The 115,343-nt window shown below is 60.3% G+C and carries 92 protein-coding genes, 3 tRNA genes and 7 pseudogenes (1 of these 102 cut by a window edge); 68 read left to right on the forward strand and 34 right to left on the reverse strand.

The window, feature by feature from the left end; genetic code table 11:
• Nucleotides 1-448: the 3' portion of a hypothetical protein gene (locus AAFG16_RS08820; protein ID WP_342738807.1), read on the forward strand. It extends 35 nt beyond the left edge of the window; the window shows 448 of its 483 coding nt (coding positions 36-483); its start codon lies off the left edge, out of view; it ends in the stop codon at nt 446-448.
• Between the two features lie 1,263 nt (nt 449-1,711).
• On the opposite strand, the gene AAFG16_RS08825 is transcribed toward AAFG16_RS08820, so the two are convergent.
• Nucleotides 1,712-1,788 (reverse strand) — tRNA-Ile (locus AAFG16_RS08825).
• Nucleotides 1,789-1,977: 189 nt separating this feature from the next.
• Between AAFG16_RS08825 and AAFG16_RS08830 the strand changes: the two genes are divergently transcribed.
• A complete protein-coding gene (locus AAFG16_RS08830) occupies nt 1,978-3,093 on the forward strand; it encodes a DUF2336 domain-containing protein (RefSeq protein WP_342738809.1) in 1,116 nt (371 codons plus the stop codon).
• A 159-nt stretch (nt 3,094-3,252) separates the two neighbouring features.
• Here AAFG16_RS08830 and AAFG16_RS08835 read toward each other — a convergent pair whose 3' ends face one another.
• From AAFG16_RS08835 to AAFG16_RS08845, 3 genes are all read right to left on the reverse strand, one after another.
• Nucleotides 3,253-4,608 carry an FkbM family methyltransferase gene (locus AAFG16_RS08835; RefSeq protein ID WP_342738811.1) on the reverse strand — a complete coding sequence of 452 codons (1,356 nt, stop codon included), beginning with the start codon at nt 4,606-4,608 and terminating at the stop codon, nt 3,253-3,255.
• A 167-nt stretch (nt 4,609-4,775) separates the two neighbouring features.
• Nucleotides 4,776-4,840 (reverse strand) — tRNA-OTHER (locus AAFG16_RS08840).
• Nucleotides 4,841-6,490, reverse strand: a complete 1,650-nt coding sequence (locus tag AAFG16_RS08845; protein WP_342738813.1) for an amidohydrolase — start codon at nt 6,488-6,490, stop codon at nt 4,841-4,843.
• 690 nt (nt 6,491-7,180) lie between these two features.
• Between AAFG16_RS08845 and AAFG16_RS08850 the strand changes: the two genes are divergently transcribed.
• Nucleotides 7,181-9,613, forward strand: a complete 2,433-nt coding sequence (locus AAFG16_RS08850; protein ID WP_342738815.1) for a hypothetical protein — start codon at nt 7,181-7,183, stop codon at nt 9,611-9,613.
• A 15-nt stretch (nt 9,614-9,628) separates the two neighbouring features.
• Here the strand turns inward: AAFG16_RS08850 and AAFG16_RS08855 are convergent, their stop codons facing one another.
• Complete coding sequence (locus AAFG16_RS08855; protein ID WP_342738817.1) at nt 9,629-10,216, reverse strand: hypothetical protein; 588 nt, start codon at nt 10,214-10,216, stop codon at nt 9,629-9,631.
• A 23-nt stretch (nt 10,217-10,239) separates the two neighbouring features.
• Nucleotides 10,240-10,431: a helix-turn-helix transcriptional regulator gene (locus tag AAFG16_RS08860; RefSeq protein ID WP_342738819.1), complete on the reverse strand. Its 192-nt coding sequence runs from the start codon at nt 10,429-10,431 to the stop codon at nt 10,240-10,242.
• Nucleotides 10,432-11,225: 794 nt separating this feature from the next.
• Here AAFG16_RS08860 and AAFG16_RS08865 point away from each other — a divergent pair.
• Nucleotides 11,226-11,900 (forward strand): hypothetical protein, encoded by a 675-nt coding sequence (locus AAFG16_RS08865; RefSeq protein WP_342738821.1) that lies wholly within the window; start codon nt 11,226-11,228, stop codon nt 11,898-11,900.
• A gap of 30 nt (nt 11,901-11,930) precedes the next feature.
• On the opposite strand, the gene AAFG16_RS08870 is transcribed toward AAFG16_RS08865, so the two are convergent.
• Nucleotides 11,931-13,448 carry a hypothetical protein gene (locus tag AAFG16_RS08870; protein WP_342738823.1) on the reverse strand — a complete coding sequence of 506 codons (1,518 nt, stop codon included), beginning with the start codon at nt 13,446-13,448 and terminating at the stop codon, nt 11,931-11,933.
• 17 nt (nt 13,449-13,465) lie between these two features.
• Entirely contained in the window at nt 13,466-14,206 is a 741-nt protein-coding gene (locus AAFG16_RS08875; RefSeq protein ID WP_342738825.1) for a DCL family protein, read from the reverse strand.
• A gap of 233 nt (nt 14,207-14,439) precedes the next feature.
• On the opposite strand from AAFG16_RS08875, the gene AAFG16_RS08880 reads away from it, so the two are divergent.
• Nucleotides 14,440-15,537: a hypothetical protein gene (locus AAFG16_RS08880; protein ID WP_342738827.1), complete on the forward strand. Its 1,098-nt coding sequence runs from the start codon at nt 14,440-14,442 to the stop codon at nt 15,535-15,537.
• 80 nt (nt 15,538-15,617) lie between these two features.
• Nucleotides 15,618-15,764, forward strand: a pseudogene (rpmD, locus tag AAFG16_RS08885) (50S ribosomal protein L30); the annotation flags it as partial.
• 765 nt (nt 15,765-16,529) lie between these two features.
• Here rpmD and AAFG16_RS08890 read toward each other — a convergent pair.
• Together AAFG16_RS08890 and AAFG16_RS08895 are read right to left on the reverse strand one after the other, a co-directional pair.
• Nucleotides 16,530-17,711, reverse strand: a complete 1,182-nt coding sequence (locus AAFG16_RS08890) for an ImmA/IrrE family metallo-endopeptidase (RefSeq protein WP_128945495.1) — start codon at nt 17,709-17,711, stop codon at nt 16,530-16,532.
• Nucleotides 17,708-17,989, reverse strand: coding sequence for a hypothetical protein (locus AAFG16_RS08895; protein WP_342738834.1), 282 nt, complete (start codon nt 17,987-17,989; stop codon nt 17,708-17,710). The genes AAFG16_RS08890 and AAFG16_RS08895 overlap by 4 nt, the downstream gene beginning before the upstream one ends.
• 149 nt (nt 17,990-18,138) lie before the next feature.
• Here AAFG16_RS08895 and AAFG16_RS08900 point away from each other — a divergent pair, with 149 nt between their 5' ends.
• The 3 genes from AAFG16_RS08900 to AAFG16_RS08910 are packed head-to-tail and all read left to right on the forward strand — an operon-like array spanning nt 18,139 to nt 20,908.
• A complete protein-coding gene (locus AAFG16_RS08900; protein WP_342738836.1) occupies nt 18,139-18,591 on the forward strand; it encodes a hypothetical protein in 453 nt (150 codons plus the stop codon).
• Entirely contained in the window at nt 18,588-19,238 is a 651-nt protein-coding gene (locus AAFG16_RS08905; protein ID WP_164939454.1) for a hypothetical protein, read from the forward strand. The genes AAFG16_RS08900 and AAFG16_RS08905 overlap by 4 nt, the downstream gene beginning before the upstream one ends.
• Nucleotides 19,235-20,908, forward strand: a complete 1,674-nt coding sequence (locus AAFG16_RS08910) for a hypothetical protein (RefSeq protein WP_342738840.1) — start codon at nt 19,235-19,237, stop codon at nt 20,906-20,908. Before AAFG16_RS08905 ends, AAFG16_RS08910 begins: the two co-directional genes overlap by 4 nt.
• A gap of 9 nt (nt 20,909-20,917) precedes the next feature.
• Here the strand turns inward: AAFG16_RS08910 and AAFG16_RS08915 are convergent, their stop codons facing one another.
• Both AAFG16_RS08915 and AAFG16_RS08920 read right to left on the reverse strand, forming a co-directional pair.
• On the reverse strand, nt 20,918-21,958 hold the full coding sequence (locus AAFG16_RS08915; protein ID WP_342738842.1) for a nucleotide kinase domain-containing protein: 1,041 nt from the start codon (nt 21,956-21,958) through the stop codon (nt 20,918-20,920).
• Between the two features lie 426 nt (nt 21,959-22,384).
• Nucleotides 22,385-23,698, reverse strand: coding sequence for a DUF2130 domain-containing protein (locus AAFG16_RS08920; RefSeq protein ID WP_342738844.1), 1,314 nt, complete (start codon nt 23,696-23,698; stop codon nt 22,385-22,387).
• Between the two features lie 517 nt (nt 23,699-24,215).
• Between AAFG16_RS08920 and AAFG16_RS08925 the strand changes: the two genes are divergently transcribed.
• Both AAFG16_RS08925 and AAFG16_RS08930 read left to right on the forward strand, forming a co-directional pair.
• Nucleotides 24,216-24,878, forward strand: a complete 663-nt coding sequence (locus tag AAFG16_RS08925; protein ID WP_342738846.1) for a DUF433 domain-containing protein — start codon at nt 24,216-24,218, stop codon at nt 24,876-24,878.
• Nucleotides 24,862-25,293 (forward strand): DUF5615 family PIN-like protein, encoded by a 432-nt coding sequence (locus tag AAFG16_RS08930; protein ID WP_342738848.1) that lies wholly within the window; start codon nt 24,862-24,864, stop codon nt 25,291-25,293. The genes AAFG16_RS08925 and AAFG16_RS08930 overlap by 17 nt, the downstream gene beginning before the upstream one ends.
• A gap of 510 nt (nt 25,294-25,803) precedes the next feature.
• Here AAFG16_RS08930 and AAFG16_RS08935 read toward each other — a convergent pair.
• The gene (locus tag AAFG16_RS08935; protein ID WP_271611464.1) at nt 25,804-26,841 is read right to left on the reverse strand and encodes an IS110 family transposase; all 1,038 of its coding nucleotides are present in this window, start codon (nt 26,839-26,841) and stop codon (nt 25,804-25,806) included.
• 675 nt (nt 26,842-27,516) lie between these two features.
• On the opposite strand from AAFG16_RS08935, the gene AAFG16_RS08940 reads away from it, so the two are divergent.
• The 6 genes from AAFG16_RS08940 (at nt 27,517) to AAFG16_RS08965 (ending at nt 38,149) form a co-directional block, all read left to right on the forward strand.
• The gene (locus tag AAFG16_RS08940; protein WP_342738852.1) at nt 27,517-28,479 is read left to right on the forward strand and encodes a zincin-like metallopeptidase domain-containing protein; all 963 of its coding nucleotides are present in this window, start codon (nt 27,517-27,519) and stop codon (nt 28,477-28,479) included.
• A 97-nt stretch (nt 28,480-28,576) separates the two neighbouring features.
• The gene (locus tag AAFG16_RS08945) at nt 28,577-30,697 is read left to right on the forward strand and encodes a ParB/RepB/Spo0J family partition protein (RefSeq protein WP_342738854.1); all 2,121 of its coding nucleotides are present in this window, start codon (nt 28,577-28,579) and stop codon (nt 30,695-30,697) included.
• Between the two features lie 181 nt (nt 30,698-30,878).
• A complete protein-coding gene (locus AAFG16_RS08950; protein ID WP_342738856.1) occupies nt 30,879-35,201 on the forward strand; it encodes a strawberry notch-like NTP hydrolase domain-containing protein in 4,323 nt (1,440 codons plus the stop codon).
• The gene (locus AAFG16_RS08955) at nt 35,201-36,262 is read left to right on the forward strand and encodes a toprim domain-containing protein (protein ID WP_342738858.1); all 1,062 of its coding nucleotides are present in this window, start codon (nt 35,201-35,203) and stop codon (nt 36,260-36,262) included. The genes AAFG16_RS08950 and AAFG16_RS08955 overlap by 1 nt, the downstream gene beginning before the upstream one ends.
• A 339-nt stretch (nt 36,263-36,601) precedes the next feature.
• Nucleotides 36,602-37,525: a DUF2493 domain-containing protein gene (locus AAFG16_RS08960; RefSeq protein ID WP_342738860.1), complete on the forward strand. Its 924-nt coding sequence runs from the start codon at nt 36,602-36,604 to the stop codon at nt 37,523-37,525.
• 141 nt (nt 37,526-37,666) lie between these two features.
• Entirely contained in the window at nt 37,667-38,149 is a 483-nt protein-coding gene (locus AAFG16_RS08965) for a hypothetical protein (protein WP_342738861.1), read from the forward strand.
• Nucleotides 38,150-38,209: 60 nt separating this feature from the next.
• Here AAFG16_RS08965 and AAFG16_RS08970 read toward each other — a convergent pair.
• Nucleotides 38,210-38,272, reverse strand: a pseudogene (locus tag AAFG16_RS08970) (hypothetical protein); the annotation flags it as partial.
• A 427-nt stretch (nt 38,273-38,699) separates the two neighbouring features.
• Between AAFG16_RS08970 and AAFG16_RS08975 the strand changes: the two are divergent.
• The gene (locus AAFG16_RS08975) at nt 38,700-39,020 is read left to right on the forward strand and encodes a DUF736 domain-containing protein (RefSeq protein WP_342738862.1); all 321 of its coding nucleotides are present in this window, start codon (nt 38,700-38,702) and stop codon (nt 39,018-39,020) included.
• A gap of 840 nt (nt 39,021-39,860) precedes the next feature.
• Here the strand turns inward: AAFG16_RS08975 and AAFG16_RS08980 are convergent.
• Entirely contained in the window at nt 39,861-40,838 is a 978-nt protein-coding gene (locus AAFG16_RS08980; protein WP_342738863.1) for an alpha/beta hydrolase, read from the reverse strand.
• Between the two features lie 479 nt (nt 40,839-41,317).
• Here AAFG16_RS08980 and AAFG16_RS08985 point away from each other — a divergent pair, with 479 nt between their 5' ends.
• Complete coding sequence (locus AAFG16_RS08985; RefSeq protein ID WP_342738864.1) at nt 41,318-42,301, forward strand: AraC family transcriptional regulator; 984 nt, start codon at nt 41,318-41,320, stop codon at nt 42,299-42,301.
• Between the two features lie 377 nt (nt 42,302-42,678).
• Here the strand turns inward: AAFG16_RS08985 and AAFG16_RS08990 are convergent, their stop codons facing one another.
• Nucleotides 42,679-42,930 carry a helix-turn-helix transcriptional regulator gene (locus AAFG16_RS08990; protein ID WP_342738865.1) on the reverse strand — a complete coding sequence of 84 codons (252 nt, stop codon included), beginning with the start codon at nt 42,928-42,930 and terminating at the stop codon, nt 42,679-42,681.
• Nucleotides 42,931-43,085: 155 nt separating this feature from the next.
• On the opposite strand from AAFG16_RS08990, the gene AAFG16_RS08995 reads away from it, so the two are divergent.
• From AAFG16_RS08995 to AAFG16_RS09015, 5 genes are all read left to right on the forward strand, one after another.
• Nucleotides 43,086-43,358 (forward strand): DUF2285 domain-containing protein, encoded by a 273-nt coding sequence (locus AAFG16_RS08995; RefSeq protein WP_342738866.1) that lies wholly within the window; start codon nt 43,086-43,088, stop codon nt 43,356-43,358.
• A 161-nt stretch (nt 43,359-43,519) separates the two neighbouring features.
• Entirely contained in the window at nt 43,520-43,708 is a 189-nt protein-coding gene (locus AAFG16_RS09000) for a DUF6499 domain-containing protein (protein WP_342738867.1), read from the forward strand.
• 135 nt (nt 43,709-43,843) lie between these two features.
• A complete protein-coding gene (locus tag AAFG16_RS09005) occupies nt 43,844-44,284 on the forward strand; it encodes a DUF2285 domain-containing protein (protein ID WP_342738868.1) in 441 nt (146 codons plus the stop codon).
• A 132-nt stretch (nt 44,285-44,416) separates the two neighbouring features.
• Nucleotides 44,417-44,698 (forward strand): helix-turn-helix domain-containing protein, encoded by a 282-nt coding sequence (locus AAFG16_RS09010; protein ID WP_008561544.1) that lies wholly within the window; start codon nt 44,417-44,419, stop codon nt 44,696-44,698.
• A gap of 22 nt (nt 44,699-44,720) precedes the next feature.
• Nucleotides 44,721-45,602 carry a replication initiator protein A gene (locus tag AAFG16_RS09015; RefSeq protein ID WP_342738869.1) on the forward strand — a complete coding sequence of 294 codons (882 nt, stop codon included), beginning with the start codon at nt 44,721-44,723 and terminating at the stop codon, nt 45,600-45,602.
• A 587-nt stretch (nt 45,603-46,189) separates the two neighbouring features.
• Here the strand turns inward: AAFG16_RS09015 and AAFG16_RS09020 are convergent.
• On the reverse strand, nt 46,190-47,239 hold the full coding sequence (locus AAFG16_RS09020; RefSeq protein ID WP_342738870.1) for an IS110 family transposase: 1,050 nt from the start codon (nt 47,237-47,239) through the stop codon (nt 46,190-46,192).
• Nucleotides 47,240-47,514: 275 nt separating this feature from the next.
• On the opposite strand from AAFG16_RS09020, the gene AAFG16_RS09025 reads away from it, so the two are divergent.
• The 19 genes from AAFG16_RS09025 to AAFG16_RS09115 all read left to right on the forward strand — a co-directional run bounded on the left by AAFG16_RS09025 (nt 47,515) and on the right by AAFG16_RS09115 (nt 66,255).
• On the forward strand, nt 47,515-47,979 hold the full coding sequence (locus tag AAFG16_RS09025) for a DUF2840 domain-containing protein (RefSeq protein WP_342738871.1): 465 nt from the start codon (nt 47,515-47,517) through the stop codon (nt 47,977-47,979).
• Nucleotides 47,976-48,488, forward strand: coding sequence for a S26 family signal peptidase (locus tag AAFG16_RS09030; RefSeq protein WP_342738872.1), 513 nt, complete (start codon nt 47,976-47,978; stop codon nt 48,486-48,488). The genes AAFG16_RS09025 and AAFG16_RS09030 overlap by 4 nt, the downstream gene beginning before the upstream one ends.
• A gap of 2 nt (nt 48,489-48,490) precedes the next feature.
• On the forward strand, nt 48,491-48,919 hold the full coding sequence (locus tag AAFG16_RS09035) for a hypothetical protein (protein WP_342738873.1): 429 nt from the start codon (nt 48,491-48,493) through the stop codon (nt 48,917-48,919).
• A gap of 306 nt (nt 48,920-49,225) precedes the next feature.
• Nucleotides 49,226-50,290 (forward strand): IS110 family transposase, encoded by a 1,065-nt coding sequence (locus AAFG16_RS09040; protein WP_342738874.1) that lies wholly within the window; start codon nt 49,226-49,228, stop codon nt 50,288-50,290.
• A gap of 546 nt (nt 50,291-50,836) precedes the next feature.
• Complete coding sequence (locus AAFG16_RS09045) at nt 50,837-52,600, forward strand: DUF3363 domain-containing protein (RefSeq protein WP_342738875.1); 1,764 nt, start codon at nt 50,837-50,839, stop codon at nt 52,598-52,600.
• A 36-nt stretch (nt 52,601-52,636) separates the two neighbouring features.
• The gene (locus AAFG16_RS09050; RefSeq protein ID WP_342738876.1) at nt 52,637-54,625 is read left to right on the forward strand and encodes a conjugal transfer protein TraG; all 1,989 of its coding nucleotides are present in this window, start codon (nt 52,637-52,639) and stop codon (nt 54,623-54,625) included.
• Nucleotides 54,626-54,631: 6 nt separating this feature from the next.
• On the forward strand, nt 54,632-55,057 hold the full coding sequence (locus AAFG16_RS09055; RefSeq protein WP_271604454.1) for a CopG family transcriptional regulator: 426 nt from the start codon (nt 54,632-54,634) through the stop codon (nt 55,055-55,057).
• Nucleotides 55,058-55,191: 134 nt separating this feature from the next.
• Nucleotides 55,192-56,520: an MFS transporter gene (locus AAFG16_RS09060; protein WP_342738877.1), complete on the forward strand. Its 1,329-nt coding sequence runs from the start codon at nt 55,192-55,194 to the stop codon at nt 56,518-56,520.
• Nucleotides 56,521-56,749: 229 nt separating this feature from the next.
• A complete protein-coding gene (gene trbB, locus AAFG16_RS09065) occupies nt 56,750-57,664 on the forward strand; it encodes a P-type conjugative transfer ATPase TrbB (RefSeq protein WP_283084395.1) in 915 nt (304 codons plus the stop codon).
• A 1-nt stretch (nt 57,665) separates the two neighbouring features.
• Nucleotides 57,666-57,989: a TrbC/VirB2 family protein gene (locus tag AAFG16_RS09070; protein ID WP_342738878.1), complete on the forward strand. Its 324-nt coding sequence runs from the start codon at nt 57,666-57,668 to the stop codon at nt 57,987-57,989.
• Nucleotides 57,989-58,252, forward strand: a complete 264-nt coding sequence (locus tag AAFG16_RS09075; protein ID WP_172789584.1) for a VirB3 family type IV secretion system protein — start codon at nt 57,989-57,991, stop codon at nt 58,250-58,252. The genes AAFG16_RS09070 and AAFG16_RS09075 overlap by 1 nt, the downstream gene beginning before the upstream one ends.
• Before the next feature lie 10 nt (nt 58,253-58,262).
• The gene (trbE, locus tag AAFG16_RS09080) at nt 58,263-60,704 is read left to right on the forward strand and encodes a conjugal transfer protein TrbE (RefSeq protein WP_342738879.1); all 2,442 of its coding nucleotides are present in this window, start codon (nt 58,263-58,265) and stop codon (nt 60,702-60,704) included.
• Nucleotides 60,701-61,429 (forward strand): P-type conjugative transfer protein TrbJ, encoded by a 729-nt coding sequence (gene trbJ / locus AAFG16_RS09085; protein ID WP_342738880.1) that lies wholly within the window; start codon nt 60,701-60,703, stop codon nt 61,427-61,429. The genes trbE and trbJ overlap by 4 nt, the downstream gene beginning before the upstream one ends.
• The gene (gene trbK-alt / locus AAFG16_RS09090; RefSeq protein ID WP_092220464.1) at nt 61,429-61,800 is read left to right on the forward strand and encodes a putative entry exclusion protein TrbK-alt; all 372 of its coding nucleotides are present in this window, start codon (nt 61,429-61,431) and stop codon (nt 61,798-61,800) included. Before trbJ ends, trbK-alt begins: the two co-directional genes overlap by 1 nt.
• Nucleotides 61,797-63,026: a P-type conjugative transfer protein TrbL gene (gene trbL, locus AAFG16_RS09095; protein ID WP_342738881.1), complete on the forward strand. Its 1,230-nt coding sequence runs from the start codon at nt 61,797-61,799 to the stop codon at nt 63,024-63,026. The genes trbK-alt and trbL overlap by 4 nt, the downstream gene beginning before the upstream one ends.
• 79 nt (nt 63,027-63,105) lie before the next feature.
• Nucleotides 63,106-63,789 (forward strand): conjugal transfer protein TrbF, encoded by a 684-nt coding sequence (gene trbF, locus AAFG16_RS09100; RefSeq protein WP_342738882.1) that lies wholly within the window; start codon nt 63,106-63,108, stop codon nt 63,787-63,789.
• Nucleotides 63,786-64,808, forward strand: coding sequence for a P-type conjugative transfer protein TrbG (gene trbG, locus AAFG16_RS09105; protein ID WP_167381183.1), 1,023 nt, complete (start codon nt 63,786-63,788; stop codon nt 64,806-64,808). Before trbF ends, trbG begins: the two co-directional genes overlap by 4 nt.
• Nucleotides 64,805-66,010: a TrbI/VirB10 family protein gene (locus AAFG16_RS09110; RefSeq protein WP_342738883.1), complete on the forward strand. Its 1,206-nt coding sequence runs from the start codon at nt 64,805-64,807 to the stop codon at nt 66,008-66,010. The genes trbG and AAFG16_RS09110 overlap by 4 nt, the downstream gene beginning before the upstream one ends.
• A gap of 2 nt (nt 66,011-66,012) precedes the next feature.
• Nucleotides 66,013-66,255, forward strand: a complete 243-nt coding sequence (locus tag AAFG16_RS09115; protein WP_092220472.1) for a DUF2274 domain-containing protein — start codon at nt 66,013-66,015, stop codon at nt 66,253-66,255.
• Nucleotides 66,256-66,439: 184 nt separating this feature from the next.
• Here AAFG16_RS09115 and AAFG16_RS09120 read toward each other — a convergent pair whose 3' ends face one another.
• Together AAFG16_RS09120 and AAFG16_RS09125 are read right to left on the reverse strand one after the other, a co-directional pair.
• On the reverse strand, nt 66,440-67,345 hold the full coding sequence (locus tag AAFG16_RS09120) for a TauD/TfdA family dioxygenase (RefSeq protein ID WP_342738884.1): 906 nt from the start codon (nt 67,343-67,345) through the stop codon (nt 66,440-66,442).
• 907 nt (nt 67,346-68,252) lie between these two features.
• Nucleotides 68,253-68,882, reverse strand: coding sequence for an FMN-binding negative transcriptional regulator (locus tag AAFG16_RS09125; RefSeq protein ID WP_342738885.1), 630 nt, complete (start codon nt 68,880-68,882; stop codon nt 68,253-68,255).
• Between the two features lie 1,189 nt (nt 68,883-70,071).
• Between AAFG16_RS09125 and AAFG16_RS09130 the strand changes: the two genes are divergently transcribed.
• From AAFG16_RS09130 to AAFG16_RS09170, 9 genes and pseudogenes are all read left to right on the forward strand, one after another.
• Complete coding sequence (locus tag AAFG16_RS09130; RefSeq protein ID WP_342738886.1) at nt 70,072-71,274, forward strand: cytochrome P450; 1,203 nt, start codon at nt 70,072-70,074, stop codon at nt 71,272-71,274.
• A gap of 92 nt (nt 71,275-71,366) precedes the next feature.
• Nucleotides 71,367-72,668 (forward strand): cytochrome P450, encoded by a 1,302-nt coding sequence (locus AAFG16_RS09135; protein ID WP_342738887.1) that lies wholly within the window; start codon nt 71,367-71,369, stop codon nt 72,666-72,668.
• On the forward strand, nt 72,656-72,964 hold the full coding sequence (locus AAFG16_RS09140) for a ferredoxin (protein WP_092220483.1): 309 nt from the start codon (nt 72,656-72,658) through the stop codon (nt 72,962-72,964). Before AAFG16_RS09135 ends, AAFG16_RS09140 begins: the two co-directional genes overlap by 13 nt.
• Nucleotides 72,951-73,796, forward strand: coding sequence for an SDR family oxidoreductase (locus AAFG16_RS09145; RefSeq protein ID WP_342738888.1), 846 nt, complete (start codon nt 72,951-72,953; stop codon nt 73,794-73,796). Before AAFG16_RS09140 ends, AAFG16_RS09145 begins: the two co-directional genes overlap by 14 nt.
• Entirely contained in the window at nt 73,796-75,139 is a 1,344-nt protein-coding gene (locus tag AAFG16_RS09150) for a cytochrome P450 (RefSeq protein WP_342738889.1), read from the forward strand. Before AAFG16_RS09145 ends, AAFG16_RS09150 begins: the two co-directional genes overlap by 1 nt.
• A gap of 133 nt (nt 75,140-75,272) precedes the next feature.
• On the forward strand, nt 75,273-76,271 hold the full coding sequence (locus tag AAFG16_RS09155) for a polyprenyl synthetase family protein (protein ID WP_342740877.1): 999 nt from the start codon (nt 75,273-75,275) through the stop codon (nt 76,269-76,271).
• A gap of 283 nt (nt 76,272-76,554) precedes the next feature.
• Nucleotides 76,555-78,105, forward strand: a complete 1,551-nt coding sequence (locus tag AAFG16_RS09160) for a hypothetical protein (RefSeq protein WP_342738890.1) — start codon at nt 76,555-76,557, stop codon at nt 78,103-78,105.
• Nucleotides 78,102-79,004, forward strand: coding sequence for a hypothetical protein (locus AAFG16_RS09165; protein ID WP_342738891.1), 903 nt, complete (start codon nt 78,102-78,104; stop codon nt 79,002-79,004). Before AAFG16_RS09160 ends, AAFG16_RS09165 begins: the two co-directional genes overlap by 4 nt.
• Nucleotides 79,005-79,126: 122 nt before the next feature.
• Nucleotides 79,127-79,862 (forward strand): annotated as a pseudogene (locus tag AAFG16_RS09170) (Arm DNA-binding domain-containing protein); the annotation flags it as partial.
• A 496-nt stretch (nt 79,863-80,358) separates the two neighbouring features.
• Here the strand turns inward: AAFG16_RS09170 and AAFG16_RS09175 are convergent.
• Nucleotides 80,359-80,499 carry a hypothetical protein gene (locus tag AAFG16_RS09175; protein ID WP_342738892.1) on the reverse strand — a complete coding sequence of 47 codons (141 nt, stop codon included), beginning with the start codon at nt 80,497-80,499 and terminating at the stop codon, nt 80,359-80,361.
• Nucleotides 80,500-80,820: 321 nt separating this feature from the next.
• On the opposite strand from AAFG16_RS09175, the gene AAFG16_RS09180 reads away from it, so the two are divergent.
• A complete protein-coding gene (locus AAFG16_RS09180) occupies nt 80,821-81,141 on the forward strand; it encodes a hypothetical protein (RefSeq protein WP_283084410.1) in 321 nt (106 codons plus the stop codon).
• A gap of 272 nt (nt 81,142-81,413) precedes the next feature.
• On the opposite strand, the gene AAFG16_RS09185 is transcribed toward AAFG16_RS09180, so the two are convergent.
• Together AAFG16_RS09185 and AAFG16_RS09190 are read right to left on the reverse strand one after the other, a co-directional pair.
• Complete coding sequence (locus AAFG16_RS09185) at nt 81,414-82,223, reverse strand: effector protein NopP (protein WP_342738893.1); 810 nt, start codon at nt 82,221-82,223, stop codon at nt 81,414-81,416.
• A 594-nt stretch (nt 82,224-82,817) separates the two neighbouring features.
• On the reverse strand, nt 82,818-83,285 hold the full coding sequence (locus AAFG16_RS09190; RefSeq protein ID WP_342738894.1) for a S1/P1 nuclease: 468 nt from the start codon (nt 83,283-83,285) through the stop codon (nt 82,818-82,820).
• Between the two features lie 839 nt (nt 83,286-84,124).
• On the opposite strand from AAFG16_RS09190, the pseudogene AAFG16_RS09195 reads away from it, so the two are divergent.
• Both AAFG16_RS09195 and AAFG16_RS09200 read left to right on the forward strand, forming a co-directional pair.
• Nucleotides 84,125-85,254, forward strand: a pseudogene (locus AAFG16_RS09195) (IS3 family transposase); the annotation flags it as partial.
• A gap of 149 nt (nt 85,255-85,403) precedes the next feature.
• Complete coding sequence (locus AAFG16_RS09200; RefSeq protein ID WP_342738895.1) at nt 85,404-86,444, forward strand: IS110 family transposase; 1,041 nt, start codon at nt 85,404-85,406, stop codon at nt 86,442-86,444.
• Between the two features lie 1,567 nt (nt 86,445-88,011).
• Here AAFG16_RS09200 and AAFG16_RS09205 read toward each other — a convergent pair.
• Nucleotides 88,012-88,185: a hypothetical protein gene (locus AAFG16_RS09205; RefSeq protein ID WP_271604429.1), complete on the reverse strand. Its 174-nt coding sequence runs from the start codon at nt 88,183-88,185 to the stop codon at nt 88,012-88,014.
• Between the two features lie 277 nt (nt 88,186-88,462).
• Nucleotides 88,463-89,359, reverse strand: coding sequence for a LysR substrate-binding domain-containing protein (locus AAFG16_RS09210; RefSeq protein WP_342738896.1), 897 nt, complete (start codon nt 89,357-89,359; stop codon nt 88,463-88,465).
• Between the two features lie 110 nt (nt 89,360-89,469).
• On the opposite strand from AAFG16_RS09210, the gene AAFG16_RS09215 reads away from it, so the two are divergent.
• The 9 genes and pseudogenes from AAFG16_RS09215 (at nt 89,470) to AAFG16_RS09255 (ending at nt 99,175) form a co-directional block, all read left to right on the forward strand.
• Entirely contained in the window at nt 89,470-90,219 is a 750-nt protein-coding gene (locus tag AAFG16_RS09215) for a glucose 1-dehydrogenase (RefSeq protein ID WP_342738897.1), read from the forward strand.
• Nucleotides 90,220-90,243: 24 nt separating this feature from the next.
• Entirely contained in the window at nt 90,244-91,083 is an 840-nt protein-coding gene (locus AAFG16_RS09220) for a transketolase (RefSeq protein WP_283084415.1), read from the forward strand.
• Nucleotides 91,080-92,090 (forward strand): transketolase family protein, encoded by a 1,011-nt coding sequence (locus tag AAFG16_RS09225; RefSeq protein WP_342738898.1) that lies wholly within the window; start codon nt 91,080-91,082, stop codon nt 92,088-92,090. The genes AAFG16_RS09220 and AAFG16_RS09225 overlap by 4 nt, the downstream gene beginning before the upstream one ends.
• 178 nt (nt 92,091-92,268) lie before the next feature.
• Nucleotides 92,269-93,294 carry a TRAP transporter substrate-binding protein gene (locus tag AAFG16_RS09230; RefSeq protein WP_342738899.1) on the forward strand — a complete coding sequence of 342 codons (1,026 nt, stop codon included), beginning with the start codon at nt 92,269-92,271 and terminating at the stop codon, nt 93,292-93,294.
• 35 nt (nt 93,295-93,329) lie between these two features.
• The gene (locus AAFG16_RS09235; protein WP_342740878.1) at nt 93,330-95,183 is read left to right on the forward strand and encodes a TRAP transporter large permease subunit; all 1,854 of its coding nucleotides are present in this window, start codon (nt 93,330-93,332) and stop codon (nt 95,181-95,183) included.
• A gap of 32 nt (nt 95,184-95,215) precedes the next feature.
• Nucleotides 95,216-95,900, forward strand: a pseudogene (locus AAFG16_RS09240) (aldehyde dehydrogenase family protein); the annotation flags it as partial.
• A 155-nt stretch (nt 95,901-96,055) separates the two neighbouring features.
• Nucleotides 96,056-97,033 (forward strand): annotated as a pseudogene (locus AAFG16_RS09245) (IS110 family transposase).
• Between the two features lie 1,038 nt (nt 97,034-98,071).
• A tRNA-Glu gene (locus AAFG16_RS09250) sits at nt 98,072-98,171 on the forward strand.
• Between the two features lie 89 nt (nt 98,172-98,260).
• Nucleotides 98,261-99,175: a DUF6538 domain-containing protein gene (locus AAFG16_RS09255; protein ID WP_342738900.1), complete on the forward strand. Its 915-nt coding sequence runs from the start codon at nt 98,261-98,263 to the stop codon at nt 99,173-99,175.
• A gap of 166 nt (nt 99,176-99,341) precedes the next feature.
• On the opposite strand, the gene AAFG16_RS09260 is transcribed toward AAFG16_RS09255, so the two are convergent.
• On the reverse strand, nt 99,342-99,665 hold the full coding sequence (locus AAFG16_RS09260) for a hypothetical protein (protein WP_342738901.1): 324 nt from the start codon (nt 99,663-99,665) through the stop codon (nt 99,342-99,344).
• A gap of 143 nt (nt 99,666-99,808) precedes the next feature.
• Here AAFG16_RS09260 and AAFG16_RS09265 point away from each other — a divergent pair, with 143 nt between their 5' ends.
• The gene (locus AAFG16_RS09265) at nt 99,809-100,030 is read left to right on the forward strand and encodes a hypothetical protein (RefSeq protein ID WP_342738902.1); all 222 of its coding nucleotides are present in this window, start codon (nt 99,809-99,811) and stop codon (nt 100,028-100,030) included.
• 1,657 nt (nt 100,031-101,687) lie between these two features.
• On the opposite strand, the gene AAFG16_RS09270 is transcribed toward AAFG16_RS09265, so the two are convergent.
• The 6 genes and pseudogenes from AAFG16_RS09270 to AAFG16_RS09295 all read right to left on the reverse strand — a co-directional run bounded on the left by AAFG16_RS09270 (nt 101,688) and on the right by AAFG16_RS09295 (nt 107,922).
• A complete protein-coding gene (locus AAFG16_RS09270; protein WP_342738903.1) occupies nt 101,688-101,870 on the reverse strand; it encodes a hypothetical protein in 183 nt (60 codons plus the stop codon).
• Nucleotides 101,871-102,252: 382 nt separating this feature from the next.
• The gene (locus AAFG16_RS09275; protein ID WP_342738904.1) at nt 102,253-103,812 is read right to left on the reverse strand and encodes a hypothetical protein; all 1,560 of its coding nucleotides are present in this window, start codon (nt 103,810-103,812) and stop codon (nt 102,253-102,255) included.
• Nucleotides 103,813-104,173: 361 nt separating this feature from the next.
• Nucleotides 104,174-104,394: pseudogene (locus AAFG16_RS09280) on the reverse strand (hypothetical protein).
• 421 nt (nt 104,395-104,815) lie between these two features.
• Entirely contained in the window at nt 104,816-105,049 is a 234-nt protein-coding gene (locus AAFG16_RS09285; protein ID WP_342738905.1) for a hypothetical protein, read from the reverse strand.
• Between the two features lie 1,197 nt (nt 105,050-106,246).
• Complete coding sequence (locus AAFG16_RS09290) at nt 106,247-106,639, reverse strand: PRC-barrel domain-containing protein (protein ID WP_342738906.1); 393 nt, start codon at nt 106,637-106,639, stop codon at nt 106,247-106,249.
• Between the two features lie 305 nt (nt 106,640-106,944).
• Nucleotides 106,945-107,922 carry an ABC transporter substrate-binding protein gene (locus AAFG16_RS09295; protein WP_342738907.1) on the reverse strand — a complete coding sequence of 326 codons (978 nt, stop codon included), beginning with the start codon at nt 107,920-107,922 and terminating at the stop codon, nt 106,945-106,947.
• 1,903 nt (nt 107,923-109,825) lie between these two features.
• On the opposite strand from AAFG16_RS09295, the gene AAFG16_RS09300 reads away from it, so the two are divergent.
• Together AAFG16_RS09300 and AAFG16_RS09305 are read left to right on the forward strand one after the other, a co-directional pair.
• Nucleotides 109,826-110,488 carry a phytochelatin synthase family protein gene (locus AAFG16_RS09300; RefSeq protein ID WP_342738908.1) on the forward strand — a complete coding sequence of 221 codons (663 nt, stop codon included), beginning with the start codon at nt 109,826-109,828 and terminating at the stop codon, nt 110,486-110,488.
• Between the two features lie 191 nt (nt 110,489-110,679).
• Entirely contained in the window at nt 110,680-111,849 is a 1,170-nt protein-coding gene (locus AAFG16_RS09305) for a beta-propeller fold lactonase family protein (RefSeq protein ID WP_342738909.1), read from the forward strand.
• Between the two features lie 374 nt (nt 111,850-112,223).
• On the opposite strand, the gene AAFG16_RS09310 is transcribed toward AAFG16_RS09305, so the two are convergent.
• Both AAFG16_RS09310 and AAFG16_RS09315 read right to left on the reverse strand, forming a co-directional pair.
• Nucleotides 112,224-112,400, reverse strand: a complete 177-nt coding sequence (locus tag AAFG16_RS09310) for a hypothetical protein (protein ID WP_342738910.1) — start codon at nt 112,398-112,400, stop codon at nt 112,224-112,226.
• Between the two features lie 201 nt (nt 112,401-112,601).
• A complete protein-coding gene (locus tag AAFG16_RS09315; RefSeq protein WP_342738911.1) occupies nt 112,602-112,958 on the reverse strand; it encodes a PRC-barrel domain-containing protein in 357 nt (118 codons plus the stop codon).
• 146 nt (nt 112,959-113,104) lie between these two features.
• On the opposite strand from AAFG16_RS09315, the gene AAFG16_RS09320 reads away from it, so the two are divergent.
• Nucleotides 113,105-113,332 carry a hypothetical protein gene (locus tag AAFG16_RS09320; RefSeq protein ID WP_342738912.1) on the forward strand — a complete coding sequence of 76 codons (228 nt, stop codon included), beginning with the start codon at nt 113,105-113,107 and terminating at the stop codon, nt 113,330-113,332.
• Nucleotides 113,333-113,387: 55 nt separating this feature from the next.
• Here the strand turns inward: AAFG16_RS09320 and AAFG16_RS09325 are convergent, their stop codons facing one another.
• A complete protein-coding gene (locus AAFG16_RS09325; RefSeq protein WP_342738913.1) occupies nt 113,388-113,567 on the reverse strand; it encodes a hypothetical protein in 180 nt (59 codons plus the stop codon).
• Nucleotides 113,568-115,343: the final 1,776 nt, after the last annotated feature.

Genomic DNA, 115,343 nt, shown 5'->3' on the forward strand with positions numbered 1-115,343 from the left:
CACGATCTTCGCCGTCCAGAAGCTGGCAGCAACCGGGCATCTGAGGGCAATGGACAAGGTCGCTCCTTTCCGTCGCGCTGAGGTAAAAAGGCTGGCGAAGCGAATCGTATTCGTGCCGGAGATCATGCGGCTTTCAGGATGTGTGAGTTGCGCAGGAGTCATGAATTGGCTTGAGAACGCAGGCATCGAACCGCTATTCCGGTTGAAGACTGGCGGCGTCCCGGTGTTCGATCGAGTCGTCGTCGAGGAGCACGTCGCGCGTCCCGAATTCACCCGCTGCGCGCATCCGCGCTGGATCAGGCGTAAGCTCCTCGGCATGGTCGAACGCGGCAGCAGCGTCCATCAAGCCTCGCTAGCTTGCGGTGTTAGCTACTCGACCGCCAAGAGGTGGACGAAGAGCGAGGCGAGACTGGCTAAGCTGGCCGTGCTCGCGGCGACAATCGTGTGACCAGGGTTGGCGAAAGCCCACCTCGCGGTTCCGGCGAGGGACCGAAAGTCGTCCAGTCGGACATCTTCTTCCGATCGTGCCGGCGCCCGGTCTTCGACTGTCGCGTACGCCACACCAAGGCTGACTTAATCCTGTTTTGGTCCGAATCGTCCAGAACACGACGGGCGTTTCTCGGCGCCAGGTTAAGAATGACTTCCTTCATCTTACGCAGTTCATCAAGAAACCCGGATCTCCCGATAGACGACGCCCGGGAGTATAGCAGTTCGATCACTACGAATAGCTCAGCGAGGGCGGCGCCGCGGAAATTGGGCACGCCGGATCTATACTGGCCGTCTCCTGGCAGTAGGCGTGCTTGCCGAGGGAAGACCCGTTGAGCGCGTTCTTGCGCGTCAGTTTGCGCACCTCTCGCACGGTTCTGCAGACGGGTACCTCGCCAACGACGATCACCCAGCGAGCCGGCGCGCGACGAACCACTGGATGAGTTGCGATAAAAGAGTCTTCCGAAATGGCTTTCGAGAACATCGAGGCGTTGCACGACGTTTCCCACCGAACTGTAGCCTTCCGTCTTCGCCGCGCGACCCAAAGCTCCTGTGGGGTGGTAGAGACATTCATCGACGACCCTGATCCACAAGAAGAGGTCGGCCAACGAGATTGAGGGAAGACGCGTTCTTCTGTTCTTGGCCTTCTTTCTGGCCTGCCTTCCCTTACCTGGCGATTTGCTGCCCGGCTTATGTCTTAAGCTTTTCGGCCTTATCCGCATGGCGATCGTGTTTATGGCAAGAAATGAGCAGCGAATCCTTGAGATCGTATAAGGGCGCCGACGGGGAATTTCGGAAACGCGAATCCGTAAATGCCGGATCCCGTATCTAGTTCCCGCAAGTCGGCGTGCCGAACGGTTTCTTTGGGATGTCATTTCAGACATATCTTGGGAGCGAAGATCTCGTTACTTCGATATATCCGAATTAAGGGGTCCGGAGCGACGTACCGAAATTCCGCCCGACCTTGATGTAGGTGCGTCCCCGCGAGGCCTACTGACCAAGCCGGTTCGCGTTCGCGAGCCGGCTTTTTTCAGTCAATGATGCGGCCGCCGCGCGAGGGAGACTAAGACCCAGCGGACACAACGATCAGTGGTTTTTCCCGAAAATCGACGCAAAACTCGTTGGTTTGGTGCGAAATCGACTCAAGAATCCTTGGAAATCGACTCAAGAATCCTTGGAATCGACTCATCTATAATTTGGCGGGACACCAAACCCCTGAAAACACTGGTGGGCCCGGCGGGACTCGAACCTGCAACCAGACCGTCATGAGCGGCCGGCTCTAACCATTGAGCTACAGGTCCCGCAGCGAGGCGACCGCTTCCTCCAAGTCAGGCAATACATAAAATCCGATTGATCTGATTAGGCGGACCTTATGCCTGGTCCAAGGCGGCGGGAATGATTTACCGCGTGTTCAGGACCGAATGGTGTCATGGTCCATTCCTTTGAAATCCCGCTTTTGTCGTTCGATTATTTCAAACTGCGAGCGCATCAATGGCTGCTATCACGTCATTCTTGGCCGAGTTGGACGAAGCAGTTGCGAGAGGAAATCCCGAGAGTTGTCTGCGGGCGCTCTGGCATGCGGCAGACATCCTGATCGCCGGCACTTATTCCGAGGAGCAGATCTGGACTTTCGGTGAGGTCATCGGTCGTCTCGCGCAGGAGATTGAAGCGAGCGCGCGGGCGAAGCTCGCAGGAAAGCTCGCATGCAGCCCAAACGCGCCCTATGCGTTGACCCGGCAGATGGCAAGCGACGACTGCATCGATGTCGCGTGGCCGGTTCTCAGTCAGTCGGAGCGCCTTGACACCGAGACATTGATTGCGTGTGCCAAGAACAAGAGCCAGCAACATCTGCTTGCAATCTCCAAGCGACAAACGGTCCCGGAAGCGGTCACCGATGTCCTGGTGGTGCGGGGATCTCCCGAGGTCGTAACCTCGGTCGCATCGAATGCTGGGGCGAATCTCTCGAAATCCGGATTTCTGCACCTGGTGCGACGGTCAGAAGGGGATTCGATCCTTGCCGAGTCGGTGGGACTTCGAAAGGATATTCCTCGACATCTCTTCCACCAGTTGATCGCCAAAGCCTCTGAAGAGGTGCGGCAAAAGCTGAAGAGGGAGCGTCCGGATATCGAAAATCAGGTCCATCGCGTCGTCGTCGATGTCACCGGGGCCATTCACACCAGGTTTGGCCCGGCGTCGAAGGATTACTTCACGGCGAAACGCACGGTGGCAAAACTGCACGAGAGAGGCGAATTGACAGAAGACAAGGTCTTCGAACTTGCTCACTCTCTCAAGTTCAACGAGACCACCGTTGCCCTGTCGTTGCTCTGTCGGCTTCCAGTAGACGTCGCGGAACGGGCATTGATCGAGAGGGATCGCGAGCCAGCGTTGATCTTGGCCAAGTCTCTCGATTTCTCATGGCCCACCACGATGGCGCTGCTGTTCCTGGGCGCCGCCAACTACCGGATAACCGCGGGCGAGCTGGATCAATTGAAGATCAATTTCCACGGGCTGAACGTCAAGGCGTGCCGGGAGGTCGTCACCATCTACCGAACGCGAAAGGAGGAGGTTTTCGGCGGCTCGTTTCAACAGCCCCGGCGCATGATCTAGGATCGCAATCGCGGTGACGGTGCACTTAATTCATGAGTCTTCGAACCCGCGAATGCGGCCGAGATCATTGACTACACTGTCAACGTGATCCGACCGCAATCCCGGATAAGTCTCGTGCCGGCGCCTTCGCTCCTTGGCTTCGGCGCGGCACGCCTCGTTTCAAAAAGTCCTGCAGTACAGCACGGTTTCTTCGGGGTAGATCGTAAAATGATCCAGCCACATCTTGTAGCCGAGGTTCAGGGAATTGATGAAGAGGGGAATGTCGACCCAGTCATTCGGCTTGTGATAGACGCAAATCGCCAATGATGGTTTGAACCGTTCGAGCGTGCCCACGGCGCCTTTGAGCGCGGAAAGCTCGGCCCCCTCGATGTCCATTTTTATGAAATCGACACGGGGCAGATTTCTCTCACGAACCATATCGTCGATGGAAATGGTTTTGACTTCGACCGCGCCTTGGAAGAGGGGGCGTTCGGAAACCTGGCTCCCCGGACCATTGTTCATCATATAGAGTATCTTTTCGGATGTCTCCCATACCGGTCTCTCGATGATCTCGATATTCGACGCATATTTGGGATTCAGTTCCAGGTTCTGACGCAAGATATCGAGATTTTCTGGTATGAATTCGAACCCGATCACCTTGCCCTCGGGGCCCACCTTCGTTGCAAAATACAGGCTCGTATCACCGTAGCAGCTGCCGGCTTCGATGACGATATCCCCGGCCTTTGCTGCGATCGCTGGCTTGACACCGCTATACTCGTATTGCGTTTTCAGGAACGTGGCGTCGATCCCGATGGGAGCGGAAAACAGATTGAGATCGTAGCCGATGTCCTTCAGATCGAAATGAGTCAGCTCGAAGTTCATGTTCCTGATTTTCTTCGCAGGCAGACGGTTCGTTTGCAGACTTCGTGCCAGGCTCCGTTCCTTCCAATATTTTGGCGAATTTCGAAAGAGCTTGACGAGGTCATGCCCTATCACGCGTTGAAGATACAACTCCAACAGGACGTCTTTCGAATATTCGTCTTGCAGCAACTGCCAGGTATCCAGCAAGATCAGAGGAAGCGCCTTTGAGTTTTTCAATCGCGCCATTGCCAGGAGCTTGTTCTGATGCTCTTGCATATCGTGGCCCAGCGTTCGCTTGGGCTCAGGTCCATAACGATCCGCCTCGTGGTTTTGTTCAAGGTCTCTCGTGGCAACCTCGTACAACTTGGCCTGCAGGTGAGACAGGAATGAAATTGCAACATCTGCGGACATTTGAGCTTCTGACGACATTTGAATGGCTGAGCCTCTCTTCGATCCGGCGGCAGTCGGGACCCGACAGTGCACCTCATTCCAAGCCTTCGAACCGGCGAACGCGACCGGAGTCATCGAGGGCACCGTCACGGCAGGTTCGCGTTCTCGTGCCGTCAGTTCGCGTTCAGCTGTGCTTGCGGGGTCCACCGTGCGCGGCCGTAGCGTCCGGTTCGGCGAGTTTCTGGTGCGAAGCTGGTGCGAGGCTGGGCGGCCTGAATATTTCATGACCTCATCCATCAAGGGGCCCGGCTCTCCGCGCGGCCGCGCCACGCGTAGCATGGCTCAGATGCCCGCCTTCGCCCTTTGGGCTTCGGTGCGGCAGCCTTCACTCGCTTCGCTTTTGACGTGTAGCGCTGGCTTGCCGAGCCGTAGCTCGCGAAGCGAGCGAAGGCTGGTGGGCCCGGCAGGACTCGAACCTGCAACCAGACCGTTATGAGCGGCCGGCGGCCCCGAGCCCCTATTTCGCGCTCGCGAAAACATCCGCTGCGTAGACCACCTTGCCGCCCACCACCGTCAGCAGAGACGTCGTGGCGCCGATTTGCTCGACGGGGACGGACATGAAATCCCGATCGAGAATCACGAAGTCGGCGAGCTTGCCGGCCTCTAACGTGCCGCGCCGCGTCTCGTCGAAGCAGAACCAGGCGCTTCCCACGGTGTACAGGCGCAAGGCATCTTCGCGGCTGGGTGTTTCGTCCGGGCCGCGCGTCGATAGTCCGCCGACGGTCTTGCCGTCGAGCATCCATTGCAGCGCGACGAACGGATTGTAGGATGCGACCCGATGCGCATCCGTGCCGGCTCCGACATGGACGCCCGTGCGCAACGCCGTGACGATGGGCGGCATGCTGCGCGCGGCTTCGCCCGCCTGCGCCACGATACGGTCGCCTCCGAGGTACATGGCGTCCTGCATGGTCCAGCCGACACCGAGGGCCTTCATGCGCGCCAGCGTTTCGGACGAGGCGTTGTCGAGATGGGCGATCGACCAGCGCAGCGGCGCGATCGGCGTCTCCTTGTTGACCTCTTCATAGAGGTCGAGGAGTTGGTGGACGGATTTGTCTTCCTGCCAGTGGATGGTGACGGTAAGCCCTTGCTTGGCTGCCCAGCGAACGATCTCGAGGAACTTGTCCTTGGCGGCCGCGTCGGGCGCGTTGTTGTTGTACATGGCGCCGGTGATCCGCTCGCCGATTCCGTTGAATCGCAGCATGTCGTCGCCGAATCCCATCGGCAGGAACGGCGTGAGACTCTTGTACTCCTCGAATTCCGCGCCGACATTCTGCGCGAACAGGCTGAAGGCGACACGCACCGAAAGTGATTTCTCGCGCCAAAGCTTTTGCAAGGCGGCGTAATGGCTGGGATAAATGCTGAAGCCGCCGGGATCCACGATCCCGGTAATTCCGAGGCGATTGAGCTCGGTGAAGAACTGCCGGGTCCCGGCGACATTGTCTTCGAAATTCGGCCTCGGCAGGCGATCGAACAGCGCGGAGATGCTGACGATGGAGCCGTTGAACCAGCCCGTGGTTTCGCCCGATGCGGCGCGCTCGGCCGTGATTCCGGCCGGCAACTGATCCGCGGATATCCCGAGCGCTTGCAGCGTTTTCGGCGTCATCAGCACCGCCGAATAGAACAGCTGGATGTAAGCCGGATTGTCGGGAGCTGCCGACATCACCTCGGCCAGGGTTGGCCGCCGCTTCTCCGCAAACTGCAACTCGCTCCAGCCGCCGGCCACGATGATCCAGGACGCCGGGCGCGCTTTTGCCGCCTGTCGCAAGCGCTCCATGGCCTCTCGAATCGTTTTTGCGCCGATCCAGTTGACCTCGGTTGCGTAGGTGAGGCCGGCGCGCACGGCGTGAATATGGGAATCGATCAATCCCGGAATGATCGTGCGTCCGCCTGCGTCGACGCGGCGCGTCGCGGACCCGATCAGGCCTTCCATGGCATCGTTGCCGCCAACTGCAACGATCTTGCCTTCACGGACCGCGAGAGCCTGCGCGATCGTCGATGCGCCATCCAGCGTCACGATTTTTGCGTTCGCGACAACGAGATCGGCCTTTTGTGCGTAAGCCAAATTAGCCCAGCACGAGATCACCAAAATCGCCAGAAGCTTGCGCATGTTCAGTCCCGAAATGAGAAGGGCAGGAGCGAGAAAGGCAGGAGCGGCGCCGCACATCCGCCGCCGGATGCACGCGCGGATGTCGCGTGTCGCAACGGGGAGTGTGGTGATCTTGATCATGTCTGGCTTCAACAAAATCAGCCAGTCCACCGGAAAATTCGGTGAGGGCCCAAGAAATAGATTTCACAGCCGGCCTTCGCCCGCTGGGCTTCGGCGCGGCAGCCTTCGCCCGCTTCGCGGCGGTTCGTCCGTCTTCGCTCTCACGTCGTTCAAGCTACGCCGGACACCACGCTTCGCCCCTCGTTCTCCGCGCGGCTGCATCACGCGTAGCCCGTAGCGGCAGCAGTCGGTCGTCGCTTCCGCTGCGCTCCAGCTATGCCGGACACCACGCTTCGCCTCTCGTTCTCCGCGCGGCTGCGCCACGCGTAGCCCGAAGGGCGAAGCGTGGTGGGCCCGGCAGCACTCGAACCTGCAACCAGACCGTTATGATCGGTCCGACCTTTAGGTTAAAAAGTATATTAAAATCAATTGCTTAGGAGTTTGAATTTTGTGGCAAGAATGCGAATTATCATCGTTTGTTTGCTTTCGTCCGTGCAGATAACCGCTCGGATGAAAAGATGCGCCAGTCGACAATCGTGACGGAAGTCAGGTAAGGGCGTTGAGTGTCGCAATGTCGAGCGAATCGCTGCGGTGTCCATCACAAGAAACAACCACTACGTCCCGCAATGGTATCAAGAGGGGTTCTTCGAGCCTGGCTGCTCGTCGCTTGCCTACGTCGACAACACACCTGATCGGAAGGTCCTAGCGGACGGCCGCGTGATTACTCAAAGGGGCGCGTGGGACAGTACGCCGACCTCATTAGCGTTTCGCCAGAAGGACTTATATTCAACCTTCTTCGGAACGTCCGTCAATGACGAAATTGAGCGCCACTTATTCGGCGATGTCGACGCCAGGGGATCGCAAGCCGTTCGCGCATTCTTAGGCACGGACATGGGCGCATGGCACGACCATTTCCATGACTTCTTCGAGTTTCTTGATATCCAGAAAATCCGTACGCCGAAGGGCTTGGACTGGCTCAAGGCCCAATATCCCTCTCTCACGCAGAACGAACTGATGTTCGAGATGCAGGGCATCCGCATGCTGCACTGCGCGATCTGGGTCGGAGGCGTGCGTGAGATTGTCTCTGCCGAAGACTCCGACGTGAAATTTATTACAAGCGACCATCCCGTGACGATCTACAACCACGCGGTCCCTCCCACGGATGGCGCGTGCGCGTACCCACTTGATCCCGGAATAGCGCTGCGGGGTTCGCAGACGCTTTACCCGATGGATCGCGACCACTGTTTGATCTTCACGAATCTGGAGTACGCGAAGGACCCGAGCACCGACCCCCTCCAGAAGAGGACCTTTGCGCGCAACTACCGGCAGTCCATAACCAGGATCGACTCGTTGATCCGCGAGCGGAGGCTTACCGCGCAGGAAGTTGCGGAAATCAATTTCATCGTCAAAAAGCGCGCGCGCCGCTATATCGGCGGCGGGCGCAAGGAATGGCTATACCCGGAAAGGACCGTGACTCGCTCGTGGAGCGAGCTTCGGAAGACGCTGATGCCGTCGGAGCTCGGCCTGCACCACTTCGGCGGCCAGATATTCGTCAAGTACGAGAGCGGGGACGTCCACTACCAGGACGAGTTCGGCAGGACCGAGAAGCAGCGAGAATTCTTGATCAAGAGGCCGCCGGACAAGCCGCTGCGGCCAGGCGACTACTGCGGATGCGGGCGCGGGAGATTGTTCAAAGAGTGCTGCCAGTCCAAGCCGGAGGCGTTGCGCCCGGCCTGGAACGAGAAAAGCATCCGGGAGCGCAACCTGATGCTCCAGAACGCCATCGTTAACGTGCTGGAGCTCCGGTCCGGGAAGGACTGGGTGCAGATTCGCCGCGAACTAACTGACGAGAAGATCAGCAAGATTTACAGTCTCTACGAAGGGCTGTGGCCGCTCGAGACCGATCTGCTTGCGTTGCTGCCCAAGCCCGACGGCGAGCCTCGCGCCATCTACACCGGGTCCATCCACCCGTCATTAATCACGGACTTCGTCTTGGCGGCTCCTCTGTACTTCGGCGAGCTGATCTTGGCGCACCCATTCGTCCACCCCGGAATAATGAAACAGGAGATGAGCCCGACCGGCAACCCGAAGTCTTATCGGCAGGAGTTCCTGAAGACGATTTTGTTCTTCTTGAACGTCATGCCGCTCGTCGATCTTGGCTTAATCAACCTTATACCGGATCCTTGCGACTTCGACTTCAATCTTCGCCAGCAGATGATGAGCATGGCACGGGCTCGAGCCCCGCGGTTCGAACCGAAAGAGGACCACCGCCTGCTAAAGACGATAGAAGAGGACAGCCGGCGCGGCATTATGCTGATGCCGCCTGACGTTATGCGTAGGCAGCTTCGTAAGCTCAAGCCGGATCTCGATGAGGATGAGGTCGAGGCGGTCATGCGAGCAAGCGTGCGGATGCGCGAGGATGATCCCCTGTCCGTCCTCCAGGAAGGCTCATTTGAAGGCGGAAAAGAAGGCGGGCAGATGAGTATGTTCAAGCTCGCGCCGAATTTCGAGATGACGATGTATTTGGCCCAAGCGACGGGAGCCTGCATCGTCACGGATAGTCCGTTCCGCTGGAGAGAAGTCCAGGGCGCGATCCGGCGGCGTTATAAGGCCGCGACCCCCGGTCTTGCCCCGCTCGTGACTGACATTGAGCGCTCGAGATTCGCGTTCCCGCAGAGCACGACAGGCGTTGTGGCCGCAGCCTTGAGCAAGACCGGCGCGGGCTACCCGGATTTGCTTCGAGACCTGTTCAAATACCTTTCCAATCTTGAAGAGCGTGGGGCGAGACCCAATCGCGAGGCGCAGTTGGTCAGCCGGTTCGCCAAAACGCATGCTGTGGCGCAGCTCGGATTCAAAAAGGCGGGCGTGCCCGTGAGGGAGGGGCGCATCTCGTGCGTCTTCCCCCCGGGCGGCATGCAGGACAACACCGTCAATCGCCTTCTTCTGATGTCGAGCTCGGAGAAGCATATATCGAACGTTCCGATGGCCTTCTTCATTGAGCCTGCGGATGCTCCCTTACAGTAACACACTCGTGCCCGATTAGGACTTGGGGACATCAGCTTTGGCGTCTGCCTTCTGTTTCAAGATCTGAGCGGTCACAGTAGCCAACCATTGTGCCATTCCCTCCAGCTCCTGCACCAGCCCAGGCAAAACAGGACCATCGAGCACGGCAATGAGCATAACGTCTTCCACAGACGGCTCACCCGTTTGCTTCTTGTAGTCGGCTTCACTTTTCGCGATGAAAAGAAACGCGTCATCGTCAGGGAATCGCATCATCCCAAAATGAGCGACCAGATTCCGCAGAGACCGAAGTTCGGCCATCTTCTTCAATGCGAACAGGTTTGCCTCAGGCCAGGGCAACACGGTCTGCGCGAGCTCTTCTACCCTGCTCAAAGGCAGATCTTTGATCCGTCCTTTAGGAAGCAAATCTGCATCGGTCCAAGATTCGACTAACCGCCGTAGATTGATTTCGATGAAACTATATAGGTTGATCAGTCTCCCGACGACGGCGTGGTCCTCGACGGTGAGTTTTGGCCATTTGCTGAAAACTTCCGTGGGCTGCGTGTTATAAAACACGTTGCGCAGATACACGCCTCGTTCCGTTTCGCTGTTAGGCGGTAGAGCCACGATACTCTCCCTCTTGGACCATCCTAACTCACTCCCATATCGCTCTCGACTTGCCTTACGATTTTGCTCGGAGTCGTATTGAGGGCGTGCGCTAACCGAAAGAGCATCACGAGGGTTGGCGACTTAAGTCCTCGCTCGATCTGGCTCACATATGTCCGGTGAATTTTTGCCCACTCAGCCAGCTCCTCCTGAGAGAGCTCGGCAGCGTTTCTCAAGTTAGCAATGATTTTTCCGAAGGGCGCGTTCGGCTTTTTTACGCCCCCATAGTCTTGCCTCGAATACTAAAGAGCTACAGACTATAGTATTCAGGTCGTTCTGCGAGTGAGAGCTGCAATGGACGAGAAAACGGCGAGGATCTCGCGCGATTCCCCTTTGGTGGGCCCGGCAGGACTCGAACCTGCAACCAGACCGTTATGAGCGGCGGGATAGCGATTCGCTTCGTTGATTTTGCTGACTTTTTGTTTGAATCTGATCGCGTTCGTTGCGCTTCGGCTGGTTCGTTTCTGATGCGAAACTGGTGCGGTAACGCCTGCTTATGCAAACGAGCCGGGCCTGACATCCGTAAGGTCTCCATCGCAGGACTCTCCTCACGATGATCATCAAGCGGATCGATACCCTCTCAAGGCTGAAACAGGGGTTCGATTCCCCTAGGGAGCGCCATAAAATTCAATTACTTAGACTGGTTTTGCAAAAGCCGTCGAATATCCGTTGAATAAGCACCGGCGAACGTTGGCGAACTTAGCCGCGCGCTAGTTGGCATGCTCGAGTCCTGCTCATGCCCGCTTCCATTGCCGGCTAAAGTGCGTTGCTTCCGACGCGTTAACGGACCGATCCGCACGAGCAGTAAAGTCACCTACGGGTGGATGTGTTCTTCGATTCGAACGGCAGTGACATCCACAATGATATGCAGTTTGTTTTAAGGGTACGCGAAGCGGCGCTCGTGGCTGCGCCTCTGGAGTCGGGAAACACAACTCACCGATAAGGCTTGGCGCATTAAGCGAGTGATCAAGTGGCATCCATTGATCGATACATAGTTGAACGGAACGCTACCCAGGTTCGCACAGCCTTCGCTGGCATCGTGAAGCTCGCCAAGGAAAGGGGCATCACACGCGTAACCTTGATTGTACCGAAAAAAGGAGGCTGGGAGCATACCATCGTTGGTGAATTTCTCGGGGCAGCCGTAGCCAAGGCGCTTACGAAGGGGCAGTCAGTTGCCCTCGTCGAGGGCATTACGATGGTGTTGGAAAGCCCCCAGACGTTTCGGCCCACTGCTGCCCAAGGTCTTCTTGTCGGCGTCCATATCTCTACAAAGGACATGGCTAAGCTGGACGATGCGTGGGGTGCGCAGGCCATACTCTTTCTGCCTTGGTCGGATATCGAATCCCAAGAGTGGAAAGCCACGTGGCATCCGACAACCTTCGGCCAGAAGGGACCCGAAGCTCCGGCAAATACGCTTTCGGAGCCCGTTCAAGATGCGCTTGTCCGCTTAACGGAGTCTATCAACTTGGGTACAGGCCTCAACCACCCCTCTGATAAAAAACATGCTGAACGGACGTTTGATAAGCTTCGTTCCGAGGGGCACTCATTTGACCCGATCGAGGTGCGCCGGTGGGCACAGCGTAACAACTGGAGTTCTAACGCTGCGGCCGATTTGGAAGCGGTTGCGCGAAGAAGAGCAAACTAGAAGTGAACGTCTAGAACTGACGAATCATGCCTAGAGAGGTATGCGATCCATTTGCATGTGGCGTTCTGCCTCGTCCAGAAGCCAATCGATCTGCGCATCGCCTTCGTCAAGATCGATGTCATTCGCCTTCGCGTACTCGTAACCGAGCAGGTCTCGCGCCTTCTGCTTCGAGTATCCCATTTCCATCAACTCTTTCATCTCTCGGAAGATGTCGTGAGCGTGCGTTCGGTGTTCGAAATAGTCGTCGATTGCATCAACGAGTGACCGGTTGCCGAGCGCAAGCATGATTGCGTTTTCCCAGTCCACGTCATGAGGCACATGCGGCGTCGCGATGCCGACAAGAAGGCGCACATTGTCTATTGTGAGGTTGTTTTCAGTTAGTCCGGGCTTGCGTCGCTTGACCTCGGCGACGATGTTTCTGCAGTCCTGACAGACAAGCCTGTTGGTGTGAGAACCGATGATAATCTGGCTCGCTGCGCGAGCCCTACGACGCCAGAGGCTATCGCTGTCGTCTTCCGGTTCGAATTCGCAGACGCGATGAATGTGGGCGGTCCACAGTCCCCGGTTTGACTTCCGGCAAATTTCACGTTTCGTGCGATCACAACACGGACAAGACCATTCATTGCCCGCCAAAACCCACGCCTTATGCTCCTGCTGTTGACGATCTATCTCGGCGAACTCTGCATCGCTCGGAACATCCCCACGCGGCTTGCGCTTGGGCTTGGGCGAATTGCCTGCACTGTCATTGGACGTTGATCGCGCTTCTATCGTGTGCGCCAGACCAGCACGGCCTTTGTCGGGTGAAGCGCGCAGAAAAAGATCGTAGATGATGTCACGATCCTGCATGTATGAGATAAGCCGTTCGCCGGCAGCCACCTGCCGACCATGGCGGCCAGAAGCGATTCGTTGTGCCATGCGTCTGGTGAAGTCGAGCCGATCTGCAACATCGTCTTTGGCGAGAAGCCATGCGGCCTTAGCCTTGTCGAGATCGATCTCATGGAGGCGATTTGGCGCGACGCTAATGAATGATGCGATCTCGGCCGGTGTAAAGGTAAAGTCGCCTTCAATCGTTCTCGCCAGTTCCAGCTTGGCGCGGCCTTCGGCCAGATTGCAGTCGATGCAGATCAGCGTCTGTTCGAAACGCTCAACAAGGAGCATGAGCGCATTCTCAGCTCGACCAACCTGGATGATGGTCTCCCGATCCTTGTCACAAGGCCTGTACTCCTGAAAGGTTCGCTTTGCACGATCCACCAAGTGGTCGTGGTGGTACTCAAGGCGACAGAGCAGGACACCGCCGCTGCTCACACGCGCAATATGTGCCTTTCCGCGTTGGCAGCAGGGACAAGTCCAGTGTTCCCGCGTCGATGCCCAGCCGCGATTGAGATCCAGCTTGGTTGCTGAGAATTGTGCGAGGAGAGCCTTTGTTTGGACGCTCCAGCGCCCGTCACGGAACGGCGCAAATGCCGCTAGCTCCTCGTCCGCCAACTGAGTGATATCCGGAATCGCGAGTGTGACGACGTAGCCATCGTCCTTCTCCGATGGGCCCATCGTCCTAATGCCTCATCCTAAATCTGTACTGGCAACTTCACCTTCGGTCGCCGCTGACCTGCTGACATCGCGAGGTTTCGGTGGCGTGCAATGATGCGGAGCGTAGCTGCGCTGTGATGAAACAGCCGGAAAGCCTCAGCAACGGCGGTATCGGCGAAGATTGTGGTCGTCTGCGCGTCGGCCGGCAAGGTCAGTGTTCCGTCGGGCTCACCGTGCTGCCAACCACGGGCGGCGCGGAAAGTTATGACCAACTGCCCAAAAGTTGGATAAGCATGATCCAAATGGGCATCTGGGAAAGCGAGCAACTCGCCGGAGAGGTCGCACGGGACGCGGCCCCCATCATCCGCAAAGGCGGCGAAATGGCGTTTCTTCGCCGCCACGAGGTCAGCTGCCACAGCGGCACGGCAGGCGTCATAGAACTCTTGCGCGTTCGACTTCGGTTGACCCTTTACGGCCTGGATGTAACTGAAATCGGTTTCGCTGCCGTCAATCCGACGTATCCAAAAACCCGGCGTCGAGAAGCCCTCACCAACGTTCTGACGCCGAAAAAAATAGTCTATTCCCGGCCCAATCTTCGCCGGGCCGTCGACGATGACTGCATCGTAACGCTCCAGGAGGGCGGCAAGATCATCGTGATCCAGGTAGTCTTCGACGATTTGCTCGTCGGCATGGCGCCTAAGCATGTCCTTGAAGTGAGCGAGAGCGGCGGTTTGCGCCTTCCAGAATCGGCCGTTCGGAAGGGAAACAGATTTAGCCATTGTATCGGAGCCTATTCTCAACGCGCGTCGTCAATGCAGAAATGGACGCGGACGGTCGTGACACCATGCCCAATATTGCCCGAAAGGCTTTTATACCTCCGAATCGTCGTCAGCCCAGGTTCTGCATTCAGGGGAATCCCCAACCCTTAACAGCCGGTAGATTTGATCATGGTATAAGCCAGCGATGATTCAAGGGAAGCGTTTCGCCGCAATTTTTCTAGGAATCTGGAACCGTGCAGGTCATCGATATTCCCGAAACAGCCCTGACGGTGAAGCCGAACTACACTGAGCGGCCCGACCTTACCGTCGTTGCGGAGATCAAGGCCCACATCAAGCAAACCGGCGCGCCGCATCTTTGGCCCGGGCACACGCATACAAAGCCACCGCGAGGTGCCATCGTTCGCTATCTCGGAGAATTCGACCTGCCACCACCCCATGCTGGCCCACGTAACAGGGAGAGATGGGCGCCCTGCCCATGCTGCAAGCCCTATACACCCTGGTATTACAAGGACGGTCGAATCGCTTGGTTCCCTGAAGAGCGAGTCATTCGCAACATGGGAGGCGATTGCTTCAAGTCAATCAACGCCTCAGGGCATGCGGAAGCCGAACGGCTCTTCCGGGAGGAGGAAGCGGAGCGCAGGAACGAGGCCTATCTGTTGAGGTGCTTGCCACAGGTGCCGGAAGCGCTTGCTGCGATCGAGCAGAATGCGCCAATTATCTCCGAGATCGATCGGGTACGTTTTATTCTTTCCGACCGAATGACACGCACCATCGGTTTTGATCTCTGGGCGCATCTACGATCTGACGGAGTACTGCGTTATGAAGTGACGAGAACTGAACGACGGGTTGATCGCTCGGGCAACGAGAGTACCGCGACAGTTTACGACCTCGAGCGTTACGGGCCGCTCGCAGGATTCGAAATGCTCAAGCCGAACGTTGTGCCAATAGCGGAACGGGTCGAAAGGTTTGCGTCTAGGCTTCGGACTTTAAATTTCGGAGAAAGTAGCGCCGACGCCGTTGCGCGGATGGACCGACAGGAGCGGACGAGAGCAGCCAAGAACATTGGAACCATCCCCGACATCAATGAGCTGATCTCAGAGGCCGAAACCGTGCGACAGATGCTGTCGCCGCTCGCTCTCGGGAGCCTCAATGGGTGGGGCCGGACGCCTGGTGCTCCTGCCAAAATCTACATTTCCCTTTCGGATGACAGGACACAACTATTCCTCGGCAACACCAAAGAAGATGCACGAGCTGTAAGGATAAACATCGCCTTTTTCAACAATATGCGGCGGATGCCGGCGATAAGCAGGCTAACGCGGCAATTTGAGTAGCACGGCGCCACGTGCGCGCGATGCGGCAATTGCACACGCACTATGGACAGGTAACGAAGGAGGGCGCGTCGTGGCGGGATATTTCCGAATACGGAAGCCCGATCCGGCGGCATCATTCGCAAAGGAAAACGCTGCAGGGTCTTGGGCTCAACAAAATTGGCCGCATCGCTACGGTGCCCTTCAATGGCTCAATCTGGGGAATGGTTCAGAAAGTGAGACATCTGATCGATTTTCCTGACCAAGATTTGCTCGAAGCGCACCGCTTGATACTGCCACAGCCCATTGATGAGGCGGCGGATGAAGCGCTCATGCGCCAGCTTCTCTTTAAGGGGCTGGAGCTTGAACTCGTTCGCCTGCCCGAGGGTAACGCAAAAAGCCCCGACTTCAAGATTCTCAGGAATGGTGAATTACTGGGCTACTGTGAGCTTAAGTCCCCGCGCGATGATCGCGTTTTCGCGTTTCCCACCGATCTGAAGCCAGGTGAAATCCGGCAGGACGTCCGTGAAAACCCGACCGCGCATGCGCTTGCACGCGTGATTGAAAAAGCCGCCGCCCAGTTCGATGCCGTGAATCCGGATCATGCGCAGCCCAATATCCTGGTGATTGTCAGCCACGCGCGTCTCCGCGGGCCAGTCGACCTGCACCTCGCGATCGCGGGCATGCCCACTCCGGAGGGAGGTCGTGGCTTCCTTTTAGTCGACCCGAATGAGAAGGATTTCACCAAGGCCTGGGCCAAACAAAGAAAGCTGTGGCAAGACGCACGACGGATTGATCTGTTCTTCTGGATCGATGCGCACACCCGCACGGTTCGCTATATCGTCAACAATGACGGCGCCCGACGCATGGAAGCTTGCGATGTTATGAATATTCGCGGTTAGGGTACGAAGATTGTCTTCAACTCGTTGGCAAGAGACGAACCGCGTTCGGTTTGTAGCACTTGGCGTGACACAAGGTCGGAAGGCGCGTTCGACTCCATTTTTGATGGTGGTCCTTTAAGAGCGATCTGCGGCCTTGCCGGGTAATAGCAGAGCGCGAACGGAGCTACGGTCAATCAACCTCGAAAATTTTTTGTAGTTCTGGTGGTCCCGCTGCCAACGGCCGGCTACCACGGTTACAGGAACTAGCGCTCGCGCCGATACCGTCGTGATATCATCGAAGCTTGAATCCGGGCTCCAGACGACTTGCTCCAGGATCGAAGAAGGAATCAGAGACTCTTGGGCAAGTGCGTCCGCTTGCTGCTCTCGCACATCGTCACTGATAATCTCCATGTCGTCCACGAAGGTCGTATGTCCATCAACCAGGACTTCGTAGTGGAGACAGATATGGGAGAGCTCATGGAGGAGTGTGAACCAAAAATTATCTGCCCGATCATAACGTAGCGTAAGACCGACGACCGGTGCATTCGTCGATGTGACCATCGCCGCGCCATCGAGGAACGTGCCGGGGAGCGAGGGCATCACGATCACGGCAATGCCTAGATTCGAAAGGCTGTCGAGTACACGCTTTATTCCATCTATCTTGGAGCTTAGCTTTGCAAGTCTCCGTAAGGTTGCTCGGCTGAACTCAGATCGATCGAATATGTTGGCGAGCGTCAAGGCTTCCGCGCGTTGCAAGACAGCAGCCTGCCAAAGTAAGAGCGCGCCTTGATCAGTCTTTGAGGCCGCTCGTTGCGTACGTGTCTTGCGAAGCAGGGCCGATGGTACGGTTTGCTGAAGCGAGGCCGGGATGAAGTGGGATATTTCCTCTCTGTCGAGCGAGAAACCAAGCGTGTTTAAATGCCGGATCGCGCTGCCGGAGATCTCGTCGACGCTTTCAGTTTTTCTCGGCCGGGCGACTAGCGAGGCGTACGGGATTCCCAACCCCTCGTGAAGCGAACGGATCATGTCGATCGACAAGCTCCGTTTGCCAGTAAGGACTTCCGATACTCGCGCCCTTGATCCGATAAACGGCTCCAGCTGACGGGGGGTGAGCCCTTTTTCTTCCATTCGAAATTTGATCGCTGCAATTGGATCCGGTGCGTCAACCCGCGCGAACTTTTCTTCATACTGCTCGATCAAGGTCGTCAGGACCTCGATCTCGTCATCGAACTCGCCCGAATTCTTAGCCAGCAAGCTAGCGAGGCGAGCCTTCGTCGCCGACAGATCGGAAGCATTGCGGATCGGCTTGATGGTCACGATGCTCTATTCCAGGGTTGAGTTTGGATGCGGTGCCGGGCGGCGGATAAATCAATGGCCAACAGCATGACGACGCCGATGCGGAAATCGATCAGGGTGCGCATGCGGAGCGCCGAAGGCAGCAGGTAGAAGGCCACCCACGGCAATGCCGACACGTCGACGTATTGGAAATCCGCAGCAAGCGCCGTCGCCGAGTCCCATTGCCCAGACTTCACCTCCGCGACCCAAGCCTTCACGGTATTATCGTAAGCCGGCGAGCCGGCCAGAAACGCCGCCACCTCGGTTTGTCCTACGAATCTCATAACAATCTCCTAGCTCCCATTTTGGGAGCTTTTCTGTTGACGGCAAGGTCAAAATAATCCACGCTCCCAATACGGGAGCATTCATATCTTGCCGGGCCGCAACCCAAGAGTTTATGGAGACCACTATGCGTCGCATCACGATACTTGGCCGGAATCTGACGGACGAAGAGATCGAGCAGATCAAGCGTCTCGCCGAAGACGCGGGCATGGCTGGTGATGAGATCGAGGTCGTCGACGCCGTCGGCGAGCCCGATCCCGACTGCGAAGACGAGATCGTGGTGATCCTGGCCTCGGCAGATACCTGCACCGATCCGGCTCTTGAGGCAGACCTCGCGACCACACAGCGGGGCGGGCGCCGCGCCGTTTGCGTGTGGCCCGAAGACGCGGCGCCTGACGCCCAGCCGTCGGATGCCATGAACAAATACGCCTACTCGATCATCGGCCCCGATGCCGAGAAATTCCGCGTCGTTGTTACGGAAGAAGACCAGCACTGTTTTGAAGGACCCAACGGTCAGCCCCTGCCCAAGCCTAAGACGGAGCGCAACCTGTGCGTCGACGAAAAAGCGAAAGCGTCATGACCCTTTTCTCCTACGTGATCGAGCACGATCTCGGCTTTGCGCCCAATCCCTTTCACGGCGTCTGCACACTTGCGTGCTGCAAGCCGCAGATACGCAAGATCGCCAAGGTTGGCGATTATATCCTTGGCACCGGCGCCGTCGATCCCAAGCTGGCCGGCCATCTCTGCTACTGGATGCGGGTGGACGAGGTCATAGGCTTCGATGACTACTGGCAGGATCACCGCTTCCGCCGCAAGAAGGCGGTGATGAGTGGCTCGACCGTTCTGCGCTACGGCGACAACATCTATCACCGTGACGGCGGTGAGGAGTTCGTCCAGGAGGACTCCTTTCATAGTCTTGAAGACGGAAGCCTTTCTCTCGGCGATCTCCACCGCGATACCGGCACCACTGACCGGGTGCTGATCAGCCGCGAATTCGCCTATTGGGGCCGGCTCGGCATCAAGATTCCCGACCATCTCTCTTTCGTGCTCAAGAAAGGGCCGGGACACCGCTGCATCTTCACCGACGAGCAGATCGCGCAGGTGATGGCATGGCTCCAGACCTTGCCGCAGCGCGGCTACATCGGCGAGCCCGCCCATTGGCAATTTATCGGCGCGAAAAGGCCCCGCGCGAAGAAGGCCGCCAAGGCTAAGGCGGTCAGCGCATGAATCCGGTCGATTACGCCGCCTTCGTCGAGAAGACCAAGCAGTTTGCGGGCAAGCCCGTCGATGAACAGCGATCGATCGCACTCTACGGTTTGGTGAGCGAAATCGGCTCGCTGGTCGCGGCGGTCAAGAAGAAGATCCTGTCTGAAGGGGGCGAGGGGCCACATTGGGACCAGCCCAACGACGAGATCACGGAAGAGCTGGGCGACTCGTTCTGGTATTGCTACTCGGCCGCGCAGGTGATGGGCGGCGGCTATGTCGATATTCTTTCCCACAACATCACGGCGATGCGCGCCGAGATCGGCGGCAGCGACGACCGCGCCCACCTGATCGAGCGGTCGCTTGATCCCGCCAACCGGCAAGCCTTTCTTGACGGCGCGGCGGCATTTCCGCCCGCGGATGGCTATACCTTCGATGACTACCAGCGGCTTGCCTACAAGACCGCACGAACGGATGGCCGCGTTTTACTCGAAGTGTGTCTTGCGCTTCTCTGGCAGCACGGCGCCGAACTAATGCGAACCGTGCTGCCTGATTCCGAAGCCGCACTGCATACGAACGTGGCAAATAGGGAACCGACCATTGTTCTTGGCGGTGTCGCCTGGCATCTTTCGGCAATCGCGAGCCTTTATCACCTTTCGCTCGATGAAGTTATTGCATCGAACTGCCGGAAGGTGCAGTTCCGGTCGGAGCGCGGCGCGCCAACGCCGCTGCATGATGCGGATCGCGACGCAAAGGAACAGTTCCCGCGCCAGCTCGATGTTGCCTTTGTGCGCATCGGCCCGCAGAAATCCCGGATGTATTTCGAGGGCAGGCCGCTCGGCGATGATCTGACGGACAACTATTACGAGGACGACGGATATCGATTTCACGACGCCATCCATCTGGCGTTCATCGGACATCTTGGCTGGTCTCCGGTCGTGCGCGGGTTGATGAAGCGCAAGCGCAAAAGCCGCGATGACAAGGTCGATGAGGTCGAAGATGGTGGCCGCGCCAAGGTGGTCGAGGAGTTGGTGATCAAGGCAATTCACTCCGAAGGCGACCGCCAGGCCAAAGCCGCCGGCCGGTGCGTCATTGGCACGCCGACGCGCCTGTTCCCCGAACGTACGCTGATCAATTTCAAGCTGTTGAAGACACTCCGCGCCTACGTCGATGGTCTCGAGGTCGCCAAAAATACGTTCTGGGAATGGGAAGACGCGATCTACGACGGCTGCGATATGTTCTTCCAGCTCTCGAATGAAAAGCAGGGCACGGTGCATATTGATCTCGACCGCCGGACCCTTTCCTTTTCTCCAACCGTCTGCCCCGGCGTTCAGGGCATCAGCGTCGGCCTCGGCATGGGTTCGGCGGAATTGAGCATGCGCGCGAGCGATCCGGTGCTCGGAGCTGCCGAACGGGAGTGGGCGATGCGGGATAACCGGTGCACCGAAGCCGCGGCTGCCAAACGCGCCGTCCTCGATGCGCTGGGATTGGACCAGAACTCTACAGAGCTCTGGCCAGAAATCGAGGTGCGGCTCGGCGTCGGCAACCTCGTCTACGTCAAGGCGACAAAATCTGTTCAGCAGCGCGCCTGGAAGCTGAAGGTCGTCGACTACAAAATCGCCTTCAGCCGGGATACGAACAGGGTCACCTGCACTGCGACGGCCATTGCTGATATACACGACATGGCCACGTGATACGGCACTCTATCGAGCCGCGATCTTCCACTTCGGTGGATAGAACGGCTCGGGAAGGGGGCCCGTGGGTTCGTATTTCTGTTTGATACGCGTCCTGCCCGCTACGCCCATATAGTCGGGGAATGCCACACGCGCGTATTTTGAAATCTCGCAAAAGAGGTTTTGGCAGTCGATAAGCTGAAGGCGGCGGCCCCAAAGCTTCGGAAAATCAATGTCGAGCTTCCCAAAATGCTCTTCCTGATGATCGAACATGTAGCGAATGACATCGGAGGATTTCACCGTGTCTGCACCTAGGAAGCATTTCGAAATGCCATCCAGCGCACCAGGCCCCGCCATGACGAACTCGTCTTCCCCGAAATTGGTCAGCTCGCTGTAATTAAAGTCGGTCACATACTGATAAGCGAGGAACGGTCCTATGAAGGGCACCGTTCGCAAGAGCGCGAACGCGTCCGTCATTGTCTTGCACTCGGACAGTCTTTCCGGATACCGTTCGGCGAAAAGATGCTCGATCATCCGGAAGTGATTGCGATGCTTGAGCTTGTGTCCGAAGACGCTGCCCCCCGACGGCATGATGTACGCGGCCGAGTAAATGGTCTCGCCCGCCGTCATTCGGTTCGTCAACAGCCTGTCGTAACGAGCGAAGTCAAACTCTTCCCACGTGATCTTGCCGACGGCCGCCTCAAGATGCTGCCACGTCTCGATCTTGTTGAATAGTTTGAAGAGTATCGTGCGAAAGAAGACGTTCCGCGCATCAGACGGCAGGTCGGGTCGGTAGATGACATTGCGCAGGAGGTATTGGCTCACGCGGTCAGAGGCCCGATAGGCGTTCGTGAATTTGAATAGCTTCAGAACCGGATCGGTCGTGAGCGCACCGGACATCCCTTCGAGGCGGCGGAAGAAAATCCGCTGCCGCTCGGCCGCGAACTCCCAATAGGCGTCAAAGACCGGCGTCGTCCGCAATTGGTTGTTGCCGATCGCGATGACGATACCGCGGTGGCGGTTCGCTGCCGGCGGATCAAGCGGAAGCCGTGGGGCGAGTTCAGTTGGCATCAAATCTCGAATCTGTGCTTCTCGGCACTATTGTTTTGCATAACCGTGCTTGCGCTACCAGAGCTTCAACGCAGTCCATGTCGTTTTTCCGCACGGCGTTGTTTTGATGCCGCGGCGCGAGTTTTTAGAATTGCTCCTAGCGGTCGCAAGGTGACGACCTGCGCAAAAGCGGGTGAGCTAAGCTCGCGCGCATGAAGTGAGTGCACGCGCTCGATGAGCGCTTCAGTTTTGTCCAGCCGCTGGGCTGCCTCCTGCGATGTGTCGGCGGTGCGAAGCCCCGAGGCCAGACGTTTAAACGCGGGCAGTATGCGGCTGGGAATTTTCTGAAGGTCGACCTCGCACGACGTTGTTGGAGAGCCGGCTTTGGCGATGCTGCGGCCGCCATTCCAAAAGAATCCTGCGCGTTCAAAAGCAGGGTAGAGATCATCATCCAGCCTTCCGTTCCATCTCTGCCGAACTCTCCAGTAGCGGCATATCGAGGCTTGGAATCTCTGGCATGGCTTTTCCTGCAATCGCCTGCAGGTCGCCGACCATGCCGACTGTAGACTCGATCACGGACAGGATTTGCATCTCGCGCTTGGCCCACTGCCTGCCCATGAACTTGCGCTCCTTGTCGAGGTCCTCGCGCATGTCGTTGAATTTCTCGACAACAGCTTCCACCCTCTGCCGGAACTTGATGCCAGTTAGATACTGGTAAACCTGTTCCATCTTGGTCTGTTGTCCCTGCTGAGCCAGGCGCGACCCACTGACCTCGATAAGGGTCTGACGGAGCGCGACAGCAACCGGGAGAGCATAGCGCGGGTGAGCGACCCATACCCCGTCGACTAGATCAAAATGCTCGATGTGTTTTGGAAGAGCCTGCGAAATGATAAGGGCAACGTCCGCCGCACAACGCCGCTGGTCGTCGCGCAATTTCGCCAACCATCCATCGCTCCAAGCTTTGGTGCGTTTGGACTCCCAAAGGATGATACCGGCGGCCATGCCGATCGAACCATTGACTTGCTGGACAACATCGGCACCTAGCTCTCCTTTGCCAACGGGCTCGACCAGATCGGTCGGAAAACGCCCACGCAGCAATACCTCGAGCTCAAGCTCAAGCACTTCGCCCTGTGACTGCTGAGAGCCTTGCTCAGCTTTGCGCTTCAGCTCCTCGATCGTGCGAGCCATCGACTCGATCGTCTGGTCTTTTTCCGCGACGCGCAGCCGAGCAGCTTCATCAGCTTCCTGGCGGGCTTTGATCTGAATTTGATCGATCGATGTTTGAACGCGCTTTTCGACCGTCAGATCGAGTTCGCGCTTTTCTTCATCCAGGGCGCGCTGCCGACGCATCAACTCCGCCTGTTGTTGCTGCGCCTCAGCAAGCTTGGCGTTGTTGACCTCCAAGCTTCTCCGAAGCTCGATGGCCTCGGCTTCCTTGGCGAGGAGGTCAGCGGCCGCCGCCTCGCGGGCCTTCTTGGCTTCCGCAGCGACCAGTTGGCCGCGCTCGGCGGCTAGGCGGTTCGAAACCTGTTCCTCAACCTGCTCCCGGTCCCTGGCGAGCTGCGCACGCTCCAGCCGCAGCGCCTCGGTCTTGCGCGAAACCTCGGCATCCTTACTGGCCAACTGCTCCTGGAAGCGTTGCCGGGTCTCAGCCAAGAGCGGAGCGGCAAGAGATTCGGTTAGCGGGATCTCGTGATTGCAGTTGGGGCATCGAAGGGTGGGTTCATGAACGGTGCCGACCGCGGTTGCTCTGAAGGTCAAGAGTCGTCTCCGTCATCGATCAGACCAAGGCTGCCGGGCCTAAAAGGCTATCCGGCGAGACTCGCCACGGTTGTTATGCGGCTGTACCGCGATTTCCACGCCTCAGTCGAAAGTTACGAGCACCGGCTTTGGCTTTTCCACCGAAACTGTCCGAATGCAGGCGTGATTTTCCGCGCGGACATCCGGCGGCCTTCGGCTGCTGCTCGGCGGCGTTTGGAGACCGAGCTCGTATCTCCATCAACAACAAAGGGACTTTTGTCTGATCGATTCCCGTCGAGGCGCGCATTCCGTGCCGTCCTGAATCCTACGGAATACCTCGTACATCGTGTCTCTCGACGCGCTGTCTTAGCTCGCACAAAGTCACTAGAACAAAAAGAGAACAAGGAGTCAAGCTCCTGGCAGCAGGAACGAAGGTGAAAATGAAAGCCGTGACCGCGGCCAAGCTTACCCGCGGGCCTTGTTTCTCAACGCTAGAAATTATATGTTCCGGTGGATCGGAAGGATTATTGGTGCTGACATGTCAACGGAGCCTGAACTACTCACGACCCCCGAAGCCGCCGTCGTGGCAGGCGTTGACGTGCGCGACGTCAACCGGTTGATCGACGAACGCATTCTCCCCGAGGATCTCTATACAAACGAGGACAGTCGACGGGTTTGGGCCGGAGCTTGTGCGCTCATTCGTTTCTATTATGACGCCGCGCCGTCCCTCACAGCACAAGAGCGCAAATATGCGATCGACACGCTTTGCGGCGAGATGAACGCGAAGGCCGTCGTGCGATTGATCAAGACCTGGCGACACAAGCGTCCGCATTGGAAGATCGAACATCACTTCCTAACGCTGAACTTCGATTGCTTCATTGCGGACACGTTGGTCGAACACGACAAGCTGACGCGTGCTCGTACCGCCGTAACGGAAGATCCGGAAATCCTCGGCGGCACACCCGTGATCAAGGGAACGCGCGTGCCTGTCTATGATGTTGCGGCATCCGCTGCCGCAGGCGTTCCGATGCGCCGGCTTCAGGAGGCCTATCCGAGCCTGACACCAGAACTCATCGAATTGGCGATTCTCTATGCCAAGGCGACGCCGCCCCGGGGCCGTCCACGGCAAGTGCGGCGCCCTATGGCAACGTCGCCGTCGCGAAAGGTCCTTCGGCGACGGCGGCATGAAGCTTCTCGTTGATGAATGTCTGAGTCCTGAGTTAGCGCACATGGCGCGCGAGCGCGGCCATGGCGAAAGCTCTCATGTCGTCTGGATCGGTCGCCAGGGCATCAAGGATTGGGACCTGCTCAAGATAGTCCTTGAAGGCGATTGGACTCTTGTAACCCGCAACGCCTATGACTTTCGTGGGCCAGAAACCGCACCGGGAACGCGCGGCCAGTATCAGCGAGCTGACATACATGCAGGCCTAATTTGCCTCAACGGCCCAGAGGGAATGGATCTCGATATGCAGCGCGAACTGTTTGATGCCGCGCTCGATGAAATCGACAGAGACGGCGATCTCGTCAACATGGTTCTAGAACTGACCCTGGAGACGGCTCGCTCCGATGAGATCGTCGTCGACCGCTATGCGCTTCCGACGGATTCGGACGAGTAAGTGCGGCGTCATTCCTCCTTGAAAAGCAGCGAACGAAGTCTGGGCGCGTCCGGCAAAGCCGGGCCGGCTCTCGTGAACCGAGCCCTGGGGTCTCGGCCTTTCGGTTTCGATCCTCGCGCTCATTATGTGTTGCTCGCCGGAGACACTCGCACGAAGGGCTCGCGGCTTTGCCGCGATCGCTATCACTGCTCGTCGCGGGGTGCCTTGTTAACCGGTCTTCTCTAACCGGGGTTGAGACGTCAAGCATCAAATCTCATCCAATTATCGCATTGCCGTTCTGCCTTCTGATCCTACCGTGGTGTCAAGCGATCCGGCGATCGCGCTTCTCTTCGAGGTCGGAATCCCCGCCTCATGATGATGTTCGTGAAGAAGTGGCGGGACCATCTCGGGGACGCAGTCGCGGGGTAATTTGCTCACGCTGCAGACCGGTTATCACCCTCGCCATTCCTCGTCCTGCCGGACTCCTTGACAGCCTCGCGGCCGTGTTCTGTTGATCAGTGCAATCGGGTGTCAGGCTGCCGCTGCGGCCTCTGATTTCTCCCACCGGAAGTCGCTGCCGTCGCACCACATACGGTGCAGGATGACTGATATCTTGCGAGCCACCGCGACCAGCGCATTTTTCATGGAACTTCGCTTGGCGATGCGGATGCCCCATGCCTTTAGCGAACACCACCGTCTTGTGTTGACCATCAATGAATGAGCGGCTTCGAAGAGGTGTTCTCGAGCAAAGGCATCGCCGCATCGGGTGATACGCCCGTTGTAGTCGACCTCTCCGGACGCGTATTTGCCTGGGGTCAGTCCAAGATGGACGCCAACGTGCCGGGATTTACGGAAGCGGCCTGGGTCATCGATGGTCGTCTTGAATGCCAATGCTGTCAGGGGGCCAACGCCAGGAACCGTCATGAACCGGCGGCAAGTAGCATCGCTGCGAACCAGGCGCCCAATCAGGCGCGTCAACACGCGTGCTTGTTCGCCGAGTATGCGCCGAGCTTCCAGCAATGGAACCACGAGGGCCTGTAAATCTCCGTCATCCAAGATAAGCTCGCGTACACGCTCTTCAAAGCGGCTTTGGCCGATAAGACCCACTTTGAATCCGAAGGTTCGAAGTGCCGCCCGAATATGATTGTTGAGGTCGCGTTGCTTGTCGAGCAGGCACCGGCGACTGCCCATCAGAGCTCGGAGCTTTTGGCTGCCTTCAGATTTGATGTGAACCGCCTTAAACCACCCTGTTCGCATCATTTGCGCAAGCGCACGAGCATCGTTGCGGTCCGTCTTGACAGTTTGAGCTTGCATCACGCTCTTTGCGTGCCGGGTCTCAACACAAATGACGGGTAATCCGCCTTCCGAAAGCCCCTTGTGCAGCCAGGAGGAACATTGGCCGGCTTCTAGCCCAATGCGCTGCAAAGCGAAGCGGGTGTTTCTTAGCCAAGAAATTAGCGCCTCGGGTTCGGTATCCGTCACTCCTTCCCGGACGATATTTCCATCTCGATCAACGATGCAGATCGCGGTGCGCTTCAAAGACACGTCGAGTCCAGCGAAGTAATTCATCAGGATCTCCAGCTCAACTTGTTGGGCGAATCGATCGGCGTATTATGCGCCCGAGTGGTCGGTGCCCGGTTACTTCATCTCGCGACTGCACTCGGTCCCGGGTCCCGGGCGTCGGCGCTATGCTGACCCTCCTGCGGCTTAGCCGGGTCTCGCGACCCTTAGTGGTCTCCGCTTCGCTCCGCCCATAGGCCTCTCTTCCAGAATTGTGAGCCTCCTGTAAAAATGCTGGGCAGTTCTCGTACCGTTGCCTGCATCACGTTCGCTCAGGTTTTGGCGCGTGCGGCCAGGGCCGCACCGGGCTCTCGTGAACCGAGCCGCGCGGCGTCTCGGCCTTGCGGCTTCGATCCCTCGCGCTAGAGCTTTGGTGCTCCTCGCCGGGGGCACTCGGGAAAGGGGCTCGCCTGCGGCGATCGCTATCACTGCCCCGTTCCCGGGTGCCACTATTGAACCGGTCTCGTCGCTGCACTCGGACCCGCGTGCCCCTTCGGGTCGCTATGCTCACGCTCTCCGGGTGCCATTTTCCGTTGCGGCGATGCGCCCTTGGGCGCACGCCTGATCGCGAATGAGGCCATCGGTAGATGGCGCAAGGGCTGAGAGTAAGAGTGCAGGCTGGTTTTTCCGTGACGGGTTAGAAGTTGCGAGAGAGGCTCGCGGCGCCCGTCGCGGAGACCCGCGATGTCAAACACTACTGCTCGCGCGCGCGCCGGCCAGGACCGGGCAACCCTCTATAACGAAATCACTGACAAGATCATTGCCGAGCTTGAGGCCGGACGCGTCCCCTGGGTTCAGCCCTGGGGTACGTCCGCGGCGAAAGCGCCGCTGGCCATACCGAAAAATGCGTCGACCAATCGGCAATACAGTGGCGTTAACATCCTCATACTCTGGGGCGCCGTGATTGAGGGCGAATTTTCCGGTCAAAGTTGGCTCACCTTCCGTCAGGCGCTCTCGCTTGGCGGCCACGTTCGAAAGGGAGAGCTCGGCACGACGGTTGTTTACGCGGATCGTTTTGTGCCGAATGACGAAAAGCGACGCGCAGCCGAGACCGGCGAGGATGCGCAGGCAATTCCATTCCTCAAACGATTCACCGTCTTCAATACTGATCAGTGCGAGGAACTGCCCGACGAGATCGCAAACGCCGCGCCGCCACCGCCGGCCGACCTCATCGAACCCACGGTCGGCGCCCTGATCAAGGCCAGCGGAATTCCATTTCGGATTGGTGGAGATCGTGCATTCTATGCAACCGCCGAAGACTACGTGCAGGTCCCGCCGCCACAGGCCTATTTCGAACCCATCAACTGGCACCGCACGGCCTTGCATGAACTCGGTCATGCAACTGGGCATCCCTCGCGCCTCAACCGCGACCAGAGTGGATCCTACGGTACGAAGAAGTATGCCTTGGAAGAACTGGTCGCCGAGTTGAGTTCCGCGTTCAGCTGCGCCTCGCTCGGGATCGTCCCGACCGTGCGCCATGCCGACTATATCGGCTCCTGGCTTGAAGTCCTGCGCGAAGACAATCGGGCCATCGTGCGGGCCGCCTCGCAGGCGAGCAAGGCCGCGGACTATTTGCTCGACTTCACTCCCAGGTCCGTTGAGCCCGCGTCGCTGGATTCGGCTGTCGCCGATCGCGAGCCGGCGTGATGCTCGGCCTCGCGCGAGAGTGAGAGGAGGGAAGGCTGTTCGCGACGGGTTGGAAGCCGAGAGAGAGTCTCACGGCCGCCCGTCGTGGAGAGCCGAAATGACGAAAGCCGTACAAAAGATCACGCTGTCGCCTTCCCGGGACATTCCGTTTAACAAGCTCGTGCTCAGCCAGTCGAACGTTCGCCGCGTCAAGGCCGGTGTCTCGATCGAGCAGCTAGCCGAGAGCATCGCGCAGCGTACGCTCCTGCAAAGTCTGAGCGTCCGGGCCGTCGTTGATGCAGATGGCAACGAGACCGGCATGTTCGAGGTGCCGGCAGGCGGCAGGCGCTATCGGGCTCTCGAGCTCCTGGTGAAACAGAAGCGGATGTCCAAGACGCAGGCGGTGCCGTGCGTCGTCCGCGAAGGGGGCATCGCCGAGGATGACTCGGTGGCGGAGAACGACGAGCGGGTCGGCCTGCATCCACTCGATCAGTTTCGGGCCTTCCAGACGCTCCGCGACCTCGGCATGAGCGAGGAAGACATCGCCGCCCGGCACTTTGTGAACCCTGCGACCGTGAAGCAGCGGCTGCGGCTGGCGTCGGTGTCGCCGAAGCTGCATGAGGTCTATGCCGAAGACGGCATGACGCTCGAGCAGCTCATGGCGTTCTCGGTCACAGCCGATCACGCCCACCAGGAGCAAGTCTGGCAAAACGTAAGCCGTTCCGGTTATGACGAGCCTTACCAGATCCGCCGGCTGCTCACTGAAAAGACCGTGCGCGGGTCCGATCGCCGGGCGCAGTTTGTGGGCCTCGATACCTATCAGCACGCGGGTGGCGGCGTTCTGCGGGATTTGTTCGAGCACGACGACGGCGGCTGGCTTCAGGACGTCGTGTTGCTCGACCGCCTCGTGACCGAAAAGCTCAAGGCCGAAGCTGAGACGATCGCGGCCGAAGGCTGGAAGTGGATCTCGGTCGCCGTAGAGTTTTCTTACGGTCACACTCAAGGACTACGAGAAATCGACGGCAAACCTGTCGACCTCTCGCCTGAGGAGCAGGCCACCATTGATGCCCTAAACGCCGAGCAAACCAAGCTGGAAACCGATTATCAGGATGTAGACGATCTGCCCGACGAAATCGACCAGCGTCTCGGCGAAATCGAAGCTGCGCTGACGGCGTTCGAAGAGCGCTCGATCATCTATGATCCCGTCGACATCTCCCGCGCTGGAGTCTTCGTCAGCATTGATTCCGAAGGACGGCTCTCGGTGGACCGCGGCTATGTCCGCCCCGAGGATGAAGCGCCGCAGGAGGATGCGGCCGTCGGGCAGGACGCCCATACACCGTCGAGCGGCGGCCAAGGGTCTAGCAATCCCGGTGTGCAGCGGACGGCCATCTCGGTTGCTGGCGGTGCTGCTGATACGGAGGATGATGACGAGGATGCCGCGCGACCGCTGCCGGACCGTCTCATCATCGAGCTGACGGCGCATAGGACGCTGGCGTTGCGCGATGCGCTGGCAGAAAATGCTGCGATCGCGTTCCAAGCGGTGCTGCATAACTTCGTGCTGACGGCCTTTTACCGGTTCGCATCGTCCGGAAGCTGCCTTGAGATCGGCCTCCGCACGCCGAACTTTCCCGCTCAAGCCCCGGGCCTGCGGGAGAGCGCGTCCGCGAAGGCCGTCGAGGCGCGGCATGAGTCCTGGAAAGCACGGTTGCCGAAGGGCGAGAACGATCTTTGGGATGCGCTCACAGCCCTAGACGGCGCCGCTCAGGCGTCCCTGTTCGCCCACTGTGCATCATTTGCGGTGAATGCCGTCTATGAGCCGGCCAACCGCTACAATCAGGGCCGTGTCTCCGCTCACGGTGTCCGCACCCGTCTCGACCAAGCGGATGTGCTGGCGCGCGCGATCGGGCTCGACATGGTGCAGGCTGGCTGGCGGCCGACCGTCGACAACTATCTCGGCCGGGTCACCAAGCCGCGAATTCTGGAGGCGGTGCGGGAAGCCAAGGGCGAGTCGTCGGCGCAACTGATCGACCATCTGAAGAAGGCCGACATGGCCAAGGAGGCCGAGCGCCTGCTGGACGGCTCAGGCTGGTTGCCGGAGCCGCTGCGTCTCGTTGATCCCGATGCAGCGCCGGTGGGGCAGGAGGGCGAAGCAGGTCCGCTGCCCGAATTCCTTGCCGGCGATGAGGATCGGGAGAACGCCGGCGACGATGACCCGCAACAGCTCGACGCGGCTGAGTGACATAGAGCGGGATGGCTCCAGCCATCCCGCGTTGCTTGGGGGCCGGTGTGCAGCGCCGGTCCCATTTTTTTTTGGCGAGCGCTGAGAGGGAGAGCCGGGCCGGGAGGGGTTTGAGCCGTTGGGGTCAGAGAAGAGCGCCTGATGGTTCGACCCATTCCTGCTCTTCGAAAGAAATCCTGTCATGACCGAATCTCTCGCGGGCGGCGCTGCCGCCGCGCCGCTCTCGATGCGTGCCGCTGCCACTCTCACCACTGCCGCCCTCAAGGCCGCCCGACAGATCTTGACTGATCTCGAACGCGGCCGTCGCATCGATGCCGCCGTCCTGCGTAGCGCCATGGAAGCGGCCTTCGGCGCCTCGGACGCGGCCGGCGCCTGGAACTGGAAGATCGCCTACGACGTCTGCGAGGCGGCAACCGTTCTCTTCCTTCGCAAGTTCGGCCCGGCCATGCGCGCCAAGGCTGGCTCGACGGCTTCCATGCTGCCAATGCTGGCCAGAGTCGCGAGTCTTCTGCCGACCCATACGCGGCGCTCCGAGGACAGTCAGGCGTTTCAGCAATTCTCGACGCCGATCCCGCTTGGGCTGGCCGCATGCGCCGCAGCCGGCATTACGCCTGGCGATCGCGTTCTCAAGCCATCCGCTGGGACCGGCTTGCTCGCCATCCTGGCCGAGCTCGCCGGCGGCTCTCTGATGTTGAACGAGTTGGCTGAAGGCCGTGCGGCGCTGCTAGATCATTTGTTTGCCGACGTTGAGGTCACGCGGTTCGACGCCGCGCAGATCGATGATCATCTCGACGCGAACGTTGTGCCGAGCGTGGTTCTGATGAACCCGCCGTTCTCCGCGGTAACGAATGTCGATCGACGGATGGCGGACGCCGCCTTCCGGCACATCGCTTCGGCTCTCGCGCGCCTTTGCGATGGTGGACGCCTCGTCGCCATCGTTGGCGCAGGCCTTGCGCCGGTTAACCCGGCGTGGCTAGAGGCCTTGGTTCGCATCCAGGAGCGCGGGCGGGTCGTGTTTTCTGCTGCGATCGACGGCGCCGTGTATGCCAAGCACGGCACTCAGACGGGCACGAGGCTGCTCGTCATGGATAAGTTGCCCGCCGCCGATCGGGAGGCCTTTCCTGCCTCGCAGGGCATGGCCGGCGATGTCGGCACCTTGCTCAATTGGGTGACCCAGCACGTGCCTGCGAGGCTACCCGTCGCGGCGCCAGTCGTTGCCGACGTCGTTAGGCGCCGTGCAACGTCCCGATTGGCTGGCGCCATTGCACAAAGCCCATCGTCCACTTCGGGGAGCGTGCCAGACGGTGTGGAGCTTACGTACGAGACCGTCGAATGGTCGCCGCCGGAGGGCGCCCGCCTCACCGATGCTCTTTATGAGGAGTACGGATTGCAGTCGATCCGAATTCCCGGATCGTGTGCACATCCGACCAAGCTCGTGCAGTCTGCGGCGATGGCATCCGTTGCGCCGCCGAAGCCGTCGTACCGTCCGCATCTGCCTCCAAGCTTGATGGCAGATGGAGTTCTCTCTGACGCCCAGATCGAGAGCGTCATCTATGCGGGCGAGGCGCATTCCGAATTCCTGGCAGGCTCCTGGACGGTCGACACTACCTTTGATGTTGTGGCCGCCGCGTGCGACGACGCTGAGAATGCGGTCCGCTTTCGCCGCGGCTGGTTCTTGGGCGATGGCACCGGCGCGGGAAAGGGACGGCAGGTCGCAGGGATCCTGCTCGACAATTGGCTTAAGGACCGCCGCCGGGCGGTCTGGATCAGCAAATCCGACAAGCTGATCGAAGATGCACAGCGCGACTGGTCCGCTCTCGGCATGGAGCGGCTGCTAGTTACGCCCCTGTCCCGGTTTCGCCAGGGCACACCGATCCGGCTTTCAGAAGGCATCCTTTTTGCCACCTACGCCACGCTACGTACCGACGAGCGTGGCGAGAAGCTTTCTCGGGTCAGGCAGATCGTTGAATGGTTGGGCTCCGACTTCGACGGAGTGATCGTCTTCGACGAGAGCCATGCCATGCAGAATGCGGTCGGCGGCAAGGGCGAGCGCGGCGACCAAGCGGCCTCGCAGCAGGGGCGCGCGGGCCTGAGGCTCCAGCACGCCTTGCAGAATGCTCGCGTGGTTTATGTGTCGGCGACGGGCGCTACCACGGTCCACAATCTCGCTTATGCCCAACGCCTGGGCCTTTGGGGCGGCGCCGACTTCCCATTCGCCACGCGCGCCGAGTTTGTCGAGGCAATCGAGGAGGGTGGTGTCGCAGCGATGGAGGTGCTGGCGCGCGACCTCAAGGCGCTCGGCCTCTACGCCGCCCGCTCATTGTCCTATGAGGGCGTCGAGTACGAGCTCGTGGAGCACCAACTCACGCCGGAGCAGGTTCGCATCTACGACGCCTATGCCGGTGCGTTCAGCATCATCCATAACAACCTCGACGCGGCGATGCGGGCCGCCAACATCACCGGCGAAACCGGAACGCTGAACGGGCAGGCAAAGTCCGCGGCCCGATCTGCCTTCGAGAGCGCCAAACAGCGCTTCTTCGGCCATCTGCTGACCTCGATGAAGACGCCGTCGCTCATCCGATCGATCGACCGCGATCTCGACGCCGGCCATGCCGCTGTCATCCAGATCGTGTCGACGGGTGAAGCGCTGATGGAGCGCCGGCTCGCCGAGATCTCGACCGAGGATTGGGGCGACGTCCAGGTCGACATCACCCCGCGCGAGTATGTGCTCGACTATCTCGCCCATTCCTTCCCGGTGCAGCTCTATGAGCCCTTCACCGACTCTGAGGGCAACCTCTGCTCTCGGGCTGTCTATCGCGATGGCCAGCCGGTCGAGAGTCGGGAGGCCGTAAAACGACGCGGCCGCCTCATCGAGAAACTCGCCTCGCTGCCTCCGGTACCCGGCGCGCTGGATCAAATCGTGCAGCGCTTCGGCACCGATGTGGTCGCCGAGGTGACCGGCCGCTCGCGCCGCATCATTCGCAAGGGCGACCGGTTGGTGGTCGAAAACCGCGCCGGTTCGGCCAATCTCGCTGAGACCTCGGCCTTCATGGACGACGTGAAGCGCATCCTCGTGTTCTCCGACGCGGGCGGCACGGGCAGGAGCTACCATGCCGAACTGTCGGCCCGGAATCGCCGCTTGCGCGTCCATTATCTACTCGAGCCCGGTTGGAGGGCCGACGCCGCGATTCAGGGCCTCGGCCGCACCAACCGGACCAACCAGGCGCAGCCGCCCCTGTTTCGTCCCATCGCGACCGACGTGAAGGCCGAAAAGCGCTTCCTGAGCACCATTGCCCGCCGGCTCGACACTCTGGGCGCCATTACGCGCGGCCAGCGCCAGACCGGAGGTCAGGGCCTGTTCCGGCCTGAGGACAATCTCGAAAGCCAGTACGGGCGTGACGCGTTGCGTCAACTCTACACGTTGCTCGCGCGAGGCAAGGTCGACGGCTGCTCACTCGAGAGGTTTGAGGATACGACAGGGCTGAAGCTGACCGATACCAATGGGCTCAGGGACGACCTGCCGCCGATCACGACCTTCTTGAACAGGTTGCTCGCGCTCACCATCGACCTGCAGAATGTCTTGTTCACCGCCTTCGAGCAGCTCTTGACCGCTCGGATCGAAGGCGCGGTCGCGGCGGGCACCTACGACGTCGGGCTGGAAACGCTCCGCGCTGAGAGCTTTGTCGTTACCGACCGCCGAACGATCTATGCCCATCACGGCACCGGCGCCGAGACCCGGCTGCTCACGGTCACCCAGCGCCAGCGCAATCATCCGGTGAGTCTGGATGACGCTCTCGCACGTCTTTCCGATCGCCGTGGTGCTGTTCTGCTGATCAATGAGCGATCGGGACGAGCCGCCGTGCAGGTCCCGGCGGCGAGCGTCATGCTCGACGACGGTGAGATCGAGCGGCGCGTCAGTCTGATCCGGCCGATGGAGCATCATAGGATCCCCCTAAACATCATGGCGGAAAGTCATTGGGTGGACGCGGATCGTGAGCGATTCGCCGCGGCCTGGCTGGCGGAGCTTGCCGAGGTGCCCGAGTTCACGGAAAGCACGATCCACGTCGTCGCAGGTTTGCTGCTCCCCATCTGGAAGCGGCTGCCGAACGAATCGACACGTGTCTATCGGATTCAGACCGATGCGGGCGAACGCATCATCGGACGCAAGGTCTCGGCGGTCTGGGTCGCAAATGTCCTTGCGGCGGAGGCGCCTTCGCTGACGCCGGACGCCGCATTTGCCGCACTGATGGAGGGACGGACCGTCCTCGATCTCGCGGAGGGGCTCCAACTTCGCCGTGTCCGGGTGATGGGCGCATACCGCATCGAACTGTCGGGATTCAATGACACGATGCGCGACCGCCTCCGTGCTTACGGCCTCTTTGGGGAGATCATCTCCTGGAAGCTGCGCATGTTCGTGCCCACGGACGCAAGCGGCGTCGCGATCCTGTCGAAGTTGCTCGACAGCTATCCGGTTGCATGCATCAGTGAGCGGGAGGCCGCGTGATGTCCCGCGGTGCGTCCGAACTAGCACACCGCCTCGCGCGCGAGGCCGAGGCGGTATGCCGACACTATCTCTCCAATGGTAAGCGGGCGGGGCGGTACTGGGTGGTTGGCGACGTCCACAACACCCCCGGCCGCTCGTTATTTGTGCGGCTCCAGGAATCGTCGAAGGGCCCCGCCGGCAAATGGACCGATGCCGCGACCGGGCAGCATGGCGATCTCCTCGACATCATCCGCGAAAGCCTTTCTTTGCGAGACTTCCGCGAGGTCGCCGAGGAGGCGAGGCGGTTTCTGAAGCTGCCTCGTTCAGAGCAGCAATCCGTTCCGAAACCCATTCGTTCAGTCGCGCGGGCCGGATCGCAGGAAGCCGCTCGTCGGCTCTTTGCGATGTCCAGCCCGATTGAAGGGACATTAGCCGAGGCGTACTTGCAGCGTCGCGGAATTGCTTGCATCAACCATGGTGGCAGCTTGCGCTTCCATCCTCGTTGCTACTATCGACCGGACGAGCATTCGTCGACCGAAACCTGGCCGGCGATGATAGGCGCCGTCACGGACCTCGAGGGACGGATCACCGGCGTGCATCGCACCTGGCTAGATCCACACGGCTTTGATCGCGTGCGGCTCGGCAAGGCCCCGATCGACACGCCACGACGGGCCATGGGCGACCTGCTTGGTAACGCCGTTCGCTTCGGCGTGGTGCACGACGTGCTCGCTGCGGGCGAGGGGATCGAGACCATGCTGTCGCTGCGTTATGTACTGCCGACCTTGCCCATGACCGCTACTCTATCGGCCAATCACCTCTCAGCCATGTTGCTGCCGTTTGGACTACGCCGACTCTATATCGCCCGTGACGCAGATGCCGCCGGAGATGCTGTACAGGCTATTCTCACCCAGCGCGCAGAAGCCGCCGGCATTGAAGCGATCGCATTGTCGCCCCGGCTGGGCGACTTCAACGAAGATCTGCACATCTTCGGCCTCGAGGCCCTCCAAGCAGCGTTGCTACTTCAACTCGTACCGGAGGACGTCGTCCGTTTCCTGCATTCTCCGGCAGTAGCCGCGGAATAGCCGCGACGTGTCGCTCGGCGTCAGCAGGTCGGTCATAGCGAGGCCACTGCCGGAAGAGGACGCGACCACGGGCCTTCTAGAGGGCGATCGGACGGCAAGCGGTTCGGGCCGGCAATGGCTGCGACCGGCTATTTTCCGCCGCGCGTCGGCGATGGGAAGACACATTATTTATCTGGCCGGCGCGCTTTGCATCGCGAAGCAAAATAGCCGGCCTCCGCCATCCTCCGCTGCGCTTCGGCCCTCCGCTCTGCTCCGGGTTCTGGCCCGTTCCGCCTGCCGTCTGAGTGATCGCCACGAAGGCCGCGATGGTCGCGGCCGATCCGGCAAAGGATCGCCTTCATGACCGATCACGATGACATCGAACCGCCGCACGCCGCATCTGCGACCGAACACGTTCTTACCGAAATGCAGCTCTTTGGTTACCGTCCCTTCGACGACCAGCCCGATCCACGGCCGCTGCCCGAGGGCAAGATCATCGCCAGTGCCGTCGCCGACATCTTTGATGCCTTAGTCGCGACGTTGAGCGATACGCGGCTCGAGCCGGATCTTGACGATTTGCTCTGGTCGACCGTCAACCTGTTCCATCGTGCCGTCGACCGCGTCGGTCGCCAGCTCGACGACAACGAGCAGGCGCAACAGAAGAGCCAGCGCGAGCAGGACGGCTCCGAGGTGCGATCGGTCGAACTCGAGCGTCTAACGGCCGAAGGTGTCACGTTCATCGAGCGCCGCAACTGCCTGGAGCTCTTCCGCGACCAGGCCATCGAGCGCTTTGAGACTCACACCGGCTCATTCTGGCGCCCCCGATCTGGATCGCTAGTGAACCATCGTACGCTGACCGCAGCGATGATCGACTCCCGCGACTTCATCGCGGCCAAGCGCCGCGCCGAGACCGAGGTCATGCTGCCCGCTGGGCCGAAGATCGCGCTCACCGGAGGGCTCGACTTCAACGATCACCACCTCATCTGGGATCGTCTCGACAAGGTCCATGCTAAGCATCCCGATATGGTACTGCTCCATGGCGGCTCCCCGAAGGGTGCCGAACTGATCGCATCCAAATGGGCGACGATCCGCAAGGTGCCTCAGATCGCCTTCAAGCCTGATTGGACGAAACATGCCAAGGCTGCACCTTTCAAGCGCAACGACGCCATACTCGAAATCCTGCCGATCGGCGTCATGCACTTCCCGGGCACTGGAATCCAGGACAACCTCGCCGACAAGGCGAGGCGGCTCGGCATCCCGGTTTGGATGTTCGGCGGCGCGTGAGCGCCGTCTGCTCGACCTGAAGTCTTTGAGGCGAAATTGCTCACGCCGCAACTCCGCCTCGTTTCGGTCCCATATCCAGAGTTGCGCCGTGGTGGTGGTGGAAGGCGCAACCGGTACATCTATGCACATGGAGCCACCACCATGCTCGCCATTGGGCTTGTTCTCAACACACTAGGCATCGGCTTGTTCTGCTGGGCGATCTTTGCCCTCGCTGTGTATGCCTTGCCGTTTTTCGTCGGACTGAGTATCGGGATGACGGCGGTTCAGAGCGGCGCCGGCCTGGTCGGTGCGCTGCTTATCGGAACGGCCGGTGGCGCCTTGACGCTTGCCATCGGTCAGGCGGCCCTCGCCTTCACTCGGTCCTTGACCTTGCGCATCGCCATCGCGACCGCCTTTGCTGTTCCCGCTGCCGTCGCCGGCTATCATGTGGCATTCGCCCTGTCACAGATCGGGATGCCCTCGCTGGCTTGGCGTGAGATCTTCGCTTGCCTGGGCGCGGTCTTTGTTGGCGGTACAGCATGGACACGCTTGACCGTTTTTGCCGAACCCCGCCCGTTCGAACTGGCCGGGGTGGTGGAGAATCCGTCGCCGCCGAGTTTTCCGGCCGCCACGCGCGAGGGATGACCATTTACCGCCCTCGTCGTCGAGCAGGCTCGCATAGATCGGTGCATTGAACGAGGGATCGTCGAGCTTGAGCGAGAGGTAGTCGCGGCCCTCCTCGGCGTGCCCTAGACCAAGTCGCACCATTTCGGCTGGCCCACTAAGCCTGCGGTGGAGTGGCGAAGTCTCGATCGTTTCTTTGGAGGCGATACCGCCAATTGCGGCAGATTGTTTCTCTTTCCGCGCCCAATCTTTTCCACCTCTTGTTCAGCGCAACCGAGATACGCCACGACTTCTCTCGAGAGTGCGGTTCAGCACGCGACGCACGTGGCCTCATTGATGGCTTGATCTGGCCGAAGACCGGCTTCGCCTCGATCGTCTGAGCCGAAACGCCGTTGATGCGACTTTCTTCCCCTGGGCTTCGCCCATTCCTCGCGAGGCAAGAAAGTCGCCACAACGGCGTCCTCCGCTACGCTTCGGCCCGCGAGCGGGTGCGTCGCCGATCGTCCTCGGCCTGTAGATCGCCATCGAGGCCGCGGTGGTCGCGGGCTCGAAACACAACAGGAGAAGTGACATGGCCAACATCGGTTCTTTCAAGAAGGTCGGCAACGATTTCCAGGGCGAAATCGTCACCCTGAGCCTGCAAGCCAAGGGCGTCCGCATCGTCGCCGAGACCAACCGCTCCAACGACAACGCTCCCAGCCACCGCATCTACGTGGGGCGCGCGGAGATCGGCGCAGCCTGGTCGAAGCGTTCCGAGGAAGGCCGCGACTACCTCTCGCTCAAGCTCGACGACCCCTCGTTCAACGCGCCGATCTACGCGAACCTGTTCGATGACGACGGCGGTGAGGGTTACACCCTCCTGTGGTCGCGGCCGCGCAAGAGCGGCGAGTAAGGCCCCACCAAGCCCCGTCCGGTCCGCCGGGCGGGGCTTCTCATATTGCCTACTCCGGTCCATTGAGAACGGTTTTCTGTGCTCATCACCCTGATGCGCCACGGCCGACCCGGCAAATCGGGGCGGCCGCGGTGACGCATGTCCGTATGCGGCGCTCGCTGGACCTAAGGCGAACTCGCGGAGGCAGCACCGACACGACACTTTCATCGAGTCCAGATCGAAATGGATCGTTTTGACCGAATAGCCACGAAAATTGATATGCTGGCGCCTGCTAGAACGAAGAGGAATCGTCTTTGCGTTGATCGTCCGAAGACATCGTGTCGATGAGCTGTCAGACCTTTCCGAACTTTGCCTCAGGTCCAAGGTGTGTGGGGATATGATCAAGCGTTTCTGGAAGCGTTTCGGCGGGAGCTATCTCTTAATCAGCGGATCCCAGGTTTGTGCCTTGGTGCGCCACCACCCTTAAGAGATTGGCCCCTATGGGGCATTTTTTTAGTTACACGGCAGAACAAACCGCATCTCATGCGACGGCGTTCGTGGTCGATGTTACGCTGCCAGGATGCTACGCGACGTTCCTTTGCTTCTGTATCTTCACCCATTCGATACAGCTTGCAAATCTGATGGTACAGGCCGATCACGTGCTCGTCGTACGATAGGATATTTGAGCAAAACGGATATCAATTGTCCTGGGCCTAGGCCCAGGCACCGCTTGCCGCAGAACAGGATTGCTCGGGGTCAGCGGTTTGCATCTCTCGCGCACAAGGTTGCCTAATCTTTGCGATGTGTTCTCTCGCACGCGGAACGTAAGCTCAACGGAAATCCAAACGCGTGAAGGATTGATCACATACGCGAAAGCCCCATTTGCGAGAGCGCGGCCCGACCCAGAAGACTGTATGGATTGGCCAACGTTTCGATAATTTCAAAGTGATTGAAGTCCTCTCCGACTAAGAGCGTGACATCATTGCCTGCACTCCGCGCGGCGATAGCGAAATCCCGAGCCTGGCGTTGGAATTCGGGGGTCTCTTGGGTCCCGTAAGCAACGACTATTGGCGAATCCATCTTCTCAAGATGGCGCTGCGGAGACAGCGACTCCTCGATGGCATCGGTGAATGCTACATACTTCGATCGCGCGGATAGCCGGACAGGCTTCAGATCATACATGCCGGAGACAAACAATCCGCCCTTGATTATGTCCACGGGCAGGGCAAAGTCTTTAGCCCAATTGGTGGTAAAAGCGACGCTTGCCAAATGCGCACCAGATGAATGGCCCGAGATGTAGATCCTATTCGGATTTCCTCCAAAGGTTGCAGCATTCTTGTGGATCCAAACGATCGCGTTGCGCACCTGGTTCGCGAGCGGCATAAGGTCACCGTTGGTCTCGCGCACGTTAGTAAAGTCGACTGCGAGAAAATGGGCGCCTGCTTTGGTAAACATTTCTGCTGGAAATGCGAAGTTCCTGGCTTCCTCGAGTATCCATGCCCCTCCATGTATGAAGACCTGAATAGGTGCGCTTTCCGCGCTTGTCGCGTAGCAGTCGATCCCTTCGATTGGGGTCGCGCCATACTTTAAACGCCGGGGAGCGCCAATGTGTTGTCGAGCGGTTTTGCTCGCAGAAGCGTAGCGTTTGAGGATTTGGTTCCAATTTGGCGCGAACTTTGCTTGGTCATAAGCATCGTCAAGGGCGGCCTGATCCATGTCGAGCCAGACTTTTCGGTCTTGAGCTGTTTGAGCCAGCGCATAACTGGCCGCAGCGCTGCTCGCGGTTGCCATCGCTGAGGCAATGAAAGTTCTACGTCCTACTACCCCTGCCGAATTCATCTCGGGCTCCGTTTACGTGTGCTATTACCCTGGGGGTTAAGAGGTCGTGCCGTCTATCCATTTGGAGCGAGCAGAATCCGTATCGCGCGAGAAAATGATGACATCCTTGGTGTTCACGCGAACCGGCAGCACTTTCTACATCGGGCTCTCCTCAGGGTATGGGTCTTATCTCCGCCCTCAGCGTACTCCTCATGAGGCCGGTCGCTGAAGAATGAACAGGTCGCCGAACGTGTCGGGTCGGCGTGTCGATGAAAACTTCCTCGGAGCTCAAGCCACGGATAGGCGCTTTTTGAGTGCTTTCTTGCATTATTCGGATAGTTGCCGCCCTCAGTGGATCAACGTGACTTTAAGGGCGGGCGACGACCCGTTTGGGAGGGATACGGGCGTCCTCAACGTCATGCGTGGCGACCGCTACTATCCTCTCTATTCCCAAATATCGACATCTCGATTAAAGTGCCTCAGGCTTCTGGAGCGTCGACGTGCTGTCAGCTGTGGCGTGTTTTCCCTTGGAAAGGCATCGTTTGTTTGAGACGCGCGATCCCGACGAGGCGCGCGATCGGGTCGGCAAGGTGTTCTGCGCGCATCAGCTTAGCTATGCCGGACGGGGACGCCGCTTGTTTGCCCGGCAGAACTTCGCACAATTCGGACATCTGGCGCTTAGCTATCTCGCGTATGGCGAGGAGATGATCATCGACGCCGGAGAGATCGAGAATTGTTATTTTGTCCGTCTCATTCGAAGCGGGAGCTCCGAGATACGGATAGGAAAGTATCAATTCGTCGGTAACTCTCGAATTGGGTCCGTCAGCTCCGCCAAGTTGCCGCTTAGCATGCGCTGGAGCCCGGACTGCGCGCATTTGGCACTCAAGATAGACCGTCGGGCCTTGGAAAGACACCTGAGCGACTTGCTTGGCAGCGCCATCTTGCGACCCGTCGAGTTTATACCCGAGTTGCCCGTGGACACGGGACGTGGCGCGAGTTACCGACGCCTGATCGAATTCATATCAAATGAACTCGATTGTGATGATGCGTTAATGGCCTCGCCACTGGCCGTCGCAGGGCTCGAACAAATGCTTATGACCTCCCTGCTTACGATGCAGCCGAGCAACTATTCCGCGGCGCTATCGGCGCGAGTAAGTCCGGCCGCACCGCGTCATGTGCATCGCGCAGAGGAGTACATCCGAGCACACGCAGATCGCCCAATCACAATAGGCCAACTAGCCGAAGTCGCCGGCGTCCATACGCGAACTCTCTTTGAAGGGTTTCAGCGCTTCCGCGGCATAACGCCCTTTGCGATGTTAAAAGCTGTCCGTCTTGAGCGCGTTCATGCCGAGCTCAAGACAGCGGGCACTTCTGGGTGCGTCTCGGACATCGCGCTCAAATGGGGTTTCGCACATTTGGGCCGGTTCGCCCAGCTCTATCGTCGACGCTTCGGCGAACTGCCCTCGGAGACCCTGCGGCGCTGAATCGTTGTCGCGCCGCGGAGCGTCGGATAGCTGAATTTCCACTAATTCACCGAGATCAAGCACGCGAGATCGGCAAGCTTATCGGGTAGACTGCTACCGAGGCTTACGTTCGATCTTTAGCCACATATTTGCGTCGCGCCGTTCGCCAATTATTGCGCTCTGAGTAGATCAGAGCCGGGTGAGCGTGCAAACGACTACTTGCTCTTAAGGCTGGTCGGGCGGGGCTTCTCACAAGGCCGCCCTCAGTCTTTGCATTGTGCATCGAGGCATGCAGCCTTTGCCTAGCTGTCGCGCTTCCGGACGCAACAATGCTTTTTTGCCCGTCGCAAACGCCTTAGAGCTGTCCCGAAGCGACATAGTGTGTGGTTGCAACTCAATCACCGCCGTTTGCCTGGTTTTGGTCGTTCGTCTCGTGCCTCATCATCTGGCACGACTAGATCGACGTGACTCACACCCAACGTGCTGGCGAGTTCGAATAGAGTGACGACAGTTGGATTGCGACGGCCACGCTCTAGGTCACTAATATACTGTTGGGTAAATCCGGACGCTTCGGCGAATTTCTCCTGCGTGAAGCGCTTCTGCTTCCGCAGTCTTGCGAAATTCCGACCGACCAACTTGCGCATGTCCATCGGCGCAAATTGCGTCTTTACATACTATGAGGTTTATCTCCTATAGTATGTATTTCGAACCGGTCAGCGAGTCCGCAATACGGCTAAAATGAGACGTGCGGACGAGCTCGGCCAATCAGGGAGGTTAGAATCATTCGCTGTTTGTTGGGATGCTTATGACAAAACCGCAACTAGATCCTGACGTAGCGGATGTGGCGCCGAATGAGCCGGCGCTGACGGCCTATGACGAAGAGCATGTTGTAACGTACATGCGCCTTATGCAGGCCGAGGGTGAGGGGGCTGACTGGCGAGAAGTGGTTCGAGTGGTCTTGCATATCGACCCGGAGCGAGAGCCCGACCGCGCGCGGACTGCATATCAGAGTCATCTTGCACGCGCTAAATGGGTGACCGAGCAGGGACGCCTCTTACGCGGATCCGGTTCTACATAGAAGAAAATCGCCGGCCGACGACTTGCAGGCAGAACGATTTTCTTTTGCTAACGAGTGGTCATTCCGGTGCACCACGTGGTGCCGAACTAGGGTCTTCCTACAACCGTCTCGTTCATACCTATTGCGCCGCAATCGTAGCAGCGTGCAATGGGGCGGAAGCAATGCCTGAATTCGACTGGCGGTCGCCGGATTCCTACAAGAGCCTACAAGACGCGGAAGTCACCGACATCGCCTGGGAATGTCTCCGCCGCAACGCCGACTATCGGCGCGAGTATGAGGTGATGATTGCCAACAGTCCGAACGTGACTGCTGAATTCAGGAGGAAATGGGGTATCTGCTTTCGCCCATGACCCGCAGAGGTCATTCGACGAGCAGACGATCTTTTGGGCGCCTGAGGTTCTAGCGGCCGTCGTTCCGGTGACGGTTGCTGGGCCGCCGATCGCAATTCAGCGTCTCAACCCCTGCTTGACCTTGCAGCAGGTCAGGTGCGCCGCGCCGCCGACGGCTGGCACGCCGTGCTGCGCATCGGTGCGGTAGATCACCGTGTCTGGTCCAAGGACTCGCTGGTGCTTGGCGCGTCATATGCAGCCGAACTGCCGTTCGACGGCGATTTCGGCGCGCGTGCGTATGCAGCCCGACGGCTGTGGCGCGCGATCAATGGGCGCGCGCCAGGTCCGGCATTTCACAAGCTATCCAAACAGCGGCGCGAACGCCTGAGCGCTGCGATCCGTGCGCTCGATGCGCATAGCGCCGGCGGCAGTTATCGCGTTATCGCCGAAGCGCTATTCGGCAAGAAGCGCATCCCCGATCGCGCCTGGAAGACGCATGATCTGCGCAATCGAACAATCCGCTTGGTGCAAGGTGGCCTCTCGTTGATGCGCGGTGGCTACCGCAAACTCCTGCGGCCCGGGCGCAAGGACGAGTAGCGCAGTCCCAAGGGGTGCCGAAAACCGCCCCCTCCATATTCGGCATCCCCCTCCGAGATATTGCTTCTCCATGATGACCGCACACACGCTGGCCTAGCCAAGCGTAGTGCGATGTCCTCCTGGAGTCCTCAAATGCCCGATCCGATGGCCGGTCTACCACCGCGATTCCTGCGTACACCGGAGGCCGCGCGCTATCTTGGCCTGTCAGGCCGCACACTCGAAAAGCATCGGACATATGGCACAGGGCCGACTTATCGGAAGATCGGTGGTCGCGTCGTCTACGCCGTCGATGACCTGAAAGCGTGGGCCGACCGCGGCGCTAAGACGTCGACCTCCGACCCCGGCAAGGGAACGGTGCTGCCGGCCAAGAAGCATCCCGCGCTGCGCCCGTATGCGGGCCAGGAACGTCGCTGATTGCCGCGTGAGAGCAGTGACCATGCGGCGCAAACTCCGTTCCGAGCGCGACCAGCTTGAGCTCTTTCGGGCGCTACCCGGCGATCTCGCGCCGCGCGATGCGCAGGATCTGATGGCTTATCCATTCTTTTCGTTGGCAAAGACCAAACGCATTGTGCCGATCGATTTCCGTGCCGGTGCGGTCGCAATTCGTGTCGAAGCCGTTCCGGAACACGGCATGGCGACCATTTGGGATGCAGACGTTCTGATCTGGGCCGCGTCCCAGATTGTCGAAGCCCGTGACGCAGGCCTGAAGACGTCGCGCCTCATGGCTGCAACGCCTTACGAGATATTGACGTTTGTCGGGCGCGGCACCAGCGCGAGGGACTATGACCGGCTCAAGGCGGGCCTCGACAGACTTCAGTCAACGACGGTCCTGACGTCGATCCGTCAACCGGCAGAACGGCGACGGCATCGCTTCTCCTGGATCAACGAGTGGAAGGAGACGGCCGATGCAAATGGTCGCCCCTTTGGGATCGAGCTGATCCTGCCGGATTGGTTCTATGCGGGCGTGATCGATGACGCGCTCGTGCTGACGATCGACCGCGCGTATTTCGATCTGACGGGTGGACTCGAGCGTTGGCTTTACCGCCTTGTACGCAAGCACGGCGGGCGCCAGGAAGGCGGCTGGAGTTTTGACCTTGTGCACCTCCATGCCAAGTCCGGCATCCTCTCGCCGCTCAAGCATTTTGCCTACGACGTACGCCAGATCGTCCAGCGCCAGTCATTGCCAGGCTATGAGCTCGTGCTCACACGGGATCCTGACGGCACCGAGCGGCTGAACTTCACGCCAACGCCTGTTTATCCCTTAACGGCACGCCTGCGTCGGCGCGGTCTCATTCCAAATTCGGAGGACAACCTGTGAATCAGCTCGTGCTATCGGGGACCGCAACCCTCGTGCTATCGAGGACCCGATCCTCGTGCTATCAGGGACTGGAATCGAGCTTAAGAGCTTGTTTCTCCGCGCTTTCCGGCCGCTCTAACTTTACTAACGTACTGACACTAACTTCTTGTTGTGAATCAGTGCGTTGTGAACAACTCGCGCGCCGCTGCAGCAAGGATGCCTCATGCGCCTACTCTGTCACGCGCAAAACTTTCCTGCAATGCGATTCCTGTCGCCAATGCACGCGCGCGAACGCGATCGCGCGCAAATCTGCGCGATCATCAGCGTTGGCGTCACCGCATCACGATCGTCGCTTTCCTTTGCGGCAGCTCGCTCGTCGAGGAGAACTCGCTAACGTCCGTGGTTGGCACCAAGACCACCACATGCCGGAATCTGGAGAATGGGCGGTCAGGCTAACCAGCGCCGTGCTTGATGGCTTCAATGGTCTGCATGAAGCCGCCGGCAAGAAAAGTTGCGATCTCACCCAAAACCCCGTCCCCTCGGGAGACGCCGCTCCGCCGTGGCGGAAGGAAAAGGCGCGCGTGGAAGCGGCCGGGTCGCGGAGGCCCTTACATCGCCGCAGCGACCCGGCCGCGCTTGCCGTCGGCGCCAAACCGGAACGTCGTGCCATCGATCCAGATCTTGTGCAGCAGCACGGCGAGTGCGCGTGCGACGGCTGTTGCTGCGCGCTTCAGACCATTCTTCCTGGCCAGCCGCAGGCCCCCCAGCCGCAACTTAAAGTTCTTCCGGATGCGCGTGAGGATCGCGATCGCTGCCTCGTACAGCATCGCCCGCGTCAGCTCATCACCGCATTTGGAGATGCTGCCGATCCGGTCGGTCTCGCCGGATTGGTCGCGCCGCGGCGTCAGTCCGAAATGAGCGCCAACGTTGGTCGACCTTTTGAACCGCGCCGGATCATCGACGGTGGCGCGGAACGTCAACGCCACGAGCGCGCCAACGCCGGGCACCGTCATCATCCGCCGCACCGCGGCATCGCCCCGGGCCGCCGCCAGCGCCAGGCGCTGCAGTTTGGCCAATTGCAGCCGCATCGCGGCTCGGGCGTCCAGCAGCGGCATGACGATGGCTTCCGATTCCTTCTTTCCGGCCAGAATCTCGCGCACCCGCGCGTCAATTCGCCCCACCGAGATCTCTCCGACTTTGAGGCCGAAAGGTCGCAACAGGCCACGAATCATGTTCTCCATGTCCAGCACCTTGCCGAACATCGCTTTGCGCCCGACCAACAGCGCGCGCAGCGTTTGCGCGCCTTCCGATTTGACATGGACGGCACGGAACCAGCCGGTCCGCATCATCTGCGCGATGCCCTTGGCGTCGTTGCGGTCGGTCTTGTTCAGCATGGCATTCAGCGCCGCTTTGGCATGCCGGGTCTCAATGCAGATCACGGGGAGACCTTCTTCGGCCAGCGCCGTGAACAGCCAGGCGCTGTACGAGAACGCTTCCAGCCCGACGCGCTTGAGGTGGATGCCCCATTCCGCCAGGAACAGCTCGATCGCGTCCGGATCGGTCTCGAGCTTTGCCTCCCGGACGACCTTGCCGTCCCCATGCACCACGCAAACGTTCGTCGCCTCCAACGACACGTCGAGCCCTGCATAGAAGTCCATCGTTCGCCTCCACCGCCGACCGCCGGACCGCACCGCCCGTTCCGTTCGCGAATCGTTGCAAGGCATCATCGCCGCATCGCGGCCGGCGAGGGGGCACCAGTCAGTACCCCGGCTAACCGGAATTCCTTCGGATTTCTTCTAACGGAGCAGGCCGAAAGCCGCGTTGGCGTGCGGCAACGACAGTCCGACAGTCTAGCCTGCCTTTGCAGGCCATACACACTCTCCACCGGGCCTAAGCTCGCGGCCGCCAGCTCCAGCGTCGGGGAGCCGGTGGCATGAGTGATCTCACGGAAGTGGAAGTGTTGTGGCTTGAGAAGCGCATCGAAAACCGAATTCGGTTCGGTCGTATTGTCAAGGAACGGAAGCTTGATCGCCATCGGCGCGTCCTGTCATTTGCACCCGGCAGCATCTTTGCCTTCGTCCGATGGACATCCAGCGACTTTGGGACAATCATTTCGCGGATCGACATCTTGCGCGCGGTCGCGCCGGGACAGCGCTGCTCGACCGTCCCTTATGTGACTCCCGGCGGAGAGATTCTGCTGCGTCTTTCCGGCTGGCCGAAGGTCGAGCGAGCGTTGCAGATGACCGATGCCGTTGAGGCGCTCGGCATCGATCCCGCCGATGTCGCGCCTGATCATTGGCATCACGTTCATAACCGCCTGTCCGTCAACGAAAACCCGCGCCCCTACACGAAAGCGCGCCATCAGGCTTGGCTCCATCGTCAAAGGGTGATGCGATGACGGGCCGCCTAATGATGCTGGCCGTGACGGTTGGGATCGCTACCGCGCTCATCACGACGATCGTCCCGGAGCCGCTTCCGCTTTACATCTGGAACGCATCCGGGAGCGTGCCGATCGGTCTATACCGCCTCCGACCAGCGGCCCAATTCCAGGTCACTGAATTGGTCGCCGTGCAGCCGCCGGAGCCGCTCGCGACCTTCCTCGACCTTAACGGCTATTTGCCCATTGGCGTCCCTATGCTGAAGCGCGTGCTCGCCCTTCCGGGGCAGATTGTTTGCAGAACCGGCCTTACGATTTCGGTCGATGGCGTCGCGGTGGGCGAGGCGAAGGATCACGACAGACGAGGCAGGCCGCTGCCGAAATGGCAGGGCTGCCGCGTCGCCGGCGAGGGCGAGCTGTTTCTGATGAACTGGCAGTCGGACGACTCTCTTGATGGCCGGTACTTTGGATTTCTTCCGGCATCTAGCGTGATCGGCCGTGCGATGCCGGTGTGGACGTGGGAGGAGTGATCGTGCGTATTCGACGTGTTCTCCTGGCCATTCCCTCGTTCAATCCATTGCGGGATCATTCCTCCGTCTCGATCGATGTCTGCAAGGCTGGCGCGAGCCCGGCGTACTTGGATCGGTTGGGCACGCGCGTTTGTGCTATCGTGCCCCTGATGCTTCTTCTGACCGCGTTCGACAGCGCTACTTTGGCCCAGAGCGGATCAGCCGCCGAGCCGGCGATCAGTCAGACAGCTCACTCATTTGCCGGCTTCATCAATGAAGCCTCACAACGCTTTGCGATTGCGCCGAACTGGATCCGGTCAGTCCAGCGCATCGAGAGTGCTGGTGACGTGCACGCCAGATCGAAAAGAGATCAGATTCGGAAGTATCGCGATGACCAAGTATGCGGGTCCGCAAGCCTTGGCGTGCTTCACAAAGCTAGTGGCGCGTGCTGATGGCGTATGGGCGATGCCTTCGGCCCGCTCTACTCGTCGCTTCGCTCCTCACCGAGCCACCCTCGGGTGTCTCGGCCCTTCGGGTAACGATCGCTATCGCAAGCGCTCGGAAGTAGTGGGGGCTTCCCGAGTTGGCTGGCAAGTCGCGGCGGCTCTTTGGGCAACTGGCGACCGGAAGACCACGACGGCAGGACGGCTCTTCAAATCGGGCTTCGAGATACCGGTGCACGGGGATAAGACGGTCGTGGCCGAATCCGGAGCCTGGTGCAACGACTTGGAAGGTCGTTGCCACAAGGGAGAGCTTCGATGAAACTCTATGTTGGATTGGACGTCGGCCTTGAAGAAACCAGCGTTTGCATCGTCGATAGCGAGGGTCTCACGGTCCGCGAAATTAAGGTCAGCACGGAGCCAGAGACGATCCGCTCCGCTGTAGAGGGCTACGCGGATCGCCTCGATAGGGTCGGGGTCGAGGCGTCATCGCTTGGCATCTGGCTGTATCGCGAATTGCAGCCAGTCGGGCTTCCAATCGTTGTCGTGGAAGCGCGCCATATGCGCGTTTCGCTGTCGACAATGCGCAACAAAACCGACCGAAACGATGCGCGCGGCATCGCGCAAATGATGCGGTTGGGCTGGTACCGCGCCGTGCATGTCAAGAACATCGAGATGCAGAAGATGCGCTCGCTGCTGGCCAACAGGAAGCTCCTCAAGCGCAAGCTGATCGACCTTGAGAACCACATTCGTGGCACGCTGAGGGCGTACGGTCTGATGGTTGGAGCGGTCGGCCGCGGGGAATACGAAGCGCGGGTCCGCGAGCTCATCGAGCACAGCGATCCGGTATTTTCCATGATGATTGAGTCCATGTTGGACGTGCGGCGAGCGATCTTCGAGGGCTACGAACGATTGCATAAGGTGCTCCTGCAGGTGGTCCAGCATGATGCGATCTGTCGTCGACTAATGACCGTACCCGGCGTCGGTCCCGTTGCCGCCCTTTCGTTCAAGGTTGGTGTTGATGACCCTCTCCGTTTTGCGCGATCTCGAACGGTTGGCGCGCATTTTGGCCTGACGCCAAGGCGACACCAGTCTGGAACGTCCATCGACTTCGAAGGCCGAATTACCAAACAGGGCGACGTCGCAGTTCGCGAAGCGCTCTGCGAGGCGGCCGCAAGCCTTCTGTTGCGGGTCAGGAAATGGTCGGCCTTGCGGGCCTGGGGCCTGCGGATCGCCAAACGGTCGAGCATGCTGTGCGCGATCGTCGCGGTCGCACGCAAACTTGCGAGCATCCTGCACAGGATGTGGATCAATCAGACCGACTTCCACGTCGGGTTCGGTGCCAAGGTTACGCAACGACTTCGTTTGAGGCCTGCGCAGTAGTTGCAGCAGGGGCGCAAAAGATTGGTGCTGGTGTTGCAGCCAGCATGGAGAGAAGGAGTAACGACTAGAGATCCGCGCGCGCGGTGAGCGTCCCCTGGCGGGGCCGCGAAACGGGGAATGTCCGCTATCTCTTGCCTGCTGCCATCTACGTGATGAGAGCGCCAGACTGCTTGGACAGCCCTGTTTACGAACCTGATGAAGAGCATGCGACGGCCAAAGTGCTGAACGCGAAGGAACGCATGGACCCCGCCTGGTGAATGCTGATCGCGAGCGCGATGTGGTGACGTGTGTGCGTTGTCGATGCAGGGAGTCTGCAATGGCTGAAGTGCGAAGAGTCGAAGAAAAGCGTAGGAATGAGTTGACTTTGAACGCCCGATTAGGAAGGCGAGATAAAAGGGGCTCGCCGGTCGAACCGCAAGCCATTGGCATGGCTTGGGTTCTGGCGTGCCGGTCGGTCGGGGCCCGTGCCGCGCCTTGCATTTTGAACAATGCAATCAAGGACAATCTCGGCACTGCAGGCGCTTTCGCCCGCTTGGAGGGCCGCCTGTGACCGCAGGCGACAGCGATCTGCGTATTCGGCCCGGGCGCATCCGCAGCACTCGCGCTCCGAAGCCGAAGAGCTTTATCAACCAGGTGCTACGCGCCGCGAAGAAAGCCGGACACACCTCGGGTCAGACCGGGACCGGCAGGCGTTCGGCCGCCTATGGGCGCTCGACGTTTGGCCGCGGCCGGCTGTCCTTTAGCCGCGCCAGATTGTTCAGCCCGACGCGGCGCGTTGTGGTGAAGGCGCGCGTGGTTCGTCACAAAGGGCGGGCTTTCCGTTCAGCGCCGTTGACAGCCCACGTCGCATATTTGAAGCGCGACGGCGTGACCCGGAGTGGCCAGCGGGCCGAGATGTTCGATGCCAGCAGCGACCGCGCCGATAGCGCGGCTTTCGCGGAACGGTGCAATGATGACCGGCATCATTTCAGGTTCATCGTCTCGCCGGAGGATGCCGGCGACATGACCGATCTGAAGGCCTTCACCCGCGATCTCGCCAGGCAGATGGAGACTGATCTCGGCACGCGGCTCGATTGGGTGGCCGTCGGTCATTGGAATACCGACAACCCCCACGTCCATTTTCTCGTTCGGGGGATAGATGAGGAGGGGGCGGATCTCGTCATCTCCCGTGACTATATCAGCCGGGGCCTCCGTTCACGCGCCGAAGAACTGGTCGCGATCGAACTGGGTCCAAAACCGGAACACGATATCCGCAATTCGCTCGAGAGGGAAGTCATCGCGGAACGATGGACGCGGCTTGATCGGGAGATCCGGCTGACAGCCGACGAGACCGGCTACATCGATCTTCGCCCAGAGCATCCCGGCAAGTCCGATCCCGATATCCGGCGCCTGATGGTCGGCCGCCTTCAACACCTGGAGAAGATGGGCCTTGCTGCCTCCGCCGGGCTGGGGGAGTGGATGGTCGGGCTCGAAGCCGAGCGCAGCTTGCGCGACCTTGGCATGCGCGGCGACATCATCAAGACCATGCACCGCGCCTTTACCGAGCGTGGTGAAGCGCGCGGCATTGCCGACTTCGTCATCGAGGGTGGACAGCCGACGTCCCAAATCATCGGACGGCTGGTCGGCCGTGGATTGCATGACGAACTGACTGGCGAGGCCTACGCCTTGATCGACGGAACAGACGGACGTGCACACCACGTGCGCTTCCGCGGGATCGAGGCCTTCGACCACGCACCGCCGGTCGGGGGCATCGTCGAAGTCCGACGCTTCGGTCAGGCCGGCGATCCGCGGACGACCGTGGTGCTGGCGATCCGCTCTGACCTCGATCTAGCCGAGCAGGTCACCGCGAAGGGCGCAACCTGGCTCGACCACAGGCTGGTCGAACGCGACCCCATGCCGCTCGCCATGGGCGGATTCGGCCGCGAGACCCGCGACGCCCTGGGAGCCCGTACCGAGCATCTGATCCAGAAGGGCCTGGCACGGCGGCAGGGCCAACGCGTCATCCTGCAGCGGGACCTCCTGAACACGTTGCGCCGGCGTGAGGTGGAGGAGGTGGCAGCAAAAGTCTCGGCCGACACCGGCTTGCCTCATGTGAACGCCGCCTCTGGGGAGCATGTGGCGGGCACGTATCGCCAGCGGTTGACGCTCGCCTCGGGACGCTTCGCCATGATCGATAATGGGCTCGGCTTCCAGCTCGTGCCCTGGTCGCGCGAACTCGAGAAGAGGCTCGGCCAACACGTCACCGGTGCCGTGAAGGACGGCGGTGGTATCGAATGGGGCTTTGGTCGCAAGCGCGACCTCGGCCTCTAGCAATCTCGCCAATTCAGTTGCGGAAGGACGCTCGGAATGTCCGGAACCAAAATCCTCTGGGGACAGGTGATAATTGTCGGCCTGATCGTCTTGCTGGCCATCTGGGGAGCAACCGAGTGGACGGCCTGGCGACTTGCCTACCAGCCCGAGCTTGGCCGGCCCTGGTTCGAACTGTTGGGCTTCAAGATCTATTATCCGCCGATCTTCTTCTGGTGGTGGTTCGTCTACGATGCCTACGCGCCTCAGGTCTTTGTCGAGGGAGCCTTCATCGCGTCGTCGGGGACCTTTGTTTCGATCGCTGTGGCGATCGGCATGTCGGTCTGGCGGGCCCGCGAGGCCAAGAATGTCGAGACCTATGGGTCGGCGCGCTGGGCTAATGCGGAAGAGGTTCGAGCGGCCGGACTTCTCGGTCCGGATGGTGTGGTACTGGGCAAGCTCGATTGCGACTACCTCCGCCATGATGGGCCGGAGCACGTGTTGTGTTTTGCACCCACCCGTTCAGGTAAGGGCGTTGGCCTCGTTGTACCCTCTCTTCTCGCTTGGCCGGGTTCGGCCATCGTGCACGATATCAAGGGGGAGAACTGGCAACTGACCGCGGGTTTCCGCTCGCGGCATGGCCGCGTCCTGTTGTTCGACCCAACCAACTCGAAATCCTCGGCTTACAATCCGCTTCTCGAGGTCCGGCGCGGGGAATGGGAGGTTCGCGATGTGCAGAACGTTGCCGACGTCCTGGTCGACCCCGAAGGCTCACTCGACAAGCGGAACCATTGGGAGAAGACCAGTCATTCGCTCCTGCTCGGCGCCATCCTCCACGTCCTCTATGCCGAGGCGGACAAGACCTTGGCTGGCGTGGCCGCCTTTCTGTCCGACCCGAAGCGGCCCATCGAGGCGACGCTGAAGGCGATGATGACCACGCCGCACCTTGGCGAGCAGGGCGCCCATCCGGTGGTCGCTTCGACCGCGAGAGAACTGCTCAACAAGTCCGAGAATGAACGCTCCGGCGTCCTGTCCACCGCGATGTCGTTCCTTGGGCTTTATCGCGATCCCGTCGTGGCCCAGGTGACCCGCCGCTGTGACTGGCGGATCGCCGACCTGATCGCTGATCACCGTCCGACGACGCTTTACCTCGTCGTGCCGCCCTCCGATATCTCGCGGACCAAGCCCCTGATCCGGCTGGTGCTGAACCAGATCGGCCGGCGCCTGACCGAGGATCTGCACGCCCGCGATCGCCGACATCGAGTCCTGATGATGCTCGACGAGTTCCCGGCACTAGGCCGGCTTGATTTCTTCGAGTCCGCGCTGGCCTTCATGGCGGGCTACGGCATCAAGAGCTTTTTGATCGCGCAATCGCTTAATCAGATCGAGAAGGCCTATGGGCCGAACAACGCCATTCTCGACAACTGCCACGTCCGGGTCAGCTTCGCGACCAATGACGAGCGAACTGCCAAGCGGGTGTCCGACGCACTGGGCACCGCGACCGAGATGCGAGCGATGAAGAATTATGCCGGGCACAGATTGAACCCCTGGCTGGGGCACCTGATGGTCTCGCGCCAGGAGACAGCAAGGCCGCTCCTGACCCCGGGCGAGGTCATGCAGCTTCCGCCGATGGACGAGATCGTCATGGTGGCGGGGACGGCGCCGATCCGGGCGAAGAAGGTCCGCTACTACGAGGATCGGCGATTCACCGAGCGGGTTTTGCCGCCGCCTGACCCGGCGATGGCCGGCCGATCAGTGCGAACGGACGGATGGTCAGGGCTCGGACCGTTGAAGCCGACGGCAGGTCCAACTGACAGAGCCGCGGAGGCCGAGGAAGACACGGCGAATAGCGGGCTCCGTCGTGAGCCCGAACTCCCTGATCACGTTGCAATCGTCAAGGAGACGACCGAACCAACGCCGGCAGAGGAATTTGCCACCGTTCTTGACGATGACGAGGACGCTGTCCGCCAGTCCCGGCTCATACGCCAACAGATGCGCGGTGTCGCCCGTCAAGTCGCCATGGACCCAAATGACGGTATGGAGCTCTGAGGCGATATGCGCGACCGGATGAATGTCTATTTCCCGCCAGAGCTTCTGAAACAGATCTCGGAGCTTGCCGATCGCAAGAAGCTTTCTCGGTCTGCGATCGTGGAAGCTGCGGTCGCTTCGTTTCTATCGCCGGACGGCGCTGATCGGCGAGAGGCCGCGTTTACCCGGCGCCTCGACCGGCTGTCGCGTCAGATGCAGAGGCTCGAGCGCGACGTTGGGTTGACGGCGGAGACCTTGGCTCTGTTCATTCGGTTCTGGCTGACTATTACGCCACCGTTGCCCAACGATGCACAGGCGGCCGCGCAGGCAAAGGGCAGGGAGCGCTTCGAAGGATTTGTCGAGGCGCTTGGGCGTCGCTTGCAAAAGGGCCAAAGCTTTCTGCGCGAGATTCCGGAAGATATCCGCAGTCAGGAGACGGTTGAAGAAACCTGATTGAACTACGTAGGCAGGCCATTTCGCCAGTCCTTCTTTTTCTTCGCTAGCCTACGCCCGCAGCGATTTTGCTGAACTGACGAAAAGCTGGTCACGCTATCGGCTTGCGCGAGCTGCCAGCAACAGGGGTCAGCATGCAGATTTCAGGGGCATGGCGCCTCACCGCGCGCGTATTTCTCCCGTTTGCGGTTGGATACTATCTTTCGTATCTGTTTCGAACGATCAACGCTTTGATCGCCATTCATCTCATCTCGGATGCTGGGCTTGGGGCTGCCGACCTCGGGTTGCTTACGTCAGTGTATTTCCTGGTGTTCGCGGCGGCTCAGATCCCGGTCGGCATTTTGTTGGATCGCTTTGGTCCGCGCCGCGTCCAGAGTGTTCTGCTCCTGCTCGCAGCCATCGGCGCGGGACTGTTCGCGGTATCGACCGACTTCCTGTCACTTTTGATCGCGCGCGCAATGATCGGGCTTGGTGTGGCAGCGGCACTGATGGCAGGTCTGAAATCCATCATCCTTTGGTTCCCCAGGGAACGAGTTGCCTTGCTGAACGGCTACATGATCATGCTGGGATCACTTGGAGCGGTGACTGCTACGGCTCCCATCGAACACCTACTCGCTTGGATGGGGTGGCGGCAGCTCTTTGAGATTCTGGCGGCCGCCACCGGTGCGACGGCCATTCTCATCTATGTCGTGGTGCCCGAACGAGGCATTGTGCCATCAACAACGCGCGCCACCCTTGGCTCCGTTTTTGCAGATCGTCGCTTTTGGCGAGTGGCCCCATTTTCGGCGACCTGCATTGGATCAGCCTGGTCTCTGCAAGGACTGTGGGCATCACCATGGCTGACCGACGTGGAGGGGCTTGATCGCGCAAGTCTCGTAAGACAGCTGTTCATAATGTCGATCGTTTTGAGCTGCGGCGCCTTGTTGTTCGGGATGACCGTCCATTACGTCAAACGAAGGGGCATCGGGGCGGAGACGGTATTAGCGACGGTTGCGGTGCTGTTTGTCGCAGCCGAGCTAGCTTTGATCCTGCGAGTGCCTCTGCCGTCCATCTTGCCCTGGTCCGTTGTCGCAATTGCCGGAACGGCAACGGTGGTCAGCTTCGCGGTAATAGCAGATTACTTTCCGCCGGAGCTTGCCGGTCGTGCCAACGGCGCCTTGAACGTCTTGCACTTTGGTTGGGCTTTTCTGGCACAATACGCGACAGGCCTGATCCTTGAGCAATGGACCGCGATCGGTGGTCATCGGCCGGTCCAGGCCTATCAAGTCGCGTTCGGCCTCAACGTCGCACTGCAGATCGCGGCCTTGGCCTGGTTCGTGCTGCCTTGGCGCCGATCCGTCGCCTCATGGATGAGTTCAATTTCTTTCTTCATGCCTGCTAATATCTCCGACGCTGTTGAGTCAGTTGGCCTGTATGAGGATTCGGTCGTCCTCCTGCCTGCTGATGACGATGCGGAGTGGTGAACAGCAGCTCGCGCTGAGCCAATGCGACTGAGTAGCCGTCAAATACCAGTTTTCAGTCTTTCTTTTTCCACGCCAGCCTACGATCACGGAAAGCGCTTGTTGCGCTAAGTGCATTGGTGCATTTTCTAATCATCCCCATCTGAGGACGCGCTTTGGGCGTCCTCATTCGTGGGGGCGAGCGGTGACAATCCATTCCATTCAATCGGAAGCGAATTCGCGCGGTGCGCGAATGCTGCGCAGCGCACTTGGCTCTGCGATTGCCGGCTACCTCGAAGACGACGCGATCATCGAGGTGATGCTCAACCCGGATGGACGGCTGTGGGTCGACCTGTTGTCGAGTGGCCTGATCGACACAGGCGAAACTCTCTCCGCAGCCGATGGCGAGCGCATTGTCCGCCTGGTAGCACATCACGTCGGTGCCGAGGTGCATGCCGGTGCGCCGAGGGTATCAGCCGAACTGCCCGGGACCGGTGAGCGCTTCGAAGGACTCTTACCCCCGGTCGTTGCAGCACCGGCCTTTGCCATCCGCAAGCCCGCCGTCGCCGTGTTTACGCTCGACGACTACGTCGCCAGGGGAATCATGACCTCGGAGCAGGCCGAGATCCTGCAGAACGCGGTCGTCGCACGGAAGAACATCCTGGTCGCCGGTGGGACATCGACCGGCAAGACAACCCTGACGAATGCGCTTCTGGCCGAGGTGGCGAAGACCTCCGATCGGGTCGTGCTGATCGAAGACACCCGCGAGCTACAGTGCAGGGCGCCCAATCTCGTTGCGCTGCGGACCAAGGACGGTGTGGCCACGCTGTCGGATCTTGTCCGCTCGTCCCTTCGACTGCGTCCTGACCGCATTCCGATCGGCGAAGTCCGAGGTGCCGAAGCACTCGACCTGCTCAAGGCCTGGGGCACCGGCCATCCCGGCGGCATCGGTACCATCCATGCTGGGACTGCGCTCGGTGCGCTGCGGCGGCTCGAGCAACTCATCCAGGAAGCCGTCATCACGGTTCCGCGCGCCCTGATCGCCGAGACCATCAACCTCGTCGCCGTCCTTGCGGGCCGCGGCGCCGATCGTCGCCTCGCTGAGCTCGCCCTCGTCACCGGGCTCGGGGCCGCCGGCGACTACAGCCTTTCAACAGCAGGAGACTGACATGCGTCAGCAATTTCGCTTTCTTCGATGTGCATCGTTGGCCGCCTTCGGCGCGGTGCTTGTGGCAGCCCCGCCGGCATGGGCGGCTGGCTCGAACATGCCGTGGGAGCAGCCACTCAATCAGATCCTGCAGTCGGTGGAAGGGCCGGTCGCCAAGATCATCGCCGTCATCATCATCGTCGTGACCGGGCTCACGCTCGCGTTCGGGGACTCGGCAGGTGGTTTCCGCAGGTTGATCCAGATCGTGTTCGGACTGTCGATCGCGTTTGCCGCCTCGAGCTTCTTCCTGTCGTTCTTCTCCTTCGGCGGCGGCGTGGTGATCTGATGGATGAGCCGGTCGCAGGCTTTGTCGTGCCCGTTCACCGCGCACTCACCGAGCCGATCCTGATGGGCGGCGCGCCGCGGTCGGTCGCCATTGTGAACGGCACGCTTGCCGCGGCCCTTGGACTCGGACTGCGGCTCTGGATCGCGGGTCTTGTCCTCTGGTTCATCGGCCACATGGCCGCCGTCTGGGCCGCCAAGCGCGACCCCGCCTTTGTCGATGTGGTGCGCAGACATCTGCGCATTCCCGGCCATCTCAACGCCTGAGCTCATGATCATGATGAATCTTGCCGAATATCGCCATTCCAGCGCGCGTCTCGCCGACTTCCTGCCTTGGGTAGCCCTCGTCGACGAGGGAATCATCCTGAACAAGGACGGCTCGTTCCAGCGGACGGCAAAGTTCCGGGGACCCGACCTCGACAGCGCGGTACCGGCTGAACTTGTCGGCGTCGCCGGTCGCCTGAATAACGCACTTCGTCGCCTGGGATCCGGCTGGGCCGTATTCGTCGAGGCGCAGCGTCATTTTGCTGGGGTATATCCTCCGGGTACATTTCCGGACGTCGCGTCCGCGCTGGTCGATGCCGAACGTAGAGCCCAGTTCGAAGAAGCTGGGGCTCACTATGAGTCCAGCTATTTCCTGACCTTCCTCTATCTGCCGCCGGAGGAGGGAGCCGCCAGGGCAGAGCGCCTGCTCTATGAGGGCCGCGATCGGACTGTTGGCGCCGACGCGCGCGAGGTGCTCCGCGGGTTTATCGATCAAACCGACCGCGTGTTGCAGCTCGTTGAAGGGTTCATGCCCGAATGCGCCTGGCTCGATGACCAGGACACGCTGACTTACCTGCACTCGACGATTTCGACCAAGCGCCACCGCGTTCGGGTGCCAGAAATTCCGATGTATATCGATGCGCTGTTGGCCGACCAGCCGTTGACCGGCGGGCTAGAGCCCATGTTGGGCTCAGCCAATCTTCGGGTCCTGACGATTGCCGGCTTTCCGGGCGCCACGACCCCGGGAATCCTGGACGACCTGAATCGCCTGCCGTTCTCGTATCGTTGGTCGACTCGGGCGATCATGCTCGACAAGACCGACGCCACCAAGCTGCTGACCAAAATACGTCGTCAGTGGTTCGCGAAGCGAAAATCCATCGGCGCCATCCTCAAGGAGGTCATGACCAACGAGGCGTCGACGTTGCTCGATACCGACGCCCACAACAAGGCGCTGGACGCCGACGCGGCGTTGCAGGAGCTGGGGTCGGATCAGATCGGACAAGCCTTTGTTACTGCGACCATTACCGTCTGGGATCGCGATCCCAGTGCTGCCGATGAAAAGCTGAGGCTGGTCGAGAAGGTCATTCAGGGCCGCGATTTCACCTGCATGATCGAGACGGTCAACGCTGTTGAAGCATGGCTCGGCAGTCTGCCGGGGCACGTCTACGCCAATGTGCGGCAGCCACCCGTATCGACCCTCAACCTCGCCCATATGATTCCGATGTCGGCCATTTGGGCAGGCGAGGCGAGGGACCTCCACTTCAAGGGTCCGCCGCTTCTATTCGGCAAGACCGGGGGATCAACGCCGTTCCGATTCTCACTCCACGTCGGCGATGTCGGTCATACCCTCGTGGTGGGGCCGACAGGCGCTGGCAAGTCAGTGCTACTCGCGCTGATGGCGCTACAGTTCCGCCGCTATCCGAACTCTCAGGTTTTTGCGTTTGACTTCGGCGGTTCAATCCGGGCGGCCGCGCTCGCCATGAATGGCGACTGGCATGATCTCGGCGGTGCGCTGTCTGCCGGAGACGAGAACCCCGTCGCCCTGCAACCGTTGGCCTGGATCGACGATTCCGTCGAGCGGGGGTGGGCGACGGAATGGATCGGCGCGATCCTGGCGCGAGAAAAGCTTGAGATCACCCCGGAGGTCAAGGATCACCTGTGGTCGGCGCTGACGTCTCTTGCCTCGGCGCCGAGGGAGGAGCGCACCCTCACGGGCCTGTCGGTTCTGCTGCAATCGAACTCCCTGAAACGCGCCTTGCAACCTTATTGCCTCGGCGGTCCATCCGGGCGCTTGCTCGATGCTGAATTCGAGCGCCTTGGCGAGGCCTCGGTGCAGGCATTCGAGACCGAAGGCTTGATCGGAACGAGTGCTGCGCCGGCCGTGCTGGCGTACCTCTTCCATCGCATTGGTGATCGTCTCGACGGCCGGCCAACACTCCTGATTGTCGACGAAGGCTGGCTTGCCCTCGATGATGACGATTTTGCAGGGCAGCTCCGGGAATGGCTGAAGACGCTTCGGAAGAAGAACGCGTCCGTCATCTTCGCCACCCAGTCGCTGTCGGACATCGATGGCTCCGCGATCGCGCCGGCGATCATCGAGAGCTGTCCAACGCGATTGTTGCTGCCGAACGAACGGGCAATCGAACCGCAGATCACGGCCATCTACCGCCGCTTCGGCCTCAATGACCGCCAGATCGAGCTTCTAAGCCGGGCAACACCAAAGCGCGACTACTACTGTCAGTCGCGTCGGGGCAACCGGATGTTCGAACTTGGGCTTGGTGAGGTCGCGCTCGCATTCGCCGCAGCCTCTTCCAAGGCAGACCAGGCTGCTATCACACAGCTCGTCACCGAACATGGACCTGACGGCTTTGTCTCGGCCTGGCTACAGCACCGTGGCATCGCCTGGGCCGCCGACCTGATCCCCAATCTCATCAATCTGGAGAAATCGCAGTGAGGCGTCTTAGTCCATTGGCGGCCGCTATCGCCATCTCTCTCCTGCTTGGCGCCGCCTCGCCCGCGCGCGCGCTGATCGTCTTCGATCCGAACAACTACGTTCAGAACGTCCTGACTGCCGCACGAGAGCTGCAGCAGATTAACAATCAGATCAGCTCGTTGCAGAACGAGGCACAGATGTTGATCAACCAGGCGAAGAACCTGGCAAACCTGCCGTACTCGTCGCTACAGCAACTGCAATCTTCCATCCAGCGGACCCAGCAATTGTTGGCCCAGGCCCAGCGCATTGCCTACGACGTCCAGCAGATCGATCGCGCGTTCTCGACGAACTACGCGCCGGCCGCTGGAAACCAATCCAGCCAGTTGCTGGTCACCAACGCTCAATCGCGGTGGCAAAATACTTACGCGGCAACACAAGACGCGCTTCGCGTCCAAGCCGGCATCGTTGACAATCTCGACACTAACCGCATCCAGACGTCCGCGCTCGTAACGTCAAGCCAAGGCGCTAGCGGCGCTCTGCAGGCAACGCAAGCTGGCAATCAGATCCTTGCGCTGAACGCGCAGCAGCTCGCCGACCTCACCGCTGTCGTGACGGCGCAAGGCCGGGCGCAGAGTCTTGAATCAGCTCAGCGCGCCTCGGCCCAGGATCAGGGACGAGAACAACTTCGGCGCTTCCTGACACCTGGGCAGGGCTATCAATCATCCAACGTGCAGATGTTCCACTAATGACCGACTTAAAGGCATTCAAGGCTTTGTCGCTGCTTACGACAATCGGCCTAGTAGCCGTCGCGGCCTGCACGATTCAGCTGCGTGGCGGAGACAATTCTCCGCCGACACCGAAGGCGGAGCAGACGACCGATGCAACCAGCTCAGACCTCGCGCGCTGCCGCGGCGTCACTCCGGAAGAAACAGCGGATTATCGGCAATGTAAGGGCGTTTGGGCCGAAAACCGGCGACGCTTCTTGGGCAAGAAAGCCGGTGCCGCTGTTCCAGGCCAAGAGGAACCGCCCGTAACGTTGGCGCCCGCCCCAAAAGACCAGAGCCGGATCCCGCAAGGATATCCGCAACCGGTGACGCCCGAGGCGAGCAAGCCATGACGGGTACGGGGATCATCGACCAGTTCTTGGAAGCGTTCACGCGTTATATCGATAACGGCTTCGGGCTGCTGCGAAGTGACGTCGGATATCTCGCCACGACTCTTGCCGCGATCGACATTACGCTTGCTGCGTTGTTCTGGAGTTGGGGGCCGGACGAGGACATCATCGCCCGTCTCGTCAAGAAGACGCTCTTCGTGGGCGTCTTTGCCTACCTCATCGGCAACTGGAACAGCTTGGCGCGCATCGTCTTCGAGAGCTTTGCCGGTCTTGGCTTGAAGGCATCTGGCACAAGTCTCTCCGCGTCGGACTTCCTGCGGCCGGGAAAGATCGCTCAAGTCGGACTCGACGCCGGCCGTCCGCTGCTCGACTCGATCTCCAACCTGATGGGCTACATCAGCTTCTTCGAGAATTTCGTCCAGATCGTCGTTCTCCTGTTCGCCTGGGTCGTGGTGTTGCTCGCCTTCTTCATTCTGGCGATCCAGCTCTTTGTCACCCTGATCGAGTTCAAGCTCACGACGCTTGCCGGCTTCGTGCTCATTCCGTTTGGCTTGTTTGGCAAGACCGCCTTCGCAGCAGAGCGGGTCCTGGGCAATGTCATATCCTCCGGAATCAAAGTCTTGGTCCTGGCCGTCATCGTCGGGATCGGATCGACCCTGTTCTCGCAGTTCACCGCTGGCTTTGGCGGCAATCAGCCAACCATCGAGGACGCGATGACACTGGTGCTCGCGGCGCTCTCCTTGCTGGGCCTCGGTATCTTCGGTCCGGGTATTGCAAACGGCCTGGTGTCGGGCGGACCTCAGCTCGGTGCCGGTGCCGCGGTTGGAACGGGCCTTGCTGCCGGTGGCATTGTTGCGGCGGGCGCGGGTCTTGCCGCCGGCGGTGTTGGTCTCGCTGGCGGCGCAATTGCTGGGGCCGCGCGCGGCGGGGGCGCCGTCTGGAGTGGAGCGTCCGCCGCCTATCGAAGCGGAGGCATTGCTGGCGTTGCCGAGGCTGGCGCCTCGGCTGCCATGAGCCCGTTGCGTCGTGCAGCCGCCGCACTCGGCGGAGGTGGGGAAACCGGTGCGTCGGCCGCGAGCACTTCGGCCGAAGGGCAACCCGATTGGGCGCGACGCATGAAGCGTGCCGAGACTATTCGGCACGGTGCATCAGCAGCCGGCCAAGCGGTCCGCTCAGGCGATCATAGTGGCAGCGGCTCATCCGTCGATTTGTCTGAAGGAGAGCGCTGACACCTCACCCTACAGCGCCTCAAAATCCGAGCCACCGCACGACTTGAAACCGATCACTCGATACCAGGGGCAACCATCGATGTTCAAACGATCATCAGTACACTACGGGCGAATGCCCGAGCCGACTACGCCTTATCAAAAGGCAGCTCAGGTTTGGGACGAACGCATCGGATCGGCGCGAGTGCAAGCGAAGAACTGGCGCCTGATGGCATTCGGTTGCTTGATGCTTTCAGTCGGTCTCGCGGGTGGACTTGTCTGGCAATCAAATCAAGGCTCGATCACGCCGTGGGTGGTTGAGGTCGATCATCTTGGAAAGGCCCAAAGGGTTGCGCCAGCTGACATCGACTATCAGCCGACTGATGCGCAGATTGCCTACCATCTGGCGCGCTTTATCGAGGATGTCAGGAGCCTACCTGCCGACGGAATCGTTCTGCGCCAAAACTGGCTTCGGGCCTATGATTTTACAACCGATCGCGGCGCGGCTGCGCTCAACGACTTCGCGCGCAACAACGACCCGTTCGCAAAGCTGGGTAAGGCGCAAATCTCCGTCGAGGTCTCGAGCGTCATTCGCGCCTCTTCGGAGAGCTTTCGGGTGGCTTGGACCCAGCGCACCTACGACAACGGTTCGTCGAGCTCGATTGAGCGCTGGACTGCAATTCTCTCGATCGTCATCGAGACGCCCCGCGACGCCGAACGCCTGCGCAAGAATCCGCTTGGCGTTTACGTCCGCGCGATCAACTGGTCAAAGGAGTTGAGTCAGTGACCAAGACGCAATTTGACGTTAATTCGAAGCGCAGCAAGCTCAATTCGGCTTGGACCGTGTTCGTGAACTCGAAGCGTGCAGTCCTGTCCGCTATTCTGCTTTGTCCGTCGGCGCTCGGTGGGTGCGCGACCTACATTCCGCCGGAGATCAGCTATGACACCGAAGTGCCTCCGCTATCGGCGACGCCGGTGGCTGTCAACGACAGATCGCGATCGCTTCACGTTCCACCCCTCTGGAAGCCCGCTCTCGGCGGCAAGTCGGGAGAGAAGGAAGATGCTGAACCCGTGAGCCGGGTTGAGACAGCAAATAGCGCAGCCCGGGTCGAACCGCGCAAGCGGGGCTATTTCAACGCGGCGCAAATCTACGCCTACAGTCCCGGCGCGCTCTATCAGATTTACGCCGCGCCGGGGCAGATCACGGATATCGCGCTCGAGGAGGGAGAACAGTTGACGGGATCAGGGCCGATCGCGGCCGGAGATACCGTACGCTGGGTCGTGGGCGATACCGAGAGCGGGAGCGGGGACACACGGCGTGTCCACATCCTGGTCAAGCCGACCCGAGCTTCGATCGAGACCAACCTGGTGGTCAATACTGACCGGCGCACCTACCTGATCGAGCTACGCTCCCGCGAGCGGCCATACATGCCATCCGTTGCCTGGTACTATCCTGAGACGGTACGCGAACGGTCGCGTTCAGCTGCTCTGAAGCCCGTCCTTCCAGATCCGGCGCAGCGAATCTCCCGCTATGCCATCGAAGGCGACAGTCCTCCCTGGCGGCCGCTCGCAGCATATGACGATGGCCGCAAGGTCTATGTCGAATTCCCGCAAGGCATCGTGCAGGGCGAGATGCCTCCGCTCTTCGCCATCGGTCCAGACGGCAAGACTGAACTCGTCAACTACCGCGCTTACGGCAACGTATTGATCGTCGACCGGCTATTTGCTGCCGCGGAACTGCGGCTTGGCGGCGAGCACCAGCAGAAGGTCCGCATTGTTCGGACCGACGGGAGGCCGTCGTCATGAACACCCGGAATGGAAACGATCAGGAACAAGCCGCTCCGCCTGAGACACAAGAGGATCAGTCCAGGAGCTTCCGCTTGAGAGCAGAGCATCCGCGCGTGACGCGATTGTCGCGGAAGATCCTGGCCGGCGGGAGCGCAGTTGCATTACTTGTCATCGGCGGAGCGGTGCTGGGGTCGCTGCAGAGCAATCATCCACGCAATCAAGCGGCCGATGAGCTTTACAGTACCGACCATCACAATGTTGCCGACGGAATTACGATGCTGCCGAAGGACTATGCCGGCGTTCCGCGCCAGCCAATCCCGCAGCTTGGTCCGCCGCTCCCCGGCGACCTTGGTCGGCCGATCCTTGCCGCTCAGGGCCAGTCACCGGCGATCGGCTCCGATCCGGAGCAGCAGCGCCGGGAACAAGAGACCGAGGCAGCCCGCACCAGCCATTTGTTCGCTGCGATCAATGGCGGAGCGCGTCCGTCCGCTGCGGCGGTTGAAAACGACCGAGTCACGCCACCGAATGCAACGAGCACTGGCGATGATGGATCTGCGCAGAACGGCCAGGACCGCAAGCTTGCCTTCGTGAACGCCTCTGTGGACCGCCGAGCGGTAAGCCCTGACCGTATCGCCAAACCCTCTTCACCATACATCGTGCAGGCTGGGACGGTGATTTCAGGGGCGCTTATCACCGGGATCCGATCGGACCTTCCAGGCCAAGTGACCGCGCAGGTCATGGAGAACCTTTTTGACTCACCGACCGGCCGCTTTCTGCTTGTGCCCCAGGGAGCGCGTCTGATCGGGGTCTACGATAGCCAGGTCGCTTTCGGCCAGTCCCGTGTCCTGCTCGTCTGGACCCGGTTGATCATGCCGAATGGACGTTCTATCGTTCTCGAGCGGCAGCCTGGCGCTGATGCCGCAGGATATGCAGGCCTCGAAGACCAGGTCGACAATCACTGGGGTGAGCTGTTTAAGGCTGCGGCACTGTCCACGTTTCTGGCGGTCGGGACCGAACTGGGAGCCGGCTCTGATACCAACAGCAACGACAGCGCAATCATCCAAGCATTGCGGCACGGCGCCTCGGACTCACTGAACCAGACCGGACAGCAGGTAGTTCGGCGCAGTCTCAACATCCAGCCCACGCTGACCGTGCGACCTGGTTTCCCGGTTCGTGTTCTCGTCAATCGCGACCTCATACTTGCGCCATATGGAGGATAGGGATGCCCAAGCTTAGAATAGGAGAGCTTCCAGACGACAAGCCGGTCAAAGTGAGTGCGGAGCTGCCCGCGGCCGTGCATCGTGATCTCATTGCATATGCAGAAGTGCTTACGCGTCAGTGTGGTCAACTGGTCGATCCAACTAAACTCATCGCCCCAATGTTGGCGCGCTTTATGGCCACTGACCGAGAATTTTCTAAACTGAAACGTGAAGGCCACGTACCGGCCACCGGCGAAGGACAGTGATGCTCGTGGTTTCCTCGAAGCCGTTGCCCACGCTAAATAGTTGCCAGCACAGCGAAACGCTGCCGAGTTGGCATCAAGAGCTGAGATATGGCGTCGCAAAGTGCTTTCGAGTTTGCCCCGAAACAGCTCCGATTGCCAATTTTTCCCAGTTTTCAGCGCGGGGCGCGGGGGCGTCGACGTGCAGTTATTTGGTCATCTTTCGCGTTACACTGCTCCGGCCATCGACACTGACAGGCACGTCACCCTCGATCGTGGCCCGACGTACGACGCGATGCTGGTCCCCGTAATCGTTGACCGCGTAATGCTGCGTTGCGCGGTTATCCCACAGCGCAATATCGCCCTCTAACCAATTCCAACGCACAGTGTTTTCGGGCGCGGTGATGTGAGACTGGAGCAGATCGAATAGCTTTTGTCCGTCGTATTTGCGGATTCCAATAAAGTGCTTCACCAAGGCGCCGAGCACTAGCGTCCGCTCGCCCGTTTCGGGATGGACGCGTACGACGGGATGCTCGGTCTCAAAAACCGTTCTGGTGAACACCTCGTCAAAATGTTTCTTGTCGACCTCACGGACCCGCGCGATCCCGGCGTAATCGAAGACGTTGCTGTGAACGGCCCATAGGGCCTCGGCAAGCCGTTGTAGCGGCGGCGGCAGACCAAGATAAGCGGCAGCTGTGTTCGACCATACGGTGTCGCCTCCGAACATTGGCATTACAACGGCCCGCAGGACCAAAATCTTGGGATAGGCGTCGGCGAAGGTCCCATCCGCATGCCAAACGTCGGCACGACCGCCGCCGCGAGTGGAGTCCAGTTCGAGGAGCGACGCCATCCCTTTGGTAGCACCGAGCATCGGATGTGGCACTAGCTTTCCGAGACGAGCGGCAAAGCGCTCATGCTCAGCGTCATTGAGATGTCCTTGATTGCGGAAGAAGATCACCTTGTGCTCGAGCAATAAGCTGTTGATCGCGGCGATCGTGTGGTCCGGTAGGTCGCCTGATAGCTTGATATTTTTGACTTCGGCACCGATGCGCGCTGCACGTTTCGCAACATCGGTGCTCGGAATGGCGCCTCCGATCAAAGCGTTTGTGCTCATCTTTGCTTTTCCAAGCCTTTGCAGTTCTTCCTCACCCCTTGGGACAAATGATCTTCAGCAAGCATCGTGCCAAGCAAAACGCAAGTATGTACTCGATCATGGGCAGTAAACGAATCGTGGCATTTGGCACGAGTCACTCGAACTGAGCCAGTGGTTGGGCCGAGTGACGAAAGAACTCGCTCACCGAGCCACCCCTTCGAATGTCGAATCGCGAAGCGACACCAGGAGCGAGCAAACGGCAGGTCTTGAATGGCAATAGATTATGGTGGTCATGATTATGTAGTCCGGCCCTGCCGCGCGGAAGCGCCCCTCGAAAACAAATCATCCCACGATTGATACGTTGACGAGACCGAGATTGCGGGCAAGTTCCGTCTCAACTGGCATATCGCTCACTATGACGATGACGGTTCTTTCTGGGGACAAATCATTGGCCTGCATATACAAGCGTCGCGGCTCTTGCTTGCTCATGCTCCTAGACGGAGTTGCGCGGCTCGCAACTCGCTGAGGTGAGTCTCCATTCCAAGTCGTTGTCACTTGTGCGCGAATTGGTTCAACAATGTAATTGCTTCCGGGGGGCGAGATGGAGTTTGCAGAGCGTGAGCATTGCTGCCTCCGCGGCTCTTTTCTGGATTGCTTTGTTTTGAGCAATGGCCATCCCGGGCGGCGCAGGGAGCCGCAGAGTCGAATGGGCTTTCGAAAGTCTGGACGCTTACTATGCGCGTTGTACTGGACCTGACACAGATTGTGCCTCTGTCAGAATACGGACAAGTGTCTGCACAGTGCGGCAAGCCGAGCTGACGTTTCCGTTCGTAAATTTCGCGAGTTAATTGATGCCCCGACCGCTGGGGTTCGTGAGAGCTGTAGATGTAAGATGGCTGCGGCGCTGCTGGTCATGCACATTTTCGTCTCAGTCCTGAACCAAGATAAGAGCTGCAACTTCCTGGTCCCGTGCCAGTTTGCTCGCCGCTAGGCCGGTGGCGATACCAATGCGATCAGGCGTGGGGCGGTTTTGGCTCATCTTGCGTTTGCCTTGGACCATGGTGATAGGGATGCGCACGCCGACGATTTCACGCAACTGGGCGCCGATGAAATCCGCGGGGGCATCGCTGACGGCCCAGGGCGTCGCACGTGATGTCTCATGGATATTCGTCAGACGCGTCACAACCTCAAGCAGGCGAGTGGGATCCTCGAAGAACTCAATCGGCCCATGGGCGTGGACCGCGATGTAATTCCATGTCGGAACCACATGTTCAGCTTGTCGCTTGCTAGGATACCAGGATGGCGTCACATAAGCCTCTGCGCCAGTAAAGATTGCCAGAGCTTCTCCGATCGGGGCCGTGCGCCATTGCGGATTGCCCTTCGCCAAGTGCCCGTATAGTGCGCCGTGTTCGCCTTCGCTCTCGTCGAGGAAGAGCGGAAGAGGCGTCGCAAGTGGCCCATCTGATGTTGCTGTGACTAGGTTGGCCAATGGGGCGCAGTGGATTGTCGCTCGAATATTCTCGATGTCGTCATCTCGAAAGTGGGTTGGTATGTACATGAAGGCTCTCCGTTGCAGGTCGTCGAGATAGACGCAAGTCGATATGCGAGAAAACTGCCAGTTTTAGTCGCTCCCGTAGAGCTTCTCCGCTTCCTCTTTCGACGTGACGGCTTCGGATTTATTTGGGACACGGGCAATTCCACTCAGCCGCTTCAGTGCGTGAAGCTGCCGTTGGGTTGGTGTTTCCGTAGCTATTTTCCTGCGGGCTGAGCCAGGCATCCATGGACCTTCAGAGATCGTACCCCGGCTCGCCTGTATGAAGCGATCCGGCAGCTGTCCCTCGACCCGTACCGAGTCGGGTTAGGCGAACCAGTCCTTGATCTTGGCAAGATCGACACCGACCTCTAAAGCCGTCTTCATCGTCTGAACTGCGTCGGTGGGTAGAAGTCGAAGGTGATCGCACCAACCGGTCATTAAAACACGAGAGTTCCCGTCTATGGTGGACGCCTCGCCCGAGGGCAATCGGCCGAGGAGATTGTCGATTCCATCGCTGACGCGCGATCAGGTTGAGGCCGCGACCGAATACGCCGTAGCGAGGGTGCCCCTATCTCCCGCGGAAGCGGGCGCTGGCAGAGCTAGCCGGCTTTGGGTTCGATGACGAAGCCGAGGCGGGCGAGGTTGCGCCGCGCCGGATTCCGCAACCGCGTATTTCATCGACGAGAACGCGGTTCTTGAGTTTGGCAATGGTGCCAACGCGAACGTGCGCAAGTGGCTTGCAACATGGTCCTAGATTAAAGCGCGCTCTGCGCGAGCGCGGCGCCCCCGGAACAGGAATTCGCCCGAGGGCATCGCCGTGTGCAGGTTCTCGGTCAGCGAGTGGAACGCACCCAATTGTCCTTCGAGCGAGGTCACGATGGCGAGCCGAGCAGCGCATCCCGCTGCAGGCCCGTGTTCCGAGACGCGCATGAGGCCAACCAACATAGGCGGATACCCATCTAAAATAGGTTTCCGTATGGTAGCGCATGGCGACAGAGTTTCCGCATATGTTTTGCGGCACCAGGCGCTTAGCCTAGGAGTCTACTACAAGATTCGGTAGCTGGCTAAAGCCAACTTGACGCCCTACGGTTCGGTTGCCTTCCCCGCCGCATCATCGACCAACAGAAGTGAACGCAAGCGCACGTAAAGTCGGTGACCGCAGCGCCTGTGGGCACCTTGCGCCCCTCCATCGCTTAGAGAGTGAAGTGCTACCGTGTCCGAACAACCCCTGCCGATGCTGCCGATGTGGCGCGTCGATCACATCGAGCCCTCGCCCGAGATGTTGGCGCTGCGCGCCAACGGTCCGATACACCGCGTGCGTTTGCCGTCTGGGCACGAAGGCTGGTGGGTGACAGGCTACGACGAGGCCAAGGCGGCGCTGTCGGACGCGGCGTTCCGGCCGGCGGGAATGCCGCCGACGGCGTTCACCCCGGATTCGGTGATTCTTGGTTCGCTGGGGTGGCTCGTGTCGCACGAGGGGGGCGAGCATGTCCGGTTACGCACGCTCGTCGCGCCGGCCTTCAGCAGCCGCAGGGTGAAGCTGCTGACGCCGCATGTCGAGGCGATCGCTGCGCAGTTGTTCGAGAACCTGGCGGCCCAGCGCCAGCCCGCCGACTTGCGGCGCCACCTCTCGTTTCCGCTTCCGGCGATGGTCATCAGCGCCCTGATGGGCCTGCTCTATGAGGATCACGCCTTTTTCGCTCGGCTGTCCGACGAGGTGATGACGCACCAGCATGAAAGCGGCCCGCGCAGGGCGTCGCGCTTGGCCTGGGAAGAACTGCGCGCCTACATTCGCGACAAGATGCGGGACAAGCGCCAGAATCCGGGCGACAACCTGCTGACGGATCTGCTCGCGGCGGTCGACCAGGGCAAGGCGACCGAGGAAGAAGCAATCGGCCTGGCGGCAGGCATGCTGGTGGCGGGGCACGAGAGCACCGTCGCGCAGATCGAATGCGGCCTGCTGGCCATGTTCCGCCATCCGCAACAGCGCGAACGCCTGGTCGGCGATCCATCCCTGGTGGACAAGGCCGTGGAGGAAATCCTGCGCATGTATCCGCCGGGCGCGGGCTGGGACGGCATCATGCGCTATCCGAAAACCGACGTGACCATCGCGGGCGTGCATATTCCCGCCGAGAGCAAGGTGCTGGTCGGCCTGCCGGCAACGTCGTTCGATCCTCGCCATTTCGACGCGCCGGAAATCTTCGACATCGGGCGCCAGGAAAAGCCGCACCTGGCGTTCTCTTACGGTCCGCACTCCTGTATCGGCGGAGAGCTGGCCAGGCTGGAACTCAAGGCGGTGTTCGGTTCGATCTTCAAGCGCTTTCCCGCGCTGCGCTTGGCCGTCGCGCCCGAACAATTGAAGTTGCGCAAGGAGATCATCACTGGCGGGTTCGAGGAGTTCCCGGTTTTCTGGTGATGTGCGGACGCCGCTGGGGACGCAATCGTGTCCGCGGTTTGCCGGCGCACCTGCCTGCATCGCTCAGATCAGCCAGCCAACAGGTAACGAAGATGGACGTGCAAGAAACCACGGCAGCATGCCGGGACGCGTTCGCCGAACTGGCGTCGCCAGCGTGGATCCACGACCCGTATCCGTTCATGCGGTGGTTGCGCGAGCACGACCCGGTGCATCGCGCGGCGTCGGGCCTTTTTCTGTTGAGCCGCCACGCCGACATCTACTGGGCCCTCAAGGCCACGGGCGATGCGTTTCGGGGACCGCCGCCGGGCGAACTGGCGCGCTATTTTCCGCATGCGGCGACCAGCCTGTCGCTCAATCTGCTGGCCTCCACGCTAGCGATGAAGGACCCACCGACGCATACGCGTCTGCGGCGGCTGATCTCGCGCGATTTCACCATGGGCCAGATCGACAACCTGCGGCCGAGCATCGCGCGGATCGTCGAAGCGCGGCTGGACGGCATGACGCCCGCGCTGGAGCGCGGGGAGGCCGTGGACCTGCATCGGGAATTCGCGCTGGCCTTGCCCATACTGGTCTTCGCCGAACTGTTCGGCATGCCCCAGGACGACATGTTCGGGCTCGCCGCGGGCAACGGCGCCATTTTGGAAGGCCTGAGCCCACACGCCAGCGATTCCCGGCTCGCCGCGGCGGACGCGGCCAGTGCCAAAGTGAAGGCCTACTTCGGCGCTCTCATACAGCGTAAGCGCACCGATCCGTGCCACGACATCGTGTCGATGTTGGTCCTCGCACACGACGATGATGCCGACACGCTTTCAGATGCGGAGTTGATCAGCATGTTGTGGGGTATGCTGCTGGGTGGCTTCGTCACCACTGCTGCGACCATCGACCATGCGGTCCTGGCGATGCTGGCCTATCCCGAACAGCGGCACTGGCTGCAGGGAGACGCCATGCGGGTGAAGGCATTCGTCGAAGAGGTCCTGCGTTGCGACGCGCCCGCCATGTTCAGCTCCATTCCGCGTATCGCCCAGCACGACATCGAATTAGGCGGGGTGGTGATCCCGAAGAACGCGGACGTGCGCGTGCTGATCGCGTCTGGGAATCGCGATTCCGACGCCTTCGCCGATCCCGACCGCTTCGATCCTTCCCGGTTCTACGGCACTAGTCCCGGCATGTCGACCGACGGGAAGATCATGCTGAGCTTCGGCCACGGCATCCACTTCTGCCTCGGTGCGCAACTGGCCCGGGTGCAGTTGGCCGAAAGTTTGCCGCGGATTCAGGCGCGCTTCCCCACGCTGGCATTGGCCGAGCTGCCGACCCGGGAGCCCTCCGCATTCCTTAGGACGTTCCGCGCGCTGCCGGTGCGGCTGCATGCGCAGGGGCTGCGATGCGAGTCTTAGTCGACCAGGATCTGTGCGGAACCAGCGGACAGTGCGCGCTGACGCTACCGGGTATTTTTCGCCAGCGCGAATCGGACGGCGTGGCCGAAGTGTGCGGGGCGACAGTTCCGCAGGCGCTGCACGCGGCCGTGCGTCTCGCAGCCAGCCAGTGCCCGGTCGCCGCCATTCGGGTCATCAGAAGCGAAGCTAGCCGTGAGGAGCGCGCCAGCGCCGACAGTGCGCCTTCTCCAGCGGACGCGGAGCGGCATGCCGCGAGAGACCAACGCAATCCAAGAGGACACGATGGGACGGTTTGAAGGCAAGGTGGCCGTGGTGACCGGCGCCGGCGCCGGGATCGGCAAGGCATGCGCCCTCGCAATCGCGCGCGAGGGCGGCAAAGTGGTGGTCGCCGACATCGATGGTTCGGCGGCCACGGCTTGTACCGCCCAAATCGCGGCCGAGGCGGGCCACGCGCTGGCTCTGGCCATCAACATTGCCGAGGCGCAGGCTGTGGCAGCGCTGTTCGATGCGGCGGAGCGGCACTTCAGTGCGGTCGATCTCCTGGTGAACAATGCGGGCGCCATGCATCTGACTCCGCGCGACCGCGCGATCCTCGACCTGGACCTGGCGGTCTGGGATGAGACCATGGCAACCAATCTGCGCGGCACATTGCTCTGCTGCCGGCGGGCCATCCCTGGGATGATCGCCCGCGGCGGTGGCGCGATTGTCAACATGTCGTCGTGCCAGGGACTCAGCGGTGACACCACGCTGACGTCCTACGCCGCATCGAAGGCGGCGATGAACATGCTATCGGCCTCGCTCGCCACCCAGTACGGTCATGCGAAGATCCGCTGCAACGCGGTTGCGCCGGGTCTCATCATGACCGAGCGTCTCCTGGCCAAGCTGGACGAGTGCATGCAACGGCATCTCCGCCGGCACCAGCTCCTGCCGCGCGTCGGCCGCCCCGAGGACGTGGCCGCGCTGGTGGCGTTCCTACTCTCTGACGATGCTGCGTTCATCACCGGCCAAGTGGTGTGCATCGACGGCGGCATGCTGGCGCATGTGCCGACGTACGCCGACGGTGGAAACAGCCGCGCCGCGCCGCCTTCCGGCGAGACCGCCGAAGCGGCTGCGTCGCCGCGCTCGTGATGGACATGCTGCTCAACCCGCTGAACCGTCGAGATCGGCTGCGGCACGACATCCCGGTCGTGCCCGGCGCTTTCCCCTTGGTCGGGCACCTTCCCGCTATCGTCTGCGACCTGCCGCGCCTGCTGCGGCGTGCGGAACGGACGCTGGGCAGCCACTTTTGGCTGGACTTCGGCCCTGCCGGACACATGGTGACCTGTCTGGATCCGGATGCGATCGCACTGCTCCGCCACAAGGATGTGTCCTCGGCGCTGATCGAAGATATCGCGCCCGAATTGTTCGGTGGAACGTTGGTCGCCCAGGACGGCGGCGCGCACCGGCAGGCGCGCGGCGCGATCCAGGCGGCGTTCCTGCCCACGGCGCTGACCCAGGCGGGCATCGGCGAGCTGTTCGCGCCCGTCATCCGGGCGCGGGTGCAGAGGTGGCGCGACCGGGGCGACGTAACCATCCTGCGCGAAACAGGCGATCTAATGCTCAAACTCATCTTCAGCCTCATGGGAATCCCCGCGCAGGACCTGCCGGAATGGCGTCGCAAGTACCGGCAACTTCTGCAGTTGATCGTCGCGCCCTCGGTCGACCTGCCCGGACTGCCCTTGCGGCGCGGTCGGGCCGCCCGAGATTGGATCGATGCGCGGTTGCGCGAGTTCGTTCGCGACGCGCGCGAACATGCCGCGTCCACCGGGTTGATCAACGACATGGTGAGCGCCTTCGACCGGAGCGACGATGCGCTCTCCGATGAGGTCCTAGTCGCCAATATCCGCTTGCTGCTGCTCGGTGGTCACGACACCACGGCGTCGACTATGGCCTGGATAGTAATCGAGCTGGCGCGGCAGCCTGGGCTGTGGGACGCTCTGGTCGAGGAGGCGCAACGCGTGGGCGCGGTGCCGACCCGGCACGCGGACTTGGCGCAGTGTCCGGTCGCCGAAGCGCTGTTCCGCGAGACGCTGCGCATGCATCCGCCGACGCCGCTCCTGGTGCGTCGCGCAGTGCGTGAATTGCGACTCGGCCAACGGCGCATTCCCGCGGGCACCGATCTATGCATCCCGGTGCTGCATTTCTCGACCTCGGCGCTGCTGTACGAGGCGCCTCATCAGTTTCGCCTGGCGCGGTGGCTGGAACGCACCGAGCCTATCCGGCCGGTGGACATGCTGCAGTTCGGGACCGGCCCACACGTCTGCATCGGCTACCACCTGGCATGTCTGGAACTGGTGCAGTTCTGCGTCGCCTTGGCGCTGACCATGCACGAGGGCGGGACGCGGCCGCGGTTGCTGAACGGCGTCGAAAAAGGCCGCCGCTATTACCCGACCGCACATCCGTCCATGACCATCCGCATCGGATTCTCATGAGCTGGGCATCACATGCCCCTATGGTGAGGCAGGGGCGCGGGCGAGGCGCGGGATTGCTGCACTCGGCGCGCGCTCGGTGCGACGCAGACAACACCGCGGCGGCTCGCCTGTCAGGGACAAGGACATGAACAACATGCAGCCCGGTTCTACGCCACAGGATGACAGAAGTGGTGATTCCGCGCTCGGCGGATTGGGCGCCCAGGCGCGGGGCGCATCCGGCGGGCTGCTGCCCGAGATCTGGATGCATGAGGGCGCAAACCGGATCGAACAGGTGCTGGCGCGTCTTCTCTGCGCCCAACACGACGGTGAGACCGAGCTGATGGCGGCGATGCGCTACGCCACCTTGCATGGCGGGAAGCGCACCCGCGGCTTGCTATGTCTGGCTGCCGGCACACTGGCCGACGCGCCGGCGCACATGCTCGATGACGTTGGCGCCGCCATCGAGATGATACACGCCTGCACCCTGGTCCACGACGATCTGCCCGCGATGGACGACGACGTGCTTCGCCGCGGCCTTCCGACCGTGCACGTCAAGTTCGGCGAAGCTACAGCGATCCTGGTCGGGGATGCGCTGCAAGCGCACGCCTTCCTGACCCTGGCGAACCTGGACGCGCCGGGCGACAACCGTATCGCGCTCGTGCGCGAACTGGCGCAGGCGGTGTCAGCCGAGGGTGCCGCCGGCGGGCAGGCCTTGGATCTGTCTCTGGTGGGAAAGCACGTCGAGCTGGACAGGATCGTGGCGATGCACCGGATGAAGAGCGGAGCGCTAGTGCGCGCGTCCGTTCGCATGGGCGCCTTATGCGCTCTAGCGGAGAATGCCGCGCACGCTGCGCTGTACTGTGCGCTCGATCACTACAGCGCCTGTTTCGGCCTGGCGTTGCAGGTGATCGATGACATTCTCGACGTGACAGCGGATGCCGCGACGCTGGGCAAGACCCCCGGCAAGGACGCGGCGGCGCAGAAGCCGACCTGCGCGTCGATCATGGGACTGCAGGCAGCACGCCAGTTCGCGCTGGATCTGTTGCGCGATGCCGGGGAGGCCATCGCGCCGCTGGGACCGCGTGCGGAACGGTTGGCGCAACTCCTAGAGCGGGCCAACGCGTATCTTTTCAAGCACGCGCCATGCGCATGAGCGCGCCCGTCCGGATGAAGACGCCCTTGTGCCGCTGCGATCGACGGCGAGAGATGCTGCACTTTGTCCGAGTCGCGGTGCCGATCGCAGCGGTTGCCCGCCCCGGGCGCACGCGGCCCCCGCGCGCAAGCCTACGCGGCGGACCGGCGCGAGCATCGGGGACCTCGCCACGCCGGAGCAGGGCGGCCGTCCGGCGCTGCCTACGCGACGAGCATGCGGGCGACATGGGCTGCCTCTGCCCGATCCCGGTTCTCTTCAATCGTCTGCATAAGGAACATCCATCGTGAACGCGCTGTCCGAACAGATTCTTTCCGAATTGCGCGGCCTGCTGAGCGAAATGAGCGATGGCGGCAGCGTCGGTCCGTCCGTCTACGACACGGCGCGGGTGCTGCGCTTCCACGGCAACGTCACCGGTCGGCAGGACGCATACGCGTGGCTCATCGCGCAGCAACAGGCCGACGGCGGATGGGGAAGCGCGGACTTCCCGCTGTTCCGGCATGCGCCCACCTGGGCAGCGTTATTGGCATTGCAGCGCGCCGATCCTCTTCCCGGTGCTGCCGACGCTGTCGGGGCTGCAATCCGGTTCCTCCAGGTCCAACCCGATCCCTACGCGCATGCGGTGGCGGAAGACGCGCCGATCGGCGCGGAGTTGATCCTGCCGCAGTTTTGCGGTGAGGCCGCATCCTTGCTGGGTGACGCGGCGTTTCCGCGCCATCCAGCGCTGTTGCCGTTGCGACAAGCGTGCCTGGACAAGCTGCGGGCATTGGCGATGTTGCCGAGCGGTCATCCGTTGCTGCACTCCTGGGAAGCCTGGGGGACGTCGCCGACGACCGCATACCCGGATGACGAGGGGAGCATCGGCATCAGTCCGGCGGCCACCGCCGCGTGGCGTGCGTACGCCGTGACGCGGGGAAGCACGCCACAGGTCGGGCGCGCGGATGCGTATCTCCAGATGGCATCGCGGGCGACGCGCAGCGGCATCGAAGGCGTCGTTCCCAACGTGTGGCCGATCAATGTGTTCGAGCCATGCTGGTCGCTGTACACCCTTCATCTGGCCGGGCTGTTCGCGCATCCCGCGCTCGCCGAGCCGGTCCGCGTGATTGTCGCGCAGCTCGACGCCCGCCTGAGCGTGCGCGGTCTGGGTCCGGCCTTGCATTTCGCGGCTGATGCGGACGACACGGCCGTTGCGTTATGCGTCTTGCACCTTGCAGGCCGCGACGCGGCGGTCAATGCGTTGCGCCATTTTGAAATCGGCGAGCTGTTCGTCACCTTCCCCGGCGAGCGCAATGCCTCGGTGTCGACCAACATCCACGCCCTGCATGCGTTGCGACTGTTGGGAAAGCCGGCCGCCGGCACCAGCGCCTACGTCGAGGCCAATCGCAACCCGCACGGTCTATGGGACAACGAAAAATGGCACGTTTCGTGGCTGTATCCCACCGCGCATGCGGTCGCTGCGCTGGCGCAAGGCAAGCCCCAGTGGCGGGACGAGCGCGCGCTGGCGGCGCTGCTGCAGGCGCAGCGCGGCGACGGCGGCTGGGGCGCCGGTCGCGCGTCCACATTCGAGGAAACCGCCTATGCGTTGTTCGCATTACGCGTGATGGACGAGAGAGAAAAAACCACAGGGCGCCGGCGCATCGCACAGGTGGTGGCGCGTGCGCTAGAGTGGATGCTCGCCCGCCATGCGGCGCATGCACTGCCAAAAACGCCATTGTGGATCGGCAAGGAACTGTATTGCCCCACTCGGGTCGTGCGCGTGGCCGAACTCGCCGGCTTGTGGCTGGCGCTTCGTTGGGGGCGGCCCGTCCTGACCGAGAGAGCAGGAGCGACCCCATGATCCCGGCAGAACGCGCGCTGCATCAGGTGCTGGAGTGGGGGCGTTCCCTGACCGGGTTCGCTGACGAGCATGCCGTGGAAGCGGTCAGCGGTGGCCAGTACATTCTGCAGCGTATCCGCTCGAGCCTGCGTGACATCAGCGCCCGCACCGGTCGCGATCCGCAGGACGAAACACTTATCGTGGCGTTCTATCGCGAACTGGCGCTGCTGTTCTGGCTCGACGATTGCAACGACCTTGGCCTGATCGTGCCGGAGCAGCTCGCCGCGGTGGAGCTGGCGCTGGGGCAGGGCGAGCCGTGCGCGCTCCCCGGATTCGAGGGCTGCGCTGTGCTGCGCGCTTCGCTGGCCGCGCTAGCCTACGATCATCGCGACTATGCTCAGCTTCTCGCCGATACTAGGCGCTACTGCGCGGCGCTCCGCGCCGGACACGCGCAGGCGGCAGGGCCGGAACGCTGGTCCTACGCCGAGTACCTGCATAACGGCATCGATTCGATAGCCTACGCCAACGTGTTCTGTTGCCTGTCGTTGCTGTGGGGGCTGGACATGGCGACCTTGCGCGCGCGTCCGGCGTTTCGCCAGGTCCTGCGACTCATCTCTGTGATAGGGCGCCTGCAGAACGATCTGCACGGACGCGACAAGGACACGTTGGCCGGCGAGGCCGACAACGCGGCGATCCTGCTGCTTCAGCGCTATCCAGCTATGCCTGCGGTGGAGTTCCTCAACGACGAGCTGGCCGGCTATACGCGCATGCTGTACCGGGTGACGGCGGAAGAGTGCTTTCCGGCGCCGTGGGGATCGTTAATCGAGGCCATGGCGGCCATGTCCACGCGGTACTACCAGACCTCGGCCACCCGCTACCGAAGCGACCCTCAGGGGCGAGACCAGCGTTCGCCGGCCTGAAGTCGCAGGAGGCGCGCCGTGCGCGCGCTGCCGCGGTCCGGTCCGACGCAACGCCGTGGCCCGATGCGACGGATGGAGCGAGCATGAGCAACACCGCTCTGAGCCGGCGCAAGGACGACGATCTGGAGATCGTGTTGGATCCGCGACACGACGTGACCTTTGCTGGTTTCGGTCTGCGCATCTTCACTTCCGGCCAAGCGTAGCTGCGTCATCCAATACAGATTACTAGGCCGCTCGCGCCGCTACACCATTGGCTTGCATGGCGTCTGGACCGCCCAAAAGCCGAGGCAGGAGGCGAAGGTCCAATTGGGGCGTGTCGCACAGAGCGACAATCCCGCGGAGGAACGCCAGCTCTGGCAAGGCAATCACCGTCAAGGAGCTCTGCGCTCTTTACCTCAACGATCTGAACGCCGGCCCTATCCTAGGAAAGGGTGGACGGCCGAAGAAGCCCAGTACCATCATCACCGATACCCGCCGCATTCGAGCGCCATATCATCCCGCTTCTTAGCAGGCGGCGCGTGAGACAAACCAAGGCAGACATCAAAGGTACTGAAGGATATCATGGCCGGCAAGACGCGAGCCTCGGTCAAGACAAAAAAGCTACGCGGGAAAGTCATTGTTCGCAGTGGCAACGCGGACGGCCGGGCTTCTTGGCGGCATTCTCACGTACGCCGTCGAGGCGGGAATCATCGCCATCAATCCCTGGTCTGAGAAAACCGGACAACGTGCGGAGCCGCCGGCTCAGAGAAGCCGAAATATCGGATAATTGGCGAGATACTGCGAAATAGCAGCAAGAAGGACGGGAAGTACGTCACGACGGCCGACATCATCCGCCAGATAACCGGCTGCCGGAGGAGCTAGGTGATCGGTCTGATGTGGACCGAGGCCGATAGACGGCTAAGGCGGCGACCTTACAGTCCCCCTTCGATCACAAGGAAACGAGGGCGCCCATTTTTGTACGGCGAAACGGCACCGGCGTGCGTTGTATCGGTCACGCTGAGCGCGCCTGCAATTTGGGAGACAAAAAGGTGGGCAATTATCGATTCCGGAGTGTCTCGCACCAACTCCGACCGAAACCATCTCATGGTGATCCGACAATTCGGACAGCCCGGGAGTTCGAGGTGCCCGAGCGCGTTCTCTCCCGCGCGTACTACACGCGGAAAATGCCCCAGCGGGACACTCGGGTAAAGAGCAGACAGCGCCTGCAGACGGGCTCGATTTATAAAAAATGATCGCGGCCCTTCTTGGCTCCGCGGTTCTCCGAGGCAGACAGCGCCTTGTCGATCGAATTGCTGACGTGGTCGCCCTCGAACATGACGTTCGATGACATGACGTCCTCGCTGACCAGGCGCTGCTAGAGCCGAAAGGTCAGCCCCTTGCACTTCTTCCCCAGGTTGTCCTTGGCCTGGAGCAAGAACAGGACTTCCCGGGTCTCGACGTTGCCGTTGCCATCGCTGCCGCCCATATACGCCGAGATCGGATCGACGATGATCACACTGACAGCGCTTGGCTGCGCAGAAAACCAGCGCACACCGAGTAATGTGCGCCGCCTTTAGTCATGACAGCGCTGCTAACGTCGCGGCTGCGTTCGGTTGACTCCGTATGGGTGTCTGCAACACGACCGACGGCTTTGGTGAGATTTAGCCTGTTTGGATTCTTCGACGATTTCGGGCGCCTTCAATTTTCCCGTTCAAAGGATTGGCATGGCGGCCCTCACGCTCGATCTGAAGTTACGTGTAGTGCCTGCGGACGGTCAAACATTCATAGCCTTCCCCGGTAAGGGCTACGGGCGCCTCATATTTGCTCGGGGCCAACATTGTCATCGCAAGAAATTTACACGCCGTCGGTTGCTGCAGCCGATCGGGATCTGATCTTCGTAGTAATCGAGCGCCACCGCGAGCTGTCCGCGCACTACGATGCGGCGGCGTCGCTTTCGGCTAAGCTCGAGGATGGTGCCGAATTTGCTGCCGCCGACGAAGTCACCGGCCAAACGAACCTGGCTCTCACGGAGCATGCAAATGTGCTCATTCGGTCGAAGCCAGCCACGATCACGGGCGTGATCGCTCTGACCAGATACGTCGCCGGCCTGCGGGAATGGGAGCTGCCCGATGATGATGCGTGGTACCCGCAATTCTGATGGCGCGGACGCAATGACGCTCGCGCATGCCATAGGCAATCCGCTTCTCCCGCCCGGGCCAAAGTCGAAAACCCCGGTTGGAAGCCGGGATTTTCTTTTTTGCTGTTACAGGCACCAACTCTCCTAAACCGCCGCGGTGCGGTCAGTAGCGCACCTCCGGATTGAGCCGAATTTGACTTCGGCTTCGTTCCGTCCAACGCTCGATCGTAAGCCGCAGGTGTCGGTTGGTCTGCGCTCCTGCTCCACCTCAATCGATTGGTGGAGATCTCACGTCACATAAAGTCTCCATCCGAATCGGACTCTGGTGAAGGTTCATCATCACTCGGCGTTTTGATTTTGGAGAGATACATCGGAGAATTGGTTGCACGTTGCCATTCACCATCCCTGTATCTCCACTGTCTGGACTGGGTGGGATCGAGTACCATATCATTGTGATCTACATGAACGAAGCCCATTTGTTCTGCACGGGCTCTCGCTTCATCATTGGCAGGACGCCAGTTCACCAGCGGCCGTTCGCCGTCTTGCTGTAGTTGGTGCTCAAGCAGAATATCGCCGGCGTTGCCGACGAGCGGATGAGCAACCTGAAAATCCACGATTGATGTGACGTCAGTTCGTCCGGGGAATTGTTCTCGCCACCGTTGGCTGGTGAACTCAGCCGCCATAGGAAATCCGGCTTCCGTTCGTTGGAGGCCGACGCTCCTATTTCCCAGTTGGTAGCTGTAATATCGCGCGGCATCAGAATCCCTTCGGATCGCGTAACTGCTAGCGACATCCGCGGTGCGCCTGGCTCTTTCGGATACAAATTCTGAGTATTCCTGCGGATTGTTGGCGATATGATTGATCTCGTCACCATGAAAACTCCTCACCCGTTCCCGGAATTCGGCTTGGTCGATCTCAACAACGGGAGATCTTGAAGTGAGGTAATAACTCGGCTGCGAGGATGAGCTGGCACCCGAATCCTGCAATCCCATTCTACCGAACGCGTCCGCGAAATAGTCAGCATTCCTGTGCTCCGGGGAGCTCGCGTAATGATACTCATCAGCGGATGGAGCATACGACCAATTGTTAATTCGACCGCCCATGGCGACCACACTCCTATGGCTGTTGCATTGTGTTCAGGTCATTAGACCTGGCGCCGCCGATAAGCAGCTTAGCTGTCCGTAAGCTGACGCCGACAATAAACGGAAGGCAAAATTCTCTGATCGGCTTTGTAGCAACCGGCTTGCAGGACGCCGGCGAAGACCGCCAGATGCATCTGGGGATGCTCGCTTCGTGGGTCGCTCGAGGCGTAATCACCGCTGCCGGCGGCGGGAACCCGGCGAAGGGCCGGTCGTCGCGCTTATGTAAATCTCGACATAAGCGGGATTAGGCACACCCCCGTGATTGTGCGCAGCTCGCAGGAACAGGAGCCTGTATCTATGGGATTCTCGGACGACGTCCGGCTGGCGAACTGAGCATAATTTCGGTCTTTCCTATGGACCCTAATCAGCTCGATAGGAGATCAGCATGCAAACCGCCACGGCCTCGTGCTTGGGGATGAGGAGTATTCTTCAACGTTTCGCAATACCAGGAACACTTGCGGCCAGGGCGATATGCGCCGAACACTCAGCGCGACTACCCGCCTCGCCGGTTTCCTTTTGGCGAACGCCTGGCAGCGAAGCGTGTGACGCTCGAATTCATTTCAACATCTGGTTCAGCAGATTGGCCAATCGTGCCGCGGCAAGCGCAGCCTGATTGCGAGCTACGTTGCGAGCGTTGGTCTCATAATCTCGAGTTAGTTGAACCGGTGTCGTGTCATTCGGGATGGGAGCTGCATAAGCATTCTGCTTGGCCAGCTCGAAGCTTTCTTGGGCCCAGGTGGCAGGATCGAGAATCTGAGCCTTCGCGGAATCTGGCACGACACCGTTGAATTTGTCCTCGGCGTCGGTGATCGCTCCGAACACTGGCGAATAGCCGCCGAACAAGCTATCCCAACAAGCATGAAGCAGGATCGTCTCGCCCGTGGCTGGTATGACTTTTTCTGCGTTACCGCCGCGGTCGCCACCATTGTCGGGCAGTTGCGCAGTGTAACGGGCAATTGCATGATCCGGCTGGTGTAGATCGCCAACCAGATGAAGTGTCCAGGCGAGACTGTAGGAACGCATAGCATCCCAAGCACTCTCTGAGGCTGGCAGCTTAGAGCCTTGAGCTGCGTGACAGCATCAACCGGATCCGGCTGCGGGAGGGACGTACCGTCCGGCGTGTACAGAGCGTCTTTGAAATGCCAACAGGCATGCTTGAGGTGGCCATATGGGACGATCTGTTTTGCCGTGGAATCTTTAACTTGATCGTCGTAGTAATCGTCCTTCGTTTGATATCATCGGCCATGTAGCGGCATGCACCAAGGCGTACAGCTTTTCCGCGCCCTGGGGCGCGCCTGCGATCCAGTTTGCGTAATCCGGTAGTTTCAGGAGCATGTCGCCGTGTTCTTTGACCACCGGACAAGTTCCTCGTAAGCGAGATAGGCGATCTGCATATGCCCTTCGTCCCACCAAGCCGCGGCAGGCGAAAATGAGAAGCACGTGAAGGCGACTGACGCAGCAAGCGAACGCATTGATACTTCCCGAACGAAGCGGCCGATGTGCCGCGCGAATAGCCGACGTGTTTTCATATGCTGCACGGTCTGTTCCTTCAGCGATATGACACCATCGAGTGTTACCGATCTCCCGTCGTAAGTTTTGTGGCGCCTGTTTTGGAGGACGTGCTGGGGACCGGCTCCGGCGAATTTCGTGCTTGAACGACCTTTGACTGACGGTGATAGCGCAACATTTTTTGACGGCGCTTCCACAGCGTTTTTTCCAAGCTCCGGGGATTGCCTCTGTGCTCCTGGGCCGGCTGCCTTTGGTCCACTATATAGTGCTCCTAAAGGATCGTATTCCCGTGACCTTACCCCCTGGACTTAATCCAAATTGAAGTTCGCTCTGGCCCATATGAGGACCAGAGCATGAAGCGCAACCGCTTTACGGAAGAGCAGATCATCGGGATTTTGAAGGAGCACGAGGCTGGCGTGTCGGTTGCCGATCTGTGCCGGAAGCACGGCGTCAGCGATGCTAGTATCTACAAGTGGAAAGCCAAGTTTGGCGGGATGGAGGTCTCGGAGGCCAAGCGGCTGAGGACGCTGGAGGACGAGAACACGCGGTTGAAGCGGCTTTTGGCCGACGCCATGCTAGACAATGCGGCGTTGAAGGACCTCCTGGGAAAGAAGTGGTGACGCCCGCGGGGAAGCGGAAAGCTGTCGCCCATCTCGTGAAGGCCCACGGGATGATCGAACGGCGGGCGTGTAAAGCCATCGGCTGTTGCCGCATGACCATTAGATATCGGACGACCCGGGCGGACGACGCGGCCCTACGCCAACGCATGAGAGCGATCGCCGAGGTGCGCCGTCGCTTCGGCTATCGGCGCCTGCATGTTCTGCTCAAGCGGGAGGGCTATCTGGTCGACCAAAAGAAACTGTTCCGGCTCTATCGGGAAGAGAGGCTCGCGGTCCGTCGCCGTGGTGGCCGCAAACGGGCGCTCGGGACCAGGGCGCCGATGGTGGTGCCGATAGCGCCGAATGACCGCTGGTCGCTCGACTTCGTCTCGGATCAGCTTACCGATGGCCGCCGCTTCCGGATCCTGACCGTGGTCGACGAGTGCACGCGCGAATGCCTGTCGTTGGTGGCCGACACCTCGCTGGCGGGCTCCCGGGTGGCTCGGGAGCTTGACCGGCTGATCATCGAGCGCGGCAAGCCCAAAATGGTGGTCAGCGATAACGGCACCAAATTGACCAGCAACGCCATCCTGACATGGGCCGATCAGAGCCGCGTCGCCTGGCATTACATCGCGCCCGGCAAGCCGACGCAGAATGCCTTCATCGAAAGCTTCAATGGTCGTCTCCGAGACGAATTGTTGAACGAGACGCTGTTCACGTCGCTGGCCCAGGCCCGGGTCGAACTTGGACAATGGCGGGTCGACTACAACGATACGCGACCCCACTCGCAACTCGGATGGAAAACACCATCGGAGTTTGCCTTCACCTGCAACCCGCGATGGGATCTGGCGCTGCGCTACGCCGATGGCTCCGCACCAGCTCCCGTCGCTACCATCGCCCATTCGGGTAAATCCAACAGCCGGGGCGAACACAGGACTGGACAAAACTTGATGTGGTGGAACGGCCCGCTCCAACAGCATCAAAGTGCTAGAACGTGGTCGTTGTTCGAACGCCACAAAGGAGGGACCGTTCCGTGAAACAGGTTAGCACCATCGGGTTAGATTTGGCCAAGCACGTTTTCCAGGTTCACGGCGCGGATGCGGAGGGCTCGCCCGTGTTCAACAGGAAATTGCGGCGCAGCGAGGTTCTGCGCTTCTTCGAGAAACTGCCACCATGCCTGGTGGGGATGGAAGCCTGCGGTAGCGCCCACTATTGGGCGCGCGAGATCGCAGCTCTCGGTCATGAGGTGCGGCTCATTCCGCCGGCTTATGTCAAACCCTGCGTAAAGCGAGGCAAAACGGATGCGGCGGACGCAGAGGCCATCAGCGAAGCGGTGACCCGCAAGACCATGCGCTTCGTCCCGATCAAGACGGCCGAGCAACAGGCTGCCGCGATGGTGCTGAAGACCCGCGCCCTTCTAGTGCGGCAGCGAACGCAGGCCGTCAACGCGTTGCGCGCGCATCTGGCCGAATTGGGCATCATCGCCACCGCTGGCCTGGCAAAGGTTGAGGCGCTGGTCGCAATCGTACGGGATGAGACAGATGCTCGCCTGCCCGCAGCAGCGCGCTTCGCGCTGAGGGCTATTGCCGACGAGATTGAAGCTTCAGCCGACCAAATCGAGAGGCTCGAGCGCGCGATTGTTGTGGAAACCAAGCACGACGAGGACATGCGTCGGTTGACCACGATACCTGGCGTCGGCGCCATCACGGCGGCGACCATCAAGGCGCTCGTGCCGGATCCCGGCGGGTTCAAGTCGGCTCGCCACTTTGCCGCCTGGCTCGGATTGACGCCGCGGCCTCATTCAAGCGGAGGCAAAGAGCGACTGGGAGGAATATCGAAGATGGGAAATCCGGAACTCCGCTCTCTGCTCGTTGTCGGGGCGACGGCCGTCTTGCGGGTTGTCCGAAACGACGCTCGGGCGCGGCCGTGGCTGAAGGCGCTTCTCGCCAGACGGCCCTTCAAGGTTGCCGCGGTCGCGCAGGCAAACAAGACGGCGCGGATCATCTGGGCGCTTCTGAACAAGGGCGGGACGTACCGACGTCCCGACCCGCTGACTGCCGCGGCCGCCGTCTGATAGACGCAGTGACCGCCAAAGCGATCTGACCGGCGCAGGCCGGCAGAGGGCAAGGTGCAACAACAGCCGATGAACCCATGGGACGACATCCCGAAACGAGTGAAGCTACTGCCCCCAATGCGCTCAAACGCGTAAACTTGATTTAGCTCCTCGTTCCGCGGATCTCATCGAGGCCAGCGGCCATGTGCCGCGCGCAAAGGCCGGACATATGACCGCACCGTTCCAATGTGTGAAATCGACTGAAAAAGCTCTTGCCACGCGGGCCGTTCCACATATGGGGGCAAGGTCACCCGCGACGTCCTGAAGCATGCGTGAGACGAAGTCCCTATTTCGGCCGGCCACGCGAAGTAATCGTTGCAAAGCGTCATGACGCAAGAGTTTGGAATACTCTAGTCATAAATGGTCGAGTTTTCCGGTCTCAAATCATGTCCCATGGCGCTTCCTTGCAATGGTGCGATAAGGATGCACCATCAAAGGCAGGGGCTAAACATCTAGCGAACCTGAACCCGCGGTAAGCGCGCCGCAGGCAAGCGGACGACGATCTGCCTGTCCGTGATGTCGACGACTCCTTGCGCTTGCTCCCGTCATTGTACCGCAATTCTACCGTCACTCCCGATGCAGATGGGGCAAAGGGCTCAGGCGCAAGGCTGATCCACCTCTCCCCCAAATTCAGAATGATCGGTCGATCCGCCCGGAGTCGGTCGATCCGCCCGGAGTCGGGCGTCGAGTAGCACCAAGTCCAATCGGAGAGACTGGAGCCGCACGTTGAGCCGTCGCCGCACGCCATCACGTGGCCAGATACGCAGGCTGTTAGCGAACGTCTCCATGATGCCGCCGTGACAAACCTTCCCAAAGATGGGATCGTCGGCAACGATCGTCGCAGCAGCGCGGAGCGCCCCACAAAATCCCAGGTCGATCTCGCACGAGTAATACCACGTTCCACGGTGATGCGGCTCTACCGCGCTACCAGCAGAGCACGCTGATCAAAGGAGGCCCTTTTGGACGCCGATGGGAGTCCTACCGGCATCGAGCACCCAAGGACCGATGATGCCATATCTAGCGAGAGCGGCTACGACACGTTTTCCAGTGGCCATGAGGCATGGTGCCCGCAGGCGTTCGTCGCGCCTGAAGCGGCCATGTGTTCGCGCCATTTTGGTCGATGCCTAGGTCTCACACATGAAGACGAGACGATCCCGGTCGACCTTGTCCTGGCTCTCGCGCAAGCCTCGGCGCCCTTCGAAGCGTCCGGACGGTCTTGCTCTGCGTCATGGGAGTCTCTTTTTGCGCGTGATCTTGTGACGCTCGAAGAAGCGGCGGATCGTGCCATAGCCAAAGCATAGGCCCTCTTTGCTCAAGCTGTGCCGCAGTTCATCGATAGTGCTATCGGGGCGAGGCCTCGAGCACAGCCATGATCGTCGCCCGATGGGCCTCGACCCGGTGCGATTCCCGAGGCCGTTGGGCCTTTGGCAGAGCACCGCGCCGTGCTCCCGCTCGCGCCTTCGTCATCGGAGTACGCTCGCTGGGCTCACTCCAAAAGCTCGGCAGCCCGCCGTTGTGAAGCGCGCCCTCAATACAGACGACCTTGTCCATTCCCAATTCCTGTTTCGGCAGATGGTCGCGGCCCCGCTCCTCCTTCAGCACGCGCATAGTAGTTCGTCAGCGCCCGGTTATATCCGACGAACAGCGCTCGCTCAGCCTCAATCTTCCACACATCGATCCAGCTATTCGATACCTGCTGCATTGAGCTGCTCCGCGATGCTTTGAAACGACGTCTCAGAGCTAGCGCCCTCGCGGCGCTCGCTACCAATCGTACGATTTTGCACGCCAATCTACGATCTTCCGCCACCCCGATGGTGGCACCTCGGATAATGGGCACGACTGATACGATTGTGAGGATTTAGGGAGGCCCGTTTGCTTGGGCGCCGACTTCGATGCGCTGAAGACGCGACCATCGGAGCTCGAGACGCAAAACAGCCGCACGCTTGGTTGGTTGCGGGCTGCTCGGCTTGACTTCGATATTAGAGCGAGGAACCCACGGTCGCGCCAGCGAGTTGCGCCACGAGCCAATCCGCGAAGGCTCGTACCGCAGATCTCTGTCGGCTGGCGCGCGGGTAGATCAGACGATGGCCGACGTAGCGGATATCGTTGGCTCGCCCTGCGAGCGGCGCAACTAGTCGCCCGCTCGCCAGTTCGCGTTCGGCCAGGAGCGTTGATTCCAACGCTACTCCCAATCCCTCCGCAGCCGTTGCGATTGCAAGAAAGCTGCGATCGAACCTCATCCCGTGGAGGGCAGGTGCTTCCAATCCGTTCGCCGTGAACCATTGGTGCCACTGAACCTGCTTCACGTCGGAACGGATAAGGGTTCGATCGAGGAGATCGGCAGCATTCCTGATTGACTTTGCAAGCGCCGGGGAGCAGAGCGGGGTGACCGTCTCCTCGGGGAGAGGAACAATTTCGACGCCCTCAGCACGCGGCGGACCATAGACAATGTCGATATCAAAATCGTCATTGCTGAAACGCGCGTAGTCCGTGTTTGCAGCCAGTCGAACCTCGAGCTTCGGATAGGCGGCGAGAAATTGTGCAAGCCGCGGTGCCAACCATTGCGCGGCAAAGCTCGGAGCTGAGTGGACGCGCACCAGTTGCGGTCCGCGCGCGGCGACTTCCTCGAGACCGCGGCGGAGTTGGTCGAAAGCCGCTCCGGTGTGGCGCATCAGATTCTCGCCGGCTGGCGTGAGCCGCACGGATCGCGCGCTGCGCTCAAACAATACGGTCCGAAGCGTGTCCTCCAACTTGCGGATGGCATGACTGACCGCGCTGGGCGTCAGGTGAAGCTCATTCGCCGCATCGCGAAATGATCCAGTGCGGGCAGCGGCTTCAAAGGCGCGAATTGCCGATATCGGAACATTGGACAGCATCCCATAAGTGAACCAGATTCATCGATCCGTGACAACTGTGCGCTTGTCCGTTGCGCGTCCGCGGTTCATTCCTAGCCGTGCAATGGAAAAACAATTTGCGGGAGAAACTGATGCTGCTCAGCGGTAAGACGGCCATCATTTCGGGCGCAGCATCGCCGCGCGGCATCGGGCTTGCCGCGGCACGGCGGTTCGCTGCCGAGGGAGCTCGGGTCGCCATTCTGGACATCGATGCCGACGCTGCGGCGGACGCTGCAGCATCGCTTGGAAAGTCCCACATCGGCCTTCGGTGCGACGTCGCCGACAAAGCGTCCTGCGAGCAGGCCGTCGCCCGGGTGATCGAATCCTTCGGCAGCATCGATATTCTGATCAACAATGCTGGCATCACCCAACCGGTGAAGCTCTTGGAAATTACGGCGGCCGACTGGGATCGCATCCAGGACGTCAATCTGAAAGGTGTTCTGTTCCTCTCCCAGGCCGTGATCCCGCACATGCGCGCGCGCAAGTCCGGATCAATCGCCTGCATGTCGTCGGTCTCGGCCCAGCGTGGCGGCGGAATTTTTGGCGGCCCGCATTATTCGGCCGCCAAAGCCGGCGTGCTTGGTCTCGCCAAGGCGATGGCCCGTGAATTCGGTCCGGACGGCATCCGCGTCAATTGTGTGACGCCCGGCCTGATCGGCACCGATATCACCGCGGGCAAGCTGAGCGACGAGATGAGGGCGAAGATCCTGGAAGGCATTCCGCTCAATCGCCTTGGCACGGCAGAGGATGTCGCCAGCATCTACACCTTCCTGGCTTCGGATCTTTCCGCCTACGTGACCGGTGCCGTGATCGACGTCAATGGCGGCATGCTCATTCATTGAGCCAGTAAGATAAGGTCCAGATCGATGGAAACGCTGACCAACACGCCCAAGCTGGCGGACCGCGCCTACAACATTCGCCGCAATGCGCTGCGCATGGGCGAAGTCCAGGGCCAGGGCTATATCGCACAGGCGCTGGACATCTCCGACGTCCTCGCCGTGGCCTATTTTCACGCGATGCGCTACCGGCCGGAAGATCCGTCCTGGGACGAACGCGACCGCTTCCTGCTCTCCAATGGTCACTATGCCATCGCGCTCTACGCGGCTTTGATCGAGGCGGGGATCGTCCCTGAGGAGGAGCTCGAAACCTATGGCAGCGACGAGAGCCGCCTGCCGATGTCGGGCATGGCCTCCTACACGCCGGGAATGGAAATGTCGGGCGGCTCGCTCGGGCTTGGGCTCAGCATCGCCGTCGGCATGGGGCTGGGGCTGAAGCGCAAGAAATCCGAGGCGCGGGTGTACACCTTATTCTCGGATGGCGAGCTCGACGAGGGCTCGGTCTGGGAGGCCATCCAGTCGGCGGGCCACTACAAGCTCGACAATCTGATCGGCATCGTCGACGTCAACAATCAGCAGGCGGATGGTCCTTCGACGCAGGTCATGGCGTTCGAGCCGCTGGTCGAGAAGCTTCAGGCCTTCGGCTGGTTCGTGCAGCGCATCGACGGCAACGATCTCGATGCCGTGCTTGCGGCGTTCGATGCGGCCAAGTCCCATACCGAGACCAAGCCGCGGATGATCGTCGCCGACACGCTGATGGGGAAGGGCGTTCCTTTCCTGGAGCAGCGCGAGAAAAACCATTTCATCCGCGTCGAGCAGCACGAATGGCAGCTCGCGCTGGCCGCGCTGGAAGCCGGGAGGCAGGTATGAAGACCGTGAGATCAGCACCGCAGCCTGGCAAGTCGCGCCTGACAACCTCGGCGATGATCGCATCGATCGCGGCTGAAGGACAAAAGACGAAGCCGGCGCCCTTTGGACACGCTCTCGTCGAGCTTGCACGCAGCCGCCCTGATGTGGTCGGCATGACGGCCGATCTCGGCAAATACACCGACCTGCACATCTTCGCGAAGGAATTTCCGGACCGCTATTATCAGATGGGCATGGCCGAGCAGCTTCTGTTCGGCGCGGCTTCCGGTCTTGCCGCCGAAGGCTTCATGCCGTTCGCGACCACCTACGCCGTGTTCGCCTCGCGGCGCGCCTACGACTTCATTCACCAGACGATCGCGGAGGAAGTCCGAAACGTGAAGATCGTCTGCGCACTGCCCGGCCTGACTTCGGGCTATGGCCCGAGCCACCAGGCCGCGGAGGATCTCGCACTATTTCGCGCGATGCCGAATATGACGGTCATCGATCCCTGCGATGCTCATGAAACCGAGCAGCTGGTGCCCGCCATCGCGACGCATCAGGGGCCGATTTACATGCGCCTGCTGCGTGGTCAGGTGCCCGTCGTGCTGGACGAATATGACTACAAGTTCGAGCTCGGCAAGGCCAAGCTGATCCGTGACGGGAAGGACGTGCTGATCATCTCATCCGGCATCATGACCATGCGTGCGCTCGAGGCCGTGCAAACTCTGACGAACGACCGCGTCGATATTGCGGTGCTCCACGTTCCGACCATCAAGCCGCTCGACGCCGGGACAATCTTGCGCGAGGCAAGCAAGCCGGGCCGCCTTGTCGTCGTTGCCGAAAACCACACGACCATTGGCGGCCTTGGCGAGGCAATTGCCGCGCTTTTGATGCGTTCGGGCGTTCATCCGCCGTTCCGCCAGATTGCATTGCCGGACGAATTTCTTGACGCCGGCGCACTTCCGACACTGCACGACCGCTACGGCATTTCCACCGCAGAGGTCGCAAGGCAGATCAAGCTGTGGCTCTAGCGCACCGGCACTAAGCGCCAATCAGGCCAAGCCCAAGTGAAGAGTTACGCCCGCTGCATGTTGCGGCGGGCGAGCGATGGCTCTTGCCCGAATGCGGCTGTCGAGGAGCCCGGAAAGCTGAAAACCAGCGCAGGCTGATGCAGCCGGCACAACGTCAATACACGATCAGGAGGAAAACATGACTGTCTCGAAACCTGGACGCGTCAGCCGCCGTTCGCTGTTGCTGGCGGCCAGTGCCGTACTTCTCTGCGGGATTCTGACCCGCCCGGTATCTGCCGCCGAATTCGTCTACAAGTTCGCGACCGGACAGGATCCGTCCCATCCGGTGAATATCCGGGCGCAAGAGGCGATCGACCGTATCCGCGAAGCGACCAGCGGCCGGCTGGAGATCAGGCTGTTTCCGGCCAATCAGCTCGGCTCCGACACCGAGCTTCTAACCCAGGTTCGCAGCGGTGGCGTCGAGTTCTTCAATCAGTCGTCCTCGATCCTTGCCACTCTGGTACCTAGCGCGGGCATCGTGAATACCGGCTTCGCGTTTGCCGACTACGACAGCGTATGGAAGGCCATGGATGGCGATCTCGGCACCTATATCCGGGCGCAGATTGCCAAGACACCGATCATGGCGGTGTCGAAAGCCTGGGACAACGGCTTCCGCCAGGTGACCTCGTCCGGCCGCGAGGTGCGCACGCCGGATGATCTGAAGAATTTCCAGATCCGCGTTCCGCCCGCGCCGCTGCTGACCTCGCTGTTCAAGGCCCTCGGCGCCGGACCGACGCCGATCAACTTCAATGAGGTCTATTCCGCGTTGCAGACCAAGGTCGTCGACGGGCAGGAGAACCCGCTGCCAATCATTGCGACCGCGCGTCTTTATGAAGTCCAGAGCACGTGCAGCCTGACGGGGCACGTCTGGGACGGCTACTGGATCCTCGGCAACAAGCGCGCCTTCGAGCGCCTGCGCAAGGACGTGCAGGAGATCGTGGCACGCGAGCTTGACCGCTCCGCCATCGATCAGCGCGCCGACATCGCAAAGCTCAGCCAATCCCTGCGCACTGACCTCTCGGCCAAGGGTCTCAAATTCGTCGACGTCGATCGCACCGCCTTCCGTCAGGCCTTGTCTAAAACCAGCTTCTACGCCGACTGGAAAGCCAAGTTTGGCGAGGAGGCATGGTCGCAGCTCGAAAAAGCGGCGGGCCGGCTATCATGACCAGCATGAGCCATACGCCGCATGTCGATGCCGGTATGGCGGCCGGCGCGTCGCAGGCAGGCCGGCGCAGTTGGGTGATAACGGCGAACACGGTGCTTGGTCATGTCGTCGCGGTCCCGGCAGCACTGCTCGTGCTGGCGGAGATTGCGGTACTGTCTGCCGGCATCGTGGGTCGATACGTGTTCCGCTCGCCCATCATCTGGTCCGACGAACTCGCGGGCATTCTCTTCCTCTGGCTCGCCATGTTCGGTTCCGTGATTGCGTTCCAGCGCGGCGAGCACATGCGGATGACCGCGATCGTCGGCGTTCTCAGCGCTGAGGTTCGGGCGTTTCTGGACGTCGTCGCGGCCGCGGCGTCGCTCGCATTTCTCGTCCTCGTTGTCTGGCCCGCCTATGAATTCGCCGCAGACGAGGCATTCGTCACCACGCCGGCGCTCGAGATCGTCAATAGCTGGCGTGCGGCGGCTTTGCCGATCGGGATCGGATTGATGCTCATCGCAGCGGTCCTCCGGCTCATCCGCATCGCGAGCCTGTGCAGCCTGCTGGCGTCCTTGGTGATCGTCGCAGGCATCATCGCGACGTTCGTTGTGCTGGCGCCGATCTTGAAGCCGCTCGGCAATCTGAATCTTCTGATTTTCTTCGTTGTCGCGGTTGGCGCCATGGTCATCGCGGCCGTGCCGATAGCGTTTGCGTTCGGTCTCGCCACGGTCGGCTATCTCGCCCTGACAACCAGCACGCCCGACGTGGTGATGATCGGACGAATGGATGAGGGCATGAGCCACCTGATCCTGCTTGCGGTGCCTCTCTTTGTCTTTCTCGGTCTTCTGATCGAGATGACCGGCATGGCGCGCGCCATGGTCGGCTTCCTGGCGAGCCTCTTAGGCCACGTGCGCGGTGGATTGCACTACGTGCTGGTCGGGGCGATGTATCTGGTCTCCGGCATTTCCGGCTCCAAGGCGGCGGACATGGCTGCGGTAGCTCCGGTGTTGTTTCCCGAGATGCGACAGCGGGGAGCCAAGCCAGGCGATCTGGTTGCGCTTCTCGCGGCAACTGGCGCGCAGAGCGAGACGATCCCGCCGTCACTGGTTCTCATCACGATCGGCTCGGTCACCAGCGTTTCGATCTCGGCCCTATTCACCGGCGGCTTGCTTCCGGGCGTGGTGCTTGCCGTCATGCTCGCGGCCGTGGTGTGGTGGCGATACCGCCGCGAGGACCTGTCTCACGTCAAGCGGGCGACGGGGCGGCAGATCGGTCGCGCTTTTGTCATCGCGATACCAGCCATCGCGTTGCCATTCGTGGTCCGGACCGCCGTCGTCGAAGGCGTCGCAACGGCAACGGAGGTCTCGACCATCGGCATCCTGTACTCGGCCTGCGCGGGTCTCTTCATCTACCGCCAGTTCGACTGGCGCCGCATCTATCCGATGCTGGTCGAGACAGCCTCTCTGTCAGGGGCGATTCTGCTCATCATCGGAGCGGCGACAGGCATGGCCTGGGCGCTGACCCAATCGGGATTTTCTGCCTCTCTGGCCAGGTTCATGACCACCCTTCCGGGCGGAGTTCCGGTCTTCCTTGTCGTGACGATCGTGACCTTCGTGATCCTGGGCAGTGTGCTGGAAGGGATTCCTGCCATCGTCCTGTTCGGTCCGCTCCTGTTCCCGATCGCGCGGCAGGTCGGGTTGCACGATGTCCACTACGCGATGGTCGTCGTTCTCGCCATGGGCACCGGACTGTTCGCGCCCCCGTTCGGTGTCGGCTATTACGCGGCCTGCGCCATCAGCCGCATCAATCCGGACGAAGGCATGAAGCCCATCGTGGGCTACATGGTCGCACTCCTGATCGGCACACTGATTGTTGCCGCAGTGCCCTGGCTGTCGATCGGCTTCCTTTGACAACGCGGCCGCGCGCCAGCCGCTCGGCGTGGCTCGCCGGTATCACGCCCTTCAATTTCCCGGTCATGGTCCTGATGTGGATGTTTCCGGTCGCTCTCGCCTGCGGAAATGCGTTCATTCTGAAGCCTTCTGAGCGCGACCCTTCGGCGTCGCTCATCATGGCGGAGTGGTTGAAGGAAGCAGGTTTGCCGGACGGCGTGTTCAACGTGGTGCAAGGCGACAAGGAAGCGGTGGATGCGCTGCTGCATCACCCGGATATTTCGGCGATCAGCTTCGTGAGCTCCACGCCGATCGCGAAGTACATCTATTCGACGGCCGCGGACACCGGCAAGCGCTGCCAGGCGCTCGGTGGCCCCAAGAACCATATCGTCGTGATGCCCGATGCCGACATGGATCAGGTGGTGGATGCGCTGATGGGGGCCGCCTACGGCTCCGCCGGCGAACGCTGCATGGCGATCTCGGTTGCTGTGCCCGTCGGCGAGGAGACTGCGGACAGGCTGATCTCCGCGCTCGAACCCAAGGTCAGGGGCCTGAAGGTCGGGCCGGGTACCGACCGCGAAGGAGATGGGGCCCCTCGTCACGAAACAGCACTTGGAGAAGGTCCGGAGCTATATCGATGCCGGTGTCGCAGAGGGCGCAAAGCTGCTGGTGGACGGACGCAGGTTCAGGATGCAGGGCTATGAGAATGGCTTCTTCGTGGGCGGTACCCTGTTCGATCAAGCGAGACTAATCGGCGCAGAATAAGGCGGAGCTGCACCAAAATTGCGTCAGAGCCAATATTGCAGACGATGACGTAATTGCGGTCGGCGCCCGCGGCCCGAAAAGTCCGCTATCTTCAAGCCTTCCCGCAATCTCACGAATCGGATGGGACCATGAAGCAATATGTTGGGCTGGATGTCTCGCAAAAAGAAACGTCAGTATGTGTGGTCGACGAAGTAGGCCAGGTCTTGCTCGAGGGAAAGGCCAAGTCCGACCCGGGGGCGCTCACGGCACTGCTTCGCAAACGGGCGCCACAGGCGGAGCGCATCGGATTTGAGACCGGGGCGATGGCGAGCTGGCTTTGGCATGAACTTCGTAGAGTTGATCTTCCGGTGGTCTGCATCGACGCGCGGCATGCCCACGCGGCTTTGTCCGTGCGCATGAACAAGAGCGATCAGAATGATGCTCGAGGACTGGCCGAACTGGTGCGAGTTGGCTGGTATCGAGAAGTCAAAGTCAAGAGCGAGGAAAGTCAGAAGATCCGCGCGATACTCGTCGCGAGATCTCGGCTCGTGGCCATGCGTCGAGATATCGAGAACCAGGTCCGCAGCCTCATCAAAGAATACGGTTTGCTGTTGCCACGCGCGATCGGACTGCAGTTTCGCAATCAGGTCTGCGAGCTATTGGGCAAAGATCATCAGCTCCTCGGTGTGATCGCGCCGCTTCTGTCGATCCAAGATCTGCAAGCAGCAAAGCAACTTCGACAACGACGTCCGCCAATTGGCGAAGTCGGATGAGACGACGCGCCGCCTGATGACGGTTCCTGGTGTTGGCGTGGTAACCGCCTTGACCTTCCGCCATACGATCGACGACCCATCGCGCTTCCGATCGGCATCGAGCGTTGGCGCCTATCTGGTTCTTACACCTCGGCGCAACCATCTGGCGAAACTGACATCAATGGCAAAATATCACGATGGGGCGACCGTCTTCTCCGAACTTACCTGTTCGAGGCCGCGACTGTCCTGCTTTATCGAACGAAGAAATGTTCCTCGCTCAAGGCCTGGGGAATGAAGCTCGCCAAGAGGATTGGCATGAGGAAGGCGAAGGTCGCCATCGCGCGCAAGATCGCCGTTGTTCTGCACTGCATCTGAGTCGACGGCACATCGTTCGACTGGGGCCAGGCGAAGGAAGCCCGATCCGATTTTGTAAAGTTCCTGGTCCGGCCTGCCGGACTGGCGATGTCCCGCTGGGACGGTGTTGTGGCGACCTCGTTCATTCGGCTGGTGGCGGCTTGACTGTACTCCGCTGCAGACGTTGAGGCGTCCGACCCGGACATCATCATCATGAGGCGCTGCGCGACCTCGGAAAGGACCATGACCCCAGCGAAGACATCAACCAGCCCGTACGATTCACGCCTGGCCAGCAGAGCATGTATCAGCCGCGCCCGCGCCGTCTCCGCAACCCCGACCAGCTCCGATGGCGGGGGCGCTACCACCGCGCCATGGGCGAGTTCAGAAATGCAAGCTTGACAACAAACCGCAATTAAAGGGCCGAATGACACCGCGTAGTGTCGACTGCCCGCGGGGTGGCAAATCTCTTCCTGCCGCATGGTTGTCGCGACACGGCGGCCTTTTTGGTTGCCGGCGCCCGAAGCATCAGTACGAGACCAGCACGAGGGTGGCGACGAACATGCGCCACGGTTCGAGTTGTGGCGAATTCAGCCGCTTTAGTCGGATACTGGGGTTCGTGGCGCTTCAAAGTAGTCTTCAAGGCTATAGAGCTTAGCGCGCTGCACCTCACAGAGTGCCTCATGCCAAAGATTGGATAAGATATCGCAGGTTCAGCTGGTGTGGGGAAAGGCGGTAGCGCTCCCCCGCTACCAGAAAACCTCACAACATCAATAGATTAGGCAGATCGCGTCGGCGCGAATCCCGGTCCGTAGCGCATTGGTAGCGCCGCGTCGGTGCGAACGGCAATCTAGTCCTTGAGCGCTGGTAGCTGAATCCTTCAGGTAATCTCTCAAAGGCCGTCGTCGTTGCTGCTTTTCTCATTTGCTTGAACCGGCAGGCCCCTCGATCCTCCGCGCCCCGGCACGCATCAAGTGGAACTAATCACGCATTCTGACAAAGCCCGAGCCCGCAATCTAATCCTTGATGGATCAACGATCGCGTGCTCGGCGCTGCCCGAGGAGCGGTTTTGAAGCCGGCGAGAATATCGGCCGCGAACTCGCTTCAGCTGCTCAGCCCTCTCAAGGCTGAAACAGGGGTTCGATTCCCCTAGGGAGCGCCAGCGGCTCTAGAAGCGCTGAGATTTCAAAAACATCACGCAAATCATGGCTTTGTCTGCTGTCAGGTGGTAGCAGGGACACGTAGCTTTTGATGCGCGCGATGCCGGGACTGATCAAGGATAGACACGGAACTTACTACGCTCAGCGGAAGGTGCCTAAGCGCCTGCAAGAGGCGGTCGAACGTGTCCTTAATTCCGAGAAACCCAGAAAGGTCTTCCTCAAGAAGTCCCTTGGGACCAAAGTGTTCAAGGAAGCCAACGTCGCCGCTGTTCTCGTGTTGGCGGACTTCAACCGCACGCTCGCCAGTGCCGAAGCCCTGCTAAAGGAACGTCCCGCCATCTCGTCACTCAGTGACGCACAGATCAGGCGAATGTCTGAATACTACTACGCTTCGATCTTGGCCGCCGACGACGAGGAACGGCAGGAAGGCACCGGGTCGGAGCCCATCTTTCAGAGCGTTGCTCAACAGCTTGCCACGGCGGGCGTGGAGTTCAACACGCCTTTCAAAGTAGGTGAACTACCCGAGGCCGGACTGTCGGATCGCGAAGTGTTCAAACGCGAGCACGCACTCAGCGAGAGTTTGCCAGACGCCATGTCGGCGCTCGCCAAGGGCAACATCACTCACGTGCGCGAGGATGTGGAGGAGTTGCTAGAAGAATTTCAGCTAAACTTGGACCGCAAGAGCCAGTCGTACAGGCGATTAGGGATGGCTGTGCTTGGCGCTCGCGTGAAGGCGCTCAAGGACATTGAGAAGCGGAACGCTGGAGAGCCGATATCGACACCACAGCTCGGCCAAGCGGCGGCCGCTACTGCCTCAGGCACGCTTAAGGAGGCCTTCGAGGGCTGGAAGAAAGAACGCGATAGACCGTCGGGTACCGTGCACGAGTACGGCCGAGCTGTGGAAATGTTCATTCAACTGCATGGCAATCTATCTCTCGCCGAGATGCGGCGTTCGCATGCGAGCAAATTCCGAGAAGCGTTGCAGTTGGTCCCTAAGATACGCTAAGGGCACACTGTTGAAGGCGTCTCTGCCCGAGCTGAGCGACACGGCTGCGCGCACCCATCGGTACCTAAGGTCTCTCCAGGCACCGTCAACAAGCAAATGGGTGCGTCAGCAAGCCGCGTGGGAGACGCGACCGGACGGATGCCCAGCAAGCTCAGGCCGCTACGGCTTACGCGCCCCAGCAGAACCACCAAAGCCTCATGATCCGCCTCCAGAACGGCAGAGATGCAGGGTCCTCTTCGCCGTCAGCAGCGGTCGAGGGCGCGCCGTCGTCCAATTCGGTAAGCCGCTCGACCAAGCTTTCCAGTCCTGTCGGTAGCGGCGCGGCATCGTCCGCGAGAACACCGCGAAGTTGGTCGCCAATCTCGTCGCAGATTGCTTGGCGGTGCTCTGGGTCGAGGTCGGGAGATGGGGTCGGAGGCCGGTCCACCATGTCTGCCCCGGGTTTCTGGATGTGCGCAACTCCCCAGCCGCCTTCAACGCGCGAGCTCATTCCTTAGCTCCGGATGACGCTGTACTCCTTCCGGGGTAGTTTCAGTTACATAGCCGCCCCGCTATTGATCTGATTAGCCCGACCGCCTTCCGGTTCCATGGTATGATTTCTTGGTGCTCGCGTAGGCGCGGGAGGCTTAGAGGGTGTCGACCTACCTACATCTGCAAACCCACGGCATGGAGCCGAAAGAGGTTAGACGCATCACTGATGCTTACGCGCGGGCGCTCAACATCCTCTGCGTCAAGGATCGTGACGATCCGCTAACGGAAATGATCGCCCAGAAGATCATCAAAATCGCCCAAAGCGGCATCCATGATCCGGCAGAAATTGCTGCACTGGCGATCAAGGAACTCGAAATGCGATAAAGGTATCTGGTGCCCATCACCAGGAAGAGCGCACCTATTTGCGGAACGCCGTTTCATGCACTTCGTTATTCCGTAACCTGGTAACCGCATTTGGGGTGTGACCGCCAGGGTTGACGCGGCAGAGGCATAGTCGGGCGGCCTTATTGTGAGAGGCTACGATGTTTGCCAGCAATTATAGCGACAATCTGAGCGCAGCCGTTTGCTATGCGCTTGAGACAACCCGAGCCACAGCAGTTTGCCCTTTCCACTCGGATGTGATCGTCCGCGTCGGTGATGACGCGGCCGAGAGCCACGCTTTTGAACGCGCCAAGAGGATCATCAAAAGTGATGGCACTCATTGGGACGGAGATGTTCTCCGTGAAGAGTTTAAGCGCCAACTCAGCGAAGCCGCAGATGGTCAGTGTCCCCGGTGCGCGGGATCGATCGATCCAAGGGTCTAACGGCTAAGGGCACGGGTAGAGCTCGGTCAGTGTCCCATCCCCATGCGTTATGAATTCTTCCGGAGCGCCCGCCAACGGAACTAATTTTCAACGAAGGCGATTGTCTTGTCGTCAGCGAGGGAGGATCATCGCCATGAGGATCGAATATCTCTCTGCTCTTGTGATAGTCGTTCTCGCCGCTGGTTCTGGGCTGGCAGTCAATTCCGTCGGCTCGCGGCCTTCCGAAAAGCAATCCACGCCGACCATGCAAGTGGAGAACCGACTAGCTGCGTCGGTCGAGCCGTTCTTGCGGTCTGGTGGCTAACACGCCGCATTGCAGCCCGGCGCTAATTTCGCGCCGACGAAGTTTTGTTTGCAAAGCAGCGCTCGCTTGGAGCGCATAAACGGCGCTCAGCGTCCGTGGATTGAAAATGCGCTTTGCGAGCAAACTGTTAGCCACGTCATAGTCTTTATCAAACCGTCAAGCTTAAGCTTTGGGACAACCGCCTCGGGAGGCAACGATGACACCCGATTGGCTTGCAGTCCCTGCGACGATCCTCTCTGCTTTGGTTCTGACCATTATCGTTTTGGTTGCCGTTGGCGCATGGTAGGCGACAGGACGGTGCCGCGCTTGTGCTCGACGACATCGAGGACCAGCGAGAAGCGGTCCCTCGGCAGATGCGGCGCTTGGATTTGGCGAACAATGATCGGTCTCGTCGAGCGCGAACCAGACCATGCTAAGCCATTCCTGAAACAATTTGTCACACCGCGTTCTCTTGCCGTTCGGGAGGCGTTCTCGTTGACCATGAGAATACAACCCGGAAACGCGATCGCGGTTGTATGAAAGAACAGCCTTGGGAACGCCACCTCGGGTCGGCGGTTGGAGAGCCGTGGATAAGGTAGGTATGCGTGGGCGCGCAGACGGAAAGCCTCCGGGAGACGAACGTAACGCCTTGCTGAAGCGAGCACGTAATGCAGATCAAGCAATCGGCATTGAGCGGCAACTTCGTCAGGATCACTAGGACGCTCAAGAGAGAAGCGGTTTAGCTTGGCTCCTCCCTCTGAAAAATCCTGCTCGCGTGGCGGGGGTTTCGGCGGTCGCCACTTGCAGATCCGACCATGCAGACAATCCAGCCCTCCAAGCGCGGCAGTCCCGCACACGCGTCGCTGGCCGCCGGAAGCCGCGTTTTCTGCTAAGCTAAAAAAACAGAATGGTGGAAGGGCGCCAGCGCCTTGCCTCAACTAAATACAGCATGAGCAAGAATGGCGAAGTAGGCGACGATCAGGAAGAAAGCCATCGTCTGAAGCTCCTTTGCGCGCAGCTCGGCAGCTCGATAACTGAATGGCTTTTGCCGACGCTCAGCAAAGACAGTCCGCGATGGGCGTAGGCGCCACTCCAGATATTCATCTCCTTTGCGCACCACTGAGCTCGCCTGAAATCCCTATCGAGTTGTCCTTCCAAGCCAGTCGGCCACAGTTCGAGCATTGATAGACGGAGACTTGGCGGTCATTTCGAGGGTCGAGAATGACCGATCTCAGGGCCGTCACGATGTGGCAATCTTCGCACTTGGGGCGTCGATCAACGAACGTCGGCTGAAGTATAACTTGTTGCTCGCGCATGCGATTCGCCTCCCTTTCAAAGGGGATCAGATCGCGAGTACGGCATCAATATGATGCCGAGTATAGGACCGGTTGGGCCCAGGACGGGTAACTTAAGATGGCCTCACTTGAAACGTGCTGCGCTCGCCGGTAGACACCGTCTCCGTCGCAGTCGACCTTGATCGCCAAACGATGAGGAGCGCTTCAAGCAAACAAAAAGTCATTCGCGGTCATCAAGTCGGTGAAGTTTGCAAGCGTAACTTGATCAGCTCCCGCCACGATAGTGGTGCTAGTTCCGCTTTGGGTGATTACCAGGTCCTCGAACGACTGCACGGCCGCCACGTCAATGAAAGCTATCTTGTCATGCTGACATTGATTGAAATCTCGAATGACATTGTTGGCTCCAACGGTCATTGGACCATTGTCTTTGAATACAAACGTGTCGGAACCTCCATGAGCATTACTGCCCAGTTCACCATCTCCCCACATCTCATTGGTGACCGTGCCACCTTGCGCAGCCGTTCCCGCGTATAGGACATCGCTGCCCCCCTTGGCACGACCGGAAAGCTGCCCCGCGTCGCCCCAGAGGAAGTTATCGACCCGGCCGTTACTAACTGCGTCGCCGCCGGCGATAAGATCATCGCCTCCTTGGCTCGCCCCGCCCATGACCTGGGCATCGCCATAGAGCTGATTTACAACGTCGGTCAGCGTCCTATCACCGCCGCTGAGACTATCGTTACCTCCGCTTGTCGCGTCGAGCATCGTAAGAGCATCGCCGACGGCGAAGTTCTTCGTACCTTGCAACGTTGCAAGGTCATTCCCGCCTTGGGCATGGTCGGACATTGTGGCGCCGGCGTCCCCGTAAAATGACACTGTGGAGCCGCCTTCGTTTTTGAAGGTATCGTTGCCGCCCTTGGCAAAGCCGGACATTTCGCCGCCAGCATCGCCGTAGAAGGTCTTTGACATGATGGGCCCACCCGAGCCCGTAAAACTGTCGTCTCCTCCCTGAGCGTGACCTGAGATGTTGCCTCCCGCATCGCCATAGAACACCTGCGTTGCGAACAAGGCCCCGTTGAAGGTGTCGTTGCCACCTTTACTGTGGCCGGACATGTCACCGCCGGCATCTCCGTAGAATGTGTTGCCTGAGTCCGTTCTAGCTGTGAATGTGTCATCGCCGCCCTGGGCGTGACCGGACATGTTGCGCCCGCTGTCCCCAAAAAAGATGTTTGCTGCCTGTCTGGAGCCCTGGAAGCTGTCGTTGCCGCCGTTGCTGTGGTCAGACATATCGCCGCCCGCATCACCGTAAAACGTGTGGGTGCCGCCCTGTACCGTCTGAGTGATGAAAGTGTCGTCCCCGCCCTGGGCGTGACCCGTCATGGCGCCACCGGCGTCGCCGAAGAACGTATTGGTTTGCTGTCTGCCCGTTCCACTCAGGAAGGTATCGTTGCCGCCCTTACTGTGGTCCGACATGTCTGCGCCAGCGTCGCCGTAGGCAGTGACACCAACCAGAGGGAGTCCGTTGAATGTGTCATCGCCGCCCTGAGCAAAATCGAAAATGCTGCCAACCACGTCGCCATAAAATGTGTAACTGGAAAGTCCCACTTCGTCGAAGGTGTCGTTTCCTCCCTTCGAAAAGTCGAACATGCTGCCACCAGCATCACCGAACAAAGTCGGTGCGCCGGGCGTACCTATCAGGTTGTCGTCGGTGCCGAATTGGCGATTGACCAGGTCACCCGAAGTAGGCGGAATAGGTTGCCTGCGCATCGGAAGTTCTCCTCACCGTACCGGCACAATCTTAGGATGTTTTGCCAGGCGGCGAACCAACTATGAGTGAGTACATCTTTGGGGCACCCTGTCTCTGCACACACATCAGCGACGAATGGGTCCGGTGATAGGTCCAAGGACCAAATTAAGATCAATTCCGACCTAGCACCAACTCCCTCAGGCGCTGTCACAGCAAGGCCCGCGACGGGTCGCTCCGCGCGGGCTGTGGCTTGATTAAATGAAGCCTTCGACTATTGCGATGGCTCAGTGCATGTGGCCCGATCAGATAGACGCCACCACCACCAAAAACGATCACGGCCAGAACGGCCCAGAGCAGCAGGACTGGCACCGCTTCTGCTCCTTAGTTCGAGCTGCAAATTTTGACGGTCTTCATGCCGGCTTCGGTGCTTCCGACCGGGTCTTGTACACGGCGTCGCCACCCACCACCGTCGTTTCCGTGGTCGTTGGCTTGGACTCGGTCATGGTGCACTTCTTGGTCGTGACGTCCTGCACTACGTAGAACGCATTGTGAGAATGCGGGGGCTGCAACTGACAGCACCGCGCGGCAATAATCACTTTGATATTCGTCGGTTCATTCGGACCAGCCTTCTACAAACATGCCAGATTGCCAGATGTTCCCGACGGGAATCCGAACCATTCTCGCCGGGCTGCGTTGGTGCGCAAACAGGAGGCTCCGATGGTGGAAGTGCGGCTTGGGACAACTTCTCTGGCGATGCTGCTTGGGCTAACTGCTGTTGCACTGGCTGAGCCCGTTAAGGATCAGGCGCCTTCCGCTGTCCAAACCAGCGCCGAAGCACGCCCGATTCGCGTGATCCTTCCTGCGCCTTGGGAGTCGGGCAAAGGGCGGGCCGAGCCGAGCCAAACCTCAAAGTGATGGCCGGCGTTGGCGTAATTGCTGGCGGGGTGGTTTCAGCTTACGGCACCCGTGGTAAGGAAGCCCGCTCGCGAAGCGGCTGCGGTCTCGCACCAAGGGCCACTTATACTAGCTGTCATCGAGCGTTATCGCAGCGGTGGCCCGCAGAATCACACGGCCGATGGTGTCCCGAACAACTACCTTTGTTGTACCGGCTGAAGTTTCGTTTGCGTCATCCAGGATTGGTTGTCCGAGAGCTTCCATCGCGAGACGTCGCACGGCATCAATGCCGGCAAGGTCAATGCCCTCGTCATCGATGGTAATGTCGCGGGTATTGTAAAGATCGAAGAAGAACTTTGGCATGGCCCAAATAATCACGCAGCCAATTCGAGGTTCCTAGTTTTCCCGGTCAAAGTCTTCTCTCGAAAGGCAGTCCCGCCCCTTCTAGAAGCGGTCACGCGCTCACATGCGGCCCTCGATATAAGAAGATCTCCGCGTACCTTTTCTGATACAGGTTGTGTATGATCGACATACCCCGACATGTATCCAACTAGACGCCATCGGTCGATCCCTTCCCGTACGAGACGGTCTTGCCGTTCTTCTAGTTAGACCTCAGGGGCTCGACAATTACACGCCCAAAGTCCCTTGGCCTGCTTCCGCCGCCTGCAACAGATGTTCGGCGATCAACCGTCGGCTCTCATGATTCCCGCCGTGTGGAAGCTCACGGTCTCCTCCAACACAAATTCCATATTCGACTTTACGCGGTCGGACCGTGTCATCCAACTTTCTCCGGCTTCAACGCCGGGAAGTTCTCGTAATTATGGAATTCGGCCAGAGGTGCGATCAATACAGATCGCGGCTCAAATTGACGGGCATCGTGCCCGCCAATGCGAGCGACTCGGCAGCCGGCCGAACTTCCAGCCCACGATTGACCACGCGCACTGAGTCGTCGCGCAAAAAGCGGCCCCAACTCGCTGGCGGGCTAAGTTGAGGCCGAAGCAGAGGATCAGCAGGGATATCCGCCAGCCCAAGGTCAACATGCATCTGCGCCGGGGCGCTGGCGATATGGTAAGCGAACTACGCCAGTGCTCTGATCTGCCGGTAGGGGTGTCTTAATTAGGGCTCGGCGCTCGGCAGTACCCCCTGACACTCTGACGCCCGGTTACCTCAGCAGCGATGCCAAGGCTTTGCAGGATGGCGACGTAAATGCCGTTCATCGTTTCGGATGCGCCGTATCTCGACTGCTGACGGACATCTGAGGCGGCCTGCTACCCGTTGCTCAGGGCAACGTCGGTCACCTGCAGTCGAGCCGTAGGCCGCGCTTTCGTTTCGGTCGTTGCAAGTAAGTACGACGTTGAAAGATAATGCCGACTAACGTAGGCCAAAGAACGACAGTAAGGCAGCAATTACAACGACTAGTCCTACGAGGTAAATTAGGCCGTTTATCGTACACCTCCGTCTTGCGTTAATTTCTTAGGCGAGCCCTCCGCTCGCTATGCAAATTTGAGCTGTCTCGCTGCGGTAGCGGTGATCCGGTGTCCAGGTGTAGATAGATGTGACTTACTTTTTCTCGGGAACCCAGGTTGTGCTAGCCTTGTCGTACTTGAAGCCTGGCGCCTCCTTGAGCGTATCCTTTGTCTCATCGATGGTGAGCCACCATTTGTCGTTCTTCTTCGCGGCCTTCACCGCGCTGAAGGGCACGATCACGTCCTTTTCGCCAGCACCGAGAAAACCGCCGACGCCGAGCACGAGGCCGGTGATCTTGCCGGATTTATCGATGAGCACGTCGTCGATGTCGCCGATCTTGCTCTCCTTGGGATCGTAGACCGCCTGCTTGTAGTAGTTGGTCACCGTCCAGCTTTCCGATGGTGCCGACTTGACGGTGGTCGTTGCGGCGTGACCCGCAGTGGCGGCGGCAATCGCGAGTGCACCCGCTATGGCGAGCTTCTTCATTTTCGTCCTCCTGAACCAGTTTGTCGCCGTAGCAACAGGAAAAAGAGGCAAAGGTTCCCGCCTCAAGTCGGAGGAAGACCGCGTCTTGGACTGAGCTGCCTCAGATCTTTGCTCACGCAACGCAAATATTGGAGAGAGCACTCCGATATCGGAGTTGAGCAAACAATATCGAGAACAGTCGAGCGGAAGGGCGAGCTAGGGTGTGTACTCATAGTTCCAGCGCGAGTCAGTTCGACCTCTGATACCAGACATCACGTCGTCGAAGACTGAGGACCGCTAAGGGCGAACACCGGAAGTGACAAGCCTTATTCGATCACCTCGTCCGCGCGCGCGAGAAGGGACGCGGGGATTTCGATACCGAGCGATTTCGCCGTCTTGAGATTAATGACAAGCAGGTATTTTGTGGGTTGCTCGATAGGAAGCTCGGCCGGTTTGGCGCCCTTCAGAATTCGGTCGACATAGTGAGCCCCAATTCGAGCCAAGGCGGGAAAGTCCGGCCCGTAGGAAATCAATCCGCCAGCTCGCGCAAAGTCAGGGTCGAACGAGATCGATGGTAAGCCCGCCTGTACCGCGAGATCGGCCACACGGTTCGACGGAAAGATTGCGTCACTAAATATGTCCATGGCCTCTGCTCCCCGGGTTTTCGCGGCGGCAACGGCGCGAGGCACTTCCCCCACTTCGTGCACATCGATTACGTCGAGCTGAAAGCCGAGCTTGGCGGCCGCAGTTGGTGTCTCCGGGAACACCAGCCGATGCATCTCGTTTGAGGTGTTGAGGAAAACTGCCACGCGCTTGGCCTGTGGCAAAGCCTCTCGAAGAATACCAAGAAACTTCCCTCCAAAATCGGTCCGATCCATCGTAGCGACGCCCGTCAGGTTTCCGCCAGGATGGGCAAGACTTGACGCAAGTCCCATACCGACCGGATCGGCGACCAGGATTATTACAATTGGTATGTCGGCGGTGGCGTTCTTTGCAGCGCGCGCAGCAAAAGGGGAGAAGGCAACGATGAGAGCGGGTCTCGACCGCACAAGGTCGGTCGCGAGCGCCGGAAGCTGGTCGAGGTGATAATCCGGGTCCTTCCGCTCAGTCGTAATGGTCGTGCCCTCGACCCAACCAATTTTTTGAAGCTCGTCCGAAAACGCGTCAATATAGGGAAACTTGCAAGCAGGCACGCAAAGCATGCCGATCCGCGCCACTCTTCGCACCGATTGAGCTGTGGCAGCCGACGCGAAGGACAGCATCACAACCAGAAGGGCGGACACTGTAACGGCAAATCGTCTCATGCGATCACCGGATCGCTGCACGGAGGCGTTTGGGTCGACAGATCGAGCGTCTTGTCCAACAAGTTACAATAGTAGCAGCTTCGAGACGATCGAGCGATCACAAATGAACGGGTCAAAGGCTGCCCTCGGCAGCTCCACGGCGGCGTTCCGCTCAGCTATCCGAAGCGGACAGTGCGCGGCCAGGAGGGGAAGTCAGCCACGGGCCAAGAGGCGACATCGCAGGCTTGGCTCGCCTCGCCCACACCTAGACGGAAAGTCAATTAACGCGGCGCCAATGGCGATCCTCGCGTATGGCTTTGAACTCCACACTGCATCTGGCTTTCGAGAACGCTGAGGCGCAGTTTGGCGCGTGCGTCGTCAAGCTGATCCCTCAGTGAGTTGCCCTCGCGCCGCAAGGTGCGATTTTATAAGATGGCCAGTTTGGCCTGTGCAAGCAAGGGATCGAGCATTCATCAATGATGAGCGGTCACAACTTTGGTCCGCCACCACACACGTTAATCAGTTGGATTTCTTAGCTTCCGATATATTGACATCGGTCCTCCGGGCCACACCTTGGGGGTTGGCGTCGCCAACAATTCGCGCGACTCCGACACCGCAGGTTTAGAGTACCTGAGCAACTCTTTGGTTGTCAGATCGCCAGCCTCAAGTCGACGCAACATTGAGCGGTACCGCACAAGCGCCGCGACGTAAGTCAGGGATGAACCTCATTTGCACCTCATGGCCGCAGATCAGTGTGGAGCTGTCGCGCGTCGTGGGTGGTGCGACTCGGACGGTTTCAAGACCGGCGATGTCAGCCACTCATTCATATGAGAGGCAGTTTCGGCGTGTCGGGCTTTGCGGATAAGGTCTTCGCGTCTAGCGCCGGGTGGAAGCAGCTTGGCTTCTTCGCGTAGGCGCTTCGCTTCTTCGACAAGGCGGGCCTCAAGGGGAACGGTCTGTTTGAAACGGCGACGCTGCATGACACAACCTCGTGCTTACGGGTCCTAATCCGTAGGGTTCAGCAGTTCGATCCTAATATGCAGTCGGGCGCGTTTCGGTTCCCTACTCGGAACGAATTTTTCCGCCCGGGTCAGCTTGCGAAGAACCCAGGTTTAGTAAATCTGGTCCGCTCTGCCGCCATGAGCGGACCTCCGTCAGGCGCGGCGCAACTTCGCCGCTGGGCCTCTACTCACTCGATTACCTTGTCGGCACTGGCCGAGAGTGCAGGAGGGACGGAAAGGCCCAGCTGCCTGGCCGTCTTCAAGTTGATGGACAGATCCAATTTGTTCACTTGGTAGAATGGAATATCGCCGCCTTCGCTCCGCGGAAAATTGCGTCGATGTTGCTGGCAGCGCGCTTATACAATTCGGCTAGATCAAAGGAGTAGGCCATTAGGCCCCCCGGCCTCGACGGATTCGGCGAACGCGAAAATCGCCGGAAGCCTTGCATCGGTCAGCAACTTGGCGATCAAAGCGCTGTTTTGAAAAGTTTCAGGGGAGTCGAACTGAGATCACAAATCGCAACGAGGCGGGGAAATTAGTTCCCTCCTGCGGATCATGGGTAGAGCGAAGCGAAACCTATCAACTTTGTTCTTTTAGTCAGAGCGCACCCGATTTGCTTGGTAATGGCTCGGCCCGTCAGGTGAGGTTTCGCAAGAGCTCAACCGATCGTACGAGCTAATTTGGTTGTGAGGGATGCCGCCATCTGGGCCGAAATCATTTCGGGTACAGCCCCGCGATCACCTTCGGGCCTCATGATTTTCCAGCAGTTCCCTGCATGATGTGAGCTGCCGCACACGCCCCGGAACCAGCCAGCGCTTAAACTCCACGTAGACAGGAATCCGAAAGCGGACGTTCTCATTCCTGGCGGATGCATCTTGGTGGGATGGCGTTGTGGCCTATACCCGGCTCAGAGGGGCGCTTCCATGAAACGCATCGGACGTTTCGGTGCAGCAGTCGGCTTCGTTCTGCTTAGCGGCTCTGCCTATTTCGTCGTTAGTTGGCCGAGTGTGCCACCAGAGGCGATCCAATCTTCGGTCATTCACAGACCAGAACTGATCGACCGCGCATGGCGACTTCCGGTCGCCACTAAGTTCAACACGGAAATCACTTGGCAATCGAATAGCTCGCGCTGTGGTCCAGCCAGCATCGCGAACACGTTTCGCTCGCTCGGCGAGCAAAAGACTACCGAGGCTCAGGTGCTTGAAGGGACAGGTAAGTGTTGGACAGGCATCTGCTTCATGGGGCTTACGCTTGATGAGCTTGCTAACGTCGCGCGAACTAATACCCATCGGAAGGTCACCGTCCTTCGGAATCTGACACGCGAGGAATTCCGCGAGCATATGAAACGGAGCAACGATCCCGGCCGCCGATACATTATCAATTTTTCCCGAGGCAAGATCTTTGGCGGCGGTGTGGGCCACTTTTCGCCGATCGGCGGGTACTTCGAAGCCGAGAATTTGGTGTTCGTCCTTGATGTAAATGAGCGCTACAAGCCTTGGCTGATCCAGCGACAGCGGCTGTTCTCTGCGATGGACACCTTCGACGGCGACCAAAAGCGCGGTCTACTCCTAATTGAAGACAATTAACACGACGTCCGCGTAGGTGTTCACCACCAACTGGTCGGCTGAGGGTCAGACGCGTCGTCATAAAACTCGGCGAGAAGGTCTGCCTGTCGGCAACGAGCAGACGAGGGACCACTAGCGAACGAATGTTCCGCAGCATAAACTGGCAACACAGCCCTCCAGAGGCTGGACATAAATTTGGGGAGAACGTCAAGATGTCCCGTAACCATGCCATAGGATTATCTTTTGCGGCCGCCATGTTGCTCAGTACCAGCTTTAGTACTGGGCACGCGAAGCCATTTATGATCGTGGGGCTTGACGAGAAGCTTCTGTGGGACGACAGCGGCAAACCCGTTCTCTCAGCAGCCGGCAAGGATCAGGTTCTCATCGTCGATCTCGCTTCTCCTGAAACCCCCAAGATCGTTGCTGCCTTGCCGCTGAAGAACTCGGTGGTCGGACCGCCAGTGAACGTTGCAATCGATCCCAGCGGAACGATCGCGCTGGTCGCCGACTCCGTCGATGTCGTCAAGGACGGAGCGGCGCTGAAACAGATGCTCGACAATAAGATCTACGTCGTAGACTTACAGGCCAATCCGCCCAAGCTGGCCGCGACGCTCATTGGCGGGACGCAGCCATCCGGACTCAGTTTCAGTCCTGATGGCAAGATGGCGCTCGTGGCCAATCGCGGAGACAATTCGATCAGCGTCCTCTCCGTGAATGGCACGGACGTGAAGATTACGGACACTGTTGCGATGCCGGACAGTCCGTCGCACGTGACGTTCACCCCGGATGGTAAGCGAGCCCTGGTCGCCCGCTTTCCTGCTCACAAGATCTCAATGCTGGACATCGCAGGCGACAAGGTGACGTACAACAAGATTGACCTGCCGGCCGGCCAGTGGCCCTACAATGTCGCGACCACACCCGGCGGGAAAATCGCGCTGACCTCGGACAACGGCAACGCAGGTGCCTCCGATGGAAGCGTGGACACCACGAGCGTCATCGATCTGGAGAGCAATCCCCCGCGCATCATTGATCGCGTGGTGGTGGGCGACGGTCCCGAGGGTCTTGCAATCAGTCCCAAGGGCGACGTCGCGGTTGCCGTGATTCTGCGCGGCTCCAACATGAAGAACGCATACTTCTACGAAAAGAATGGCAGCATCGCGGTGCTGAAGATTGATGGGAAGAAAGTGAGCAAGATCCAAGATATCGAGGTCGGTGGGCTGCCGGAGGCAGCGGTATTCACTCCTGACGGCAAATATCTTCTCGTCGGCAACTATCTGACACAGGACTTCTCGGTACTTAAGGTAGATGGCACGAACGTAACGGATACGGGCAAGCACTTCCAGGTGCCGGGACATCCCGCCTCGGCCAGGATGGGGCCGTAGCTCGTCTTGTACCCATTGTTCTAGCGCTCAGAAGTGGAAGGCCCGCTCCAAATCGGGCCTTCATTCTGTAATCGGAAGATTGGTAATTGCCTTTCAGTGGCCGGGCCAAGACGGCGAACGGCGCCACATGCTTGCCCCATGACCGCTACGGCTAGCTAACGGGCTGCCTTTGCGAATAGGTTGGCGCCACGTCCGCTATACTCCAGATAGCCGTGGAGCTACTGCAGTACCATAGTCGCGGATGGTGAGCGCGCAGACGCGTTCAAGGAGCATTGGTTTGGAGTGGCTGGCCTTTGTTGCTGTATTGGAAACCGAGAGCCTTCGCTGGCTGCGTTGAGTCGCGCGTTTCTAAAGGGCTCGCCCGCCTTGAAGGTCTACGGCAGATCGACAACAAGGCCGCTCACGAAGCTGCGGCTGAGTTCGAGAAGGAGCAGCGTCGGCGCGAGGCCGAGCGGCGCAAGGAGGAGGTCGCGCTCGAGCGGGACCGCGCCCGGCGCGAGAATGCCGTCGCCAAAGCGCAGGCCGATTTCGAGAAGGCCAGGCGGGAGCACGAGGCGAAGGCGGCCAAGATCGAACCGAGCGGGCTGCCCTCGACAAGCGGGCGGAGGCCGAGGATGCCAGTTGGGAAAAGCGGAGACGAAAGCTGCAGGCGGCTCTCAGGCGGGCGCGCGCCTAGATGCCCAATCCTCGACGCTCTTTCCGGAACGCCGAGGCGCTCGTCTGTCCGCTCCGCCCCGAAGGGAGCGGCGGCCCTACAGGCCGGCGTAGTAGTCGTTCACCACTCTCGCCCGCCCCGGGTCGTCCCAATTCCACTCGTTGTCGTTGCCGTAGTGCGGCGCTCCTTGCAGCCTGTCGGCGCTGAGGTTGGTCCGATACCCGCCGAGGTTGGTGTCGTACTTCAGGGACGGCCAGGGCAGCGGATAGTGATCGTCGCCGATCCCCAAGAAGCCGCCGAAGCCGAGGACTGCATACGACACTTGGCCGCTGACCTTGTCGATCATCACGCGCTCGATCGAGCCGATCTTCTGGTCGCCGGCGCCGTACACCGCGGTGCCCTCGACCTTGTCGCTGCCGATCAACGTTCCTGTTTCACGCCTTTCCGTTTCCATCGTCATCCTCCTCTTGGATCGAGATCGATACGAGTCAACCGTGGGCGGCCGAGGCTCGTTCCTCAACGCTATCCGGGTCGACGTAAAAAGCGGAACGTACGGCTGCCGCGGCAATTGGTCCGAGGATTCAAATTCGGAGAACCGTCATGAAAGCCATGCTAGCCGCCGCCGCTCTCGCCATTGCGCTCGTCTCCTCCGGAGCCGCCGATGCCAAAGGATGCATCAAGGGCGCCATAGTGGGCGGCGTCGCCGGCCACATGGCCGGGCACGGCAAGCTTGGCGCTGCGGCCGGCTGCGTCATCGGCCATCACGAGGCGAACAAGTCGGATCCCAACAAGGCCAACGCTCAGCAGCAGCCGGCCGGCCCGAAGTAATCGTCCAGCGCGTTCCGCGCGGCTGGTGTTTGCGCTGGCGAGAACTGAGGCGGCTTTACGACTTGTCGACGCCACGCCGCGGCAATCGCCGCCGCGGCAGTCGAACCACTTGAATGCCGTTCAGCGAGACCTTCGGGCGCTCGATGCGCCGTTTGCGCCATGCCGACGCTTCGTCCCGCAGCTTCGTCGCCAGCCCGGCTTCTTCACGCAACTCGCCGACATCCGACGTGCGCATGTCTCCTCCTCGAGAGCTTGGGCCGTCGACTTCGACTTGGCCCGTCGAGCAGGCAATACCCGGGATGGCTGAGGTTCCGGGCTGCTGCCGGGCGGGCAGGCTGCGGCGCGGGAACAGCCTTACTCGCGCGCCGTTGCTAATTGCGCAGGGCGACACGGACGACTTGATGCTCGAGACGGACACCCTGCTTGTGAAGTGCCCCCAATGCGGCGCCTGGCCGATGGCGTCCAACCTTCCGAAGACGACGTGGCCAAGTGCCACGATCGAATTCAGGTGTCCGCGCTGCGACCATCATGAGGCCGGCCATCTCCAGCGCGCTCGACACGCTCCGCAAGACGCGATGGACGAGAGGCATCGATGAAGATCCGATCGCATCCCGAAACGGTGGAAGCTCCGCTGCAGTCGCTCTTTGTCGCGTTTCTGCTCGGCATTTGGTTTGCACGTCGCCGGTAGAGGGCTGCCAACGAGCATGCGACCGCCGGCTCGGGGCGGGACAGCGAAGCGCCCGCGATACCGTTGATCTGGCGCAAGAGTCCGGCGTCGAGGTTGTCGATCTTGTGGACGTGACAAAGTCTGATGAACAGGACCAGTCCAGCAAAACCTCGGATTCCAGGCCCTCCCGCCTGGAGGAGGCGCGCCGGGCCGCGCAGGAGTACATCGAGGACCTCCGGGAGATCCTCAGGAAGCTTCGCGCGCGTCTCTTAAATTGAGTCCGGGGCCGCGGATTAACCAACCCAATTTCAGATCCAAAAATTCGTGCTTCGCCCCTTGGGCTTCTCAGCAGGATCAAGATCGGCGCCAATCCGCAAGGACGCCCGGCACGCAAGAAGGACCCCAACCAGGGACCGCTTACCGATCAGGAGCGCCAGAGCTTTAGTGCTCACCGATTCTGTCAGGAAATGTCTCGATCGCCCGATTTTTCTGGCATTGCCGAATTGTCACGCTGAAATCTGTAAGCTTTCATTTTGTCAGGTTCCGGTGAGAAATCTTGATTTTCAGGCTTCGGCTTAAGCGTTGCCTGTGCCTCTCTCCTCACCTTTCAGGCCGGTAAGCCGACCCGCGGCCCCAACGCCGAGTTCGAGCAGGGCCACCGGGGCACGACCGCTCGCGAGCTGACGACCAACTCCCTGCACATAGCGTTGCGCTGGGCCGCCGTGATAACGGCCTACCTCCTACCAACCAGAAAAAGTCGGCCCGAGAGGAAATTTCGACGAGAGCCAGGCCGTCACGCGATTGACCTCGACGAGGCGATTGCTGCGGTGGTAGGTGGGCCTGAACGCTACAAGCTGGACGGCTGTCTGTTCGGCGCATCGGGTAAGCCTGTTGCGACGCGTGCGAAGGCCATAGGCTCAAACTTGAGGAGGCCCTACGCCGACGAGCAGAGGGCGACGCCAATATAGCTCTCAGGGCTCGTAAGACCGATGCCATGTGGGAAATCGAATCCTTGAATTCTCGTCACTCGATCCAAGAGACCAACATGAGGCCCCGGCTTACCGGGAGCGGCGCCGCGGCCCCGTGATACGCCGGCTGCGCACCGAGGAGCCGGATCCGGACAAGCGCGAGCAGGCGCGGCGACGCAAAGAGTACCGGTCCGGACCGCAGGCCACCCTCGTGCTCGGCGCGAGGATTCGCCGATCAATACCGCGGGGCGGTCATAAAAGACCGATGCTGCGCGATGGCCGTATCAAGAGGACAAGAGCTTGTTCACGCCGGGATCCGACGGCCTGTCCGCGATGCAGACAATTTGTCGGCGCCCTCGGCGAGGTCAGCGACTCG

The sequence above is a fragment of the Bradyrhizobium sp. B117 genome (assembly GCF_038969555.1).
Classification (GTDB): domain Bacteria; phylum Pseudomonadota; class Alphaproteobacteria; order Rhizobiales; family Xanthobacteraceae; genus Bradyrhizobium.

Bases quoted from the DNA above. Each gene is read 5' to 3' on its own strand.
- AAFG16_RS08995 (WP_342738866.1), top strand. From the start codon at position 43,086: ATGACAAAACCGCAACTAGATCCTGACGTAGCGGATGTGGCGCCGAAT.
- AAFG16_RS09295 (WP_342738907.1), bottom strand. From the start codon at position 107,922: ATGAGACGATTTGCCGTTACAGTGTCCGCCCTTCTGGTTGTGATGCTG.
- AAFG16_RS08980 (WP_342738863.1), bottom strand. From the start codon at position 40,838: ATGAATTCGGCAGGGGTAGTAGGACGTAGAACTTTCATTGCCTCAGCG.
- AAFG16_RS09210 (WP_342738896.1), bottom strand. From the start codon at position 89,359: ATGCTGTCCAATGTTCCGATATCGGCAATTCGCGCCTTTGAAGCCGCT.
- AAFG16_RS08930 (WP_342738848.1), top strand. From the start codon at position 24,862: ATGAAGCTTCTCGTTGATGAATGTCTGAGTCCTGAGTTAGCGCACATG.
- AAFG16_RS08845 (WP_342738813.1), bottom strand. From the start codon at position 6,490: ATGCGCAAGCTTCTGGCGATTTTGGTGATCTCGTGCTGGGCTAATTTG.
- AAFG16_RS09275 (WP_342738904.1), bottom strand. From the start codon at position 103,812: ATGCGCAGGCAACCTATTCCGCCTACTTCGGGTGACCTGGTCAATCGC.
- AAFG16_RS09110 (WP_342738883.1), top strand. From the start codon at position 64,805: ATGAACACCCGGAATGGAAACGATCAGGAACAAGCCGCTCCGCCTGAG.
- AAFG16_RS09305 (WP_342738909.1), top strand. From the start codon at position 110,680: ATGTCCCGTAACCATGCCATAGGATTATCTTTTGCGGCCGCCATGTTG.
- AAFG16_RS08945 (WP_342738854.1), top strand. From the start codon at position 28,577: ATGACGAAAGCCGTACAAAAGATCACGCTGTCGCCTTCCCGGGACATT.
- AAFG16_RS08955 (WP_342738858.1), top strand. From the start codon at position 35,201: ATGTCCCGCGGTGCGTCCGAACTAGCACACCGCCTCGCGCGCGAGGCC.
- trbE (WP_342738879.1), top strand. From the start codon at position 58,263: ATGATGAATCTTGCCGAATATCGCCATTCCAGCGCGCGTCTCGCCGAC.
- AAFG16_RS08975 (WP_342738862.1), top strand. From the start codon at position 38,700: ATGGCCAACATCGGTTCTTTCAAGAAGGTCGGCAACGATTTCCAGGGC.
- AAFG16_RS09055 (WP_271604454.1), top strand. From the start codon at position 54,632: ATGCGCGACCGGATGAATGTCTATTTCCCGCCAGAGCTTCTGAAACAG.
- AAFG16_RS09030 (WP_342738872.1), top strand. From the start codon at position 47,976: ATGACGGGCCGCCTAATGATGCTGGCCGTGACGGTTGGGATCGCTACC.
- AAFG16_RS08905 (WP_164939454.1), top strand. From the start codon at position 18,588: ATGACCCTTTTCTCCTACGTGATCGAGCACGATCTCGGCTTTGCGCCC.
- AAFG16_RS08830 (WP_342738809.1), top strand. From the start codon at position 1,978: ATGGCTGCTATCACGTCATTCTTGGCCGAGTTGGACGAAGCAGTTGCG.
- AAFG16_RS09290 (WP_342738906.1), bottom strand. From the start codon at position 106,639: ATGAAGAAGCTCGCCATAGCGGGTGCACTCGCGATTGCCGCCGCCACT.
- AAFG16_RS08870 (WP_342738823.1), bottom strand. From the start codon at position 13,448: ATGGGCCCATCGGAGAAGGACGATGGCTACGTCGTCACACTCGCGATT.
- AAFG16_RS09320 (WP_342738912.1), top strand. From the start codon at position 113,105: ATGAAAGCCATGCTAGCCGCCGCCGCTCTCGCCATTGCGCTCGTCTCC.
- AAFG16_RS08935 (WP_271611464.1), bottom strand. From the start codon at position 26,841: ATGAATTACTTCGCTGGACTCGACGTGTCTTTGAAGCGCACCGCGATC.
- AAFG16_RS08910 (WP_342738840.1), top strand. From the start codon at position 19,235: ATGAATCCGGTCGATTACGCCGCCTTCGTCGAGAAGACCAAGCAGTTT.
- AAFG16_RS09220 (WP_283084415.1), top strand. From the start codon at position 90,244: ATGGAAACGCTGACCAACACGCCCAAGCTGGCGGACCGCGCCTACAAC.
- AAFG16_RS09155 (WP_342740877.1), top strand. From the start codon at position 75,273: ATGCAGCCCGGTTCTACGCCACAGGATGACAGAAGTGGTGATTCCGCG.
- AAFG16_RS08925 (WP_342738846.1), top strand. From the start codon at position 24,216: ATGTCAACGGAGCCTGAACTACTCACGACCCCCGAAGCCGCCGTCGTG.
- AAFG16_RS09225 (WP_342738898.1), top strand. From the start codon at position 91,080: ATGAAGACCGTGAGATCAGCACCGCAGCCTGGCAAGTCGCGCCTGACA.
- AAFG16_RS09260 (WP_342738901.1), bottom strand. From the start codon at position 99,665: ATGAGCTCGCGCGTTGAAGGCGGCTGGGGAGTTGCGCACATCCAGAAA.
- trbL (WP_342738881.1), top strand. From the start codon at position 61,797: ATGACGGGTACGGGGATCATCGACCAGTTCTTGGAAGCGTTCACGCGT.
- AAFG16_RS08940 (WP_342738852.1), top strand. From the start codon at position 27,517: ATGTCAAACACTACTGCTCGCGCGCGCGCCGGCCAGGACCGGGCAACC.
- AAFG16_RS09145 (WP_342738888.1), top strand. From the start codon at position 72,951: ATGGGACGGTTTGAAGGCAAGGTGGCCGTGGTGACCGGCGCCGGCGCC.
- AAFG16_RS08960 (WP_342738860.1), top strand. From the start codon at position 36,602: ATGACCGATCACGATGACATCGAACCGCCGCACGCCGCATCTGCGACC.
- AAFG16_RS09010 (WP_008561544.1), top strand. From the start codon at position 44,417: ATGCCCGATCCGATGGCCGGTCTACCACCGCGATTCCTGCGTACACCG.
- AAFG16_RS08990 (WP_342738865.1), bottom strand. From the start codon at position 42,930: ATGGACATGCGCAAGTTGGTCGGTCGGAATTTCGCAAGACTGCGGAAG.
- AAFG16_RS09215 (WP_342738897.1), top strand. From the start codon at position 89,470: ATGCTGCTCAGCGGTAAGACGGCCATCATTTCGGGCGCAGCATCGCCG.
- AAFG16_RS09205 (WP_271604429.1), bottom strand. From the start codon at position 88,185: ATGCAGCAGGTATCGAATAGCTGGATCGATGTGTGGAAGATTGAGGCT.
- AAFG16_RS09015 (WP_342738869.1), top strand. From the start codon at position 44,721: ATGCGGCGCAAACTCCGTTCCGAGCGCGACCAGCTTGAGCTCTTTCGG.
- AAFG16_RS09125 (WP_342738885.1), bottom strand. From the start codon at position 68,882: ATGTACATACCAACCCACTTTCGAGATGACGACATCGAGAATATTCGA.
- AAFG16_RS09075 (WP_172789584.1), top strand. From the start codon at position 57,989: ATGGATGAGCCGGTCGCAGGCTTTGTCGTGCCCGTTCACCGCGCACTC.
- AAFG16_RS09190 (WP_342738894.1), bottom strand. From the start codon at position 83,285: ATGCGTTCCTACAGTCTCGCCTGGACACTTCATCTGGTTGGCGATCTA.
- AAFG16_RS09040 (WP_342738874.1), top strand. From the start codon at position 49,226: ATGAAACTCTATGTTGGATTGGACGTCGGCCTTGAAGAAACCAGCGTT.
- trbF (WP_342738882.1), top strand. From the start codon at position 63,106: ATGTTCAAACGATCATCAGTACACTACGGGCGAATGCCCGAGCCGACT.
- AAFG16_RS09255 (WP_342738900.1), top strand. From the start codon at position 98,261: ATGCGCGCGATGCCGGGACTGATCAAGGATAGACACGGAACTTACTAC.
- AAFG16_RS09235 (WP_342740878.1), top strand. From the start codon at position 93,330: ATGGCGGCCGGCGCGTCGCAGGCAGGCCGGCGCAGTTGGGTGATAACG.
- AAFG16_RS09285 (WP_342738905.1), bottom strand. From the start codon at position 105,049: ATGCCAAAGTTCTTCTTCGATCTTTACAATACCCGCGACATTACCATC.
- AAFG16_RS09115 (WP_092220472.1), top strand. From the start codon at position 66,013: ATGCCCAAGCTTAGAATAGGAGAGCTTCCAGACGACAAGCCGGTCAAA.
- AAFG16_RS09070 (WP_342738878.1), top strand. From the start codon at position 57,666: ATGCGTCAGCAATTTCGCTTTCTTCGATGTGCATCGTTGGCCGCCTTC.
- AAFG16_RS09230 (WP_342738899.1), top strand. From the start codon at position 92,269: ATGACTGTCTCGAAACCTGGACGCGTCAGCCGCCGTTCGCTGTTGCTG.
- AAFG16_RS09165 (WP_342738891.1), top strand. From the start codon at position 78,102: ATGATCCCGGCAGAACGCGCGCTGCATCAGGTGCTGGAGTGGGGGCGT.
- AAFG16_RS09325 (WP_342738913.1), bottom strand. From the start codon at position 113,567: ATGCGCACGTCGGATGTCGGCGAGTTGCGTGAAGAAGCCGGGCTGGCG.
- AAFG16_RS09060 (WP_342738877.1), top strand. From the start codon at position 55,192: ATGCAGATTTCAGGGGCATGGCGCCTCACCGCGCGCGTATTTCTCCCG.
- AAFG16_RS08900 (WP_342738836.1), top strand. From the start codon at position 18,139: ATGCGTCGCATCACGATACTTGGCCGGAATCTGACGGACGAAGAGATC.
- AAFG16_RS09020 (WP_342738870.1), bottom strand. From the start codon at position 47,239: ATGGACTTCTATGCAGGGCTCGACGTGTCGTTGGAGGCGACGAACGTT.
- AAFG16_RS08915 (WP_342738842.1), bottom strand. From the start codon at position 21,958: ATGCCAACTGAACTCGCCCCACGGCTTCCGCTTGATCCGCCGGCAGCG.
- AAFG16_RS09315 (WP_342738911.1), bottom strand. From the start codon at position 112,958: ATGGAAACGGAAAGGCGTGAAACAGGAACGTTGATCGGCAGCGACAAG.
- AAFG16_RS09120 (WP_342738884.1), bottom strand. From the start codon at position 67,345: ATGAGCACAAACGCTTTGATCGGAGGCGCCATTCCGAGCACCGATGTT.
- AAFG16_RS09000 (WP_342738867.1), top strand. From the start codon at position 43,520: ATGCCTGAATTCGACTGGCGGTCGCCGGATTCCTACAAGAGCCTACAA.
- AAFG16_RS08835 (WP_342738811.1), bottom strand. From the start codon at position 4,608: ATGAAATATTCAGGCCGCCCAGCCTCGCACCAGCTTCGCACCAGAAAC.
- AAFG16_RS09050 (WP_342738876.1), top strand. From the start codon at position 52,637: ATGTCCGGAACCAAAATCCTCTGGGGACAGGTGATAATTGTCGGCCTG.
- AAFG16_RS08950 (WP_342738856.1), top strand. From the start codon at position 30,879: ATGACCGAATCTCTCGCGGGCGGCGCTGCCGCCGCGCCGCTCTCGATG.
- AAFG16_RS08965 (WP_342738861.1), top strand. From the start codon at position 37,667: ATGCTCGCCATTGGGCTTGTTCTCAACACACTAGGCATCGGCTTGTTC.
- AAFG16_RS09025 (WP_342738871.1), top strand. From the start codon at position 47,515: ATGAGTGATCTCACGGAAGTGGAAGTGTTGTGGCTTGAGAAGCGCATC.
- AAFG16_RS09150 (WP_342738889.1), top strand. From the start codon at position 73,796: ATGGACATGCTGCTCAACCCGCTGAACCGTCGAGATCGGCTGCGGCAC.
- AAFG16_RS08875 (WP_342738825.1), bottom strand. From the start codon at position 14,206: ATGGCTAAATCTGTTTCCCTTCCGAACGGCCGATTCTGGAAGGCGCAA.
- AAFG16_RS09185 (WP_342738893.1), bottom strand. From the start codon at position 82,223: ATGGGCGGTCGAATTAACAATTGGTCGTATGCTCCATCCGCTGATGAG.
- trbB (WP_283084395.1), top strand. From the start codon at position 56,750: ATGCTGCGCAGCGCACTTGGCTCTGCGATTGCCGGCTACCTCGAAGAC.
- AAFG16_RS09300 (WP_342738908.1), top strand. From the start codon at position 109,826: ATGAAACGCATCGGACGTTTCGGTGCAGCAGTCGGCTTCGTTCTGCTT.
- AAFG16_RS09140 (WP_092220483.1), top strand. From the start codon at position 72,656: ATGCGAGTCTTAGTCGACCAGGATCTGTGCGGAACCAGCGGACAGTGC.
- AAFG16_RS09135 (WP_342738887.1), top strand. From the start codon at position 71,367: ATGGACGTGCAAGAAACCACGGCAGCATGCCGGGACGCGTTCGCCGAA.
- trbK-alt (WP_092220464.1), top strand. From the start codon at position 61,429: ATGACCGACTTAAAGGCATTCAAGGCTTTGTCGCTGCTTACGACAATC.